The 81,331-nt window shown below is 64.0% G+C and carries 72 protein-coding genes and 1 pseudogene (1 of these 73 only partly in view); 42 read left to right on the top strand and 31 right to left on the bottom strand.

The features are described from left to right. Positions 1 to 673, top strand: partial view of a metallophosphoesterase family protein gene (locus AC6LJY_RS01530; protein WP_219991851.1) — the 3' portion only. 128 nt of this gene lie to the left of the window's left edge; only the last 673 of its 801 coding nucleotides appear in the window; its start codon lies off the left edge, out of view; it ends in the stop codon at positions 671 to 673. Positions 674 to 680: 7 nt separating this feature from the next. Continuing rightward, a complete protein-coding gene (locus tag AC6LJY_RS01535; protein ID WP_498135132.1) occupies positions 681 to 1,445 on the top strand; it encodes a phosphatase PAP2 family protein in 765 nt (254 codons plus the stop codon). A 126-nt stretch (positions 1,446 to 1,571) separates the two neighbouring features. Here the strand turns inward: AC6LJY_RS01535 and AC6LJY_RS01540 are convergent. The 3 genes and pseudogenes from AC6LJY_RS01540 to AC6LJY_RS01550 all read right to left on the bottom strand — a co-directional run. Next, positions 1,572 to 1,940, bottom strand: a pseudogene (locus tag AC6LJY_RS01540) (NAD(P)-binding domain-containing protein); the annotation flags it as partial. Beyond that, entirely contained in the window at positions 1,937 to 2,380 is a 444-nt protein-coding gene (locus AC6LJY_RS01545) for a PaaI family thioesterase (protein WP_046802535.1), read from the bottom strand. The gene AC6LJY_RS01545 and the pseudogene AC6LJY_RS01540, both read right to left, overlap by 4 nt. Continuing rightward, positions 2,377 to 3,009 carry a TetR/AcrR family transcriptional regulator gene (locus AC6LJY_RS01550; RefSeq protein ID WP_046802536.1) on the bottom strand — a complete coding sequence of 211 codons (633 nt, stop codon included), beginning with the start codon at positions 3,007 to 3,009 and terminating at the stop codon, positions 2,377 to 2,379. The genes AC6LJY_RS01545 and AC6LJY_RS01550 overlap by 4 nt, the downstream gene beginning before the upstream one ends. 460 nt (positions 3,010 to 3,469) lie before the next feature. Here AC6LJY_RS01550 and AC6LJY_RS01555 point away from each other — a divergent pair, with 460 nt between their 5' ends. The 17 genes from AC6LJY_RS01555 to AC6LJY_RS01635 all read left to right on the top strand — a co-directional run bounded on the left by AC6LJY_RS01555 (position 3,470) and on the right by AC6LJY_RS01635 (position 22,469). Continuing rightward, positions 3,470 to 4,585: a porin gene (locus AC6LJY_RS01555; protein ID WP_104142964.1), complete on the top strand. Its 1,116-nt coding sequence runs from the start codon at positions 3,470 to 3,472 to the stop codon at positions 4,583 to 4,585. A gap of 297 nt (positions 4,586 to 4,882) precedes the next feature. After that, positions 4,883 to 5,242, top strand: a complete 360-nt coding sequence (locus AC6LJY_RS01560; protein ID WP_006217959.1) for an NADH-quinone oxidoreductase subunit A — start codon at positions 4,883 to 4,885, stop codon at positions 5,240 to 5,242. A gap of 43 nt (positions 5,243 to 5,285) precedes the next feature. Further along, the gene (locus AC6LJY_RS01565) at positions 5,286 to 5,762 is read left to right on the top strand and encodes a NuoB/complex I 20 kDa subunit family protein (protein ID WP_006217960.1); all 477 of its coding nucleotides are present in this window, start codon (positions 5,286 to 5,288) and stop codon (positions 5,760 to 5,762) included. A 75-nt stretch (positions 5,763 to 5,837) separates the two neighbouring features. Further along, the gene (locus tag AC6LJY_RS01570) at positions 5,838 to 6,464 is read left to right on the top strand and encodes an NADH-quinone oxidoreductase subunit C (RefSeq protein ID WP_046802538.1); all 627 of its coding nucleotides are present in this window, start codon (positions 5,838 to 5,840) and stop codon (positions 6,462 to 6,464) included. A gap of 3 nt (positions 6,465 to 6,467) precedes the next feature. Beyond that, positions 6,468 to 7,724: an NADH-quinone oxidoreductase subunit D gene (locus AC6LJY_RS01575; RefSeq protein WP_046802539.1), complete on the top strand. Its 1,257-nt coding sequence runs from the start codon at positions 6,468 to 6,470 to the stop codon at positions 7,722 to 7,724. Between the two features lie 47 nt (positions 7,725 to 7,771). Continuing rightward, positions 7,772 to 8,266, top strand: a complete 495-nt coding sequence (gene nuoE, locus AC6LJY_RS01580) for an NADH-quinone oxidoreductase subunit NuoE (protein WP_006217963.1) — start codon at positions 7,772 to 7,774, stop codon at positions 8,264 to 8,266. Then, positions 8,263 to 9,630 carry an NADH-quinone oxidoreductase subunit NuoF gene (nuoF, locus tag AC6LJY_RS01585; RefSeq protein WP_046802540.1) on the top strand — a complete coding sequence of 456 codons (1,368 nt, stop codon included), beginning with the start codon at positions 8,263 to 8,265 and terminating at the stop codon, positions 9,628 to 9,630. Before nuoE ends, nuoF begins: the two co-directional genes overlap by 4 nt. A 15-nt stretch (positions 9,631 to 9,645) precedes the next feature. Then, positions 9,646 to 11,973: an NADH-quinone oxidoreductase subunit NuoG gene (nuoG, locus tag AC6LJY_RS01590; RefSeq protein WP_046802541.1), complete on the top strand. Its 2,328-nt coding sequence runs from the start codon at positions 9,646 to 9,648 to the stop codon at positions 11,971 to 11,973. After that, entirely contained in the window at positions 11,973 to 13,046 is a 1,074-nt protein-coding gene (nuoH, locus tag AC6LJY_RS01595; protein ID WP_046802542.1) for an NADH-quinone oxidoreductase subunit NuoH, read from the top strand. The genes nuoG and nuoH overlap by 1 nt, the downstream gene beginning before the upstream one ends. A gap of 21 nt (positions 13,047 to 13,067) precedes the next feature. Next, positions 13,068 to 13,556 carry an NADH-quinone oxidoreductase subunit NuoI gene (gene nuoI / locus AC6LJY_RS01600; protein WP_006217967.1) on the top strand — a complete coding sequence of 163 codons (489 nt, stop codon included), beginning with the start codon at positions 13,068 to 13,070 and terminating at the stop codon, positions 13,554 to 13,556. 17 nt (positions 13,557 to 13,573) lie between these two features. Beyond that, positions 13,574 to 14,230 (top strand): NADH-quinone oxidoreductase subunit J, encoded by a 657-nt coding sequence (locus AC6LJY_RS01605; RefSeq protein ID WP_120154225.1) that lies wholly within the window; start codon positions 13,574 to 13,576, stop codon positions 14,228 to 14,230. Further along, complete coding sequence (gene nuoK / locus AC6LJY_RS01610) at positions 14,227 to 14,535, top strand: NADH-quinone oxidoreductase subunit NuoK (protein ID WP_006217969.1); 309 nt, start codon at positions 14,227 to 14,229, stop codon at positions 14,533 to 14,535. Before AC6LJY_RS01605 ends, nuoK begins: the two co-directional genes overlap by 4 nt. 17 nt (positions 14,536 to 14,552) lie before the next feature. Next, entirely contained in the window at positions 14,553 to 16,595 is a 2,043-nt protein-coding gene (gene nuoL / locus AC6LJY_RS01615; protein WP_046802544.1) for an NADH-quinone oxidoreductase subunit L, read from the top strand. Continuing rightward, on the top strand, positions 16,592 to 18,094 hold the full coding sequence (locus AC6LJY_RS01620) for an NADH-quinone oxidoreductase subunit M (protein ID WP_046802545.1): 1,503 nt from the start codon (positions 16,592 to 16,594) through the stop codon (positions 18,092 to 18,094). Before nuoL ends, AC6LJY_RS01620 begins: the two co-directional genes overlap by 4 nt. Positions 18,095 to 18,103: 9 nt before the next feature. After that, complete coding sequence (gene nuoN, locus AC6LJY_RS01625; RefSeq protein ID WP_046802546.1) at positions 18,104 to 19,588, top strand: NADH-quinone oxidoreductase subunit NuoN; 1,485 nt, start codon at positions 18,104 to 18,106, stop codon at positions 19,586 to 19,588. A 13-nt stretch (positions 19,589 to 19,601) separates the two neighbouring features. Beyond that, a complete protein-coding gene (locus AC6LJY_RS01630; protein WP_046802547.1) occupies positions 19,602 to 19,931 on the top strand; it encodes a DUF2818 family protein in 330 nt (109 codons plus the stop codon). 261 nt (positions 19,932 to 20,192) lie between these two features. Continuing rightward, the gene (locus tag AC6LJY_RS01635; RefSeq protein ID WP_219991855.1) at positions 20,193 to 22,469 is read left to right on the top strand and encodes a TonB-dependent receptor; all 2,277 of its coding nucleotides are present in this window, start codon (positions 20,193 to 20,195) and stop codon (positions 22,467 to 22,469) included. A gap of 111 nt (positions 22,470 to 22,580) precedes the next feature. Here the strand turns inward: AC6LJY_RS01635 and serB are convergent, their stop codons facing one another. Next, on the bottom strand, positions 22,581 to 23,438 hold the full coding sequence (gene serB / locus AC6LJY_RS01640; RefSeq protein ID WP_104142974.1) for a phosphoserine phosphatase SerB: 858 nt from the start codon (positions 23,436 to 23,438) through the stop codon (positions 22,581 to 22,583). Positions 23,439 to 23,462: 24 nt separating this feature from the next. Continuing rightward, complete coding sequence (gene mfd, locus AC6LJY_RS01645) at positions 23,463 to 26,945, bottom strand: transcription-repair coupling factor (protein ID WP_189371450.1); 3,483 nt, start codon at positions 26,943 to 26,945, stop codon at positions 23,463 to 23,465. Positions 26,946 to 26,974: 29 nt separating this feature from the next. On the opposite strand from mfd, the gene ispD reads away from it, so the two are divergent. The 3 genes from ispD to AC6LJY_RS01660 all read left to right on the top strand — a co-directional run bounded on the left by ispD (position 26,975) and on the right by AC6LJY_RS01660 (position 30,418). Then, positions 26,975 to 27,658, top strand: coding sequence for a 2-C-methyl-D-erythritol 4-phosphate cytidylyltransferase (gene ispD / locus AC6LJY_RS01650; protein ID WP_104142975.1), 684 nt, complete (start codon positions 26,975 to 26,977; stop codon positions 27,656 to 27,658). After that, positions 27,655 to 28,146 (top strand): 2-C-methyl-D-erythritol 2,4-cyclodiphosphate synthase, encoded by a 492-nt coding sequence (ispF, locus tag AC6LJY_RS01655; protein ID WP_046802551.1) that lies wholly within the window; start codon positions 27,655 to 27,657, stop codon positions 28,144 to 28,146. Before ispD ends, ispF begins: the two co-directional genes overlap by 4 nt. A gap of 205 nt (positions 28,147 to 28,351) precedes the next feature. Further along, positions 28,352 to 30,418 (top strand): DUF4344 domain-containing metallopeptidase, encoded by a 2,067-nt coding sequence (locus AC6LJY_RS01660; protein WP_240434045.1) that lies wholly within the window; start codon positions 28,352 to 28,354, stop codon positions 30,416 to 30,418. A 96-nt stretch (positions 30,419 to 30,514) separates the two neighbouring features. Here AC6LJY_RS01660 and AC6LJY_RS01665 read toward each other — a convergent pair whose 3' ends face one another. The 4 genes from AC6LJY_RS01665 to risA all read right to left on the bottom strand — a co-directional run bounded on the left by AC6LJY_RS01665 (position 30,515) and on the right by risA (position 33,879). After that, on the bottom strand, positions 30,515 to 31,033 hold the full coding sequence (locus AC6LJY_RS01665; protein ID WP_006223770.1) for a carboxymuconolactone decarboxylase family protein: 519 nt from the start codon (positions 31,031 to 31,033) through the stop codon (positions 30,515 to 30,517). 74 nt (positions 31,034 to 31,107) lie between these two features. Next, complete coding sequence (locus tag AC6LJY_RS01670; RefSeq protein ID WP_006217982.1) at positions 31,108 to 31,656, bottom strand: peroxiredoxin; 549 nt, start codon at positions 31,654 to 31,656, stop codon at positions 31,108 to 31,110. A 59-nt stretch (positions 31,657 to 31,715) separates the two neighbouring features. Further along, positions 31,716 to 33,110, bottom strand: coding sequence for a sensor histidine kinase RisS (gene risS, locus AC6LJY_RS01675; RefSeq protein ID WP_006217983.1), 1,395 nt, complete (start codon positions 33,108 to 33,110; stop codon positions 31,716 to 31,718). A gap of 34 nt (positions 33,111 to 33,144) precedes the next feature. Beyond that, entirely contained in the window at positions 33,145 to 33,879 is a 735-nt protein-coding gene (gene risA / locus AC6LJY_RS01680) for a response regulator transcription factor RisA (RefSeq protein WP_003813882.1), read from the bottom strand. Positions 33,880 to 34,009: 130 nt separating this feature from the next. Here risA and tsaB point away from each other — a divergent pair, with 130 nt between their 5' ends. Beyond that, positions 34,010 to 35,404, top strand: a complete 1,395-nt coding sequence (gene tsaB, locus AC6LJY_RS01685; protein ID WP_498135133.1) for a tRNA (adenosine(37)-N6)-threonylcarbamoyltransferase complex dimerization subunit type 1 TsaB — start codon at positions 34,010 to 34,012, stop codon at positions 35,402 to 35,404. Continuing rightward, positions 35,401 to 36,447, top strand: a complete 1,047-nt coding sequence (locus AC6LJY_RS01690) for a uracil-DNA glycosylase (protein WP_498135134.1) — start codon at positions 35,401 to 35,403, stop codon at positions 36,445 to 36,447. Before tsaB ends, AC6LJY_RS01690 begins: the two co-directional genes overlap by 4 nt. 141 nt (positions 36,448 to 36,588) lie before the next feature. Here the strand turns inward: AC6LJY_RS01690 and lplT are convergent, their stop codons facing one another. Beyond that, entirely contained in the window at positions 36,589 to 37,905 is a 1,317-nt protein-coding gene (gene lplT, locus AC6LJY_RS01695) for a lysophospholipid transporter LplT (protein ID WP_046802555.1), read from the bottom strand. A 263-nt stretch (positions 37,906 to 38,168) separates the two neighbouring features. Between lplT and smc the strand changes: the two genes are divergently transcribed. From smc to ligA, 3 genes are read left to right on the top strand one after another with little or no spacing between them, the layout of a single operon-like run. Then, a complete protein-coding gene (gene smc, locus AC6LJY_RS01700) occupies positions 38,169 to 41,702 on the top strand; it encodes a chromosome segregation protein SMC (protein ID WP_046802556.1) in 3,534 nt (1,177 codons plus the stop codon). A 46-nt stretch (positions 41,703 to 41,748) separates the two neighbouring features. Further along, entirely contained in the window at positions 41,749 to 42,828 is a 1,080-nt protein-coding gene (locus tag AC6LJY_RS01705; protein ID WP_104142985.1) for a cell division protein ZipA C-terminal FtsZ-binding domain-containing protein, read from the top strand. Next, positions 42,829 to 44,931 (top strand): NAD-dependent DNA ligase LigA, encoded by a 2,103-nt coding sequence (gene ligA, locus AC6LJY_RS01710; protein ID WP_498135135.1) that lies wholly within the window; start codon positions 42,829 to 42,831, stop codon positions 44,929 to 44,931. Between the two features lie 75 nt (positions 44,932 to 45,006). Here the strand turns inward: ligA and AC6LJY_RS01715 are convergent, their stop codons facing one another. The 4 genes from AC6LJY_RS01715 to msrB all read right to left on the bottom strand — a co-directional run bounded on the left by AC6LJY_RS01715 (position 45,007) and on the right by msrB (position 47,126). Beyond that, entirely contained in the window at positions 45,007 to 45,783 is a 777-nt protein-coding gene (locus AC6LJY_RS01715; protein ID WP_498135136.1) for a peptidylprolyl isomerase, read from the bottom strand. Positions 45,784 to 45,800: 17 nt separating this feature from the next. Next, entirely contained in the window at positions 45,801 to 46,070 is a 270-nt protein-coding gene (locus AC6LJY_RS01720) for a BolA family protein (protein ID WP_046802560.1), read from the bottom strand. Between the two features lie 81 nt (positions 46,071 to 46,151). Then, the gene (locus tag AC6LJY_RS01725; protein WP_046802561.1) at positions 46,152 to 46,727 is read right to left on the bottom strand and encodes a septation protein A; all 576 of its coding nucleotides are present in this window, start codon (positions 46,725 to 46,727) and stop codon (positions 46,152 to 46,154) included. Continuing rightward, complete coding sequence (msrB, locus tag AC6LJY_RS01730) at positions 46,728 to 47,126, bottom strand: peptide-methionine (R)-S-oxide reductase MsrB (protein WP_046802562.1); 399 nt, start codon at positions 47,124 to 47,126, stop codon at positions 46,728 to 46,730. Positions 47,127 to 47,178: 52 nt separating this feature from the next. On the opposite strand from msrB, the gene AC6LJY_RS01735 reads away from it, so the two are divergent. The 7 genes from AC6LJY_RS01735 (at position 47,179) to AC6LJY_RS01765 (ending at position 54,336) form a co-directional block, all read left to right on the top strand. After that, complete coding sequence (locus AC6LJY_RS01735; RefSeq protein WP_498135137.1) at positions 47,179 to 47,856, top strand: energy-coupling factor ABC transporter ATP-binding protein; 678 nt, start codon at positions 47,179 to 47,181, stop codon at positions 47,854 to 47,856. Then, on the top strand, positions 47,853 to 48,449 hold the full coding sequence (locus tag AC6LJY_RS01740) for an energy-coupling factor transporter transmembrane component T family protein (protein ID WP_498135138.1): 597 nt from the start codon (positions 47,853 to 47,855) through the stop codon (positions 48,447 to 48,449). Before AC6LJY_RS01735 ends, AC6LJY_RS01740 begins: the two co-directional genes overlap by 4 nt. 50 nt (positions 48,450 to 48,499) lie before the next feature. After that, positions 48,500 to 49,057, top strand: a complete 558-nt coding sequence (locus tag AC6LJY_RS01745) for a biotin transporter BioY (protein WP_498135139.1) — start codon at positions 48,500 to 48,502, stop codon at positions 49,055 to 49,057. Positions 49,058 to 49,366: 309 nt separating this feature from the next. Then, positions 49,367 to 50,530, top strand: coding sequence for an ABC transporter substrate-binding protein (locus AC6LJY_RS01750; protein WP_046802566.1), 1,164 nt, complete (start codon positions 49,367 to 49,369; stop codon positions 50,528 to 50,530). A gap of 166 nt (positions 50,531 to 50,696) precedes the next feature. Beyond that, the gene (locus AC6LJY_RS01755; RefSeq protein ID WP_104142991.1) at positions 50,697 to 51,734 is read left to right on the top strand and encodes a branched-chain amino acid ABC transporter permease; all 1,038 of its coding nucleotides are present in this window, start codon (positions 50,697 to 50,699) and stop codon (positions 51,732 to 51,734) included. Between the two features lie 5 nt (positions 51,735 to 51,739). Then, on the top strand, positions 51,740 to 53,578 hold the full coding sequence (locus AC6LJY_RS01760; RefSeq protein ID WP_498135140.1) for a branched-chain amino acid ABC transporter ATP-binding protein/permease: 1,839 nt from the start codon (positions 51,740 to 51,742) through the stop codon (positions 53,576 to 53,578). Next, entirely contained in the window at positions 53,575 to 54,336 is a 762-nt protein-coding gene (locus AC6LJY_RS01765; protein ID WP_046802568.1) for an ABC transporter ATP-binding protein, read from the top strand. Before AC6LJY_RS01760 ends, AC6LJY_RS01765 begins: the two co-directional genes overlap by 4 nt. A gap of 95 nt (positions 54,337 to 54,431) precedes the next feature. Here the strand turns inward: AC6LJY_RS01765 and AC6LJY_RS01770 are convergent, their stop codons facing one another. The 13 genes from AC6LJY_RS01770 to fdxA all read right to left on the bottom strand — a co-directional run bounded on the left by AC6LJY_RS01770 (position 54,432) and on the right by fdxA (position 67,844). Beyond that, positions 54,432 to 56,588, bottom strand: a complete 2,157-nt coding sequence (locus AC6LJY_RS01770) for a phosphocholine-specific phospholipase C (RefSeq protein ID WP_498135151.1) — start codon at positions 56,586 to 56,588, stop codon at positions 54,432 to 54,434. A 104-nt stretch (positions 56,589 to 56,692) separates the two neighbouring features. Further along, complete coding sequence (locus AC6LJY_RS01775) at positions 56,693 to 57,538, bottom strand: branched-chain amino acid aminotransferase (protein ID WP_046802569.1); 846 nt, start codon at positions 57,536 to 57,538, stop codon at positions 56,693 to 56,695. 86 nt (positions 57,539 to 57,624) lie between these two features. Next, positions 57,625 to 58,668 carry a glycine betaine ABC transporter substrate-binding protein gene (locus AC6LJY_RS01780; protein WP_314362053.1) on the bottom strand — a complete coding sequence of 348 codons (1,044 nt, stop codon included), beginning with the start codon at positions 58,666 to 58,668 and terminating at the stop codon, positions 57,625 to 57,627. Positions 58,669 to 58,780: 112 nt separating this feature from the next. Beyond that, positions 58,781 to 59,764 (bottom strand): branched-chain amino acid ABC transporter permease, encoded by a 984-nt coding sequence (locus AC6LJY_RS01785; protein ID WP_498135141.1) that lies wholly within the window; start codon positions 59,762 to 59,764, stop codon positions 58,781 to 58,783. Then, on the bottom strand, positions 59,761 to 60,648 hold the full coding sequence (locus tag AC6LJY_RS01790; RefSeq protein WP_046802572.1) for a branched-chain amino acid ABC transporter permease: 888 nt from the start codon (positions 60,646 to 60,648) through the stop codon (positions 59,761 to 59,763). The genes AC6LJY_RS01785 and AC6LJY_RS01790 overlap by 4 nt, the downstream gene beginning before the upstream one ends. 96 nt (positions 60,649 to 60,744) lie before the next feature. Continuing rightward, complete coding sequence (locus tag AC6LJY_RS01795; protein ID WP_104142997.1) at positions 60,745 to 61,959, bottom strand: ABC transporter substrate-binding protein; 1,215 nt, start codon at positions 61,957 to 61,959, stop codon at positions 60,745 to 60,747. Between the two features lie 61 nt (positions 61,960 to 62,020). Further along, positions 62,021 to 62,731 carry an ABC transporter ATP-binding protein gene (locus tag AC6LJY_RS01800; RefSeq protein WP_006223796.1) on the bottom strand — a complete coding sequence of 237 codons (711 nt, stop codon included), beginning with the start codon at positions 62,729 to 62,731 and terminating at the stop codon, positions 62,021 to 62,023. Continuing rightward, positions 62,728 to 63,501, bottom strand: coding sequence for an ABC transporter ATP-binding protein (locus AC6LJY_RS01805; RefSeq protein WP_046802574.1), 774 nt, complete (start codon positions 63,499 to 63,501; stop codon positions 62,728 to 62,730). The genes AC6LJY_RS01800 and AC6LJY_RS01805 overlap by 4 nt, the downstream gene beginning before the upstream one ends. A 341-nt stretch (positions 63,502 to 63,842) precedes the next feature. Further along, on the bottom strand, positions 63,843 to 64,478 hold the full coding sequence (gene nth / locus AC6LJY_RS01810; protein ID WP_046802575.1) for an endonuclease III: 636 nt from the start codon (positions 64,476 to 64,478) through the stop codon (positions 63,843 to 63,845). Continuing rightward, a complete protein-coding gene (rsxB, locus tag AC6LJY_RS01815) occupies positions 64,475 to 65,119 on the bottom strand; it encodes an electron transport complex subunit RsxB (protein WP_498135142.1) in 645 nt (214 codons plus the stop codon). The genes nth and rsxB overlap by 4 nt, the downstream gene beginning before the upstream one ends. Positions 65,120 to 65,231: 112 nt before the next feature. Beyond that, on the bottom strand, positions 65,232 to 66,458 hold the full coding sequence (locus AC6LJY_RS01820; protein WP_046802577.1) for a polyhydroxyalkanoate depolymerase: 1,227 nt from the start codon (positions 66,456 to 66,458) through the stop codon (positions 65,232 to 65,234). 212 nt (positions 66,459 to 66,670) lie between these two features. After that, positions 66,671 to 67,471 (bottom strand): ferredoxin--NADP reductase, encoded by an 801-nt coding sequence (locus AC6LJY_RS01825; RefSeq protein WP_498135143.1) that lies wholly within the window; start codon positions 67,469 to 67,471, stop codon positions 66,671 to 66,673. Between the two features lie 49 nt (positions 67,472 to 67,520). Beyond that, positions 67,521 to 67,844 carry a ferredoxin FdxA gene (gene fdxA, locus AC6LJY_RS01830; RefSeq protein WP_006218015.1) on the bottom strand — a complete coding sequence of 108 codons (324 nt, stop codon included), beginning with the start codon at positions 67,842 to 67,844 and terminating at the stop codon, positions 67,521 to 67,523. A gap of 123 nt (positions 67,845 to 67,967) precedes the next feature. Between fdxA and pncB the strand changes: the two genes are divergently transcribed. Both pncB and AC6LJY_RS01840 read left to right on the top strand, forming a co-directional pair. Continuing rightward, entirely contained in the window at positions 67,968 to 69,176 is a 1,209-nt protein-coding gene (gene pncB / locus AC6LJY_RS01835; protein ID WP_100857897.1) for a nicotinate phosphoribosyltransferase, read from the top strand. 71 nt (positions 69,177 to 69,247) lie between these two features. Continuing rightward, positions 69,248 to 69,598 (top strand): RidA family protein, encoded by a 351-nt coding sequence (locus tag AC6LJY_RS01840; RefSeq protein WP_006218017.1) that lies wholly within the window; start codon positions 69,248 to 69,250, stop codon positions 69,596 to 69,598. 76 nt (positions 69,599 to 69,674) lie between these two features. Here AC6LJY_RS01840 and AC6LJY_RS01845 read toward each other — a convergent pair whose 3' ends face one another. Then, the gene (locus AC6LJY_RS01845; protein WP_498135144.1) at positions 69,675 to 70,184 is read right to left on the bottom strand and encodes an NAD(P)H-dependent oxidoreductase; all 510 of its coding nucleotides are present in this window, start codon (positions 70,182 to 70,184) and stop codon (positions 69,675 to 69,677) included. Further along, a complete protein-coding gene (locus AC6LJY_RS01850; RefSeq protein ID WP_498135145.1) occupies positions 70,181 to 71,014 on the bottom strand; it encodes a M90 family metallopeptidase in 834 nt (277 codons plus the stop codon). The genes AC6LJY_RS01845 and AC6LJY_RS01850 overlap by 4 nt, the downstream gene beginning before the upstream one ends. A 104-nt stretch (positions 71,015 to 71,118) precedes the next feature. On the opposite strand from AC6LJY_RS01850, the gene AC6LJY_RS01855 reads away from it, so the two are divergent. Beyond that, on the top strand, positions 71,119 to 73,428 hold the full coding sequence (locus tag AC6LJY_RS01855; RefSeq protein ID WP_046802582.1) for a RelA/SpoT family protein: 2,310 nt from the start codon (positions 71,119 to 71,121) through the stop codon (positions 73,426 to 73,428). A 39-nt stretch (positions 73,429 to 73,467) separates the two neighbouring features. Here the strand turns inward: AC6LJY_RS01855 and AC6LJY_RS01860 are convergent, their stop codons facing one another. Then, positions 73,468 to 74,781 (bottom strand): MFS transporter, encoded by a 1,314-nt coding sequence (locus tag AC6LJY_RS01860; protein WP_104143007.1) that lies wholly within the window; start codon positions 74,779 to 74,781, stop codon positions 73,468 to 73,470. Positions 74,782 to 74,915: 134 nt separating this feature from the next. Between AC6LJY_RS01860 and argE the strand changes: the two genes are divergently transcribed. From argE to AC6LJY_RS01885, 5 genes are all read left to right on the top strand, one after another. Next, positions 74,916 to 76,067, top strand: coding sequence for an acetylornithine deacetylase (gene argE / locus AC6LJY_RS01865; RefSeq protein WP_104143008.1), 1,152 nt, complete (start codon positions 74,916 to 74,918; stop codon positions 76,065 to 76,067). A gap of 126 nt (positions 76,068 to 76,193) precedes the next feature. Then, positions 76,194 to 77,393, top strand: a complete 1,200-nt coding sequence (gene trpB / locus AC6LJY_RS01870) for a tryptophan synthase subunit beta (protein WP_314361549.1) — start codon at positions 76,194 to 76,196, stop codon at positions 77,391 to 77,393. Between the two features lie 4 nt (positions 77,394 to 77,397). Then, positions 77,398 to 78,261, top strand: a complete 864-nt coding sequence (gene trpA, locus AC6LJY_RS01875) for a tryptophan synthase subunit alpha (RefSeq protein WP_314361546.1) — start codon at positions 77,398 to 77,400, stop codon at positions 78,259 to 78,261. Between the two features lie 36 nt (positions 78,262 to 78,297). Then, positions 78,298 to 79,173 (top strand): acetyl-CoA carboxylase, carboxyltransferase subunit beta, encoded by an 876-nt coding sequence (gene accD / locus AC6LJY_RS01880; protein WP_046802586.1) that lies wholly within the window; start codon positions 78,298 to 78,300, stop codon positions 79,171 to 79,173. Between the two features lie 232 nt (positions 79,174 to 79,405). Beyond that, positions 79,406 to 79,954 carry an acyloxyacyl hydrolase gene (locus AC6LJY_RS01885; protein ID WP_219991869.1) on the top strand — a complete coding sequence of 183 codons (549 nt, stop codon included), beginning with the start codon at positions 79,406 to 79,408 and terminating at the stop codon, positions 79,952 to 79,954. Positions 79,955 to 80,086: 132 nt separating this feature from the next. Here the strand turns inward: AC6LJY_RS01885 and AC6LJY_RS01890 are convergent, their stop codons facing one another. Further along, complete coding sequence (locus tag AC6LJY_RS01890; RefSeq protein WP_498135146.1) at positions 80,087 to 81,145, bottom strand: hypothetical protein; 1,059 nt, start codon at positions 81,143 to 81,145, stop codon at positions 80,087 to 80,089. Positions 81,146 to 81,331: the final 186 nt, after the last annotated feature.

An 81,331-nucleotide genomic window follows, 5' to 3' on the forward strand; every position in this document is an offset into this window, starting at 1 on the left:
GCGCGCGCGGCGCGGGCAATTCGCAGCGGCGCGCAAGTTCATCGAACGCCTGTCGCTGCCCGTGCTGGCCGTGCCGGGCAACCACGACATACCGCTCATCAACGTGTTTGCACGCGCGCTGAATCCTTACGGCAACTACAAGCGGGCGCTGGGCGCGGTGCTGGAGCCAGTGTTCGAAAACGCCGGCCTGTTGGCCATCGGCGTGAACACCACGCGGCCGCGCCGCCACAAGGACGGCGAAATTTCCGATGCGCAGATCGCGCGCGTGGCGCAGCGGCTGCGGCAGGCGCGCCCCGGGCAATTGCGGGTGGTCGTCGCGCATCATCCGGTGCGCGCCAAGGTGGAATCCGACCTGTCCAACCTGCTTAACGGGCGCGAACGCGCGCTGGCGGCCTGGGCGCAGTCGGGTATCGATCTGGTATTGGGCGGGCATATTCACTTGCCGTATGTGCTGCCGCTGTCGGCAGCGGGCAAGCCGGCGGGGTGGATCGTGCAGGCGGGCACGGCATGCTCAAGCCGGGTGCGTGGCAGCGTGCCCAATTCCATCAACGTGATCACGCGAGAAGGCGAGGGCGACCAGCAGATGTGCCATGTCGAACGCTGGGACTATGCCGAGGCCACCCACGTGTTCGCACCGGTCGACAAGACGCTGGTCAGCACGGTCGAGCGGTGACCGCGCCATGACAGATTCGTACGCGCAATGGGCTGCGGCCCATGCCCTGGAATTGTTTATTGCGTTGCCGTTATTGATGGGCGCCTTGGCGCTGCTCACGGTCCGTATCGTGGCGGGCCGGCCGACCAACACCCGGCGCGGCGCCATCGCGGCAGGCGTGATGTTGGCGTTGGCCATCTTTGGAGTGCTGGCGTGGGCAGTGCATAGCCAGGGCGATGTGGTGGCCTTCGATGGCGCGTTGGCAGACGCGTTGAGCATGTCGATGAACGCGTCGCTGCTGTGGCTGCTGTCGTGGTTCACGTATCTGGGCGACCGCAATTTCCTGACCGTGCTCAGCGTGTTGATGACGCTTTACCTGCTGTGGACAGGGTGGTGGCGCCTGGCCGTGTTCTGCGCGCTTGCCACGGGCTTGGGCGGCGCGCTGAATTGGGTGCTCAAGCACAGCTTTGAACGCGTGCGGCCGGTGCACGATCACGGCTTCGCGGCAGCGGCGGGCTGGAGCTTTCCCAGCGGCCATGCGTCGGCGGCGATGGCGGTCTACGGCACCGCCTGCTACCTGGTGTGGCGCTTGGCGCCGGCCCAGTGGCGCTGGCCGTGCGTGGCGGCGGCGGGTGCGCTGATCATGGCCATCGGCCTTAGCCGCATCTTGCTGCAAGTGCATTTCGCCAGCGACGTGGTGGCAGGCTTTGCCGTCACGCTGGCGTGGCTGGCGCTGTGCGTAGCCCTGGCCGAACGCTATTGCCGATCAGGCGGGGCACAACAAGAGGCGTAGCAGCCGGCGCTGCGCGTTGCCTGCCGGATTGCCGGCAATGCCGCCCGCAATACCACCAGCAATACCGCCAGCAATACCGCCAGCAATACCGCCCGCCATGCTGCCGGCATCGTCGATGACCAACCCCGGGATGCTGGTATAGCGGCCGCCGGCCAGGGCGACCGCGCGATCCAACCGGTGCGCGCGTTCCGGCGGGGGCGGCGCCAGGTCCACGATCAGCTTGCCCCGGATCGGCGCGGTCACCGCGCCATCACTGAAGCGTTCCAGCGTGCGGTCAATCTCCCGTTCGCGCGGTAGCGCCAGCACGACCGTGTCCGATTCCGCCAAGGCTTCGCGCGCGGAAGTGGCCAACGTCGCCGAGCCGCGAAAAGGTTCGCAGCGTTCCGGGTCCAGGTCGTACACGGTCAGCGCGATGTCGGGCTCGGCCTCCAGCAAGCGCCGGGCGGCCAGGGTGCCGGCGTCGCCCATGCCCACGATGCTGATACGCAGGTTCATGGCTTGGGCACGGACCACGTGCTCACGATATGGGCCACGGGTTCGGCCGAGCCTTCGCCGGTCAGGACGACTTCGCCGGCGGACAATCTGCCCACCTTCAGCAGCCGTGCATCGGCATGAATGGCGCCGGCGGGGCTTTTGCGCAGGAAATTGATGGTCAGGCTTGCCGTGACCGCGTGCGTCTGGCCCGTGGCGCCGACCACGGCGGCGTACATGGCCAGATCGGCCAGCCCCATCAGCATAGGCCCGGCCACGATGCCGCCCAGCCGCTGGTGCGCCTCGCGGGCCGGCAGCACGGCGCGGGCGGTGCCCCGCCCGATGCGCACGACGTCTATGCCCAACAGCAGCGAAAAGGGATGCTGGTCGGCCAGCAGGATGTGAAAGTCGGCCAGGCTGATCAGCGGCGCGTCGGCGTCCGTGGCGGGTAGGGCGGCGGTCATCGTTGCTCCAGGGCAAGGCAATAGTGGTCCAGCAGGGCGTCGGCCTGCTGGCCCAGGGATTTCAGGCGATGCGTGTGCTGCAACAGCAGCAGTCCCATCAGGTAGGTGAACACGTTCATCTGTTCGACCGCCACGGTGGCGGGGTCCCAGGACTTGGTACGCGCCAGCGCGGCGCCGATATGGTCCACGCATTGGCGCAGCCGGGCGTTGAGCTTTTCGTCCATGTCCCTGCCCAGGCCGCGCGGCCCCAGCCCCTGGAACAGGTACAGGCCCAGCGAAAAATCCGTCGGCCGCTGGGCGTAGTACTCGAAAAAGGCGTGAATGGTCTTGCGCGCCGCCCCGGAAGCGGGCCAGGCCGCCGCGTCAGCCAGATGTTCGTGCAGGCCCAGCAGCGACTCGTCCAGCAGTTCGCCATATAGCGCTTCCTTGCCGGCAAACCAGGGGTAAATCGCGCCGGTGGTGCAGCCGGCTTCCTTCGCGATTGCCCGGATCGTGGTCTTTTCCAGGCCGTCGCGCGCGAAGACGCGCTGCGCGGCATCCAGGACCATCTGTCGCCGCAGCGCGTTCAGGCGCTCGTTGCGCTCGTTGCGTTCATTGCGTTCGGGATGGTCGGACGGGGAAACGGGCATGGGCAGAAGAAAAAAGCGGGAAAGGGTGGGGGAATAATATCGACGATTTTTAGTAATAACAATGTTATTGGAATTGAACGTGCCGGCGGTCGATACGACGCCCGTTCATTGGGGGAAAACCGATATCCGTGTACAAAGCGGATGCAGCGTGATCCGAAAGGCGCTTGAAAGACAGCCGGGAAAACGCCCCGAATAATTAGGGGCAGGGCTGAAAGTCGCATGGATACGTGCTTACCCGTTTGGGCTCGGGTTAGCCCTAACACCACTGGAGCGACATCCTCGCGATGTTGCAAGATCCCAACAGGGGTGTCGCAAACCTGCACTTTTCTGATGCCGACCATAGCCAGTCCCCTCGATTTTTGATGCAATAGCGTCAACTTCCCTTCGCGGAGTTAGGGGGGCGGCAGGCTGGTTTGCTGGATTGCTGCTCTTGTCACTCAAATCAACGGAGATTTCTTAAATGAAAAAGACTCTGCTCGCTGCCGCCCTGCTCGCCGGTTTTGCCGGTGTCGCCCAGGCAGAAACGTCTGTCACCCTGTACGGCATCATCGACACGGGCCTCGGCTACAACAAGATCAGCGGCGCCCCGAACGATGCGGCGAACGGCAGCCGTTTCGGCATGATCAACGGCGTCCAGAACGGTTCGCGCTGGGGTCTGCGTGGTTCGGAAGACCTGGGTGACGGCCTGCGCGCTGTTTTCCAACTGGAATCGGGTTTCAACTCCGGTAACGGCAACTCCGCTCAAGGCGGCCGCCTGTTCGGTCGTCAAGCCACCGTCGGTCTGGCCAGCGACAGCTGGGGTCAACTGGACTTCGGTCGCCAAACCAACATCGCGTCGAAGTACTTCGGCTCGATCGACCCGTTCGGCGCTGGCTTCGGTCAAGCTAACATCGGCGTGGCTCTGAGCGCCGCCAACACGAACCGCTACGACAACATGGTCATGTATCAGACCCCGTCGTTCAGCGGCTTCCAGTTCGGCGTCGGCTACTCGTTCAACGTGAACGACACCAACGCTTCGCAAACCGGCTTCAAGACCGCCGACAACACCCGCGCCATCACGACCGGTCTGCGCTACGTCAACGGCCCCCTGAACGTCGCCCTGACGTACGACCAACTGAACGCCTCGAACAAGCTGTCGTCGGCTTCGGTTGACGCCACCCCGCGTCAGTACGCCATCGGCGGTTCGTACGACTTCGAAGTTGTGAAGCTGGCTTTGGCCTACGCTCGCACGACCGACGGCTGGTTCGCTGGTCAAGGCGTCGACACCAACATCGGCAGCGTGAACTTCGGTGCTAACGCTTTCGCTGACGGCTTCAAGGCCAACTCGTACATGGTCGGCCTGTCCGCCCCGATCGGCGGCGCAAGCAGCCTGTTCGGTTCGTGGCAAATGGTTGATCCCAGCAACACCAAGTTGACCGGCGGCGATGAGTCGACCCAAGTCTACTCGCTGGGCTACACCTACGACCTGTCCAAGCGCACCAACCTGTACGCCTACGGTTCGTACGCCAAGAACTACGCCTTCATCGACGATCTGAAGTCGACCGCCGTCGGCGTGGGCGTCCGTCACCGCTTCTAATCCAATGCAGGGCGCAAGCCCTGTCTGGATATAAAGCGCAAGCGAACGAACGGGCTGCGGCTCGTTCGTATAAAGCCACCCTTCGGGGTGGCTTTTTTTCGTGCTTTGTTCTGATTTTTTATGACGCTCGGGAGCTTGTCAGCTGAGTCCTGTATGCTTGCGCTTCTGGTTCGAAAACTGCGATTGTTCCATTTGAGGAATGCAGTCTTTCACCCCTTGTTCAAGCTACAGAGTTCAGCCGGAAGTAACCACGCGAATGCTACAATCCTAAGGTTTGCGCATTTGACGGACGCCTGAATGAACCTGCAACAGTATTTTCCCGTCCTGCTGTTTATCGTAGTGGCCACCCTTATCGGGTTCGCGCTTCTAACGGCCGGCTCCCTCCTTGGCCCGCGGCGTCCCTACGCTGAGAAGCTGTCGCCCTATGAGTGCGGCTTCGAAGCGTTCGAAGACGCCCGCATGAAGTTTGACGTGCGCTACTACCTGGTGGCGATTTTGTTCATTCTTTTCGACCTGGAAATCGCGTTCCTGTTCCCGTGGGCCATCGCCCAAGGCACAGTCGGACTCGTCGGTTTCTGGACGGTCATGGTTTTCCTAGCCGTGTTGACCGTCGGCTTCATCTACGAATGGAAAAAGGGCGCGCTGGACTGGGAATAAACCCCCACGGGTTTTTCTTCACCGCACGCTATCAGAGACGAATATGGCTATAGACGGCATTCTCAAGCAAGGGTTCATCACAACCAGCGCCGACAAGTTCCTTAATTGGGCGAAGACCGGCTCCATGTGGCCCATGACCTTCGGTCTGGCCTGTTGCGCGGTTGAGATGATGCACGCGGGCGCAGCCCGTTATGACCTGGACCAGTTCGGCATCATCTTCCGTCCCAGTCCGCGTCAGTCCGATCTGATGATCGTTGCTGGCACGCTGTGCAACAAGATGGCGCCGGCGCTGCGCAAGGTTTACGACCAGATGCCCGAGCCGCGTTGGGTCGTGTCCATGGGCTCCTGTGCCAATGGCGGCGGCTACTACCACTACTCGTATTCGGTGGTTCGTGGCTGCGACCGCATCGTACCGGTAGACGTCTACGTGCCGGGCTGCCCGCCCACGGCCGAGGCGCTGGTCTACGGCTTGCTGCAAATGCAGAACAAGATCCGCCTGACCAACACGATTGCGCGCTGATCTCTCGCCCCGTCCGCGGCAGTCCTTGCCGCCGGCCCTGCGATACCAGCGTATCGGTTCACCTAAGCGTACAAGATGATGACCAGGCTCGAAACCCTGAAAAACAATTTGCAGACCACCCTCGGCGCCGATATTGCGCTGACCGAGGCGTTGGGCGAGCTCACGCTCGAAGTGCCCGCGCAGCAATGGTTCTCGGTCTGCAACAAGCTGCGCACCGAAGCCGGCCTGCGCTTTGAAACCTGTATCGACCTCTGTGGCGTCGACTACCTGACCTGGGGCAACGGCACGCGCCAGCTGCCCGAGGAACCCAGCGCCAAGGTGCACCGCGCGCGTTTCGCCGTGGTGATCCACCTGCTGTCGATCGAACACAATTGGCGCCTGCGTGTACGTACCTGGGCCGCCGATGACGAATTCCCGATCGTGGCGTCGCTGATGGAATGCTGGCCGGCCGTGGGCTGGTTCGAGCGCGAAGCGTTCGACCTGTACGGCATCGTCTTCGAAGGTCACCCCGACCTGCGCCGCATCCTGACCGACTACGGCTTCATCGGCCATCCGTTCCGCAAGGACTTCCCGCTGTCGGGTACCGTCGAAATGCGTTACGACCCCGAACAACGTCGCGTCATTTACCAGCCGGTCACGATCGATCCGCGCGAGATCACTCCGCGCGTGGTCCGCGAAGACTCCTACGGCTTGGGGCGTTAAATCATGGCAGAAATCAAGAACTACACGCTTAACTTCGGTCCTCAGCATCCGGCCGCGCACGGTGTGTTGCGCCTGGTGCTTGAGCTGGACGGCGAAGTCATCCAGCGCGCCGACCCGCACATCGGCCTGCTGCATCGCGCCACCGAAAAGCTGGCCGAGCACAAGACCTACATCCAGGCGCTGCCCTACATGGACCGCCTGGACTACGTGTCCATGATGTGCAACGAGCACGCCTACGTCATGGCCATCGAAAAGCTGCTGGGCGTTGAAGCCCCGCTGCGCGCGCAGTACATCCGTGTGATGTTCGACGAAATCACCCGTCTGCTGAACCACCTGATGTCGCTGGGTTCGCACGCGCTGGACGTGGGCGCGATGGCGGTGTTCCTGTACGCCTTCCGTGAACGCGAAGACCTGATGGACTGCTACGAAGCGGTCTCGGGCGCGCGCATGCACGCGGCCTACTATCGTCCGGGCGGCGTCTACCGCGATTTGCCGGACACGATGCCGCAGTACGGTGACACCAGCAAATACCGTGGCGACAAAGAAATGCGCATCATGAATGACGCGCGTTCGGGCTCGCTGCTGGACTTCATCGAAGACTTCACCAACCGCTTCCCGGGCTGCGTCGACGAGTACGAAACGCTGCTGACGGACAACCGTATCTGGAAGCAGCGCCTGGTGGGCATCGGCGTGGTCGACCCTGACCGTGCCAAGGCGCTGGGCTTTACCGGCCCGATGCTGCGCGGCTCCGGCGTCGCCTGGGACTTGCGCAAGACGCAGCCCTACGAAGTCTACGATCTGCTCGATTTCGACATCCCCGTGGGTGTCAACGGCGACTGCTACGACCGCTATCTGGTCCGCATCGCTGAAATGCGTGAAAGTAACCGCATCATCCGCCAGTGCGTGGAGTGGCTGCGCAACAACCCGGGCCCGGTCATGATCGAGAATCACAAGATCGCCCCGCCCAAGCGCACCGCCATGAAGACCAACATGGAAGAGCTGATTCACCACTTCAAGCTCTTCACCGAAGGTTTCCACGTGCCCCCGGGCGAGGCGTATGCCTCGGTGGAGCATCCCAAGGGCGAGTTCGGCATCTATCTGGTGTCGGACGGCGCCAACAAGCCTTACCGCCTGAAGATTCGGGCCCCCGGCTTTGTCCACCTGCAATCGTTGGATGAAATGTCGCGCGGTCACATGATCGCCGACGCCGTCACCATCATTGGTACGCAGGACATCGTTTTCGGCGAGATCGATCGCTGATCCGCCCAGACAGTCACGAGCACGCCCGCATAACCCGGATTCAAACTATGCTGCTTTCCGAACAGGCCTACCAGAAAATCGACCGAGAACTCGCGAAGTTCCCGGCCGACCAGCGGCAGTCCGCCATCATGGCCTCGCTTGCCATCGCGCAAGAAGAGAAGGGCTGGTTGGCTACCGAAACCATTGAAGATGTGGCCAATTACATTGGCGTCCCGCCCATTGCGGTGCAGGAAGTCGCCACGTTCTACAACATGTTCGACGTCAAGCCCGTCGGCAAGAACAAGATCGCCGTCTGCACGAACCTGCCCTGTGCCTTGCGCGATGGCGACCGTGCCGGCGAATACCTCAAGCGCAAGCTGGGTGTCGACTACCGTCAAACCACCGCCGACGGCCAGTTCACGCTGGTTGAAGGCGAATGCATGGGCGCTTGCGGCGATTCCCCCGTGCTGATCGTGAACAACAAGCATATGTGCGTGCGCATGACGGACGAGAAGCTGGACGCGCTGGTCGCGGCCCTCAAGGTCCAAGGAGAGTCGGCATGAACGCGCCCGACCTGTACAAGCAGTTCGCGCAAGGGCTTGATCCCAACCCGCTGAACGACCTGTCCAATTCGATGTGCCTGCATGGCCGGCACATCAAGCCGCAGATCATGGCCGACGTCGACGGCGCCAACTGGCGCCTCGAAGACTACGTCAAGCGCGGCGGCTACGAAGCCCTGAAGAAGATCCTGACCACCGGCATGAAGCCGGAGGACGTGATCGCCGAAGTCAAGGCATCGGGCTTGCGCGGCCGTGGCGGCGCGGGTTTCCCGACCGGCTTGAAGTGGAGCTTCATGCCGCGTGCGTTCCCCGGCCAGAAGTACCTCGTCTGCAACTCGGACGAAGGCGAGCCGGGCACGTTCAAGGACCGCGACATCCTGCGCTTCAATCCGCACATCGTGATTGAAGGTATGGCGATCGCGGCCTACGCCATGGGCATCAGCGTCGGCTACAACTACATCCACGGCGAAATCTTCGAAGTGTACGAACGCTTTGAAGAAGCGCTGGAAGAGGCGCGCGCCGCCGGCTTCCTGGGCGACAAGATCCTGGGTTCGGACTACAGCTTCCAGCTGCATGCGTTCCACGGTTACGGCGCCTACATCTGTGGCGAAGAAACCGCGCTGCTGGAATCGCTGGAAGGCAAGAAGGGCCAACCGCGCTTCAAGCCGCCGTTCCCGGCCAGCTTCGGCCTGTACGGCAAGCCCACCACGATCAACAACACGGAAACGTTCGCGGCCGTGCCGTGGATCATCCGTAACAGCGGCCAGGCCTACCTGGAGGTCGGCAAGCCGAACAACGGCGGCACCAAGCTGTTCTCGATCACCGGTGACGTCGAACGCCCCGGCAACTACGAGATCCCGCTGGGCACCCCGTTCTCGACGCTGCTTGAACTGGCGGGCGGCATGCGCGGCGGCAAGAAACTGAAGGCGGTGATCCCTGGCGGGTCCAGCGCCCCGGTGTTGCCGGCCGACATCATCATGGAATGCACGATGGACTATGACTCCATCGCCAAGGCCGGCTCGATGCTTGGCTCCGGCGCTGTGATCGTCATGGACGAAACGCGTTGCATGGTGAAGTCGCTGCTGCGTCTGTCGTACTTCTATTTCGAGGAAAGCTGCGGCCAGTGCACGCCGTGCCGCGAAGGCACCGGCTGGCTCTACCGCATGGTGCATCGCATCGAAAACGGTCACGGCCGTCCGGAAGATCTGGACTTGCTGGACAACGTGGCAGGCAACATCATGGGCCGCACCATCTGCGCCCTGGGTGACGCCGCCGCCATGCCCGTCCGTGGCTTCCTCAAGCATTTTCGCGACGAATTCGCGCACCACATCGAGCATAAGTCTTGTGTGGTCCCGCAATATCTGTAGGTCTCAGGAACAGCAATGGTTGAACTAACCGTCGACGGCAATCAGGTCGAAGTGCCCGAAGGCAGCATGGTCATGCATGCCGCTCAGAAAGTCGGGCTTTACGTGCCGCATTTCTGCTACCACAAGAAACTGTCCATCGCGGCCAACTGCCGGATGTGCCTGGTTGAAGTGGAAAAAGCGCCCAAGGCGCTGCCCGCCTGCGCCACGCCCGTGACCAACGGCATGGTCGTCCACACCTGCTCTGAAAAGGCTCGCGCCGCTCAGAAGTCGGTGATGGAATTCTTGCTCATCAATCACCCCCTCGACTGCCCGATCTGCGATCAGGGCGGCGAATGCCAGTTGCAGGATCTGGCCGTGGGCTACGGTGGCTCTTCCTCGCGGTACCAAGAGGAAAAGCGCGTCGTGTTCCACAAGGACCTGGGTCCGCTGGTTTCCGCCGAGGAAATGACCCGCTGCATCCACTGCACCCGCTGCGTGCGCTTCGGCCAGGAAATTGCCGGCGTCATGGAATTGGGCATGCTGGGCCGTGGCGAACACTCCGAGATCACGACGTTCGTCGGCCGCTCGATCGAGTCCGAGCTCTCGGGCAACATGATCGACATCTGTCCGGTGGGCGCGCTGACCTCCAAGCCCTTCCGCTACAGCGCCCGTACCTGGGAATTGGCCCGCCGCCGCTCGGTCAGCCCGCACGACAGCCTGGGCGCCAACCTGGTGGTTCAGGTCAAGGGCGACCGCGTCATGCGCGTGGTTCCCTTCGAAGACGACGCCGTCAACGAATGCTGGATCAGCGACCGCGACCGCTTCTCGTACGAAGGCCTGAACAGCGACGACCGCCTGACCGCCCCGATGATCAAGGGCACCGACGGCAAGTGGCAGGAAGCCTCGTGGGCCGACGCGCTGCAAGCCGTGGCGCAAGGCCTGTCGCGGGTTCGCGACAGCTTCGGCGCCGGCCAGATCGGTGCCTTGGCTTCCGAATACGCCACCACGGAAGAATATGCGTTGCTGGGCCGCCTGGTCCGCGCGCTGGGTTCCGAGAACATCGACTTCCGCCTGCGCCAGACCGACCCGGCCTTTGACGCCGCGTTGACCGGCGCACCGTGGCTGGGCATGCCCATCGCTGAACTCGACAACCTGGACCGCGTCCTGGTCGTCGGCTCGTTCCTGCGCAAGGACCACCCGCTGATGGCGCAACGCCTGCGCCAGGCCGCCAAGCGCGGCACGCAAATCCTGATGGTCGACAGCGCCGCTGACGATCCCCTGCTGCCCGTCGCCGCCCGCATCACCGTGGCGCCGTCCGAGCTGCCGCGCGCGCTGGCCGAAGTGGCCGTTGCCCTGGCGCAAGCCAAGGAACAAGCCGTGCCGGCCGAATTCGCCTCGGTCACCCCGGGCGAAAACGCCAAGCTCATCGCCGCCAGCCTGGCTTCCGGCGCCAACACCGCCGTCCTGCTGGGCAACATGGCCGTGGCCAGTGCGCAAGCGACGACGCTGGCCGCCAACGGTCGCGCCGTGGCGAACCTGGCCGGTGGCAAGTTCGGCTTCCTGACCTCTGGCGGCAACACCGTCGGCGGTTACCTGGCCGGCGCTGTTCCGGGCAAGGGCGGCAAGACCGCCGCTGCCATGCTGGCCGAGCCGCTCAAGGCCTACATCGTGTTGCACGCCGAACCGCTGCTGGACGCCGATAACGGCCAGCAAGCCATCGCCGCGCTGCGCGGCGCGCAGTTCGCCGTGGCCTTGACGCCGTACCGTTCGGCAGCCGCCGAATGGGCCGACGTCATGTTGCCGGTGTCGCCGTTCACCGAAACGTCGGGCACCTTCGTCAACGCGCAAGGCCTGGCCCAAAGCTTCAAGGGCACGGTTGCACCGATGGGTCAGACGCGCCCGGGCTGGAAGGTCCTGCGCGTGCTGGGCAACGTGCTGCATCTGGCCGGCTTTGACGATGAAACGTCGGAATCGGTGCGCGATGCCGCGCTGGCCGGCGGCATCGAAGGCCGCCTGTCCAACGACGTCAAGGCGCCGCTGGGCCTGGGCCAACCGCTGACCGGCCTGGAACGCGTGGCCGATGTGCCGATCTACCGCACCGACGCCATGGTCCGTCGCTCGGAACCGCTGCAAGCGGCCCCCGCATCCCGCAAGCCCGCCGCCGCGATGAACGGCCGTACGCTCGCCAGCCTCGGCCTGACGGCCGGAGTCAAGGTGCGTGTGGCCGGTGCCGAAGGCGCCGTCGAACTCGAAACCGTGCAGGACGATGCCGTGGCCGACCGCGCCGTGCGCATCTCCGCGGCCTTTGAAAACACCGCAGCCCTGGGTGGCGCATTCGGTCAACTCAGCGTGGAGCGTGCCTGATGGAATGGCTTAATGTTCTTGAGAGCCACGGGCAGCAATTGCTGGGCCCGACGGTTTGGATGGTCCTCTGGACCCTCATCAAGATTGTGATCATCGCCGTGCCGATCATTCTGTGCGTTGCGTACCTGACGTACTGGGAACGCAAGATGATTGGCGCCATGCACGTGCGCGTGGGTCCGAACCGTGTCGGGTTCAGGGGGCTGTTGCAGCCGTTTGCCGACGTGTTCAAGCTGCTGACCAAGGAAGTCATCGTTCCCAGCGAAGCCAACAAGGTGCTGTTCGTCGTGGCCCCCGTGGTCACGCTGATGCCCGCGCTGGCTGCCTGGGCCGTGATTCCTTTTGGTCCCGATGTCGTGCTGGCCAACGTCAATGCCGGCCTGCTGTACATCATGGCTATTACGTCGATCGGCGTGTATGGCGTGATCGTGGCGGGCTGGGCGTCGAACTCCAAGTACGCGTTCCTGGGCGCGTTGCGCGCTTCGGCACAGATGCTGTCCTACGAACTGGCCATCGGCTTCGTGCTTGTCACGGTGCTGCTGGTGTCGGGCAGCCTGAACATGTCCGAGATCGTCAACGTTCAGAACCGCGGCTGGTTTGCCGACAAGGGCCTGACGTTCATGTCCTGGAACTGGCTGCCGCTGTTGCCGCTGTTCGTGATCTACGTCGTGGCTATCGTGGCTGAAACCAACCGTCACCCGTTCGACGTCGTCGAAGGCGAATCGGAAATCGTGGCCGGCCACATGGTCGAGTACTCGGGTATGGCTTTCGCCCTGTTCTTCCTGGGTGAATACGCCAACATGATCCTGCTGTCCTGCATGGCGTCGATCATGTTCCTGGGCGGCTGGGCTTCCCCGATCGACATCGCGCCGCTGACCTGGATTCCGGGTTGGATCTGGCTCGGTCTGAAGACGTTCGTTGTGGTCTCGTTGTTTGTGTGGTTCCGCGCTTCGTTCCCGCGCTACCGCTATGACCAGATCATGCGTTTGGGTTGGAAAATCTTCATCCCGCTGACCGGCGTTTGGCTGGTCGTGGTGGCGATCTGGATGCAGACGCCCTGGAACATTTGGCGCTAAGCCGCCAGGCAGAGGCAGGATATGGAAGCGATCAAAGATTTCTTCGGCAGCCTGATGCTGACCGAGTTGCTCAAGGGCATGCGCCTGACGGGCAAGTACTTTTTCAAGCGCAAGGTCACCTTGCGTTACCCGCAGGAAAAAACGCCGACGTCGGCGCGATTCCGCGGCCTGCACGCGTTGCGCCGCTACCCCAACGGGGAAGAGCGCTGCATTGCGTGCAAGCTGTGTGAAGCCGTGTGCCCGGCCTTGGCGATCACCATCGAATCGGACCAGCGCGAGGACGGCACCCGCCGCACCACGCGTTACGACATCGATCTGACCAAGTGCATTTTCTGCGGCTTCTGTGAGGAAAGCTGCCCCGTGGACTCGATCGTGGAAACCCATATCCACGAATACCACGGTGAAAAGCGCGGCGACCTGTATTTCACCAAAGACATGCTGCTCGCCGTGGGCGATCGCTACGAAGCCGACATCGCCCGCCGCCGGGCCGACGACGCTCCTTACCGTTGAAGCCCAGGGTCTGATCCATGACTTTTACCACTGTCCTTTTCTACATACTGGCCGCCGTGCTGGTGATCGCGGCGTTCCGCGTGATCACCGCGCGCAGCCCGGTCACCGCCGTACTTCACCTGATCCTGGCATTCTCCAACGCAGCCATGCTGTGGATGCTGCTGGGCGCCGAGTTCCTGGCGTTGCTGCTGGTCCTGGTGTACGTGGGCGCCGTGATGGTGCTCTTCCTGTTCGTCGTGATGATGCTGGACATCCGCATGGACACCATGCGCCAGGGCATGAAGACCTACCTGCCGCTGGGCCTGGTGATCGGTCTGGTGCTGGTGCTGGAAATGTCCTTCGTGCTGGGTTCCACCTGGTACGGTTCGGGTCCGCAAGCCCCGGTTGCCGGCGACTACAACAACGCTCGCGCGCTTGGCGAAGTCATGTACACGCAGTACGTCTACGCCATTGAAGTGGGCGCCGCGCTGCTGCTGGTGGGTATGGTCGCCGCGATTGCGCTGACCCTGCGCCGCCGCCGCGACGTGAAGTACAACGACCCGGTAGCCGCCGTGCGCGTCCGTTCGAAGGACCGCTTCCGCATGGTCAACATGCCCGCCCAAAGCGAGCGTGCCCAGGCCAAGCGTGACGGAACGTCCGCCGCCGCCGCTGCGCCCGAAGGAGAAAAACAATGACGCTGACGCTGGCTCACTATCTGATCCTTGGGGCGATCCTGTTCGCCATCGGGATCTTCGGCATCTTCCTGAACCGCCGCAACCTGATCATTCTCTTGATGTCCATCGAGCTCGTGCTCCTGGCCGTCAACATGAACTTCGTGGCGTTCTCCAGCTGGTTCGGCGATACCGCCGGCCAGGTGTTCGTGTTCTTCATCCTGACCGTGGCCGCCGCTGAAGCGGCGATCGGCCTGGCCATTTTGGTGCTGCTGTTCCGCAACCTGAACACGATCAACGTTGACGAACTCGATCGCCTGAAGGGCTGACGGGGTATTGGAAGAAAATGTCTAGCTCACCCAATCTCTACTTGCTCATCGCGCTGGCACCGCTGGCCGGAGCAATTCTCGCGGGCCTTTTCGGCACCGGCTTCCTGGGCCGTCCCATCGGCCGCCGCGCGTCCCACGTCATCACCATTCTTGGCGTACTTATCTCCGCCATCGGTTCGGTGGTGGTGTTGGGCGACGTGCTCAACGGCCTGCGCTTTGACGGCGCGGTCTACACCTGGAGCCTGATCGGCCAGACCAAGCTGGAAATCGGCTTCCTGATCGATCCGCTGTCGGCCATGATGATGGTCGTGGTCACGTCCGTATCGCTGATGGTGCACATCTACACCATCGGCTACATGGCCGATGACCCCGGCTACCAGCGCTTCTTCTCGTACATCTCGCTGTTCACGTTCTCCATGCTGATGCTGGTGATGTCGAACAACATGGTGCAGCTGTTCTTCGGCTGGGAAGCGGTGGGCCTGGTGTCGTACCTGCTGATCGGTTTCTGGTACACCCGCCCGACGGCTATCTTCGCCAACATGAAGGCATTTCTGATCAACCGCGTCGGCGACTTCGGCTTCGTGCTGGGTATCGGCCTGTTGTTCGCGTACGCCGGCACGATGCACTACGGCGACGTCTTCGCCCAAGCCGACAAGCTGGCCACGATGACCCTGCCGGGTTCCGACTGGATGCTGCTGACGGTCGCGTGTATCTGCCTGTTCATCGGCGCCATGGGCAAATCGGCCCAGGTTCCGCTGCACGCCTGGCTGCCTGACTCGATGGAAGGCCCGACCCCGATCTCCGCGCTGATCCACGCCGCCACCATGGTGACGGCCGGTATCTTCATGGTGGCGCGCTTCTCGCCCCTGTTCGAACTGTCAGACGTGGCGCTGTCGTTCATCATCGTGATCGGCGCCATCGGCGCGCTGTTCCTGGGCATCCTGGGCATCATCCAGACGGACATCAAGCGCGTTGTCGCGTATTCCACGCTGTCGCAGCTGGGCTACATGACCGTCGCGCTGGGCGCCTCGGCCTATTCGGTGGCCATTTTCCACCTGATGACCCACGCGTTCTTCAAGGCACTGCTGTTCCTGGGCGCGGGTTCGGTCATCATCGGCATGCACCACGACCAGGACATCCGCAACATGGGCGGCCTGCGCAAGTACATGCCCATCACCTGGATCACCTTCCTGCTGGGCACGCTGGCCCTGGTCGGCACGCCGTTCTTCTCGGGTTTCTACTCGAAGGAGAACATCATCGAAGCCGCTGGCCACGCCAACGTCTGGGGCGCAAGCTTCGCGTACTACGCCGTGCTGATCGGTGTGTTCGTGACCTCGCTTTACTCGTTCCGCGTGTACTTCCTGGTCTTCCACGGCAAGGAACGCTTTGACACCACCGACCACGGTCACGGCCATGGCCACGATGCGCATGGGCATGACGACCACGGTCACGACGACCATGGCCACGGCCATCATGGCGGCAAGCCGCATGAGTCGCCCTGGGTGGTGACGCTGCCGCTGATCCTGCTGGCGATTCCGTCGGTGCTGGTTGGCGCCTGGGCGGTTGACCCGATGCTGTTCGGCAAGTTCTTCAACGGCGTGATCACGGTGCTGCCGCAGCATCCGGCCATGCACGAACTGCAAGAAGAATGGCACGGCTGGGTCGCCTATGGCCTGCATGCCTTCCAGACGCTGCCGTTCTGGCTGGTCGTTGCCGGTTTCGTCATTGCCTGGTACTGCTACCTGATCAATCCCAAGGTTCCGGCCGCGATCAAGTCCAGCCTGTCCGGCGTCAACAAAGTGCTTGAAAACAAGTACTACGTGGATTGGGTCAACGAGCAGATCATCGCTCGCGGCCTGCGTGCCCTGGGCCGTGGCCTGTGGAATACCGGCGACCGCGGCATCATCGATGGCCTGCTGGTCAACGGTAGCGCCCGCGTCGTGGGTTGGGTGGCAGCGGTCAGCCGCCACCTGCAATCCGGCTTCATCTATCACTACGCGTTCGCGATGATCATCGGCATCATGGCGCTGGTGACTTTCTTTGTGCTGATTCCCCAATGATGGCAAGCGAGATGGCATCCAACACTTTCCCCTGGCTCACGCTTGCGATCTTTGTCCCGATCGTATTCGGCCTGCTGGTGCTGGCGGTGGGCCGTGACGACCGTCCCGGTCTGACGCGCGGCCTGTCGCTGGTCGGCGCCTTTGCCGGCTTCCTCGTCACGATTCCGCTCTACACCGGTTTTGACAACACCACGGCCGCCATGCAGTTCGTGGAAAAGGCCTCGTGGATCGAAGCCTTCAACGTCAATTACCACCTGGGCATCGACGGCATTTCGCTGTGGTTCGTCCTCCTGACCGCGTTCATCACCATCATCGTGGTGCTGGCCGGCTGGGAAGTCATCACCAGTCGCGTGTCGCAGTACATGGCCGCCTTCCTGATCCTGTCGGGTCTGATGGTGGGCGTGTTCGCCGCGCTGGACGGCATGCTGTTCTACGTGTTCTTCGAAGCCACGCTGATCCCGATGTACATCATCATCGGCGTCTGGGGCGGACCGAACCGCGTGTATGCGGCATTCAAGTTCTTCCTGTACACGTTGATGGGTTCGCTGCTGACCCTGATCGCGTTCATCTACCTGTGGCACGCATCGGGCGGTTCGTTCGACATCCTGACCTGGCACCAGGTCAAGCTTGGCCAGACCCCGCAGATCCTGATCTTCGTGGCGCTGCTGGCGGCGTTCGCGGTGAAGGTGCCGATGTGGCCCGTGCACACGTGGTTGCCGGATGCTCACGTGGAAGCGCCCACGGGCGGCTCCATCGTGCTGGCCGCGATCATGCTGAAGCTGGGTGCCTATGGCTTCCTGCGCTTCTCGCTGCCGATCACGCCCGACGCCTCGCACAGCCTGGCGGGCTTGATGATCACGCTGTCGCTCATCGCGGTGATCTACATCGGCCTGGTCGCGATCATCCAGGAAGACATGAAAAAGCTGGTGGCTTATTCGTCCGTGGCCCACATGGGTTTCGTGACGCTGGGCTTCTTCATCTTCAACACGGCCGGCGTCGAAGGCGCCATCGTGCAGATGATCTCCCACGGCTTCGTGTCGGGCGCCATGTTCATGTGTATCGGCGTGCTCTATGACCGCATGCACTCGCGCCGCATCGCCGATTACGGCGGCGTGGTCAACGTGATGCCGCGCTTCGCGACGTTCTTCATCCTGTTCTCGATGGCCAACAGCGGCCTGCCGGCCACCAGCGGTTTCGTCGGCGAGTTCATGGTGATCATGGGCGCCGTCGAACACAACTTCTGGATCGGCCTGTTGGCGGCTACCGCCCTGATCCTGGGTGCTTCGTATTCGCTGTGGATGGTCAAGCGTGTGGTCCTGGGCGACATCGCCAACGACCACGTCCGCGAGCTGACCGATATCAACCGCCGCGAATTTGTGATTCTTGGCGTGATGGCGATCGCCGTGTTGTACATGGGGATCTATCCCAAGCCCTTTACCGACGTCATGCACGTGTCGGTCGAGGCCCTGCTGCAACACGTTGCCGTCTCGAAACTGTAAGACAAGACAATGATGCAATCCCAAATCGATTTCGCCCTGGCGGCGCCGGAAATCCTTCTGCTGGTTTCCGGCCTGGCTATCCTGCTCGTCGACGCGGTCAGCAATCACCCCGAGCGCAAGCCGACGTTCCTGCTGACCATGCTGGTATTGGGCGTGCTGACCGTTGTGTCGGCCGTGCAATGGAAGAACGGCGTTGCGGGCGCAACCTTCAATGGCCTGTACGTCACCGACGAACTGTCGCACCTGCTGAAGATCGCGTCCTACATCGCCGTGGGCGCCACGCTCGTCTATGGCCGTGTCTACGCGCAAGTGCGTGACATGCTCAAGGGCGGCGAGCTCTACGTCCTGACGTTGTTCGCGCTGCTGGGTCAGATGGTCATGATTTCCTCCGGGAACCTGATTTCCATCTACCTGGGCCTGGAACTGATGTCGCTGGCGCTGTACGCGTTGATCGCGCTGCGTCGCGACGACGTCGTGGCCACCGAAGCCGCCATGAAGTACTTCGTGCTGGGCGCGTTGGCCTCGGGCTTCCTGCTGTACGGCATGTCGATGGTCTACGGCGCCACGGGTCACCTGGACCTGGCCGAAGTGTCCAAGGTCATCGCCGCCGGCAAGGCCGAGAAGATGGCGCTGGTGTTCGGCATCGTGTTCCTGGTGTCGGGCCTGGCGTTCAAGCTGGGCGCCGTGCCGTTCCACATGTGGGTGCCGGACGTCTACCAAGGTTCGCCGACCGCCGTCACGCTGATCCTGGGCGGTGCGCCCAAGCTGGCCGCCTTTGCCATCACGCTGCGCCTGCTGGTGGATGGCCTGCATGGCCTGGCCGCCGACTGGCAGCCGATGCTGATGATCCTGGCGGTGCTGTCGCTGGCTATCGGTAACCTGACCGCCATTGTGCAGACCAACTTCAAGCGCATGCTGGCTTACTCGACCATTTCGCACATGGGCTTCGTGCTCCTGGGCCTGATGTCGGGGTCGGTCGCGGGCAAGCCGGAACTGTCGTCCGCCGCCTATGGCGCGTCGCTGTTCTACATGCTGACCTACGTGCTGACCACGCTGGCCAGCTTCGGCATCGTGCTGTTGCTGTCGCGCCAGGGTTTCGAGTGCGAGCACATCGACGACCTGAAGGGCCTGAACCGCCGCAGCCCGTGGCACGCTTTCATCGTGCTGCTGCTGATGTTCTCGCTGGCCGGCATTCCGCCGCTGGTGGGCTTCTACGCCAAGCTGGCCGTGCTGCAAGCGTTGATCAGCGCCGGCCACGTGACGCTGGCCGTGGTGGCCGTGCTGTTCTCGCTGATCGGTGCGTTCTACTACCTGCGCGTCGTCAAGGTCGTGTACTTCGACGAGCCGGTGGCTGATGTTGCCCCGATCGTCGCCACGGTTGGCCAGCGCGGTCTGCTGTCCATCAACGGCGCCATGATGCTGCTGCTGGGCCTGCTGCCCGGCGGTCTGATGGCGCTGTGCGTGCAGGCGATTCGTTCGTCGCTGAGCCTGTAAGCGGAACCCGGCCATGAACCAGACGCTGGCGGTATGGCTGTTGATCGCGCTGGCTTTGGTCAGCGCCAACCTGCCGTTCCTGACCGAACGCGTGTTCGCCGTCTTGCCCTTCAAGCAGGGCGGGGCGGTGACGGTCAAGCCGTTCTGGATGCGTCTGGTTGAAGTGCTGGTGTTCTACGCGCTGGTGGGCGCCTTGGGTTTCGCCTTCGAGTCCACGCTGGGCAATCGGTTTGCCCAGACGTGGGAGTTCTACGCGATTACCCTGAGCCTGTATCTGGTGCTGGCCTATCCGGGCTTCGTGTACCGCTATTTGTTCAAGCGTCACCCTCGCTTGCGGGTGTAAAAGCCCCGCCAGTGCCTTGAAAACGCCCTACGGGGCGTTTTTCTTTTGGGTGCTTGAAACTCTTCACCCTTCGGGCCTCGCGGCTTGGAAAGGCTATGGCGGCCGGCGGCGACCGTGTCCCCCTATGTGCCGTCACTGTTGTTTTTTCATCTTTTCGCGCGCCACTCAGCTTTCATTCAGGTGTCATTCAGCCGCCAGGATCAAAATCGCAACCTGTAAAAAAACAAGAATCGTTGCTATTCACATTCTGGAGAAGCTGGTTTGAAGCCCCAAGATTCGTATTCGCTGAATACGCTCGCTACCTCGCTTGCCGCGGCCATTGCGGCGCCCGCCCTGTTCATCAGCCCGTACGCCGCCGCGCAGTCCGCGGATTCCGGGGTGACGCAGCTTTCGCCGGTTCGGGTGGAGGGCGAAGGGTCTTCGTACCAGACCAGCACGGTGCCGTCGCCCAAAATGACGGCGCCGCTGCTCGACACGCCGCGCACGGTGCAGGTGGTGCCCAAGCAGGTGATCCAGGACCAGGCCGCATCAACGCTGCAAGACGTGCTGCGCAATTCGCCGGGCATCACGTTCGGCGCTGGCGAAGGCGGCCGTCCGGGCGGCGACTTGCCCATTATCCGTGGTCAGAATTCCGCGGGCAGCCTGTTCCTGGACGGCATCCGCGACAGCAGCACGCAGGTGCGCGACACCTTCAACCTGGAACAGGTGGAAGTCATCAAGGGCCCGGACTCGGTGTATTCGGGCCGGGGCGGCGCGGGCGGCAGCATCAACATGGTCAGTAAGGCGCCCAAGGTGACGGACTTCACCGAAGCTACCGCGCAGATCGGCACCGACAACAACTATCGCGCCACCATCGACAGCAACTGGCGCCTGGCCGATAAGGCCGCGTTCCGCTTGAACGTGATGGGCAACAAGGGCGATGTGGCCGGCCGCGACAATGCCGTGGATTTCGAACGCTGGGGCGTGGCACCGTCCTTGATGCTGGGCGTGGGTACGCCGACGCGCATCACGCTGAGCTACTACCACTATCAAGACGACAGCATGCCGGACTACTCCATCCCGTATGACCCCAAGACGGGGCAGCCGGTGACGGAGACCATGGGCGTCAGCCGCAAGTCGTTCTACGGCCTGACCGGGCGCGACTTCATGAAGACGCGCGACGACGTGGCCACCGTGGACTTCCAGCATGATTTTTCCGACAAGCTGCAACTGCGCAACGTCACGCGCTATGGCCGTGGCACGACGGACTTCGCCGCCACCAACCCGGACGACAGCAAGGGCAATGTGCCCAATGGGCTGGTGTACCGTGCCTTGAAGTCGGGTTACTACGTCACCAAGAGCTTCGCCAATCAGACCGACCTGACGGGTGAATTCGAGACGGGCAGCCTCAAGCATTCGTTCGACCTGGGCTTCGAATACAGCAACATCAAGCAGAACAAAGACGGCTACACCGAGTCGGGCGTGCCCGCCGGCGGCAGCAACTGCGTGACCGCCACCACCAATGGCCGCAACACCTACGCCAACCCGGCGTTGTGCGCGTCGTTGTGGGACCCGGACCCGGGGACCGACTATCCGGGCAAGCTGAACCGCAACAACAACCCCGCCCGCTACAACACCGACACGCTGGCCCTGTACGGCTTCGACACCATCAAGTTCAACGAACAGTGGCAGGCCAGCCTGGGCGCGCGCTGGGACAACTACCGCACCAGCGGCAGCAACATCGCCGCCGGCCGCAACGACCCGGCCGGCACCCCGGACTTCTACAGCACCAGCCGCGACGACAGCCTGTTCAACTATCAGGTCGGCCTGGCGTACAAGCCCGTGCCCAACGGCACCATCTACGCCACCTACGGCACCTCGTCCACGCCATCGGCCATTGCGGCGGGCGCGATCAGCGATGCCACGTCGATCAGCAATTCGTCGCTTGAACCCGAAAAGAGCCGCACCGTGGAAGTGGGCACCAAGTGGCAGGTCTTCGACGACCGGCTGACCTTGTCGGCAGCGGCTTTCCACGACACCCGCAAGAACACCAGCGTGGCCGTGTCGGCCACCGAAGTCGCGCAGGTGGGCGAGGCCAAGGTGCGCGGCATCGAACTGGGCTTCTCGGGCAACATCACGCCCCGATGGAACGTGTTTGGCGGCTATACCTTCATGGATAGCGAAATGACCAAGGGCGCCTACAACAGCGGCGCCGTCGGCCAGGACCTGCCCAACACCCCGCGCAACGCCTTCAGCCTGTGGACCACCTACAAGGTGCTGCCCAAGCTGACGGTGGGCGGCGGCGCCTATTACGTGGATAAGGTCTACGGCAATTCGGATGCCACCCGCAACGCGGACGGCACGCCCAAGGCGCGCTGGGTGCCGTCGTACTGGCGCTTTGACGCCATGGCAGCGTACGAATTCAACGAACACTATTCGGCGCAGCTGAACGTGCTGAACCTGTTCGATGAAACGTACTACACCAAGGCCTACGCGGCGCACTATGCGGCGCTGGGTACGGGGCGCGCGGCGTTGCTGACGCTGAAGATGCGTTACTGATCAGACGCGAAATCAAACGCGAAAATCAGACGCTGGGATGAAAAATAGCCACCTGGAAGGTGGCTATTTTTTTGCTGCCTGGCGCTACGGCGCGATCGGCTTCAGGCCCGATCAGCTTTCAAACCAGTTCAACACCCCATCCAGCCCCGTGACGTTCAAGGCAAAGCGCGTCTGCTCGCGCACGACCGGCTTGGCGTGATAGGCCACCGGGAAGCCCGCGGCGCCCAGCATCAGCAGGTCGTTCGCGCCATCGCCGATGGCGATGATCTGGTCTTTGGTGGCGCCGTGCGTGCGCGCGAATTCGCGCAGGTAGACGGCCTTGGCCTGGGCGTCCAGGATGTCGCCCAGCACGTGGCCCGTCAGCACGCCGTTGTCGATTTCCAGCGTGTTGGCGTGGGCGCTGTCCAGGTTCAAGCGTTCGCGCAGGCGATCGGTGAAGAAGGTAAAGCCACCCGAAACCAGCAGGACCTTGATGCCCGCGGCTTGCGCGGTGGAAACCAGGCGTTCCGCGCCCGGGTTCAGGCGCAGCTTTTCCACATAGACCTGTTCCAGCGCTGCGGCCGGCACGCCCTTGAGCAGCGCGACGCGGCGGCGCAGGCTTTCCGCGAAGTCCTTGATTTCGCCGCGCATGGCGGCTTCGGTAATTTCCGACACCTTGTCTTTGACGCCCACCACGCCCGCGATCTCGTCGATGCATTCGATGTTGATCAGCGTGGAGTCCATGTCCATCGCCAGCACTTTGCACTGCGACAGTTTCAGCCCGGCGGGCAGGAACGCCGCGTCGACACCGTTGCGGTCGGCCCAGGCCACCACTTCGGCGCGGGTCAGCGCATCGTGCTGCACGTCCAGCAGGCGGGCGGCGGTGTTGCTGATGCGCGCCACGCCCTGGGCCTGGGCCAACGCGGCCAGCTGTTCCGCGTGTTCGACGGTCAGGCCGGGGGATTGGACGACTAAGTGATGGGTGGTCATAAGAAAAAGGAAGGGTCCGGGGAATTACTTCAAGGCACGCAGCACGGCGCGGATGGCGTCTGAGCGGGCGGGGATCTGCGCGGCTTTGATCTCAACGCGCAATTTATCCTGTCCTGCCAGTTTGATGTTGCGTTGGCGCTGCACCAGTTCAATGATGCGCGCGGGGTCAACGCTGGTCTTGGGGCCGAACTGAATCAGTGCCTGCGTCTCGCTGGCGTCGATCTTGACGATGCCCAGCGGTTGCGCCGCCAGACGCAGGCGATGCGTCGTCAGCAGCGTTTGCGCGGCTTCGGGCAGCTTGCCGAAGCGGTCGATCAGTTCTTCCTGGATGTGGATCAGGTCGTCTTCATCGGCCGCGTGGGCCAGGCGCTTGTAGATGCCCAGGCGCGCATGCACGTCGGCGCAATAGTCGGACGGCAGCAGGGCCGGGGCGTGCAGGTTGACTTCGCACGCCAGGTTGAATGGCGCGTCCAGGTCGGGCTCTTCGCCCACGCGCAGCGCGCGCACGGCTTCGTTCAGCATCTCGTTGTACATCGAGAAGCCCACTTCCTGAATGTTGCCCGACTGCGAATCGCCCAGCACTTCGCCGGTGCCGCGGATTTCCAGGTCGTGCATGGCCAGGTAGAAACCGGACCCCAGCTCTTCCATGGCCTGGATGGCCTCCAGGCGCTTCTTGGCATTGCTGGTGATGGCGTCTTCGCCCGGCGTCAACAAGTACGCGTACGCCTGGTGGTGCGACCGGCCCACGCGCCCACGCAGCTGATGCAGCTGCGCCAGCCCGAAGCGGTCGGCGCGGTGGATGACGATGGTGTTGGCGCTGGGCACGTCAATGCCCGTTTCGATGATGGTGGTGCACAGCAGCACGTTGTAGCGCTGCTGGTAGAAGCCCTTCATTACCTGTTCCAGCTCGCGCTCGGGCATCTGCCCGTGCGCGACCGCGATGCGTGCTTCGGGCACCAGTTCTTCCAGCCGGGCGCGCCGGTTGTGGATGGTTTCCACTTCGTTATGCAGGAAGTAGCATTGGCCGCCGCGTTTGAGCTCGCGCAGCAGCGCTTCGCGCAGCGTGCTGCCGTCTTCGCGGCGCACGAACGTCTTGATGGCCAGGCGCTTCTGGGGCGCGGTGGCGATCACGGAGAAGTCCCGGATGCCCTCCAGCGACATGCCCAGCGTGCGCGGAATCGGCGTGGCCGTCAGCGTCAGCACGTCGACTTCGGCTCGCAGCGCCTTCAGCGCTTCTTTCTGCCGGACGCCAAAACGGTGCTCTTCGTCGATGATGACCAGGCCCAGGCGTTTGAACTTCACGTCCTTGGACAGGATCTTGTGCGTGCCGATCACGATGTCGACGCGGCCGTCGTTGATGCCTTCGACGGCGGCCGCCACTTCCTTGGCGGAACGGAAACGCGACAGCTCGACGACGCGCACCGGCCAATCGGCGAAGCGGTCGGAAAACGTCTGCGCGTGCTGTTCGGCCAGCAGCGTGGTCGGGCAGAGCAGGGCGACCTGCTTGCCGTTGGCCACGGCCAGGAAGGCGGCGCGCAAGGCAACTTCCGTTTTGCCGAAACCGACGTCGCCGCACACCAGCCGGTCCATCGGGCGGCCCGACGTCATGTCGGCAATCACGGCTTCGATGGCGGCCGCCTGGTCAACGGTTTCTTCAAAGCCGAAGCCTTCAGCAAAGGCCTGGTAGTCGTTCAGCGGCAAGTTGAACGCAAAGCCCTCGCGCGCGGCGCGCTGCGCATACAGCGCCAGCAACTCGGCGGCCGTGTCGCGCACCTGCTTGGCGGCCTTGCGGCGAGCCTTGTCCCACTGGCCCGAACCCAGCTGATGCAGCGGCGCCGCATCGGGGTCCGCGCCGCTGTAGCGGGCGATTACGTGCAGCTGCGATACGGGCACGTACAGCGTGCTGCCGTTGGCGTATTCAAGATGCAGGAATTCCATCTCGCCTTCGCCCATGTCCATGTTGACCAGCCCGTGATAGCGGCCGATGCCGTGCTGGGCGTGGACGACGGGGTCGCCCGCACGCAGTTCGGACAGGTCGCGCACCATGGCTTCGACGTTGCTGGCCCTTTCCTGGTCGCGCTTGCCGCGGCGCCCCGTGCCGGCGTGGCCCGGGTACAGGTCGTTTTCGGTCAGGAAGGCCAGATTCGCCTGGGGCAGGCCGAAGCCCGTGGCCAGCGGCGCGGCCACGATGCCGAAGTTGGCGTCGGACGCCAGGAACGCTTCGATGGTGTCGGGCTGCGCATCGGGCGTAACGCCGAACTCGTTCAGCATCTGCACCAGCGTTTCGCGCCGGCCGGCGGAGTCGGCGCACAGCAGCACCCGGGTCTGACGCGTTTGCACCAGGGCACGAAGTTTGGCGATGGGGTCGTCGGAACGGCGCGCCACGCTCACATCGGGCACGGCGCGAAAGTCCGGGTGCGGGTCGCCGGCGGTCAACGACAGACGGCGGAATTCCTTCAAGCGCGTGTACAGCGTTTCGCTATCCAGGAACAGAGCCGAAGGCGGCAGGACGGGGCGCTCGCGATCGCTCTTCAAGAAGCCGTAGCGGCTGGACGTGTCCTGGTTGAAGCGCTGGATGGCGTCATCGATATCGCCGACGGTGACGGTGACCGTGCCCGTGGTCAGGTAGTCGAACAGCGTGGCGGTTTCTTCGAAGAACAGCGGCAGGTAGTATTCCACGCCGGCGAACGGGATGCCGTTGCCGATGTCCTTGTAGGGCAGGGCGCGCGACGGGTCGCCTTCGAACACTTCCCGGAAGCGCGCGCGAAAGCGGGTCCGCGAATCTTCGTCCATCGGGAATTCGCGCCCGGGCAGCAACTGCACTTCGCGCACGGGGTACAGGCTGCGCTGCGTGTCCACGTCGAAGCTGCGGATGGTTTCGATTTCGTCATCGAACAGGTCCAGCCGGTAGGGCACCACCGATCCCATCGGGAACAGGTCGATCAGCCCGCCGCGCAGGCAGAATTCGCCCGGCGCCGTGACCTGGGTGACGTGGTTGTAGTTGGCCAGCGTCAGTTGCGCGCGCAAGGCGGCTTCGTTCAGCTTGTCCTTCTGCTTGAACGAAAACGTGTAGGCGGCCAGGAACGAAGGCGGCGCCAGCCGATACAGCGCGGTGGTGATCGGCACCGTCAGCACGTCCACCGTTTTCATCATCAGCGAATGCAGGGTATGCAAGCGCTGGGAAATCAAGTCCTGGTGGGGCGAAAACGCGTCGTAGGGCAGGGTTTCCCAGTCGGGCAGCTGGCGCACGCGCAGGTCGGGGGCAAACAGCTGGATTTCTTCGGCCAGCCGCTGGGCCTCTACCGGTTCGGCCGTCAGGATGACCAGCGGCGCCTGTGCCTGCCGGGCCAGGTCTGCCAGCAACCAGGCGTCGCCGGAGCCGGGCGGCCGGGGCTGCGCATAGCGCGCGCCGGGTTTCAGCGCGGACAAAGTAGGGGCGGTCGCGGGGACGGGCGGCGCGGCGGTGACGGGGGAGGTGGCGGTGGGCATCAGGGTGGAAGCAGGCATCAAGCGGAAGATTATAAAATCACCGCACCATGTCTGACTCAATCATTGCGATCGTTCCCGCAGCGGGCGTTGGCGCCCGCGCCAGCCAGCCCGGCGTCGAACCCGTTCCCAAGCAATACCGTCCATTGGCCGGACAGCCCATGTTGCGCCATGCGGTGAGTGCGCTGCTGGCCGATGAGCGCGTATCGCAGGTACGCGTGGCCGTGACGCCCGGCGACGGCTGGGTCGACGCGGCGCTGGCCGGCTTGCCGCGCACGGTGTGGCGGGCCTGCGGCGGCGCTACGCGAGCCGACACCGTGGCGGGCGCCTTGGCCGAAAGCGGCGTGGCCGACGACACCTGGGTGCTGGTGCACGATGCGGCGCGGCCCGGGCTGCCCCAGGCCGCCTTGCGCCGCCTGATTGACGCCTGCCTGGCCGACCCCGTGGGCGGCTTGTTGGCGTTACCGGTCGCCGACACCGTCAAGGGCGGGCGCGACCGGGTCGAACGCACGCTGGATCGCAATGGGCTGTGGCTGGCGCAGACCCCGCAAATGTTTCGGGCCGGCGTGCTGCGCGATGCGCTGACGGCGGCCTCTGTGAATGGCGTCACGGTCACCGACGAGGCCTCGGCCCTGGAGGCCGCCGGCTATGCGCCGCTGCTGGTCCCCGGTGCCCTGCGCAACTTCAAGGTGACCTGGCCGGATGATTTTGAACTGATGGAAAAATGGCTATGAGCATTCCTTTTCGCGTCGGGCAGGGCTTTGACGTGCACGCGCTGGTGGCGGGCCGGCCGCTGATCATCGGCGGCGTGACGATCCCGCACACGCACGGCCTGCTGGGCCATTCCGATGCGGACGTGCTGTTGCACGCCATCACCGACGCGCTGCTGGGCGCGGCGGGCTTGGGCGATATCGGCCGGCATTTCCCGGACACGGACCCGGCCTTCAAGGGCGCGGATAGCCGCGTGCTGCTGCGCGAAGCCATGGCGCGTGTGCGCGCGGCGGGCTGGGCGCCCGTCAACATCGATGCGACGTTGCACGCGCAGGCGCCCAAGATCGGCCCGCACGCGCCTGCCATGGTGAAGAACATTGCCGCCGACACCGGTCTGCCCGAAGCCGACGTGAACATCAAGGCCAAGACCAACGAGGGCCTGGGCTACCTGGGCCGCAAGGAAGGCATCGCGGCGACCGTGGTGGCGTTGTTGGCGCGTGTCGACAGTTGAGGCGTGTGCCGGCCCCTTGCAAGGGCGTCATTTACTTTGGCATACATCTTTAACAAATAAATAAGCGGGTCCATATGATTCGGAATATTCTGCGCGCTATCTAAATCGGATCACATGAGATATTCGGATGCATCTACGTGGCGCAGCCCTGCTTTTAGCCCTTGCCGCAGTATGTGCGCCCGCGCACGCGGAGTTTGAACAGCAGTTGGGTCCGCTGGCTGGCGGGGTCCGACAGCAGCTGTTGCAGGGTTGGACGGCGGGCTTGCAGGACGGCTGGTTCACCTTGCAGAACAAGGGCACGCCGGGCAGTGAGCAAACGCTGTACGTCACGGCAGGCCCCGCACCGGACGCCGGCCGCATCACCGACGTCAATGTGGTCGTCAATTCGCAGAATCCCAAGGCGTCCATCGGCGTTGTGATGAACAACCGCGCCACCAAGAGCCTGTGCCTGCTTGAAATCATGGCCGACAAAAACACGAAGCTGTTTTGCCTGGAAGGGCAGAACCGCCGTGATTTCGGCTCTGTGCCGAATGTCGCCAAGCTGGACGGGTCGGACCGCATCAAGGTGGTCGAGGTGCCGGGCGCCGCGCGCTTCATCGTGAACGGCCAGAAGATCGGCGACGTGGCGGACGTGTCGGCGCTGGGCGCGGATATCGGCATCATGGCGTATGACGTCGGCACGTTCGGCATCGCGGATTTTTCCATCACGACCAACCAAGGGTCCAAGCAGCCGCCGGCAGCACCGCCGTCCACCGGCTTGCCGCCTCGTGGCGGTGGCGCGGCCAGCCCGCCGCCCGCGGGCCTGCCTCCGCGCGGCGGCGCCACGGGCGCCAGCCCGCAGAACACCCAGCCGCGCGTCAATACGCCCCAGGCTGCCCCGTCGCCGGGCGGCAATAATTCCGGCTTGCCGGGCTCGGGTCCGTATCCCCGTTTCGGTGGCGATACCGAACGCATCGTCGCCGTGTATATCGGCTTGATGAAAAGCATCTTCATGCACGAGTTCGGCCATGCGCTGATCGGCGAACTGCAATTGCCGTCCACCGGCGCCGAAGAGGATGCGGTGGATATCTACGCGGCGTTGCAGATCGTGGAACCCACGATGTACCCGTCGGGCAGCAAGGACGTGGACCGCATGGCGCGCGAAGCGGCCACCTACGCCGCGCTGCAGTGGTATTACAGCGGCAAGCTGTCGGAAAGCCGTGGTCAGGCGCCCTCGGCATGGCAGGACGAACACACGGGCGACCTGAAGCGCTTCCGCAACATGCTTTGCATCATGTACGGCGGCAACCCCGCTGTGTTCGAAACGGTGGTTCAACAAACCGGATTCGAAGACCGCACCAAGGCCCGTTGCACGGACGAATTCAACAAGCAGAACCGCGCGTGGCGCAAGATTCTGGCGCCGTACACGCGCGTCGGTACCTGGACGCCGGACGGCGAGCAACCGGCCAACGCGCCCGGCGCGCCGGTGAACGTGGTGTTCGAACCGTCCAAGCGCAAGATCGGCAACCTGTTCGCGAACAACCTGTCGGCCGCCATCGGCGAAAACATCAAGCTGCTGGGCAAGACGTATGTGCTGCCCCGGCCGGTGAACGTGGTCTTCAAGGACTGCGGCAAGCTCAACGCCTGGTACAGCCCGCGCGAAGGCTCGATCACCATGTGCTATGAGCTGATCGAGAACATTGCCGTGATGATTTCGGACATCGAAATGGGCACGGTGGGCGGTGAAATCGTGGCCAAGGACGGCTCGGCGCCGCCTGCCCGCCAGCAGCAGGCGCCGGCGGGACAAGGGCAGGGCGCCGCCGCCCCGACCGGCGGCTTCGATGAATTGAAGGACAGCGGCGTGCCGGCCACGACCTTGCTGTTCTCGGCGCCGTACAAGGGACCCACGCCGGTCCAGCACTACCGCGCCAAGGTCATCACCACCGGCGATTTGGTTCAGCTGATCAAGAACAACAAGAATCTGATCATCGTGGACAGCAGCGGGCTGCGCGACACCTTGCCCATCGCCTATCCGCTGGCCGACGCGGGATCGGACGGCAGCGTCAAGGACAGCCTGCAAGGTCCGCTGGACGATTGGCTGATGAAGAAGTCGGGCGGCAACCGGGGCGTGCCGATCGTATTGATGGGCGCCGGCATGAACGACCGTTCGTCGTACAACGCGGCGTTGCGCGTCGGCACTTTGGGCTGGGACGCCTATTGGTATCGCGGCGGCCTGGAAGCCTGGGTGGCCAACGGTTTGCCGACCTCGCCCGTGAAGCCGGCGCAGAACTAATCGCGCAGTCCCCGTCGGCGCCATCACCTTGGCGCGCGGCAATAAAAAGCCCGCCTGTTCGCACAGGCGGGCTTTTTTCCATCTTCAGACCGAGGCTTACTTGCCTTGGGCGGCCAGCGCCAGGGCGGCGGCGTTGACGACGGCGGCGATACGGCCGGCGTCGCGCAGCTGTTCGGTCGACAGGCCGTCGTTCTTCAGGTTTTCATAGTGCGAGGCCACGCAGAAATGGCACTTGCCGATGATCGAAGCAACCAGCGCGAACAGTTCAAAGCGCTTTTTCTCGACGCCGCCATGGGTGGCGTAGGCGTTCATGCGCAGCTGCGCGGGCAGGCTCTTCAGGTTGGCGTCGCCCGTCATTTCGACGTAGGGATACCAGGTGTTGTTCATGCCCATCAGTGCGGAAGCGGTCAGGGCGGCATTGGCGTCGCCTTCCGACAGGCCGCTCTTGAAGGCTTCGACCAGCACCGGGCTGCGCGCGGCGTAAGCGGCGGACAGGGCGGCGCCAACGGCATCTTCAGGCGCCAGCGTGGAACGGGCGATGACGGCGTCCAGATTCAGGCGGATGTCCTTGGCCCAATCCGGCAGCTGTTCCTTAATGGTCGTAAGAAATTCCATAGTTTTTACCTATAATCTAGAGCAAGTAAAGCCCGGCGCCGGGCCTGTGTACAGGCCCTGGGCCGGGCTGGAAATTACAGCGTAGCGCCGCCAACCGTACGGTTGCACGGGCAGAGCTCGTCGGTTTGCAGACCGTCGAGCAAGCGCAGAACTTCTTCCGGGTTACGGCCGACGTTCAGGTTGTTCACCGAAACGTGCTGGATCGTGTTGTCCGGGTCAACGATGAACGTGGCGCGCAGAGCAACGCCAGCACCCTTTTCGCGGACGCCCAGTTGGTCGATCAGGGCACCGGTGGTGTCGCCGAATTGGTAGTGGCCCAGCTTGTTCAGGTCCGGGTGCTCACGGCGCCATGCCAGCTTGACGAATTCGTTGTCGGTGGAGCCGCCCAGCAGAACGGCGTCGCGGTCTTCGAAATCCTTGGCCAGCTTGTTGAAGCCGACGATTTCGGTCGGGCACACAAACGTGAAGTCTTTCGGGTAGAAGTAGATCACCTTCCACTTGCCGGGGAACGAGCTTTCGGTGATGTCTTCAAACGCCGACACGCCATTCTCTTCGTGCTGGTTGAAGCCGGGCTTGACGCCGGTGACCTTGAAGGGCTCGAGTTTGTCGCCAACAGTTTTCATGTTTACTCCCAGTAGTTGTTGGTGGAGATAAGGCAGTGCCTTAAACCATAAATTCTACGCTATGGATTATCGTTGTCTAATTGATAATTCCTAAACTTGGCTTTGGGCAACTCTATGCGCGCGGTCAGCCCGCCGCCTTCGCGAGGCAGCATCCGCAGCGTTCCGCCCACGTGCTTGAGCAGGCGTTCGACAATGGCCAGACCCAGGCCCGCGCCGCTGACACCGGTACGCGCCGCTTCGCCACGCGAGAAAGGCCGCAGCAGCCGGTCGACGTCTTCGGGCGCGATGCCCGGTCCGCGGTCGCATACTTCGATCACGATCATGCCGCCTTCGGCTTGCAGCGTCATGACAAGGTGCGCCATGCCGTCGCTGGACCGACCATAGCGCCGCGCGTTTTCGATCAGGTTGCTGACCACCCGCTTCAGGTCCAGCGCCGTGATCCGGGCACGCAGCCCGGGTTCCAGCGACGCTTCCAGTTCGCCGCCCAACGACGCGGTGTGGCTGCGTTCACGTTCATAGAGCTCGGCCAGTACCGCGGAAATGTCGGTGGCCAGCTGCGGCAGGGTGCCGGCGGGCCGTGCATATTCCATCAGTTGGCCGATGCTGTGGTCGATCTGGCCCAGGTCTTCGTCGATGGCCTGGCGGGCGTCTTCCGACACGCCGCTAAGCTCGATTTCCAGGCGCATGCGGGCCAGCGGGGTGCGCAGGTCGTGCGAGATCCCGGCCAGCATCAGCTCTCGGTCGGCCTCGGCCTGCCGCAGGTCTTTAGCCATGCGGTTGAACGAGGCGTTCAGGTCGCGGATTTCCAAAGGACCCTGTTCGGGTAGTGGCGCGGGCGTCTCGCCGCGCGACAACACCTGCGCGGCGCGGGCAAGCCGGGACAGGGGCCGGTTCACGAACCCCACGCTGACCGCCGCACCGACAAGGGAAAGCAGCAACGCCGTGGCGCCCCATCCCAGCCATTCGATACCACCCGTCAAGCCAATCTGTTCTCGCTCGAACACCAGCCAGTACAGATCTTTTTCGATCTGGAAGCTGACCCAGAAGCCGGGCACCTGGTTGACGCCCCAGGCGATCTGCGTTTCCGGGCCAAAGCGCGTGCGGATATGCTGCGCCACACGCTGCCAGTAGTCGTCGTCGGGAAGGGCTTCGGCAAAGTCGGTGACTTCGCGCGGGTAGACCTGAATGCCTTCGTTGGTGGCCAGGTCCAGCAGCAGCTTGCTGCGTTCGCCGTTATGAGAGTAGATCAGGGCCGTGCGCGTGATATTGACGGCCGTGATCACCCGCTGCGCCATTTGATTGGCGCGCGGTCCCAGCTCCATGCTGAAAAATACTTGTAGCCACGCGCCCAGGCTGACCAGCATCAGCGCTGCGAGCAGCAGGAACGTGCGGCCGAACAAGCCGAGCCGCAAACGTGAAGTCAGGTTCCTGAAGGTTCTGCGCAAGCGGGGCACGAGGCTGCGCTCCTGCCCAGGGCGGGCGAGCCGATCAGCTACCACCGTCCGGCACAAACACGTATCCGAGACCCCAAACGGTCTGGATGAACACGGGCTTGGACGGATTGGGTTCGATCAGTTTGCGCAGGCGCGAGATCTGCACGTCGAGGCTGCGATCGAAAGCTTCGTATTCGCGGCCGCGAGCCAGTTCCATGAGCTTGTCGCGGGACAGGGGAATCTTCGGATGGCGCGCAAACACCTTGAGCACCGAGAATTCGCCGGTGGTGATCGGCACTTGTTCGCCGTTGCGCGTCAGCGTACGGGTGGACAAGTTCAGCACGTAGGGGCCGAAAGCGATCGACTCGTTTTCCTGGCTGGGAGCGCCCGGATGTTCTTCGGTGCCGCGACGGCGTAGGATCGCGTTGATCCGTGCCAGCAGTTCCCGGGGGTTGAAAGGCTTGGACAGGTAGTCGTCCGCGCCCATTTCAAGGCCCACGATGCGGTCGATTTCTTCCGCCTTGGCCGTGAGCATGATGATGGGCGTATTGTCGTGGCCACCGCGCAGCCGACGACAGATGGACAGACCATCTTCGCCGGGCAGCATCAGATCCAGCACGAGCAGGTCAAAATGCTCGCGTTGCCAGAGTTTGCCCATCTCTTTGGCGTCTTCGGCGACGAAAACGTTGAATCCCTGCTCGGACAAATACCGGCGCAGCAAATCGCGCAAGCGCGGATCATCGTCAACGACGAGGATTTTTCGGGTGGGGGTGGTGTTTTGCGTATTCATGGCCGGAAATGTAACAGTGACAAGAACCAGCGGCTAGTGGGCGTTCACAAGATATTACACATTGCGAACCATGGTTGAAATCCCCCTTACAACCGGGGGAGGAGCCGCGTATTTCGTACAATCTGCACCTATGGAACTAAACCTGCTGGCTTTGGAAACGTCTTCGTCCCGTTGCGGGGTGGCTTTACTGCGAACGGTCGATGGCCGTTTGCAGGTGATTACCCGCGAGCACGAGGGGTCCCAAGAGCATGCGGAACGACTCTTGCCGATGGCGAACGAGCTGCTTGCCGAGTCCGGCATTGCACCCACGGCCCTGCACGCCGTGGCGTTTGGCCAGGGGCCGGGCGGCTTTACCGGCCTGCGTGTCGCTTGCGGCGTGGCCCAGGGCATGGGCCTGGGGCTGGGCATTCCGGTGCTGCCTGTCGTATCCCACCAGGCGGTCGCCGCGCAGGTGGCCGGGGCCACGCCCGCGAACGCCATCGTGGTGGCGCTGGACGCGCGCATGAACGAGGTCTATCTGGCGGTTTATCGCCCGTTGGGCGCGCAGGGGGCCGAAGAGTCCGCCTGGCAGGTCCTGCAAGCCCCGCTGTTGATCGCGGCTGCCGAGGTCGTGCCCTGGACGGCGCATCACCTTGCCCAATGGTCGGATTCCGAGGGCCAGGCTTTGCGCCCGCTGCTGGCGGGCGACGCCTGGGATGCCTACGCGTCCGACATGATTGCGCCGGATGGGTGGGCGCGCGCGGCCGATGCGTTGCGCCCCGAAGCCGCCAGCGTGGCGCGTCTGGCGCGACAAGGCTGGCTGCGCGGTGAAGCGCTGCCTCCGGAAGAGGCCGCGCCGCTTTATGTGCGCGACAAGGTTGCCTTTACCACCGCCGAACGCATGCGGGGCGAAGGCGGCAACCCGAAAGCCGCGCCGTCGCTGGCGTCGGAGGCCAAGCAATCACCGCGCAACGACCCATCCCAGCTCACCGACTCATCGCAGCGTGGTGCACAGCCAGAGCCCGCCGATCGGCCGCAGCAGGGCCGCGTGGCGGAACGTTCCGGGCACCTTGCGCCCGCCGAACAACCCCAGCCCTTGACGCACGACGACCTGGACGAGGTGGCCGCGCTGGAGGCCCACGTGCAGGCGTTTCCCTGGACGCGCGGCAACTTCGTCGACGCACTGGCGGCGGGCTACGGCGCTTGGGTACTTCGCCGCGACGGCAAAGTCGCTGCCTTCTGCATTTTGATGTTTGCGCCGGACGTCGCGCACTTGCTCGTCATCGCCGTGTCCAAACAGCTGCATCGGCAAGGGCTGGGCGGCATTCTGCTGCGATGGTGCGAGGCGCAGGCGCGGGAACGGGGGCTTGAGGGCGTGCTGCTGGAAGTGCGCCCGTCCAACGTCTCCGCCGTCAGCTTTTACCGCGACCACGGTTATTTGCAGATCGGTGTGCGCCGTGGGTACTACCCCGCTGAAAAAGGCACGCGCGAAGACGCTCTGGTCATGCAAAAACGCTTTGACGCCACGCCGGAGGTGCTCGCATGACCGTGCCGACGCCCGCCGTGGCGCCCCGCGTCAATCCGCTTCAGCGCATCTGGCTGCGCGAAATTGGCATGGAAAGGCTGTGGCTGCGCCCGGCTCCGGCCGATGCTCGTGCGCCCGTTGCGCCGCAAGCCCCTGTTTCAAAACCGGTTTTGTTGGATTCCGGGGTGGCGGCCCGTGCCCCGGATGCGCCCGCCGCGCATGTCAACGTGTCCGGTCAGCCTGCCGCTGAGCAGGCCCGGGTGGAGGCCGTGCCGCCCGCCGCTCCGATGCCGGCGGCCGCATCGACTGCTGCGTCGACTGCTGCGTCGACTGCCGCGCCGGTCGCTGCTCCGGCCGCCGTCGCGAGCGAACGCAGTTCTGGACGCCCGGGCATTCCCGCTTCCATCCTGAACCGCACCGGCCCGCCGCCGCGTCCCGTTCCCAAGACGGCCGAAGAAGAAGCGGTCGAAGCGCCTCGCATCCCCGTGGCCGAGGCGGTGAAAAACGCCAATCTGGACGAACTGCGCGAGCAGGTGGTGGCGTGTACGGCGTGTGGGCTGTGCCAGGGGCGCCGCCACGCGGTCTTTGGCCATGGGGCAACGCCTACCCGCTGGCTGGTCGTGGGAGAGGCCCCGGGCGAGCAAGAAGACCGGCAGGGCCACCCGTTTGTCGGCCGCTCCGGCCAACTGCTGGACGCCATGCTGGCCGCCGTGGGCATGAGCCGCGACACGGACGTCTTCATCACCAACGTCATCAAGTGCCGCCCGCCGGGCAATCGCAATCCCAAGCCCGAGGAAATTGCCGCTTGCAGCCCGTATCTGATGCGCCAGATCGCCTTGCTAAAGCCGGAGCGCATCCTGGTCCTGGGCCGGTTTGCCGCGCAGACGTTGCTGGGTACGGACGCCACCATCGGCAGCCTGCGTGGCCGCGTGCATACGCTCAAGACGGAGGACGGCAGCCAGATTCCGCTGATCGTCAGCTATCACCCGGCGTACCTGCTGCGCAGCCCGTCCGAAAAGGCGCGGGCCTGGCAAGACCTTAAGCTGGCGTCCCGCCAGATCTGACCGCGCTGGCTTGCCGCTGGCGGCGGACGATAAAAAGCCGGGCTTGGGCCCGGCTTTTTTTTATTGCGCGTCTTGTATTGCGCATCTTGTGTTGCCCGCCTTTATCGCCCGTTTTTCGTTTCCGATCAACGGCTTGGCGTCTTAGTGGGTATTCGAATCCAGCGCACGCCCATGGCCTTCCTGCCCGATCTGGTCGTGCAGATCGGGGTTGGCCTGCATGTTGCGCTTGCTCCAGCGCATGAACACCACCATCAGCACCGCCACCACCGAGCCAAAAATCACGATGATGATGTTGATCGGCAGTTGCAGCCACAGCAGCAGCGTGTACATCGCCACCATCAGCAGGATGTTGAGCTGTTCATTGAAGTTCTGCACCGCGATGGAATGGCCCGCCGACAGCAGCACGTGGCCGCGATGTTGCAGCAGCGCATTCATCGGCACCACGAAGAAACCGGCCAGCCCGCCCGTGATCAGCAGCAGCAGGTAGACGCTCCAGGGCGAATAGACCAGCGGCATCAGCAACACGACCAGCCCCATGGCGGCGCCCACCGGCAGCACGGCCAGCGCGCGGCGCAGCGGGATGCGGCCGGCCAGGATCGAGCCGACCACGGTGCCCAGCGCCGCCACGCCCATCAGCATCGACGCCTTGTCCAGCTGATAGCCCAGGTGGCTGCGGCCCCATTCGATAACGATCAGTTGCAGCGTGGCGCCCGCGCCCCAGAACAGGGTGGTGACCGCCAGTGAAATCTGGCCCAGCTTGTCTTTCCACAGCACGCAGACGTAGCCCCAGAACGTGCGGATCAGGCGCACCGGGTTTTTCTGCTGCGGCGGGTAGCGCACATGGGTGCGCGGAATCATCAGGTTGCACAGCGCCGCCAGCAGGTAGACGAACGCAATGACCAGGATGGCGGCTTCGGCGGGGGTGTGCACCAGGCTGCCGATGAAGGAATGGCTCAACAGGGCGGTCGACACCGAGGACGAAATCAACAGGCCGCCCAGCACCGTGCCCAGAATGATGGAAAACACCGTCAGCCCTTCGATCCAGCTATTGCCCTTGACCAGCATGTGGGGCGGCAGCATTTCGGTGACGATGCCGTACTTGGCGGGGGAATAGGCCGCCGCGCCGATCCCGACCACGGCATAGGCGGCGCAAACCAGGTAGGTCTGGTATTCGGGGGCAACGCCGATGCTGGCGTACGAGAACATCAGCAGACAGCCGGCCACCTTCAGGGCGTTAGTGGAGAACATCACGCGGCCCTTGGGGAAAGAGTCCGCCAGGGCGCCGACAAAGGCCGCCAGCACCACGTAGGCCAGCGCGAACGACCATTTCATCATGGGCGCCAACCAGTCGGGGCCGTGCAGCTCCTGTATCAAGGCGATGGCTGCGATGAACAGCGCATTGTCCGCCAATGACGAGAAGGCCTGCGCGGCCATGACCAGATAGAAACCACGTTTCAAGAATGTCCCCGTTCTTTGGCCTGAGCCCGGCCAGTCCGCGTGAAAATTATGTGTCGTGCCAAAAAGTGTCAGGGAGTATAGCCGGTGCCCGAAGGCGCACCATTGAGCGTTTGCCCGTGGGTTGACCATTACTGACGTTTAGCGACAGACTGCCTGCGGTATCATACGACCCATATGTGAGCCGGCCCTTCGTGGGCCGGTTTGCAATCTGTGCGGCAGGTCCGTTAACGCCTTTCGTCAACCCACCCCGTCGTCATCGTACTGTGCGTCTTACTCAGCTAAAACTCGCCGGCTTCAAGTCCTTCGTCGATCCCACCGTGATTCCCGTGCCCAGTCAACTGGTTGGCGTGGTGGGTCCGAACGGCTGCGGGAAATCGAACATCATCGATGCGGTGCGCTGGGTGCTGGGCGAGGCCAAGGCCTCGGAACTGCGCGGCGAGTCCATGCAGGACGTCATTTTCAACGGCTCGGGCAACCGCAAGCCAGCGGCCCGTGCGTCGGTGGAAATGGTGTTCGACAACAGCGAAGGGCGGGCTGCGGGCCAATGGAGCACCTACGCCGAAATCGCCGTGCGCCGGGTCCTGACCCGGGACGGCACCAGCAGCTATTTCGTCAATAACCAGCAGGTCCGGCGCCGCGACATCCACGACATCTTCCTGGGCACCGGCCTGGGCGCGCGTGGCTACGCCATCATCGGGCAGGGCATGATCAACCGCCTGATCGAGGCGCGCCCTGAAGAACTGCGGGTATTCCTGGAAGAAGCGGCCGGCGTGTCGCGCTACAAGGAACGCCGCCGCGAGACCGAAAACCGCCTGTCCGACACGCGCGAAAACCTGACTCGCGTGGAAGACATTCTGCGCGAACTGAACAGCCAGCTTGAAAAGCTGGAAGCCCAGGCCGAAGTCGCCACGCGATACCGCGAGCTTCAGGCCGACGGCGAAAAGAAACAGCATTCCCTGTGGTTCCTGAAGGAAACCGGGGCTCGGGAAGAGCGCGCCAAGAAAGCCCAGGAAATGGCGCAGGCGCAAAACGAGCTGGAAGCCGCCATCGCCGGCCTGCGGGCGGGCGAAGCGGCGCTGGAATCGCGCCGTCAGGCCCACTACGCGGCCAGCGACGCCGTGCACACCGCCCAGGGCGCGCTGTACGAAGCCAACGCGCAGGTCAGCCGCCTGGAAGCCGAGATCCGCCACGTGGTGGATTCGCGCAACCGTCTGCAATCGCGCCGCGACCAGTTGCAGCAGCAGATCGCGGAATGGACCAGCCAGCGCGAGCACTGCACTGAGCAAATCGCCCAGGCCGAAGACGACCTTGCCACCGCCGCCGCCCGCACCGAAGAGGCGCGGGCCGCCGCCGAAGACGCTCAGGCGGGGTTGCCCGCCGTCGAGCAGCGTGTGCGCGAGGCCGCCTCGGGCCGCGACGAAATGCGCGCCGCCCTGGCCCGGGTCGAACAGAACCTGGCGCTGGTCGCCCAGACCCAGCGCGACGCCGACCGCCAGATGCAGGTGCTGGAGCAGCGCCGCGAACGCCTGCAACAAGAGCTACGCGAGCTGCATGCGCCCGACCCCGTCCGCCTGGAGCAACTGGCCGGCGACCGGGTAGCCGGCGAAGACCAGCTGCAAGAAGCCCAGGAAGAACTGGCCACGCTGGAAGGCCGCGTGCCGGAAGCGGATGCCGAGCGCAGCCGCGCCCAGGCCGCCGCCCAGACCGACGCCCAGAACCTGGCCCGTCTGGAAGCCCGCCTGTCCGCGCTGGTGAAGCTGCAGGAAGACGTGCAGAAGCAGGGCGCGCTGGAACCCTGGCTGGCCAAGCACGAATTGGCCGGGCTGTCGCGCCTGTGGCAAAAGCTGCACGTGGAGCCGGGCTGGGAAACCGCCCTGGAATCCGCCCTGCGCGAGCGCATGGCGTCCATGGAAGTGCGCAACCTGGATTGGGCCCGCGCGTTCGCCGAAGACGCGCCGCCCGCCCGGCTGGCTTTCTATCAATTGCCCGTCGCGGCGCCCGCGCCGGCCGCCCCGGCCGGCCTGACGCCGCTGGCCAGCCTGCTGCGCATCACCGACCCGGACCTGCGCACGCTGCTGAACGACTGGCTGGCCGGCATCTACACCGCGACCGACGTGACGCAGGCTCTGGCCATGCGCGCGACCTTGCCCGCCGGCAGCGCCTGCGTGGTCAAGGCCGGCCACCTGATCGATGCCCATAGCGTCCGCTTTTACGCGCCGGATTCCGAACAGGCCGGCCTGTTGGCCCGCCAGCAGGAAATTGAAAACCTGCAACGCGAGATCAAGGCCCAGCAGCTGATCGCCGACCAGGCGCGTGCCGCGGTTGCCCGCGCCGAAGCGGCCTGGCAGCAGGTCTCGCAGGCCATCGCCCCGGCGCGCACGCGCGTGGCCGAGGTCACGCGCCGCGTGCACGACATCCAGCTTGAACATTCCCGGCTGCAACAGCAGGCCGAGCAATCCGGCGAACGGGCATCGCGCCTGCGCCAGGATCTGGAAGAAATCAAGGTTCAGGAAGAAGACCTGCGCGCCACCCGCGAAGAAGCCGAAGCCCGCTTCGAGACGCTGGACGAAGAACTGGCCGAGCACCAATCCCGCTTTGCCGATGCCGAAATGGACGGCGAAACGCTGGCCGCCCAGGCCGAAGCCGCCCGTACGCGCCTGCGCGAGCTTGAGCGCGCCGCGCAAGAAGCCGAATTTGCCGAACGCGGCATTCAGGTCCGCATTACCGACCTGCAACGCAACCAGCAATTGGCCGCCGACCAAAGCCAGCGCGGCACGGTGGAGCTTGAACAACTGATGGGCGATCTGGCCGAACTGGACGCGTCCGCGTCGCAGGCCGGGTTGCAAGATGCCCTGGAAGCCCGTGCCGAGCGCGAAGAAGCGCTGTCGCGCGCGCGCCAGGAAATGGAAAACCTGGCGGCTCTGTTGCGCGGCGCCGATGAAGACCGGCAACAGCAGGAACAGACGCTGGAACCGCGCCGAGCGCGCATCATGGAATTGCAGTTGCAAGAGCAGGCCGCCCGCCTGGCTGAAGAGCAATTCACCGAACAGCTGAACGCCCGCGAAGTCGACCGCGAGGCGCTGGCCCAGGACCTGGCCACCCGCCCCGAAGAATGGCGCCGCGCCAGCTGGCTGCAACAGGAAGTGGGCCGGATCTCGCGCCAGATTGAATCGTTGGGCTCGGTCAACCTGGCGGCGCTGGACGAATTGAACACGTCGCGTGAACGCAAGGGTTTCCTGGATTCCCAGCACCAGGATTTGATGACCGCCATCGAAACCCTGGAAGATGCGATCCGCAAGATCGACCGCGAAACGCGCGAGCTGCTGCAAGAAACCTTCAACATCGTGAACGGCCACTTTGGCGAACTGTTCCCCAAGCTGTTTGGTGGGGGCGAAGCCAAGCTCAGCATGACGGGCGAGGAAATTCTCGACGCGGGCGTGCAGGTCATGGCCCAGCCGCCCGGCAAGCGCAACAGCACGATTCACCTGTTGTCCGGCGGCGAAAAAGCGCTGACCGCGACCGCGCTGGTGTTCGCGTTGTTCAAGCTGAACCCGGCGCCGTTCTGCCTGCTGGACGAGGTGGACGCGCCGCTGGACGACGCCAACACCGAACGCTACGCAAACCTGGTCGCCAACATGAGCGAGCAAACCCAATTCCTATTTATTTCGCACAACAAGATCGCCATGCAGATGGCCAAGCAGCTGATCGGCGTAACCATGCAAGAGCAAGGGGTTTCGCGTATCGTTGCGGTAGACATAGATTCGGCCGTGCAAATGATGGCCTCCGAAGCGGCATAAACCCCATATTTAGAAAGGCGCCGCCCTCCTGGCGCGGGATGTACACATGAGTGATTTGCAGATCGGGCTGATAGCCCTGGGCGTCTTGCTGATACTGCTGGTGTTGGGATTCAACTGGTGGCAGGACCGGCGCGTCCGGCGCAAGATGCAAAGCCATTTCCCCACGTCTGAACAGGATCCGTTGCTGGGTGCCGGCGCTGCCGGCGCAGCCGCTTCGGCCACTGCCGCGGGCGCGAGCCGTCGCGAGCCCGGCATGGGCGGCGATGCGCCGCGCGCGCACCCCGGCCAGCCCGCGCCGGTGGACCCGGGTAGCGATGCCGACGACACCGAAGAGCCCGACCCCGCCTGCGAAGTGGTCATCGAAATCAATTTCGCCGAACCCGTGCGTGGCGCCGACCTGCTGCCTTACATGCAAAGCCTGCGCCACGTGGGCCGCAAGCCGATGCGCGTATTCGCCGAAACCGACCAGCGCCGCCATCGTGCCCGCGTGCATGCCGGCGAATCGTATGCGTCGATGCAACTGGCGGTGCTGCTGGCCAATCGCAGCGGCCCCCTGACTGCCATTGAATGGTCGCAAGCCTGGGCTCGCGCCCAGGACATGGCCGAACGTTTCGACGCCACCATCGAAGGCCCCGACCAGCAAGCCGTGCTGGAGCAGGGCGCCCGCCTGGACGACACCTGCGCCGCGCTGGATACCCAGGTCGGCCTGACGCTGCTGCTGGGCGCGGCCCAGCCTGCCGCCGAAGTGCTGTCCGTGGCCCGCGACACGGGCTTCGTGGCGGATGGCAATCGCCTGGCGTGGCCCGCCGAAAACGGCGTGACCCGCTTCACGCTGTCGCGCGCCGATGGCGCCGCCTTCGACGCCGGCATGGGTGGCGTCGAACGCCTGTACCTGCTGCTGGACGTGCCTTGTGCGCCGGCCGATACGCGTGCCTTTGGCCGCATGGTCGACGTGGGCCGCGACTTGGCCGCCCGCTTGCGCGCCGAGCTGGTCGATGACCAGGGCAAGCCGCTGGCGGATGGTTCCGAAACGGTTATCGACGAACGCCTCCAAGTGCTGTTCGAACAGCTTGAACAAGCGGGCCTGCCCGCCGGAAGCGAGCGTGCTCAACGGGTGTTTGCATAAATGAGCCGCGCGTCTGGTGAAGTCAACCCGGCGGAAACCGCGGCGCGCCTGCGCGCCGAGCTGGAACAGCACAACGTCCGCTATTACGTCTACGACGAGCCCTCCGTCTCGGATGCCGAGTACGACGGGCTGATGCGGCAGCTTGAAGCCCTAGAGGTCGAGCATCCCGAACTGATCACCCCCGAATCGCCCACGCAACGCGTGGGCGCGGCGCCTGTCTCCGCCTTTGGCAGCGTGCGCCATGCCGTGCCGATGCTGTCGCTGAACAACGCCTTTGCCGAAGAAGAGGTGGTGGCGTTCGACCGCCGTGTCACGGACACGTTGCGCGGCGCGGGCCTGCTGGGGCCGGCGCAGCAAGCCGATTATTTCTGTGAGCTCAAGTTGGACGGGCTGGCGATCAGCCTGCGTTACGAGGACGGCCGTCTGGTGCAGGCCGCCACGCGCGGCGACGGCCAGACGGGCGAAGATGTCACCTCCAACATCCGCACCATCAAGGCCATTCCGCTGCAACTGAAAGGGTCCGCCCCGAAAGTGCTGGAAGTGCGCGGCGAGGTGCTGATGAATCGCGCCGACTTTGAAAAGTTGAACGCTGCGCAGGCCAAGCGTGACGAAAAGATCTTCGTCAACCCGCGTAATGCCGCCGCCGGCAGCCTGCGTCAGCTGGACCCGCGCATCACCGCCAAGCGGCCGCTGCGCTTCTTTGCGTATGGCTGGGGCGAAGTGCAGGGCCTGCCCGGCAAGCAAAGCGGCTTGTTCGACGAGGCCACGGCCGGCGCCGGTCAGGCCTCGCAACTGCCCGAAGCGTCGCATGGCGCCATGCTGGCCTGGCTGCACGAGCTGGGCCTGCCGGTCAACTTGAAGCACAACCGTCGCGCGACGGGCGCCGAAGGCTTGATGGCCTTTTATGCCAAGGTGGGCGAGCTGCGTGCCAGCCTGCCTTACGACATCGACGGCGTGGTCTACAAAGTAGATTCGCTGCCCGCGCAGAAAGTGCTGGGCTTCGTGGCGCGCGCGCCGCGCTTCGCGCTGGCGCACAAATTTGCCGCCGAAGAAGCCACCACCACGCTGCTGGATATTGAAGTCCAGGTTGGGCGCACGGGCGCGATCACGCCCGTGGCTCGCCTGAAACCCGTGTTCGTGGGCGGCGTGACCGTCACCAACGCGACGCTGCACAACGAAGACGAAATCCGCCGCAAGGACGTGCGCAAGGGTGACACCGTCATCGTGCGCCGCGCGGGCGATGTGATCCCCGAAGTGCTGGGCCCCGTGCTTGAAAAGCGGCCCGACGACGCCCAGGAATTCGTCATGCCCACGGCCTGCCCGGTCTGCGGCTCGGCCATTGAACGGCTGGAAGACGAGACCATTGCGCGCTGTACGGGCGGCCTGTTCTGCGCCGCGCAGCGCAAGCAGACGCTGTGGCATGCGGCCAGCCGCAAGGCGCTGGACATCGAAGGGCTGGGCGAAAAGTTGGTGGACCAGTTGGTCGACAGCGGCCGGGTCAAGACTTTGGCCGATCTGTACAGCCTGCGTCCGCTCGAGCTGGTGGGCCTGGATCGCATGGGCCAGAAGTCGGCCGATAACCTGGTGGCGGCCATCGACAAAGCGCGCGCCCCGGGCTTGAACCGCCTGTTGTTTGCGCTGGGTATTCGTCACGTGGGTGAAACCACCGCGCGCGACGTGGCACGGCATTTCGGCAGCATCGACGCCATCATGGACGCCGATGAAGACGCCTTGTCGTCCGTGCCCGACGTGGGCCCCGTGGTGGCGGCATCCATCCGCCGCTTCTTTGCCGAGCAGCACAACCGGGACGTCATCGAGCAATTGAAGGCGCAGGGGGTGAACCCCGTGGCCGACGCCGCGCCGCAAGGCACGACGCTGGCGGGCAAGACCTTTGTGTTGACCGGCACCCTGCCCAACTGGACGCGCGAGGAAGCATCGATGCACATCCAGGCCGCGGGCGGCAAGGTCAGCGGTTCGGTCTCCAAGAAAACCGCTTATCTGGTGGCCGGCGAAGAGGCTGGCAGCAAGCTCACCAAGGCGCAGGAACTGGGCGTGACCGTGTTGGATGAAGATGCGTTGAAAGCGCTATTGGGAATGTCCTAGCCCAAAGGGGATGTCCCAGCCCCAAAAAAAACTGCCCGCGATAGCGGGCAGTTTTGATTTTGGCGCAGGGCAGGCTTACTGAATCTTGGCCTTGTCGCGCAGTTGCTTCTGGTAGTCGGCCAGGGTTTGCTGACGCAGCATTTCTTCCAGTTGCGGACGCACTTGATCCAGCGGCGGGAATTCCACCGGGCGGGTGTCCTCAACCTTGATGATGTGCCAGCCAAATTGGGTTTGGACCGGCTTGTCGACCAGTTCGCCCTTCTTCAACTGAGTCACGGCTTGCGCGAACGGCTGGACGTAGTTGGTCGGGGGAGCCCAACCCAGATCGCCACCCTTTTCGGCGCTGCCGGGGTCCTTGGAGTTCTTCTTGGCCAGATCGTCGAACTTGCTCTTGTTGCTCTTGATCTGGGCCAGCAGGTCATTGGCCGTCTTCTCGTCTTCGACGAGGATATGACGGACCTTGTATTCCATCTTGCCGGCTTGTTCCTTCTTGATCTTCTCGTATTCGGCGGTGATCTTGGCGTCCGAAACCGGGTTCTTGGCCAGGTAGTCGGCCATCAGGGCGCGCACCAGGATGCCCTGGCGGGCCAGTTCGATTTCGGTTTGAACGTCGGCTTGCTTGGCGATGCCGCTGGATTCGGCGGCTTGCACGAAGATCTGGCGGTTGATCATTTCTTGCTTGACCTGTTCGCGCAATTGCGGCGAATCGGTCGCGCCCTGGCTGACCAGCAGCTTGACGAATTGATCCAAATTCTTTTGCGGAATGGCCTTACCGTTGACGGTGGCCACGTTTTGCGCGAAAGCGGGCACGGCGATGACGCAGGCCGCAGCCAGCATGACGATGCGTTTCATGAATATCCTTTTACTTTCTATTTGGGAGCCTGGGCATCTAGCGCAAGCGCATGAATCGGATAGGGGATCAAATCTTGCAAATGATGATACACCAGCCTATGTCGCGCCACGGCGGAGAGCCCCGTGAAGCAAGGCGCTACGATATGGACGCGATAGTGGCCGGCGCCGTTTTTACTGCCTTCGTGGCCGGCATGCAAATGCGAGTCGTCCAGAATGTCCAGCGTTACAGGTTCCAGGGCGGCCAGGCGCTCTCGGATCAGGGTGATGCGATCGGTGTTGTCGGACATGGCGGCTAGATGAAAGTTCCGGCGCGCCCACGAGAGTGGGCGCGCCTATGATTGGACCGTGTGGTCGGGCCGGCTGGCGCGTCAGGGCTTGCCCGGCGGCGTGCCGGAACCGGCGGTGTCGTCGGTCTGGATATGCTTGCCCAGCCATACCGACTGGCCGATCACGAAGACGACCATCAAGCCCATCAGGCCGAATGCCTTGAAGCTGACCCATTGCGATTCGGTGAAATGACCCGAGAACGCCACATACAGGTTCAGCGCGCCGGCGACCAGGAAGAAGGCTGCCCAGACCAGGTTCAGCTTGTCCCAGGCGGCGTCGGGCAGTTGAATCTGCTTTTCCATCAGCCGACGAATCAGGTTGCGCCCGAACACCCAGCGGGAAATCAGCAGCGCACCGCCAAACAGCCAATACAGCACGGTGGGCTTCCACTTGATGAAGACATCGCTGTGCAACCAGATGGTGGCGCCGCCAAAGACCAGGATGACCGTCAGGTTGATCCAGTGCATGGCCTCGGTGGCGCGGCCCGTGAGCTTGAGCCACACGATCTGCAGCACGGCTGCCGCCATGGCGACACCCGTGGCGATGAAGATGTCCGTGTACCGATAGGCAATGAAGAACAGGAACAGCGGAAACAGGTCGAACAGAAACTTCTTCATTCAGTCTTCTATGGGTTCAAACGTCATCGACAGGGAATTGATGCAATAGCGCAGCCCGGTGGGCGGCGGGCCGTCGGGGAAGACGTGGCCCAGGTGCGAATCGCATACGTTGCACAGGACTTCGGTGCGGACCATGCCGTGGCTGACGTCGCGCTCTTCGCGCACCAGTTCGGGGTCCAGCGGCTGGAAGTAGCTGGGCCAGCCACAGCCGGCGTCGAATTTGGTGTCGGATGCGAACAGGGCCGTGCCACAGCCCACACAGCGGTAAATGCCCGGCGTGGTCGTATTCCAGTAACGCCCGGTGAATGCGCGTTCGGTACCCTTTTCGCGGGTGACCACGTATTCTTCGGGGGAAAGTTGTGCGCGCCATTCGGCGTCGGATTTGCGTACTTTTTCCATATCAGCTCTTGGAGTCCCGATGCCCGAAATGGTTCGGGCATAATCCCGCCCCATGTTAATCGAGTTTGACCAGGCGGTAGTGGCCACGCCCCAGGCGGAAGTGTTGCGCGGGGTGAGCGCGACGCTGGCCGAGCGCCGCATCGGCATCGTCGGGCCCAACGGCGCCGGCAAGAGCACGCTTGCGCGCCTGCTGAACGGGCTGGTGCTGCCATCGTCGGGCAGTGTTCGGGTGGATGGGCTGGACACTCGGGACGATTTGAAAGCCGTGCGCCGCCGTGTGGGCTTTGTGTTTCAAAACCCCGAAAACCAGATTGTTTTCCCGATCGTGCGCGAAGACCTGGCCTTCGGGCTGAAGCGGCTGGAACCGGACAAGGCGCTGCGTGAATCGCGCATCGACGTCCAATTGAATGCGCTGGGGGTCGGGCATCTGGCCGACCGCAGCAGCCACACGCTGTCGGGCGGCGAACGCCAGCTGGTGGCGTTGGCGGCCGTGCTGGTCATGGCGCCGGCGCTGGTCGTCTTCGACGAACCCACCACGCAGCTGGACCTGCGCAACCGCAACCGGGTCCGAGACGCGATTGCCGCGCTGCCCCATGATGCCGTGGTCGTCAGCCACGACCTGGACCTGCTGGACGATTTTGACCGGGTGCTGGTCGTGCGCGATGGTGTCATTGCCGCCGACGACGCGCCCGCGCCGGCCTTGCGCTGGTACCGGGAGCACTGCGCATGATCGAACCTCTTTACGTCGCCGGCCGCAGTCCGCTGCACCGGCTGCCTGCCTGGGTAAAGCTCGTGGCGCTGGTGGCCGCCGGGGCGGGGCTGTTCATGCTGCGCGACCCGCGGTGGCTGGGCGCCGCGTTTACCGTTTCGGCCATTCTGGTCTGGTCTACGGGCGTGTCGGCCGCCGCCGTCTGGCGCCAGGTGCGCGGGCTGCTGTGGGTGCTGCTGGCCGTGGCGCTGTTCACGGGCGTATTCCAGGGGCCGATCGACGCCCTGGCCGTCGTGCTGCGAGTGGGCGCGATGGTGGGGCTGGCGCTGGCCGTCACGCTGGCCACGCGCACGTCGGACCTGATCGCCGTCTGCGAACGGGGGTTGACGCCGTTTGAGCGGATCGGGCTGGTCGACGCCGGCAAAGTGGCGCTGGCACTGGCGCTGACCTTGCGGTTCGTGCCTGAAATCTGGCGCAATTTCCAAGACATCCGCGAGGCCCAGGCGGCGCGCGGGCTGGGCGCCCATCCGGTTGCCCTGATCGTGCCCTTGATCGTGCTGACATTAAAGCGCGCCCAGGAAGTGGCCGAAGCCATCGACGCGCGCAGCCCCTGAGCCGGGCGCCCCTCAGCCGGGCGCCCCCACCCCACCCAATAGGTAATGCCATGAAATCCCATAACACTGTGCTGATTGCGCTGTTTGCCGCGCTGATCGTCGTCCTGAGCCTGATCCCGCCGATACCACTGCCCGGCATTCCGGTGCCGATCACCTTGCAGACGCTGGGCGTCATGCTGGCGGGCGCCATGCTGGGCCCCGTGCGTGGCGCGCTGGCGTGCCTGCTTTACCTGCTGCTGGCTGCGATCGGCCTGCCGGTGCTGCCGGGCGGTCGTGGCGGATTGGGCGCGTTCATGGGGCCCACGGGCGGCTTTCTGGTGGGCATGGTGGTGGGCGCATTTGTCATCGGCTGGCTGACCCGCACGCTGGTGGGCCGGGCCAACCGCGACTGGGCGAAGCTGGGCGCGTATGTCGTGGCCTGCGGGGTGGGCGGCATTGTGGTCGTCTATGCGTTTGGCGTGCCGTGGCTGGCCTCGGTGACCAAGATGGGTCTGCCCAAGGCGGCCGCCGCCGTGGCGGTCTTCCTGCCGGGCGACCTGATCAAAGTCGTGATCGCCGCCTGGGTGGCTTCGCGCGTGGAAAGGGTGTGGCCGATGTTGGGCCGCTGACAGATTTGTCAGTGCGGGGTGACAGTAAGGTAACCAGCTGGCGATGCGCTTTGGGGCATGCTGCCCATTACAAGGGAATCCCCCAACTGACGCGCCGAAAGATTTTCTAGTACAAGTTCGCCATCAAGTTCGCCATTAACGAATGCGTTTGCTGAAACAAGGTTTCCATAGCACATCAGGGATTTACCGTAGTTGCGTGACGTCATCTGATACTGTTTTAACCCTATAATATTTTTTTCTGTATAACTTTAACTAGGCTCGCTTCGCCTCGATCGAGGCACATAAGAGCCACCACAGGAGACAAAAAATATGCGCAAGCACTTCGGCTTGTCCGCGGCGGCTGCCGCTTTCGCCCTGGCCGTGCCGCTCCTGGCAAGCGCGCAGGTCAAGGTCGGCGTCACGGTGTCCAGCACCGGCCCCGCTGCGTCGTTGGGTATCCCCGAACGCAATACCGTGGCATTGCTGCCCAAGGAAGTGGCCGGCCAGAAGATCGAATGGATCGTGCTGGATGACGCCACCGACACCACGCAAGCCGTCAAGAACTCGCGCAAGCTGGCTACCGACGACAAGGTCGACGTGCTGATCGGCACGTCGGTCACGCCGGGCTCGTTGGCCATGGTCGACGTGGCCGCTGAAGCCAAGGTGCCGATGATCAGCGTGGCCGCCAGCGCCAAGATCGTGGAACCCGTGGACGACAAGCGCCGCTGGGTGTTCAAGACCCCGCAAAACGACGCGCTGATGGCCGGCGCCCTGGCCGACGCCATGGCCAAGTCCAAGGTCAAGACCCTGGGCTTCATCGGCTTTGCCGACGCCTACGGCGACGGCTGGCTGGACGTGATGCAAAAGGCCGCCAAGGCCAAGGGCATTGAAATCGTCGCCATCGAAAAATACAGCCGTACCGACACCAGCGTGACGGGTCAGGTGCTCAAGCTGGTCGGCGCCAAGCCGGACGCCATCCTGATCGCCGGCGCCGGCACCCCATCGGCGCTGCCGCAAAAGGAACTGAAGGCCCGCAACTACGGCGGCACCATCTACCAAACCCACGGCGCCGCCAACAACGACGTGCTGCGCGTTTGCGGCAAGGACTGCGACGGCATGTTCCTGCCGGCCGGCCCGCTGCTGGTCGCCGCCCAGTTGCCCGATTCCAACCCGGTCAAGAAGTCGGCCCTGGCTTATGTTGAAACCTACGAGAAGGCCAACGGCGCCAACTCCACCAACACGTTTGGCGGCCACATGTGGGACGCCGGCCAATTGGTCGTGGCCGCAGTGCCCGTGGCGCTGAAGACGGGCGCCAAGCCCGGCACGCCGGAGTTCCGCGCCGCCATGCGCGATGCGCTGGAAAACGTGAAGGACCTGGCCGCCTCGCAAGGCGTGTTCAACATGTCGCCCACCGACCACGCCGGCTTTGACGAGCGTTCGCGCGTCATCGTCAAGGTTGAAGGCGGCAAGTGGGTCTATCAGCCCGGCCTGTAATTCCCTTCGGATTGCCCGATCCACGGATGTGTCCTGCAAGGCCGCGCCAACCGCTGGCGCGTGTCTTGCGGCACCCGAGCAATGCTTCGCACCGGCCTTTCCGGCCGGTGTGTCGTATCAGTGTCCCGGGCGGGGCCGGAACACCAAGAATCGATAAGGTTGTTAGATGGATTCCTCAATTGCGCTGATCCTGCTGCAAGACGGTATCGTCAACGGCGCCATCTATGCCCTGCTGGGCATGGCGCTGGTGCTGGTGTTTGCCGTTACGCGCGTCATTTTCATTCCCCAGGGTGAGTTCGTGGCGTTCGGCGCCTTGACCCTGGCCATGCTGGTCGACGGCAAGATGCCGGGCACCGCCTACCTGCTGCCGCTGCTGGGCGCCCTGTGCCTGGCGATGGAGCTGGTGCGCGCCTTGCGCACCCGCAGTTTCGCTGGCCTGCCCAAAACGCTGGTCACCTGCGTCGTCCTGCCGCTGGCGCTGTTCTGGGTGACCCAAAGCTACATCGGCCCCGACAACTCGTTGTGGCTGAATATGCTGCTGACGCTGCTGCTGGTGATCCCGATGGGTCCCATGGTCTATCGCATCGTCTATCAACCCTTGGCCGAAGCCACCGTGCTGGTGCTGCTGATCGTATCTGTCGCGGTGCACTTCGCGCTGACCGGCCTGGCGCTGGTGTTCTTTGGCGCCGAAGGCTGGCGCACCCCGGCGTTCGTCAGCGGGCAAGTCGACCTGGGCTTCATGACCTGGTCCGCGCAAAGCCTGTTCGTTGTCGCCACCTGCGCATTGCTGATCGCCGCCCTGTGGTTGTTCTTCGGCAAGACCTTGTACGGCCGCGCGTTGCGCGCCACCGCCGTGAACCGCCGCGGCGCGCGCCTGGTCGGCATCAGCACCACCATGTCCGGCAGCCTGACCTTCACGTTGGCCACGGCCATCGGCGCCATGTCCGGCATGTTGATCGCCCCGATCACCACCGTTTATTACGACACCGGGTTCCTGATCGGACTGAAGGGCTTCGTGGGCGCCATCATCGGCGGCCTGGCCAGCTACCCCGTGGCCGCCGCCGGATCGCTGCTGGTCGGCGTGCTGGAATCTTTCTCGTCCTTCTGGGCCAGCGCCTATAAAGAAGTGATCGTCTTTACCTTGATTATCCCGGTTCTGGTCTGGCGTTCGTTCAGCACCCATCACGTGGACGAAGAGGAATAAACGCCATGAACCGCATTTTGCTTGCCGTCTTCATCGTCGTCCTGGCGGGCCTGCCCTTGGTGCCGGTCACGCCCGAATTCTGGGTGACGCAACTTAACTACATCGGCCTTGCCAGCCTGGTCGTGCTGGGCCTGGTGCTGCTGACCGGGGTGGGCGGGCTGACTTCGTTCGGCCAGGCCGCGTTCGTGGGCCTGGGTGCCTACACCACCGCTTTCCTGACGACGCAGTACGACGTGTCGCCGTGGCTGGCCTTGCCCGCAGGCCTGGTGCTGACCGCCGTGGTGGCCTACCTGCTGGGCGCGATCACGTTGCGCCTTTCGGGGCATTACCTGCCGCTGGGCACCATCGCGTGGGGCCTGTCGCTGTATTTCCTGTTCGGCAATATCGACTGGCTGGGCAAGCATGACGGCATTGCCGGCATCGAACCCATCAGCGTCTTCGGCGTGTCGCTGGCCAGCGGGCGCAACATTTATTACCTGATCTGGATCTTCGTGCTGCTGGCGTTGTGGGCTACCCGCAACCTGCTCAATTCGCGGCCGGGCCGTGCCATCCGGGCGCTGAAAAGCGGCGCGGGCATGGCCGAATCCATGGGCGTGAACACGGCGGCGTACAAGGTCGTGATCTTCGTCTGGGCGGCCTTGCTGGCCTGCATTTCGGGCTGGCTCTACGCGCACATGCAGCGCGCCGTCAGCCCCAGCCCGTTCGGCGTGAACTACGGCATTGAATACCTGTTCATGGCGGTGGTCGGTGGTGCGGGCTACGTGTGGGGCGCCTTGCTGGGCTCGGGCGTCATCCTGGTGCTGAAGGACCAATTGCAAAATTGGCTGCCCAAGCTGCTGGACACCAACGCCAACTTTGAAATGATCGTCTTTGGCGTGCTGCTGATCCTGATGCTGCAATACGCCCGCAACGGCCTCTGGCCCATCCTGGCTACCTGGTGGAGCCGCATCACCGGCGCGGACGGTTCGCGCCGCAATCTGGCGCCGCCCGCGCCGGCGCCCGCGCTGCCGACACGCATGCGTCCTGAAGCCGGGCAGGTGGTGTTGGAAGTGGATGCCATCCGCAAGGAATTCGGTGGTCTGGTTGCCGTCAATGACATTACGTTCAAGGTCCGTTCCGGCGAAATCATGGGTCTGATCGGCCCCAACGGCGCCGGCAAGAGCACCACGTTCAACCTGATCAGCGGCGTGCTGCCCGTGACCCGTGGCAAGGTCACGTTCATGGGCCAGCGCATCGACAATCGTTCCGCGCGCGAGATCGCCAAGCTGGGCGTGGGGCGCACGTTCCAGCACGTGCAATTGCTGCCGGGCATGACGGTGCTGGAGAACGTGGCCTTGGGCGCGCACCTGCGCTCTGACGTGGGCGTGCTGGCCGGCGCCTTGCATTCGGACCGTGCCCGCGAAGCGCAGCTGCTGCACGAAGCCGCCGAACAGATCAAGCGCGTGGGCCTGGGCGAATACCTGTACGAACAGGCGGGCAACCTGGCGCTGGGCCAGCAACGCATTCTGGAAATTGCGCGGGCGCTGGCGTCCGACCCGGTCTTGCTGCTGCTGGACGAGCCGGCCGCCGGCCTGCGCTACAAGGAAAAACAAGACCTGGCGCGCGTGCTGGAGCAACTGCGCTCGGAAGGCATGAGCATTTTGCTGGTCGAACACGATATGGATTTTGTGATGCGCCTGACCAACCACCTGGTGGTGATGGATTTCGGCACCAAGCTGGCCGAAGGCGTGCCGGCCGACGTGCAAAAGAACCCGGCGGTGCTGGAAGCCTATCTGGGCGGCATCGATGACGACCTGCCCGAAGCGGATCAGGCCAAGCCGGTTTCGGCAGGAGGTGTGCAATGAGCGCGACGCAATCGCCCGTGCTGGAAGTCAGCAATCTGTCGGCCCGTTATGGCAAGGTTGGCGCATTGGTCGGCGCGTCGCTGACCGTGCCCGCCGGCAGCATCGTGACCGTGATCGGCGCCAACGGCGCGGGCAAGTCCACCATGCTGAACGCGATGATGGGGTCGCTGCCGCACACCGGCCATGCCGCCGGCACCGTGCACTATGCGGGCGCCGATGTGTCCGGCTGGCAAGTCGAAAAGCGCGTGGCGGCCGGCATGTCGCTGGTGCCCGAGCGTCGCGAACTATTCGGCACCATGTCCGTTGAAGACAACCTGCTGCTGGGCGGCTTCCGTCGTTACCGCGCCCGCGAAGCCGGTTGGCGCGACACGCTGAACGAAGTGTTCGACCTGTTTCCGCGTCTGCGCGAGCGGCGTGGCCAGCAGGCCGGCACCCTGTCGGGCGGTGAACGTCAGATGCTGGCCGTGGGCCGCGCACTGATGGCCAAACCCAACCTGCTGATGCTGGACGAACCCAGCCTGGGCCTGGCGCCCCGTATCGTGCGCGAGATCTTCCACATCATCGCGCGCTTGCGGGAAACGGGCGTGGCGATTTTGCTGGTCGAACAAAACGCCCGCGCGGCGCTGCAAGTGGCCGACTACGGCTACGTGCTGGAAACGGGCGAGGTCATTCTGCACGGCCCGGCACGTGAACTGGCGGGCGACCCGAAGGTCATTGAAAGTTATCTGGGCCTGGGCAAGGGCGCCGAGAAAGAATAGGCCGCCTGTGCCGACATGAAACCGGGCGCCGGCTCAGGCTGGCGCCCGGTTTTTTTTGCGCGCGGGCTTGTCCCGCACCGCGCCGCACCGCGCCGTCAGGCCGTCGGCTTCCAATGCAGGATCAACGCCTGCTCCATGGCGGGATCGGACGTGGACGGGGCACCTGTTTCGATGCGGCCCGCCAATCGGCGCGTAAAAGACGGATCGTCTTCGTCATGCACCGTAATGTCGTACCAGCCCCCGCTTGCCCCCATGTCCCAGGACAGGCTGACCGATTCGCCTGCCGCCAAGTTGGCGCTCGTCTTGCGCGGGAAATCATAGGCATTCGCTTCGATGCGAAATGCCCGTGGCGCGGCGCCTGTGTTGCGCACCGACACCTGCAACACCGCACCTGCTCCCGCGTAGGCAGCCGTGACCTCCAGCGGGGGCGGCGCATTCGGCGCGGCGCGGCCCGTGCAGTGGCGGTGGAAACCGTTAGGCCCCAACACCCACAAGTCGTAGCGGCGGTCGCCTTCCGCCGCCAGCCATCGACCTTGCAGGCGCTTGCCCGCTTGCACCGTGTACCGACGCGGCCCGTCGTCCAGGCGCAGGCGGTCATAAACGTGCAGCACCGCGCCCGCCATCCCGATATTGTCGAATTCCAGAGTGACGCTTTCGCCATCGATACGCGCGTGGGTCTGAAGCGCATAGGGCAGGGCGCGCGACGGCCGCGTGCCGGGCGGCTGGCGAGCCGGCGAGGGCTGCGCAGGCGCCGGTGGGACCACCGTGCCGGCCAGCGCGGATGCCTGCCCCGCACGCTCGGCGGTGGGCGGCAAGGCGCGCAGCAGCTCGTCGTTGTTGTTCGGTGTAGCGAAATCGAAAATGGACGTCAGGTCGCCGCACACGGCCCGGCGCCATGCGGAAATGTTCGGCTCGGCCACGCCAAAGCGCTGTTCAACAAAGCGCAGCACCGAGGTGTGGTCGAACACCTGCGAGTTGACCCAGCCGCCCTTGGTCCACGGCGACAGCACGTACATCGGCACGCGCGGCCCCAGCCCGTATACGCCGTGCAGGTGCGCCGGGGTGTCGTCCTTTTCCACGCCCGTGATGTGCTCGTGGTATTCGCCCTGCGTGTCCACCGTGGACGCACCGGCCAGCGCGCCGCCGGCATCGCGCGATGGCGGGGCAGGGGGCGGCATGTGGTCGAAGAAGCCGTCGTTCTCGTCGAACATCAGCAACAGGACGGTCTTGCTCCAGACGTCCGGGTTGGCGGTCAGCGCGTCCAGCACGCGCGCCGTGTAGTCCGCGCCCTGCGCCGGGCTGGACGGGCTGGGATGCTCGGACCCGGCCTTGGTGGCGCAGATCCAGGACACCTGCGGCAACGTTCCGTCCAGCACATCCTGGCGCAGCAGGTCCAGGCCGCGAGTGGTCAGCGCCTTGTCCTTCAGCGCGGCCAGCGATCCCGGCACGCCGTGATAGGCGTCGCGATACGCCTTGAAGCCGGCGGTGGGGTTCAGGGAATAGTTGTCGGCCATGTCCTGGTAGATGCGCCAACTGACACCGGCCGCTTCGAGCCGTTCCGGGTAAGTGGTCCAGGTGTAGGCGCCGGCGGGGTCCCCGCCCGTCAGCTTGTTATAGACGTTGCCCAACGCCGGGCCGTTGCCGCGCCCCGCGCCGTCATTGGTGCCTGTCCACACAAACAGCCGGTTGGTGTTGGTGCCGCCCGTGAACGAGCAGTGATAGGCGTCGCAAACGGTGAAGGCGCGCGCCATGGCGTACTGGAACGGCATGTCGGCCGCTTCGTAGTACGCCATGGAATGGTTTTTCTTGGCGGCGGGCCAGCGGCCCATGCGGCCGGCATCCCAGGCGTCTTGCGCGTTGGACCAGGTGTGCGGCGTGCTGGCTACGCGCACGGTTTCGAAGGCTTCCTGCGTATTCAGCCGATAGGGCAGCACCGTGCGCGGAGCGCCCTCGTCGGGCTTGTCGTTGTATTGTGCCCAGACCGTGCGATGCCGATAGTCGGGGCTGTCCGGCACTGGAATCGGAAAGCGGTCGCCAAACCCGCGCACGCCGGCAAGCGCGCCAAAGTAGTGGTCGAACGACCGGTTTTCCTGCATGAAGATCACGATGTGTTCAACATCGTGAATCGTGCCCGTGCGCTGGTTGGCCGGAATGGCCAGGGCGCGCCGGATGGCGGCGGGAAACATGGCCAGGGCGCTGCCGGCCCCGGCAAGGGCCGCGCTGTTGCGCAGGAAATCGCGTCTGCTGTGTATGGGCATTGGCTCACCTTACGGTCCGAAGCCCGATAGCCTACGCGCCTTTCCTTTTATCTGGCTGACGGCAACGGCGATGGCGATGGCGCCAGATGGGCGCGAGCTTATTTGCTGCCGGTGCTTTCCGCGTAGTCCATGTACAGCTTGTGCGCGCGGCGGGCCATGGGGCCGTATTCCAGCGCACGGTCTTCGACGCGGTTCACGTGGACGACCTTGCCGTAGTTGCCGGACGAGAACACTTCGTCGGCGGCTTCGATGTCGGCGCGGGTCAGGCTGCGTTCCTGCACGTCAACGCCATCGGCCTTCAGCAGCGCCAGCACGCGGCGGCGCGTGATGCCGTTCAGGAAGGTGCCGTTGTCCACCGGCGTGGACACGACGCCGTCCTTGGCGATCCACAGGTTGCTGGTGGCGAATTCAGCGATGTTGCCCGCGCCGTCCAGCATGATGGCGTTGTCAAAGCCCTTGTCGGCGGCTTCGCGAATGGCGCGCTGGCCGTTCGGATACAGGCAGGACGCCTTGGCGTCGGTGGGCGCCATGTTCGGCCAAGAGCGGGCGTAGCTGGAAAAGCAGGCCGAAAAGCCTTGCTCGCCGGGCATGGGCACCTTGAACACGTGCAGCACGAACTGCGTCTTGTCGGCGTCAGGCAAGAGGAAACCGTCGGCGCAGTAGAACATCGGCTTGATGTAGAGCTCGGTGCCGGCCGGGAACCGGGATACGGCTTCCAGGCACAGCTTCTGGATCTCTTCCCAGCTGATCTGGGGCTTCATCAGCATTTTTTCGGCCGACCGCACGACGCGCTGGCAGTGCAGGTCCAGGTCGGGCGTCAGGCCGCGAAACGCGCGGGCGCCATCAAACACCATGCTGGCCATCCAGAAGGCGTGGTCGGCCGGGCCCAGCAGTTTGGGGTTGTCGGTGGTCCAGTGACCGTTGTGCCAATACAGGGCGTCCATGTCTATCTTCCTTTACTCGAATTGGGGTGGCGCGGCAGCGGCGCCGAAACGTCAGGATACATGAGGAGCCGGCCGCGACCGGGCGTTTATTCGCGCGCGAGAGACGCCTGCACGCGCTCGGCCACGTCGGCCGGCACCCATTGCTGCCACACGGGTCCGTACTGCTTCAGGAAATAGCGCGCCGCGTCCTCGGGTTCCTTGCCCTCGGTTTCCAGCCAGCCCAGCGTGGCGTTGATGGCGTCGTCCGGCACGGTCAGCTTGGTCAGGAATTCAGTGACCTTCGGCGCCTGTTTGGCAAAGGCCGCGTTGACGCCAGTCACCACCGGGTTGGGCTTGAATTCGGTGGCCACGGGGTTGGTGCACTTGGGGTCCGTCATGCAGGTGTAGGCGGCTTGGTCGAACGCGGGCAGTTGCAGCTTGACCAGGTCCAGCGCACCGACCAGCGAGGTGGGCGTCCAGTAATAGAAGACGATGTCGCGCTTGCGCTTGTAGGCCGACACGATGGCCGCCTTTTGCGCGGCGCCCGAGCCGGGCGCGAACAGCGCGTAGTCCTTGTCCAGCTTCAGCGCGCGCAGCAGGTTGTCGTTCAGCGTGCCGCAGGCCCAGCCCGCCGGGCACCCGTAGATGCGGCCGCGGCCGGGGTCTTCGGGGTCGGCAAAGACTTCCTTGAAGCGGGCCAAGTCGGATGCCGCCTTCAGGTCCGGGTGGCGTTCGGCCGTATAGCGCGGCACGTACCAGCCTTCGCCCGCGTCGTACACGTGGCCCACGCCCAGCACCTTGCCGCTGGCCAAGGCCTTTTTCCAGGCCCCTTCGATCTGGCCGGGCCAGACTTCCGGCGTGACGTCCACATCGCCGCGTTGCAGGGCGGCCAGCATGGGTAGCGTTTCGCCGATTTCGACGGTGGTCTTGCAGCCATAACCGTGTTCAAGCACGTAGCGTTCAATGCCGGCCAGCACCAGGTTGGACTCCCAGTTCAAGCCGCTGAAGCGGATGGGGCGGTCGACTTCGCAAGTGGCCGATGGGGCAGAGGCGGGGGCGGCGTTGGCAGCGGGGGCAATGATGGATGAGGCCAGCGCGGCGGCCAGCGAGATTGCGCCAAGAACGGGGGCGAGCGGATGCAGATTGCGCATGGTCAGGCACCTGTGGGGTTGGGTGCGTTTTATTGTACGGGCCACGGCGCCGACGCCCAATGCAATCGGGGCCGCGTGATGCGGCCCCGAAGGAAGAACCCACCGCCGGGATTCAGGCCCGGACAGCGCGGCGCTTGTCGATGAACGCGCCGACCTCGCCAACGATGCCGCGTCGGAACGCCAGCACGCAGATAACGAAGATCAGGCCGATCACGATGGTCACCGATTCCCCCAGGCGCAGGAACCATTCCACGCCGGTCAGGTTGGCCATCATCTGGCCGAAGTCGCCCACCTTGTTTTCCAGCAGCACCACGATGAAGGCGCCCAGGATCGGTCCGGTCAAGGTGCCCAAGCCGCCGATGAGCGTCATCAGGATGACCAGCCCCGACATCTGCCAGGTGGCATCCGACAGGGTGGCCGATACGAACACCAGCGTCTTGGTCGCCCCGGCCAGCCCGGCCAATGCGGCCGACAGCACGAAGGCCAGCAGCTTGAAGCGGTCGACGTCATAGCCCAGCGAAATGGCGCGTGGCTCGTTCTCGCGCAGCGCTTGCAGCACTTGTCCGAATGGAGAGTTCACCGTGCGCCAGATGATGAAGTAACCCAGGACGAAAATGGCCATCACCACGTAGTACAGGTTGATGTCCTTGGACAAGTCCAGCATTCCAAGCAAGGTGCCGCGCGGCACGCTTTGCAGGCCGTCTTCACCGCCCGTGAACTTGGCCTGCAGGAAGAAGAAGAACACCATCTGCGCCAGCGCCAGCGTGATCATGGCGAAGTAGATGCCGCTGCGCCGAATGGCGATGGCGCCCATCGCCAGGCCCAGCAGCGCCGCCACGCCCACCCCGAACAGCAAGCCGATTTCGGTGGGAAAGCCCCACACCTTCATCGCGTGCCCGGCCGCGTAGGCCGCGCTGCCCAGAAAGGCGGCGTGCCCGAACGACAAGAGCCCGGTAAAGCCCAGCAGCAGGTTGAATGCGCAGGCAAACAGCGCGTAGCACATGATCTTCATGACGAAGATCGGGTACACCCCCAGAAAGGGAAGAGCGGCCACCACGACGGCCAATACCGCATAGCCCAGGAATTGACGATTCATTTTTCTTTTCCGAACAGCCCGGCCGGGCGGATCAACAGAACAATGGCCATGATGATGAACACCACGGTGCTGGACGCTTCGGGCCAGAACACCTTGGTCAGTCCTTCAATCACACCCAGGCCCAGACCGGTGACGATGGCGCCCATGATGGACCCCATGCCGCCGATCACGACCACGGCGAACACGACAATGATGAGGTTGGACCCCATCAACGGCGATATCTGCAAAACCGGCGCGGCCAGTACGCCTGCAAACCCGGCCAGCGCCACGCCGAAGCCGTAGGTCAGCGTAATCATGCGCGGCACATTCACGCCGAAGGCTTCGACCAGGCGCGGATTTTCGGTGCCGGCACGCAGCAAAGCGCCCAGGCGGGTGCGTTCGATCACGAACCAGGTTGCCAGGCAGACCACGACCGACGCCGCCACTACCCAGCCGCGATAGTTGGGCAGAATCATGAAGCCCAGGTTGGTCGCGCCACGCAGCGCATCGGGCGTGGGATAGGGTTGCCCCGACACGCCGTAGAAGCTGCGGAACAGCCCTTCGATCAACAAGGTCAGGCCGAAGGTCAGCAGCAGCCCGTAAAGGTGATCAAGCTTATACAGATGCTTGAGCAGTAATTTTTCGATCAATATGCCGAACAGCCCAACGACCAGCGGCGCCAGGATCAGCATGACCCAGTAGTTCAACCCCAGGTACGACAGCCCCATCCAGGCGATGAACGCGCCCAGCATGTAGAGCGCGCCGTGCGCGAAGTTGATGACGTTCAGCAGCCCGAAGATAACGGCAAGCCCGAGCGACAACATGGCATAGAAGGAACCGTTGACCAGGCCCAGTAATAGCTGGCCAAACAAGGCCTGTATAGGGATGCCGAAAAGGTCAGTCATCTTGTGAAAATCCTGCGCGTACGGATAAAAGTGAGCGAATTCAAGGTGCGGCCGCAGCCCGCGCCGGGCCGCACCCTGGGGTCACATGAGCCGAAATTACTTCTTGACCAGCTTGCAGGTGGATTCGGACAACTTGGTGTAGACCTCGTCGCCGGGCAGCGTGGCCACGACCTTGTAGTAGTCCCACGGGCCCTTGGATTCGGCCGGGGTCTTCACTTGCATCAGGTACATGTCGTGGACCATGCGGCCGTCTTCGCGCACATAGCCGCCCTGGGTGAAGAAGTCGTTGATCTTGTTCGACTTCATCCACTTGATGACGGTGTCGGCGTCGTCGGTGCCGGTGGCCTTGACGGCGTTCAGGTAGAACGACAACGACGAGTAGTCGCCCGCTTGCAGCATCGACGGCTTGCGGCCCACCTTGGCTTCAAACTTCTTGGACCAGGCGCGCGAGGCGTCGGATTGGTCCCAGTACCAGCCGTCGGTCAGGTACATGCCTTGCGTGGCTTGCAGGCCCAGCGAGTGCACGTCGTTGATGAACACCAGCAGCCCGGCCATCTTCATCGTCTTGGTCACGCCGAATTCATTGGCGGCCTTGATGGTGTTGATGGTGTCGCCGCCGGCGTTGGCCATGCCCAGGATCTGGGCCTTGGACGCCTGCGCTTGCAACAGGAAGGACGAGAAGTCAGACGCGCCCAGCGGTGCGCGCACCTGGCCCTTGATCTCGCCGCCGGCGGCTTTTACCACCGCCATCGTGTCGCGTTCCAGCGCGTGGCCGAAGGCATAGTCGGCCGTCAGGAAGAACCAGCTCTTGCCGCCGTCCTTCACCACCGCCGAGCCGGTACCGCGCGCCAGCGCCACGGTGTCGTAGGCGTAGTGCACGGTGTAGGGCGAACATTGCGCGTTCGTCAGGTCGGACGCGCCCGCGCCCACCGCGATGAACGGCTTCTTCTTTTCAGCAGCCACGGCCGCCATGGCCAGGCTGGTGGCCGAATTGGTGCCCGCGACGATGACGTCGACCTTCTGCTGGTCGAACCATTCGCGCGCGCGCGCCGAAGCAACGTCGGCCTTGTTCTGGTGGTCGGCCGAGACCACTTCGATCTTCTTGCCGTTGATGCTGCCGCCGGCGTCTTCGATCGCCATGCGGATCGCGTCCAGACCGGCCTTGCCGTCGATGTCGGAATACACGCCCGACATGTCGGTGATGAAGCCGATGCGGATGACATCGTCGGAGATACCTTGCGCGTGGGCGGTTGCCCCTGCAAATCCCAGGCCCGCCATGGCCAGTGCAGCAGTGATGGTGTGCAGCTTCATGGGATGACTCCTCTTCCCTACGGTGTTGTGTTGCCGGGGTTCCGGCGGATGACAGGTTGTTTTAGACGCCCAACAGTTCGTTGAGCGTGTCCTGTTTTTCTGAAAGTTCCGCGGCTTCGAAATGCTCGACGATCTGACCGTGCTCCATCACATAGAAGCGATCGGCCAAGGGCGCGGCGAAACGGAAATTTTGTTCCACCATGACGATGGTGTAGCCACGTTGCTTGAGCGTCGTGATCATGCGGGCCAGCGCCTGCACGATGACTGGGGCCAGGCCTTCCGAGATCTCGTCCAGCAGCAGCAGGTTGGCGCCGGTGCGCAGGATGCGCGCCACCGCCAGCATCTGTTGTTCACCGCCCGATAAGCGCGTGCCCGGCGAATTCCGGCGCTCTTGCAGGTTGGGGAACATGTCGTAGATTTCGGCCAGCGACATCCCCCCGCCCAGCGAGCCCACGACCGGCGGCAGCAGCAGGTTTTCTTCGCAGGACAGGCTGGCGAAAATTCCGCGCTCTTCGGGGCAGTAACCCACGCCCAGGTGCGCGATCTTGTAGGTCGGCAGGTCGATGGCTTCGGTGCCGTGTATGCGCACCGAACCCTTGCGTGAGCCGGTCAGGCCCAGGATGGCCCGCAGCGTAGTCGTGCGGCCGGCGCCGTTGCGGCCCAGCAGCGTGACGACTTCGCCTTGCCCCACGCGCATATCCACGCCGTGCAGGATATGCGATTCCCCGTACCAGGCTTGCAAGCCCGAGATTTCAAGTGCCGGGGTGCTCATGCGTGCGCTCCTTGGAGTTCGCCGTCGGTGGTGCCCATATAGGCCTGCATCACGGCGGGGTGGCGCGAGACTTCGGCGTACGTGCCTTCGGCCAGCACCGACCCGCGCGCCAGCACGGTGATGGTGTTGGCGATGGAGGACACGACATTCATGTTGTGTTCCACCATCAGAATCGTGCGGCCGGCGCTGACGCGTTTGATCAGTTGAGTGACGCGGTCGACGTCTTCGTGGCCCATGCCCTGCGTGGGTTCGTCCAACAACATCAGCTCGGGTTCCATGGCCAGCGTGGTGGCGATTTCCAGCGCGCGCTTGCGGCCATACGGCAGGTTCACCGTGGTCTCGTCCGCGAAGGCGCCCAGGTCCACCTGTTCGAGCAGCGCGCGCGCCGGCTCGTTCAAGGACGCCAGCCGCTTATCGCTTTGCCAGAAGTGAAACGACAGCCCGGTCTTGCGCTGCAAGCCGATGCGCACGTTCTCCAGCACGGTCAGGTGAGGAAACACCGCCGATATCTGGAACGAACGGATCACACCGCGCCGGGCGATCTGCGCGGGGCGCTCGCCGGTGATGTCGATGCCGTTGAACTTGATGGTTCCCGACGTGGGGGATAAGAACTTGGTAAGCAGGTTGAAGCATGTCGTCTTGCCCGCGCCGTTAGGCCCGATCAAGGCATGAATCTGGCCTCGCTTGATACGCAAATCGACCCCATTGACCGCGACGAATCCGCGGAACTCCTTGGTGAGGCCTTTTGTCTCCAGGATTGTGTCATCCATGTCCGCTGCACCAGCGTTGTATTTATATGGTCTCTGCCTGCCGTCATTGCGCCAAGCCCCCGAAGGGCGGAAAACCTATCGAACATCCTAAGGATCTTTCGTAGTTTTCCGATGAGTTGCCGGCGAGTATGCGGACCTCTTTATTAAAATTCCATGAGGGTTTTACATAGGTTTTGCAGTGCGGAAAGGGCAATTGTCGGCAGGCCGACAATACACGCCGCGCAAGGCGGGAAAACCCTTTTTACGACGCAATGCGTTGCAGCAAATTTGCTTTGATTGTTATCAACGCGTCATGCAATCGTGGGAAGGCGGCGCCCATGGCGGCACCGCCCGGCGCCGCATCAGGCCGGCGTCTTTTGCTTGAATTCGCACAGGTCCGAAATACCGCATTGCGGGCATTTCGGTTTGCGCGCCACGCAGATGTAGCGGCCATGCAGAATCAACCAATGGTGCGCGTCCTGGATATATTCGCGCGGGATGAATTTGACGAGCTTTTCTTCAACTTCCAGCACGTTCTTTCCGGGCGCGATACCGGTGCGATTGGACACGCGAAAGATGTGCGTATCCACCGCCATCGTGGGCTGGCCGAACGCGGTGTTGAGCACCACGTTGGCCGTCTTGCGGCCCACACCGGGCAGTGATTCCAGCGCCTCGCGCGTGGTGGGCACCTGGCCCCCGTGATGCTCCAGCAAGATTCGACAGGTGGCAATCGTGTTCTTGGCTTTGGTGCGATACAGGCCGATGGTCTTGATGTAGTCGGACAGGCCTTCTTCGCCCAGCGCCAACAAGGCTTGCGGCGTGCCGTAATGCGGAAAGAACTTGCGCGTGGCGATGTTCACCGACTTGTCGGTCGCTTGCGCCGACAGCAGCACCGCAATCAACAATTGGAACGGCGTGTCGTATTCCAGTTCGGTGGTCGGGTTGGGGTTGGCCGCTTGCAGGCGGGCGAAGATCTCACGGCGTTTGGCTGCGTTCATGACTGCGTTGGATTGCGGCGGGCCCGGGCGCGGGCCAGCGCGGATTCAATGGCGGAGCGCTTGCGGTCCTGGCTTTGTACGTCGTCCGCGGGGGCAGGCGTTGCGCTGGCGGCGGCGGGCGCTTCCGGCGCCATCAGCCGCGCGTTATCAGCGGCCAGGCGCTCGGCGCGCGCCAGATGGCTGCGATGCCGTTGGCGGCTGATGTCGGCGTCGGCATTCGTCCATGCGCGGCCGGCGGGCACCATCTGAATGCAGTCCACCGGGCAAGGCGCCACGCACAGGTCGCAGCCGGTGCACCAATCGGCCAGCACGGTGTGCATGTGCTTGTTGGCGCCCACGATGGCATCCACGGGACAGGCCTGGATGCACAGCGTACAGCCGATGCAGTGCGACTCGTCGATGCGCGCGACCAGCAGCGGGCCGGGTTCGCCGCGCTCAAGGTCCAGCGGCAGGGCAGGGGTTTGCAGCAGTTCGGACAGCGCGGCAATGCCGTCGTCGCCGCCCGGCGGGCAGCGGTTGATGGGCGCCGAGCCTTGCGCGATGGCGTCGGCGTAGGGCCGGCAGCCGTCGTAGCCGCACTTGGTGCATTGCGTCTGCGGCAATAAGGCGTCGATGCGGTCGGCAAGTGAACGACAGGACATGTAAGGCCAATAAAAGAAAAAGGGGCCACTCGGGCCCCGTGGAATACGGATCAGGCTTGAGAAGGCGCGGGCCAGGCCCGCGCGTCAGTTGCAGGACGGCGCCTTGCCGTCGTCAAGCCGATTGCCGGATGAACTCGGCAATTTTAGGACAGATCATTTCGCGCCAGCGGCGGCCCGAGAAAATGCCGTAATGGCCGCAATTGGGCGCCGTGTAATGCGACTTGCGCTCGGCCGGAATGTTCTTGCACAGCTTGATGGCGGCGCGCGTCTGGCCCTGGCCCGAAATATCGTCAAGCTCGCCTTCGATGGTGAACAGGGCAACCTTTTTGATATCGGCGGGGCGCACGGTCTGGCCGTCCACTTCCCAGGTGCCGCTGGGCAAGGCGAAGTCCTGGAACACCATCTTGATCGTGTCCAGGTAGAACTCGGCCGGCATGTCCAGCACGGCGTTGTATTCGTCGTAGAAACGGCGATGCGCTTCGGCGTCGCTGTCATCGCCACGCAGCAGGTCCAGATAGAACTCGTAGTGCGACTTCATGTGGCGATCGGGGTTCATGGCCATGAACCCGGCGTGCTGCAGGAAGCCGGGGTAGACCTTGCGGCCGGCCCCCGGATAGCGTGGCGGCACCGGGTGGATCACCTGGTTTTCAAACCACGAATACGGCTTGGTGGTGGCCAGGCGATTGACCTGCGTGGGCGACTGGCGCGGGTCGATGGGGCCGCCCATCATCACCATGCTGCGCGGCTGGCAGGGGTCGTTGGCGGTGGCCATCAACGACACGGCGGCCAGCACCGGCACGGTGGGTTGGCAAACCGAAATCACGTGCACGTCAGGACCCAGATGGCGGATGAAATCCTGCACATAGCGGACGTAGTCGTTCAAATGGAACGGCCCGGCCGACAGCGGCACCATGCGGGCGTCGACCCAATCCGTCACGTAGACGTCATGGCCGGGCAGCAGGGCGCGCACGGTGTCGCGCAGCAAGGTGGCGTGGTGGCCGGACAGCGGCGCCACCAGCAGCACTTTCGGGTCGTCCTTGCCGGCGCCGCGCACGTCGCGGTGAAAGTGCACCAGGCGGCAAAAGGGCTTGTCCAGCGCAACGGTTTCGGTCACGCGGACCGATTTGCCGTTGATGTCGGTGGCGGGCAGATTCCAGGCGGGCTTCTGGTATTCCTTGCCGATACGCGTCATCAGCTCATACCCGGCGGCCATTTGGCGGGAAATCGGGGTGTAAGCGAGGGGGCTGTAGGGGCTGGAGAACAGCTGAGAACCGGCATCCGTGAATGCAGCGAACGGAGTCAGGAAGGCGCGCTGCATTTCGTGCAATTGGTACAGCATTTGGGTGATGTCCTTCTGGGTCGTGCGTGTGCCCCGATTATTGCGCCGAGGACTAAAGATATATCCAATCAGCCTAAAGAAACTGCCGCAAGAACCGGGAATATGTTGCTAAAAAGAGACCCGTCATCCCATTAAGCACCAGTTTAGGGCGTTTTACCGCCTTGCACAGAGACCAAACGGAGGATTTATGCACTACGCCAGGTAGTGCGGGATCACCAGTAATTTTCCACCGCCAAGTTGCCGGGAATACCCCGGCGGCCTGGTTTGAAACCGCGTTCGCCCAGCAGCTTGCGGGCGTCCGCCAGCATGTCGGGGTTACCGCAAAGCATGATCTTGGCCTGCTCCGGATCCAGGGGCAGCCCAGCCAATTGCTCCAGCCGGCCATCGGCGATAAGCGTGGTCAGGCGTTCTTGCGGCCTGCCGGGCAGGGCTTCCCGCGTGGCAATGGGCAGGTAGACAAGCTTTTGCGGGTCAGCCGCGAACAGGTCAGCCAGTTCGGGGCGATTGCGTGATGATTCGATCTCTTCGCGGTAAGCAAGTTCCGCAACGGTGCGCACGCCGTGCACCAGGACGATGCGGCGGTAGGCGCGCCAGGTGGCCGGATCGCGCAACAAAGACAGGTAGGCGGACAGCCCCGTGCCGGAGGCCAGCAGCCAAAGGTCGCCGCCGGGCGCAAAGCGCTCAAGGGTCAGGAAGCCGTAGGGCGTTTTTTCAACGTAGAGCGCGTCGCCGGGACGCAATTGCGCCATGCGCGGGCTGAACAGGCCGTCGGGCACAACGATGGAATAGAACTCCAGCCCGGACTCTTGGGGGGCGGAAACCATGGAATACGCGCGCCACAGGGTGGGCGGACCATGGGGATCGTCGGCGCCGGGCAAACCGACACGGGCAAATTGGCCCGGCACGAACGTATACGCGTCATCGCGCGTTACGCGCAAAGAGAACAGCTTGTCGGGCACCCAGGTGTGAACGTGGGTTACGGTCTGGCGCGTGTATTTGGAGTCGTCGGTCATCGAGGCATCGCACGAGGCCGGCTGCCCAGGGGGCGCCGGCCGTCGCGGATTATTTTTCCAGGTATTGCAGCTTGTCCTGCTTGCCGTTCCAGTCGTCGGCGTCCGGCAGGGGCTTCTTGGCGCGGCTGATGCTGGCGAACTCGGGGGAAAGTTCGGCGTTCAGCGCGATGAAATTCAGTTGGTCCTGCGGTACGTCTTCTTCGGCGTAGATCGCATTGGCCGGGCATTCGGGGATGCAGACGGCGCAGTCGATGCATTCGTCCGGGTCGATCACGAGGAAGTTCGGACCCTCACGAAAACAGTCCACCGGGCACACATCAACGCAATCGGTGTACTTGCACTTAATACAGTTTTCGGTGACAACGTGGGTCATTCAGGAACTCCGGGATCGGCGGCTTTTGTGTCTTGTTGGGCGGATTTTACCCAATGCGCGCCGGATGTGCCGGTAATACCCGTATTGACATCGTGGCCCATGGCCCTGAACGCCGGGTTCTCTATGCTATGGTGTCGCGAAACGATACGCGCAACCATGATAATCACTTCGCTGCTCGACACCGATCTGTATAAATTCAGCATGATGCAGGTGGTACTGCATCAGTTTCCCGCTGCACAGGTCGAGTACCGTTACAAGTGCCGCACCGCCGGGGCCGACCTGCGCCCCTATCTGGATGAAATCCGCGAAGAAGTGCACCAGCTGTGCCAGCTGCGCTTCACCCAGGACGAACTGGATTATCTGGGCGGCTTGCGTTTCATCAAAAGCGACTTTGTCGACTTCCTCGGCTTGTTCCACCTGCCCGAGCGCTGCATCCACATCAGCGAAGGCGACGCGCCCGGCGAGATCTCGATCGAAGTGAAAGGCCCGTGGCTGCACACGATCCTGTTCGAGATCCCCGTGCTGGCCATCGTCAACGAGGTCTATTTCCGCAACACGCGCAAGAATCCCGATTGGGAAGAAGGGCGTCAGCGCTTGCAGTCGAAGATGCACCTGGTGCTGGACGACCCCGCGCTGGCTGATTTCCGCGTGGCCGAGTACGGCACGCGCCGCCGCTTCTCGAAGGTCTGGCACCAGGAAGTGGTGTCCACCATGAAGGCCCAGATGGGCGAGCACTTCGCCGGCACCAGCAACGTGCTGTTGGCCAAGCAGCATGAAGTGCTGCCGCTGGGCACGATGGGCCACGAATACCTGCAAGCCTGCCAGGCGCTGGGCCCGCGCCTGCGCGATTCGCAAGTGTTTGCGCTGGAAGTCTGGGCCAAGGAATATCGCGGCGACCTGGGTATTGCGCTGTCGGACGTCTACGGCATGGACGCGTTCCTGCGCGACTTCGACATGTACTTCTGCAAGCTGTTCGACGGCGCCCGCCACGATTCCGGCGATCCTTTCGTCTGGGGCGAACGCCTGCTGGAGCACTACCGCAAGAACCGTGTGGACCCGCGCGCCAAGACCCTGGTGTTCTCGGATTCGCTGACCTTCCCACGCGCCATCGAACTGGCGCGCCAGTTTGCCGGCCGCTGCAAGGTGTCGTTTGGCATCGGCACCAACCTGACCAACGACCTGGGCCACGAGCCTTTGCAGATCGTCATGAAGATGGTCCGCTGCAACGGCCAGCCTGTGGCCAAGGTGTCGGACGCGCCCGAAAAAACCATGTGTGACGATCCCGCCTACCTGGCCTATTTGCGTCAGGTGTTCCAGCTGCCTCCCGCCTGAAAGCGGCTCGGGGTAAATTGCTGGTTTCTTGTTTTGATCCAACCCACCACTCGAATCCAAGGGGAATATTCATGAGCAGCATCAAGCGCTTTCACGTAGCCAAGCGCCTGTCGGACATGGCCGTGTACAACGGTGTCGCGTACCTGGCTGGCCAGGTGCCGGACGACGCCAAGCTGGACATCACCGGCCAGACCGAACAAGTGCTGGCCACGATCGATCGCCTGCTGGCTGAAGCCGGCACCGACAAGACCAAGATCCTGATGGCCCAGATCTACGTGGCCAACATCAAGGAATTCGATGGCATGAACAAGGCCTGGGACGCTTGGGTTGCCGACGGCAATTCGCCCCCGCGCGCCACGGTCGAAGCCCGCCTGGCCAATCCCGACTTCAAGGTCGAGATCATCGTGACGGCCGCTATCTAAGCGATCTAAGCGACATCCGTCCGCCAGCAAGAGCCCTTCGGCATGCCGAAGGGCTTTTTTATGTGCGCCGCTGCCCTCAGCCGCCCGTCAAAACCAGCGCCGCAAGCAGCCCGCCCAGTTCCTCGCAGCGGTCAAGATCCGCCTGGGGCACGACCTTGTCCGCCAGGATCTGCTGCGCCGACTGCGCGCCCAGGTTGACGATCAGCGCGGGCGCCACCGGCTTTAGCCGCCAGCCCGTGCAGATGCGCTCGACCTGCCGCGCCGCGCCCGTGCCGTCGCTGCCCGCACTGGTCGCGCACGCGTAGGGCCGGCCCTGGATGCGGTCCAGCACCGCGTAGTAGTTGCGGTCAAAGCATTCTTTCATTTCGCCGCTCAGACTGGCCAGGTTTTCGGGCGCGCAGAACAAAAAGCCATGGCTGGCCAGGATGACGTCGGCGTCAACGTCGGCCGCGCGCCGCATTTCAATGTGCAGTTCGCCCGCCTGGTCCAGCTGCGTGGCCGCCGCCGACGCGCCACGCGCTGCCGCTTCGGCCACCTGCCGTGCGGCGCCGGTGCGCGAGTGCCAGGCGATCAGCAGCTGTTTCATGCGTAGCGCCCCAGCGTGTCCTGCCGGTAGTACGCCCGCAGCAGCGCGTGCCATTCGGGTAGCGCCTGGTGCAAGGGGGCGGGGTCGACAAAGAAATGTTCGGAGCTGACGGCGAAAAATTCCGCCTCGTCGGTGGCCGCGTAGGGGTCCAGCGGCAACTGGCCGTACCAGGCGTCCGCCTCTTCGCTTTCCGGGTCCACGTCGGGCGGGATGGCGGCTTCGACGGCTTCCAGTGCGGCAATGAAGCGGTCCAGGCTGTCGTCCAGCACGCGGCGCCACACCTGCGGTTTCAGGTCGGGGTGCGCGGACAGCGCCGGCATGCCGTCGGCCAGGCCCGAACGCAAATCCAGCTTGTGGGCGAATTCGTGGATGATGACGTTGAAGCCGCCGTCAGAAAACTGCGTGTCTTCCCAGGACAACACCAGCGGGCCGCCTTCCCAGGCTTCGCCCGCGGCGTCTTCGATGAATTCGTGCACCACGCCGTCTTCATCCTGGCGCGTGCGCGGGATACGGAAGCTGGCCGGATACACGATGATTTCGTCCCAACCTTCGTACAGCTCGGGCGACAGGTTCAGGATGGGCAGGCTGGCTTGCGCCGCGATTGACAGGCGCATGAAGTCCGAGACCTCCAGGCCCTGCGCGCCGTTGATGGTTTTACTGGCCAGCAGCCAGGCGGACCGCGCGAGCAATTGCGCGGTTTCCTCGGCATTCAATGCCGCCAGGAACGGGTAGGCATCCAGCACCTGCCGCCACAGCTGCGGCGCGATGCGGGCTTGCATTTCGGCCACTTCCGAGGGGCGGGCGCCCCGGCCCTTGAGCCAGCGCAACATAAGCTTTGGTTCCTTGTATATGCCGGATATGGCAGGGGATTCAGCACGATCAAACGCTAGTGTAGAGTGTCGGGATATCAACCAACCCGTGCATTGCGCCAGTCATGTCCGCCCCGCCTGTTATCGACGCGCCTTCGCCTTTCGACGCTTCCTGGCGGCAGGAGGTAGGCGCGGGCCTGGACGCCGATGGCGTTGCGCTGATCGACCAGGCCGTGACCTGGGCCATCCCCCGATTTGAAGGCCAGCACGCCCTGACCGGCGAGCCGCTGGCCAGCCACGGCGCCGGCGTCGTGCGCATCCTGGCCGCGCTGCACACCGACGCCGCCACCCGCGCCGCCGCGCTGTTGGCCGCCTTGCCCACTGACTTGATGGCGCCCGCGCCCGCCTTGCGCAACGACCCGGTCGCGGCGGCGTTCGGCGCCGAAGTGGCGCGGCTGGTCCAGGGCACGCGCGCGCTGCTGCGCCTGGGCGTGGTGGCACGGCAAGCCAGCGATGCCGAAGCCGAAAGCGGCTCGCAAAAAGAAATGCAGCGCAAGATGCTGCTGGCCATGGCAGCCGATCTGCGCATTGTGCTGATGCGTCTGGCCTCGCGGCTGCGCACCTTGCGTTGGCATGCCGAAAGCAAGGCCCCGTGCTCTACCGATTTTGCGCGCGAGACGCTGGACCTGTACGCCCCGCTGGCCAACCGCCTGGGCATCTGGCAAATCAAATGGGAAATGGAAGACCTGTCTTTCCGCTTCCTGGAACCCGACCGCTACAAGCAGATTGCGCGCCTGCTGGAAGAAAAGCGGGTTGAGCGCGAGGCCTTCATCGCCGGCGCCATCGACCGCCTGCAAACGGCGCTGACCAAGGCGGGCATCGATGCCGAAGTCAGCGGCCGGCCCAAGCATATCTACAGCATCTGGAACAAGATGCGCGTCAAGCGCCTGGACTTTGCCCAGATGTACGACCTGCGCGCGCTGCGCATCATCGTCGAGGACGTGCGCGCCTGCTATACGGCGCTGGGTCTGGTGCACGAGATGTGGACGCCGCTGTCCAACGAGTTCGATGACTACATCTCGCGGCCCAAGCCCAACGGCTACCGGTCGCTGCACACCGTGGTGGCCGATGACGACGGCCGGCCCTTTGAAGTGCAGATCCGCACGCGCGAAATGCACCAGTTTGCCGAATACGGCATGGCCGCGCACTGGCGCTACAAAGAAGCCGGGGCCAAGGGCGGGCAAGTGGCTGCGTCCAGCGAATACGATCGCCAATTGGCCTGGATGCGTCAGCTGCTAGCCTGGAACACCGATGTGGAAGGCGGCGGCCAGCCCGGGCAAGAGCCCGGCAAGCCCGACGCCGCCAAGGCGGAAACCGGCAAGCCCGCGTCCGGCAAACCCGGGTCCAGCAAGAACCGCAACCTGGTCAAACCGCCGGCCCACACCGACGAGCGCATCTACGTGTTGACCCCGCAGGCACGCGTGATCGAGCTGCCCGCCGGCGCTACGCCGGTGGACTTTGCCTATCACCTGCATACCGATCTGGGCCACCGCTGCCGGGGTGCGCGCGTTGATGGCCAGATGGTGCCGTTGCAGACGCATTTGTCCACGGGCCAGACCGTCGAGATCATCTCCGCCAAGTCGGGCGGGCCGTCACGCGATTGGCTCAACCCGCAGCTGGGTTTTTTGGCCAGCCCGCGGGCGCGCGCCAAGGTTCGGATGTGGTTCAACGCCATTGAATTGCAGCAGCGCATTACGCAGGGCCAGGCGCTGGTTGAAAAAGAACTGCAACGGCTGGGCAAGACGGCCGTCAACCTGGAACAACTGGCGCAGAACCTGGGCTTTGCCCGCGCCGATGACCTGTACGTGGCGGCGGCCAAGGAAGAATTCAGCCTGCGCCAGATCGACAGTGTGTTCCAGCAGCCGGCGCCTGCCACCGAACCGCAACCGGCCGCGCTGCGCCACGCCAGCGCGGGCAGCGCCGAGAAAAGCGGCAAGAGCGGCGTGTTGGTGGTGGGCGTGGGCTCGCTATTGACGCAATTGGCGCGTTGCTGCCGCCCCGCGCCGCCCGACGCCATCGCCGGCTTCGTGACGCGCGGTCGCGGCGTGTCCATCCACCGCTGCGACTGCCACAGCTACCTGGCGCTGGCCGCGCGTGAACCCGAACGCGTCATCGAGGTCGCCTGGGGCGAGACGTCGGACACCTTCTATCCCGTGGACATCAGCGTGCGCGCGCACGACCGTCCCGGCCTGTTGCGCGACCTGTCTGAAGTGTTCGCGCGCTTGCGCCTGAATGTGGTGGGCGTGAACACGCAAAGCAAGCAATCGCTGGCCCATATGGTGTTCACGGTAGAAGTGCGCGGGGGCGAATCGCTGTCCCGCGCGCTGGACGCCCTGGCCGAGGTGGCCGGCGTGTCCTCGGCGTCGCGCCGCTAGGACGCCCCCCAAGGCCGGGCGGCCCTGGGGGGCCGTGCTTTAGTGATCCAGCTGTTCGTGCGCGCGCTCGCGCATGAAGAACGAGGCGATCAGGCCCAGCGCCACGCCGAACATCACGTAGTAGGCCGGGGCCATCGGCGAACCGGTGGTCTTGATCAGCCAGGTCACGATGAACTGGGCGAAGCCGCCGAAGATCATCACGGCCACGTTGTAGGCCAGGGACAAGCCCACGGAACGCACGCGCGCCGGGAACAATTCCGCCATCACCGTGCTGAACACGCCAAAGAAGGCCGACACGAAGATGCAGACCACGATTTGCACGGTCAGCAGGCGACCGATCGACGGCGCATCCGACAGCCAGTAGTACAGCGGATACAGCACGATCAGGTAGCCGATCAGCGAACCGATCACCAGCGGGCGGCGGCCGATACGGTCGGACCAGGCGCCCATGAACGGCGTCATCAGCACCATCAGCGCGGCGCCAGCCATCTGCACCATGAAGGTGTCCTTCAGCGGCAGCTTCAGAATCTGGGTCGAATACGTGACCAGATACGTGAAGGTGATGTAGATGGACACGGTGGCGGTCACCACCAGGCCCACGCCGATCAGCGTTTCACGCGTGTGGGTCTTGACCATCTGCACCAGGCTCAGGCGCTGCACTTCACCGCGCGCGGCGGCCTGGCGGTCTTCTTCCTGCATCTGCTTGAAGACTTCGGTTTCGTCGATGTTCTTGCGGATATAGATCGCGATAGGAACAATGACCAGGCCGAAGGCAAACGGAATGCGCCAGGCCCAGGCCGCGATCTGCTCTTGCGTGAAGAACTCGGTGATCAGCGTGCCGCAGGCCGCGCCGATCAGCAGCGCCAGCATCTGGCCTGCCATTTGCCACGAGCCGTAGAAGCCGCGCTTGCCGTTGGGTGCCATTTCGATCAGCAAGGCCGTCGACGTGCCGAATTCGCCGCCCGCCGAGAAGCCCTGCAACAGGCGCGCGATCAGGATGAAGATCGGGGCCAGGATGCCGGCGGCGTGGTAGGTCGGGGCCACCGTGATCAGCGCAATCGACACGGCCATCAGGGACGTCACCATCACCATGGCGGCCTTGCGGCCTTTCTTGTCGCCGTACATCCCCAGGATGATGCCGCCCACCGGGCGCATGAAGAAGCCGACGCCGAAAATGGCCGTGGTCATCAGGATGGCGTTCAGTTCACTGCCGGGCAGGTTGGGGTCGGTGGGGAAAAACAGCTTCGCGATAATCGGCGTCATGAACGCGAAGACCAGGAAGTCATACCATTCGAGGGCGTTGCCTATGACTGCGGCCACGATGTTGCGTGTGGGAACTGCTTTGTGCTGCACGGTTTCTCCTTGGGGGCGTAATTCAATCCGGCGACATTCTAGGCGCTTAACCGGTGAACGGTCGGCCCCACCGTCCAAGACGCGGGCGCTTCCTGGCTTTACACTTGTCGCTTTTCCCCCCAAAGAGAAGTGACATGAACGCGCGCACCTGGCTGGAAACGCTGGTGGGTTTCGATACCACCAGCCGCAATTCCAATCTTGCCCTGATCGAAACCGTCCGTGATTGGCTCAAGGGCCAGGGCGTGGACGCGTGGCTGGCGCACAACCCCGAGCGCACCAAGGCCAACCTGTTCGCCACCTTGCCGGCGCAAGACGGCAACCAGCAGGGCGGCATCGTCCTGTCGGGCCACACCGACGTGGTGCCCGTGGATGGCCAGGACTGGAGCACGGACCCGTTCAAGCTCGTTGAAAAAGACGGCCTTCTCTATGGGCGTGGCGCCTGCGACATGAAGGGTTTCATCGCCGGTTCGCTGGCGCTGGTGCCCGAATTCATGGCCATGCCGCGCAAAAAGCCGATCCACCTGGCGTTCTCGTACGACGAGGAAGTCGGTTGCGCCGGCGCGCCGTACATGCTGGCCGACCTGCACGAACGCGGCATCCGCCCCGAAGGCTGCGTGGTGGGTGAGCCCACCGGCATGCAGGTGGTGGTGGCGCACAAGGGCATCAACCTGTTTCGCTGCAAGGTCCACGGCAAGGCGGCGCATTCGTCGCTGACCCCGCGCGGCTGCAACGCCATCGAATACGCCGCCCGCCTGATCTGCCGCATCCGCGACCTGGCAGACAGCTTCAAGGCCAACGGCCCGTACGACCAGTTCTACGACGTGCCGTTCTCCACGATGACCACCAACCAGATCCGGGGCGGCATCGCCGTCAACACCATCCCGGAATTGTGCGAATTCACCTACGAATTCCGCAACTTGCCGGGCATGCAACCCGACCAGATCCAGGCCGAAGTCGAGAAATACGTGCGTGATGAGCTCTTGCCGCGCATGCAGGCCGAATTTGACGGCGCTACCATCGAAATCGAGACGGGCGCCGCGGCCCCCGCGCTGGAGGCCTCCGAAGAAGCCGCCATTACCCAGCTGGTGCGGGCGCTGACCGAAGATCGCAGCACGCGCAAGGTGGCGTATGGCACCGAAGCGGGGCTGTTCCAGGGCATCGGCATCCCCACCGTGGTCTGCGGCCCGGGTCATATCGAGCAGGCCCACAAGCCCAACGAATTCGTGGCCATCGACCAAATGGCGTCTTGCGAGACGTTCCTGCGTCGCCTGGGCCAGTCGCTGTAAGCGGGTGGCGGGAGGGGAGGGGACCGTTGCGCGGACCCCGGCCCCGGCCGGCTCAGGTAAAATGACGGGTTGCAAACCGGATTTGCGGCTGGCAGTGGCCTGTCGCGATACCGGGGGAGATGCTTGGTGAAACCTTACGACTTTCCGGATGCCCAGGGCCATTTTGGTCCCTATGGCGGTGTTTTCGTGGCGGAAACGCTGATGCACGCGCTCGACGAGCTGCGAGCGTCCTATGACCATTACCGTGTCGATCCCGCCTTCCTGGAAGAGTTCAACTACGAACTCAAGCACTTTGTCGGCCGGCCCAGCCCGACCTATCACGCCCGACGCTGGTCGGAAATGGTGGGCGGCGCGCAAATCTGGTTCAAGCGTGAAGACCTGAACCACACCGGCGCACACAAGATCAACAACTGCATCGGCCAGGCATTGCTGGCCAAGCGCATGGGCAAGCCGCGCGTCATCGCCGAAACCGGCGCCGGCCAGCACGGCGTGGCAACCGCCACGGTGGCCGCGCGCTACGGCATGGAATGCGTTGTCTACATGGGCAGCGAAGACATTCATCGCCAGGCGTCGAACGTCTACCGCATGAAGCTGCTGGGCGCCACGGTAGTGCCGGTTACGTCAGGTTCGCGCACGCTGAAAGACGCGCTGAACGAAGCCATGCGCGACTGGGTCACCAACATCGAAAACACGTTCTACATCATCGGCACGGTGGCGGGTCCCGACCCCTATCCCCGCATGGTGCGTGATTTCCAGACCGTGATCGGCAACGAATGCCTGACGCAGATGCCCGAAGCCATCGGCCGCCAGCCCGACTACGTCGTGGCAGCGGTGGGCGGCGGATCCAACGCCATGGGCATCTTCCACCCCTACATCCCCTACGAAAACGTGCGCCTTATCGGCGTCGAAGCGGCGGGCGAGGGCATGGACAGCGGCAAGCACGCCGCTTCGCTGGCAGCGGGGCAGGTGGGCGTGTTGCACGGCAACCGCACCTACGTCATGCAGAACGCCGACGGCCAGGTACAGGAAACGCATTCGGTCTCGGCCGGCCTGGACTACCCCGGCGTGGGTCCCGAGCACGCGTGGCTGAAGGACTCGGCCCGTGCGGAATACGTGGGGATCACCGACGATGAGGCCCTGAAGGCGTTCCATGACTGCTGCCGTATCGAAGGCATCATGCCGGCGCTGGAATCGTCCCACGCCATCGCCCAGGCCGTGAAGATGGCCGCCACGCTGCCGCGCGACGCCGTCATTCTGGTCAATTTGTCGGGCCGTGGCGACAAAGACATGCATACCGTCGCCGAACGTGCCGGTATCGAGCTCTAACACCATGACAACTCGCATTGATCGTATCGCGGCCGCGTTCGCGCGTACCGCCGAATCCGGCCGTTCGGCCGCGCTGATTCCCTACATCGCGGCCGGCGACCCGTCGCCCGCGGCTACGGTTGCCCTGATGCATGCGCTGGTGGAAGCCGGCGCCGACATCGTCGAGCTGGGCGTACCGTTCTCCGACCCGATGGCCGACGGCCCCGTGATCCAGCGCGCCGCCGACCGCGCCATTGCGCAAGGCGTGGGTTTGGCCCGTGTGCTGGAACTGGTGGCCGAATTCCGTCAGCGCGATACCACCACGCCGGTGGTGCTGATGGGCTACGCCAACCCCATCGAACGCATGGGCCAGGCTGAATTTGCCGCCAACGCCGAACGCGCGGGTGTAGACGGCGTGCTGGTCGTGGACTATCCGCCTGAAGAGGTCATCGACTTCGCCGCCACCCTGGGCGCGCACGGCATTGCCCCCATTTTCCTGCTGGCGCCCACCTCCACCGAAGCGCGCATCCAGGCCGTGGCAAAAGTGGCGCGCGGCTATGTGTATTACGTGTCGCTCAAGGGCGTCACCGGCGCCGGGTCGCTCAATACCGAGGATGTGGCCGAACGCGTGGCCGTCATTCGCCGCCACATGGGCGACATTCCGGTTGGCGTGGGTTTCGGTATCCGCGACGCTGAAAGCGCGCAGCGCGTGGCTCGCGTGGCGGACGCCGTTGTCATCGGCAGCAAACTGATTGAAACGATGGAGCAGGCGGTGGCAAACGCCCCGGCTGCCCAGCAAACCAACGCTGCAGTCACCGCCGCCAGCGGCTGGCTGCGCACCATCCGGCTCGCGCTGGATCAAGTAAAACGAGACGACGCGTCGGCCTGAACGGCCGGACGCGCCCTCTAACGGGATGAAAAATCAATGAGCTGGATCGAAAAACTCCTGCCTCCTCGCATCAATAAAACCAGCGACAGCGGCGCCCGCCGCGTTCCCGAAGGCCTGTGGGTGAAATGCCCGTCGTGCGAATCGGTGCTGTACAGCGAAGACTTGGCGGCCAATCTGCACGTGTGCCCCAAGTGCGACCACCACATGCGTATCGGCGCTCGCGCGCGGATCGATTCGCTGCTGGATATGGAAGGCCGGGTTGAAATTGGCCAGAACACGCGGTCCGTGGATTCGCTGAAGTTCAAGGACACGCGCAAGTATCCCGAGCGCCTGCAAGAGGCCGTCAAGCAAACCGGTGAATCCGATGCGCTGGTGGTCATGAGCGGTTCGATTCGCGGTGTGCCGGCCACCTTGGCCTGCTTTGAATTTGAATTCATGGGCGGTTCGATGGGTTCGGTGGTGGGCGAGCGCTTCGCGCGCGGCGCCCAAGCCGCCCTGGACAACAAGACGCCGTTTATCTGTGTTGCCGCATCTGGCGGCGCGCGCATGCAGGAAAGCCTGCTGTCGCTGATGCAGATGGCCAAGACCAACGCCATGTTGACCCGCCTGTCGGCGGCCGGCCTGCCGTTTATCAGCGTACTGACCGACCCCACCATGGGCGGCGTGTCGGCCAGTTTTGCGTTCATGGGCGATGTGGTCATTGCCGAGCCCAAGGCGCTGATCGGCTTTGCCGGCCCGCGCGTGATCGAGCAGACCGTGCGCGAAAAGCTGCCGGAAGGCTTCCAGCGCTCGGAGTTTCTGCTGCAAAAGGGCGCGATCGATATGGTGGTGGACCGCCGCCAGCTGCGTGAGGAAATTGCGCGCCTGCTGGCGCTGCTGACCAACCAGCCGGCGGACGTTGTTACTGCCTGACGGGTAGTCGCAACAAATAATGCCGTCGAAAGCTCTCGCTTTCGACGGCATTTTCCGTTTGAGCCGCCACCGGTTTGTGACTCTGCTTACCGGATCTCGTATCGATTGTGACGGCGCTTTTCGGAACAGTGTTTTCCACGGCAAATTTGTTGCCTTATTGCTACAAGGCTCAAGCCATCCGACCCGTATTTTGCTATGTTGCCGGTTAGACCCAAATCTTCGGAGTTACCCCATGCTGTTGACTAACAAGAAACTGCTCGCAAGCCTCGTCGGTTTGGCAATGGCAGGCGCCGCCACGATGGCCAGCGCCCAATCGTCGGAAGGTACGCAGGGTGGCGTGAGCATGCATTACGGCATCGGCGACCATTACCAGCGCATTACCTTGAACTACGAAACGCCGTCGGTCTGGACGCACCAGTTCGGTGGCAACTGGGGTCGCCTTGACCTCACGCCCGAATTGGGCGCCTCGTACTGGTGGGCGGACGGCTCGCGTTCCCCGGGCCATGTGTGGCAGCTCAATGCTATCCCGATGTTCCGCTGGTGGACCGGCGAACGTTTCTACCTGGAAGCCGGTATCGGCGCGACGGTGTTTTCCAGCACGCGCTTCGCGGACGAAAACATCAGCACCGCCTTCCAGTTTGGCGACCACGTCGGCATGGGCTTTCTGCTGACGCCGAACAACCGCATCGGTGTGCGCTATTCGCACTTTTCCAACGCCAGCATCAAGCGCCCGAATCCTGGGCTGGATCTGGTGCAGTTGACCTACACGTACCAGTTCTAAGCCGCTTTCCGGCAAGACCATAAAACCCTCGTCACCGAGGGTTTTTTTTCGTCTGTAGATCGTGGGGGTGTTGGCGACGGACGAAAAAAAAGCCTCCGTCATCCGACGGAGGCTTTTTGGCGTGCCAGCGGCTTAGTGGCGCGTTTCGACTTGAACCAGGGGTTCATTCGACACGGTGGCAACCGGCTTGCGCTCGCGGCCAAGGCGGGTCGGCGTATGCGCGGCGGCAATGCGCAGCTGGGTTTGAGCGTGGCGGTCCGGATCGGTTTCCACCCACTTCAAGCCAGCGGCGTTGACGACGTCATGCAAGGCCTGGGCCTTGGCCGACGGCGTGGCTGCCGGTACCACGATAGGCTGCGACACGGCGGGGGCTAGGGAGGCAGCCGTCGCTGCGACAGCCGTCGCTGCGGCAGCCGGTGCTGCGGCAGCCGGCGCTGCGGTCGGGGCTTCGCGTTCACCAACCGGAGCGGGCGCCGTCACGACGGGTTCCACCTCGGCGGCCTTCACCGGCGTTTCAGCCGGAGCTTGGGCCGGCTCAGCGGCCTGCACGGCCACCGGCTCGGTCACCGAGGCAGCCGTTTGCACGGGCTGGGCCACGGGCTCGGCGGCTTGTACGGCGGCGGGCTTGGTGGCCTCGACAGGAGCGTCCACAGCGGCGGCTTGGGCCGGAGCTTCAACCGGAGCCTGTGCCGCAGCTTGGACCGGGGCTTGAGCCGGGGCGTGGGCGGGTGCTTGGGTCTGCGTTTCCACCGGAGCCTGAACCGGCGCCTGAGCCGGTGCTTCGACCTTGGCGGGCTGCGCTTCGACGGCTTGTGCTTCCGTCACCTTGGTGTCGACGGCCTGCGTCTGCACCGGCGCGGCGGTAGCGGTTTCTACCGGCGCTGCCTGGGCGGCGATGCCTTCAGCTTGATCGGCGATGTCGTCGTCGGAACCGTCGTCCAGTTGCTCGTCGCTACCGGCCAGACCTGCTTCGTCCTGGCTGCGGCGGCCACGGCGGCTGCGGCGGCGGCGGCGCTTGCGTTCCGGATCGGCGGCGCCTTCAGCACCTTCGGCCAGGGGCATGCCATCGGCGGTTTGCTCGGCGGCGTCAGCGGCGTCCGTCGACGTTTCGGTGGCGGGCTTGGTGGTGTCGGGCAGGGCGGTCGCAACGGACTGCGCCAGCGCGGCCACCATGCTTTCCTGTTCGCTCATCGGCGCGTCGGATTGGCCTTCTTCGCGGCGGGTGCGGCCACGGCCCCGGCGGGGGGTTCTACCCGCGCCGGGGTCGTCCCCCTTTTGCCGTTCACGCCTGGCGGGGGGGGTGGGGGCTCCTGCTCTTCTTAAACACTTTACACTCCCCTCCGGTGCTCGTGTGTTGAGTCGCGCTCGGCGGCACAT

It is taken from the genome of Achromobacter sp. RT286_PF (genome assembly GCF_059760425.1).

What these genes read in the sequence shown, in the direction of transcription:
- AC6LJY_RS01535 (WP_498135132.1), top strand. Translation starts at nt 681, where the DNA reads ATGACAGATTCGTACGCGCAATGGGCTGCGGCCCATGCCCTGGAATTG.
- AC6LJY_RS01545 (WP_046802535.1), bottom strand. Translation starts at nt 2,380, where the DNA reads ATGACCGCCGCCCTACCCGCCACGGACGCCGACGCGCCGCTGATCAGC.
- AC6LJY_RS01550 (WP_046802536.1), bottom strand. Translation starts at nt 3,009, where the DNA reads ATGCCCGTTTCCCCGTCCGACCATCCCGAACGCAATGAACGCAACGAG.
- AC6LJY_RS01555 (WP_104142964.1), top strand. Translation starts at nt 3,470, where the DNA reads ATGAAAAAGACTCTGCTCGCTGCCGCCCTGCTCGCCGGTTTTGCCGGT.
- AC6LJY_RS01560 (WP_006217959.1), top strand. Translation starts at nt 4,883, where the DNA reads ATGAACCTGCAACAGTATTTTCCCGTCCTGCTGTTTATCGTAGTGGCC.
- AC6LJY_RS01565 (WP_006217960.1), top strand. Translation starts at nt 5,286, where the DNA reads ATGGCTATAGACGGCATTCTCAAGCAAGGGTTCATCACAACCAGCGCC.
- AC6LJY_RS01570 (WP_046802538.1), top strand. Translation starts at nt 5,838, where the DNA reads ATGATGACCAGGCTCGAAACCCTGAAAAACAATTTGCAGACCACCCTC.
- AC6LJY_RS01575 (WP_046802539.1), top strand. Translation starts at nt 6,468, where the DNA reads ATGGCAGAAATCAAGAACTACACGCTTAACTTCGGTCCTCAGCATCCG.
- nuoE (WP_006217963.1), top strand. Translation starts at nt 7,772, where the DNA reads ATGCTGCTTTCCGAACAGGCCTACCAGAAAATCGACCGAGAACTCGCG.
- nuoF (WP_046802540.1), top strand. Translation starts at nt 8,263, where the DNA reads ATGAACGCGCCCGACCTGTACAAGCAGTTCGCGCAAGGGCTTGATCCC.
- nuoG (WP_046802541.1), top strand. Translation starts at nt 9,646, where the DNA reads ATGGTTGAACTAACCGTCGACGGCAATCAGGTCGAAGTGCCCGAAGGC.
- nuoH (WP_046802542.1), top strand. Translation starts at nt 11,973, where the DNA reads ATGGAATGGCTTAATGTTCTTGAGAGCCACGGGCAGCAATTGCTGGGC.
- nuoI (WP_006217967.1), top strand. Translation starts at nt 13,068, where the DNA reads ATGGAAGCGATCAAAGATTTCTTCGGCAGCCTGATGCTGACCGAGTTG.
- AC6LJY_RS01605 (WP_120154225.1), top strand. Translation starts at nt 13,574, where the DNA reads ATGACTTTTACCACTGTCCTTTTCTACATACTGGCCGCCGTGCTGGTG.
- nuoK (WP_006217969.1), top strand. Translation starts at nt 14,227, where the DNA reads ATGACGCTGACGCTGGCTCACTATCTGATCCTTGGGGCGATCCTGTTC.
- nuoL (WP_046802544.1), top strand. Translation starts at nt 14,553, where the DNA reads ATGTCTAGCTCACCCAATCTCTACTTGCTCATCGCGCTGGCACCGCTG.
- AC6LJY_RS01620 (WP_046802545.1), top strand. Translation starts at nt 16,592, where the DNA reads ATGATGGCAAGCGAGATGGCATCCAACACTTTCCCCTGGCTCACGCTT.
- nuoN (WP_046802546.1), top strand. Translation starts at nt 18,104, where the DNA reads ATGATGCAATCCCAAATCGATTTCGCCCTGGCGGCGCCGGAAATCCTT.
- AC6LJY_RS01630 (WP_046802547.1), top strand. Translation starts at nt 19,602, where the DNA reads ATGAACCAGACGCTGGCGGTATGGCTGTTGATCGCGCTGGCTTTGGTC.
- serB (WP_104142974.1), bottom strand. Translation starts at nt 23,438, where the DNA reads ATGACCACCCATCACTTAGTCGTCCAATCCCCCGGCCTGACCGTCGAA.
- mfd (WP_189371450.1), bottom strand. Translation starts at nt 26,945, where the DNA reads ATGCCTGCTTCCACCCTGATGCCCACCGCCACCTCCCCCGTCACCGCC.
- ispD (WP_104142975.1), top strand. Translation starts at nt 26,975, where the DNA reads ATGTCTGACTCAATCATTGCGATCGTTCCCGCAGCGGGCGTTGGCGCC.
- ispF (WP_046802551.1), top strand. Translation starts at nt 27,655, where the DNA reads ATGAGCATTCCTTTTCGCGTCGGGCAGGGCTTTGACGTGCACGCGCTG.
- AC6LJY_RS01665 (WP_006223770.1), bottom strand. Translation starts at nt 31,033, where the DNA reads ATGGAATTTCTTACGACCATTAAGGAACAGCTGCCGGATTGGGCCAAG.
- AC6LJY_RS01670 (WP_006217982.1), bottom strand. Translation starts at nt 31,656, where the DNA reads ATGAAAACTGTTGGCGACAAACTCGAGCCCTTCAAGGTCACCGGCGTC.
- risA (WP_003813882.1), bottom strand. Translation starts at nt 33,879, where the DNA reads ATGAATACGCAAAACACCACCCCCACCCGAAAAATCCTCGTCGTTGAC.
- tsaB (WP_498135133.1), top strand. Translation starts at nt 34,010, where the DNA reads ATGGAACTAAACCTGCTGGCTTTGGAAACGTCTTCGTCCCGTTGCGGG.
- AC6LJY_RS01690 (WP_498135134.1), top strand. Translation starts at nt 35,401, where the DNA reads ATGACCGTGCCGACGCCCGCCGTGGCGCCCCGCGTCAATCCGCTTCAG.
- AC6LJY_RS01705 (WP_104142985.1), top strand. Translation starts at nt 41,749, where the DNA reads ATGAGTGATTTGCAGATCGGGCTGATAGCCCTGGGCGTCTTGCTGATA.
- ligA (WP_498135135.1), top strand. Translation starts at nt 42,829, where the DNA reads ATGAGCCGCGCGTCTGGTGAAGTCAACCCGGCGGAAACCGCGGCGCGC.
- AC6LJY_RS01715 (WP_498135136.1), bottom strand. Translation starts at nt 45,783, where the DNA reads ATGAAACGCATCGTCATGCTGGCTGCGGCCTGCGTCATCGCCGTGCCC.
- AC6LJY_RS01720 (WP_046802560.1), bottom strand. Translation starts at nt 46,070, where the DNA reads ATGTCCGACAACACCGATCGCATCACCCTGATCCGAGAGCGCCTGGCC.
- AC6LJY_RS01725 (WP_046802561.1), bottom strand. Translation starts at nt 46,727, where the DNA reads ATGAAGAAGTTTCTGTTCGACCTGTTTCCGCTGTTCCTGTTCTTCATT.
- msrB (WP_046802562.1), bottom strand. Translation starts at nt 47,126, where the DNA reads ATGGAAAAAGTACGCAAATCCGACGCCGAATGGCGCGCACAACTTTCC.
- AC6LJY_RS01735 (WP_498135137.1), top strand. Translation starts at nt 47,179, where the DNA reads ATGTTAATCGAGTTTGACCAGGCGGTAGTGGCCACGCCCCAGGCGGAA.
- AC6LJY_RS01740 (WP_498135138.1), top strand. Translation starts at nt 47,853, where the DNA reads ATGATCGAACCTCTTTACGTCGCCGGCCGCAGTCCGCTGCACCGGCTG.
- AC6LJY_RS01745 (WP_498135139.1), top strand. Translation starts at nt 48,500, where the DNA reads ATGAAATCCCATAACACTGTGCTGATTGCGCTGTTTGCCGCGCTGATC.
- AC6LJY_RS01750 (WP_046802566.1), top strand. Translation starts at nt 49,367, where the DNA reads ATGCGCAAGCACTTCGGCTTGTCCGCGGCGGCTGCCGCTTTCGCCCTG.
- AC6LJY_RS01755 (WP_104142991.1), top strand. Translation starts at nt 50,697, where the DNA reads ATGGATTCCTCAATTGCGCTGATCCTGCTGCAAGACGGTATCGTCAAC.
- AC6LJY_RS01760 (WP_498135140.1), top strand. Translation starts at nt 51,740, where the DNA reads ATGAACCGCATTTTGCTTGCCGTCTTCATCGTCGTCCTGGCGGGCCTG.
- AC6LJY_RS01765 (WP_046802568.1), top strand. Translation starts at nt 53,575, where the DNA reads ATGAGCGCGACGCAATCGCCCGTGCTGGAAGTCAGCAATCTGTCGGCC.
- AC6LJY_RS01775 (WP_046802569.1), bottom strand. Translation starts at nt 57,538, where the DNA reads ATGGACGCCCTGTATTGGCACAACGGTCACTGGACCACCGACAACCCC.
- AC6LJY_RS01780 (WP_314362053.1), bottom strand. Translation starts at nt 58,668, where the DNA reads ATGCGCAATCTGCATCCGCTCGCCCCCGTTCTTGGCGCAATCTCGCTG.
- AC6LJY_RS01785 (WP_498135141.1), bottom strand. Translation starts at nt 59,764, where the DNA reads ATGAATCGTCAATTCCTGGGCTATGCGGTATTGGCCGTCGTGGTGGCC.
- AC6LJY_RS01790 (WP_046802572.1), bottom strand. Translation starts at nt 60,648, where the DNA reads ATGACTGACCTTTTCGGCATCCCTATACAGGCCTTGTTTGGCCAGCTA.
- AC6LJY_RS01795 (WP_104142997.1), bottom strand. Translation starts at nt 61,959, where the DNA reads ATGAAGCTGCACACCATCACTGCTGCACTGGCCATGGCGGGCCTGGGA.
- AC6LJY_RS01800 (WP_006223796.1), bottom strand. Translation starts at nt 62,731, where the DNA reads ATGAGCACCCCGGCACTTGAAATCTCGGGCTTGCAAGCCTGGTACGGG.
- AC6LJY_RS01805 (WP_046802574.1), bottom strand. Translation starts at nt 63,501, where the DNA reads ATGGATGACACAATCCTGGAGACAAAAGGCCTCACCAAGGAGTTCCGC.
- nth (WP_046802575.1), bottom strand. Translation starts at nt 64,478, where the DNA reads ATGAACGCAGCCAAACGCCGTGAGATCTTCGCCCGCCTGCAAGCGGCC.
- rsxB (WP_498135142.1), bottom strand. Translation starts at nt 65,119, where the DNA reads ATGTCCTGTCGTTCACTTGCCGACCGCATCGACGCCTTATTGCCGCAG.
- AC6LJY_RS01820 (WP_046802577.1), bottom strand. Translation starts at nt 66,458, where the DNA reads ATGCTGTACCAATTGCACGAAATGCAGCGCGCCTTCCTGACTCCGTTC.
- AC6LJY_RS01825 (WP_498135143.1), bottom strand. Translation starts at nt 67,471, where the DNA reads ATGACCGACGACTCCAAATACACGCGCCAGACCGTAACCCACGTTCAC.
- fdxA (WP_006218015.1), bottom strand. Translation starts at nt 67,844, where the DNA reads ATGACCCACGTTGTCACCGAAAACTGTATTAAGTGCAAGTACACCGAT.
- pncB (WP_100857897.1), top strand. Translation starts at nt 67,968, where the DNA reads ATGCTATGGTGTCGCGAAACGATACGCGCAACCATGATAATCACTTCG.
- AC6LJY_RS01840 (WP_006218017.1), top strand. Translation starts at nt 69,248, where the DNA reads ATGAGCAGCATCAAGCGCTTTCACGTAGCCAAGCGCCTGTCGGACATG.
- AC6LJY_RS01845 (WP_498135144.1), bottom strand. Translation starts at nt 70,184, where the DNA reads ATGAAACAGCTGCTGATCGCCTGGCACTCGCGCACCGGCGCCGCACGG.
- AC6LJY_RS01850 (WP_498135145.1), bottom strand. Translation starts at nt 71,014, where the DNA reads ATGTTGCGCTGGCTCAAGGGCCGGGGCGCCCGCCCCTCGGAAGTGGCC.
- AC6LJY_RS01855 (WP_046802582.1), top strand. Translation starts at nt 71,119, where the DNA reads ATGTCCGCCCCGCCTGTTATCGACGCGCCTTCGCCTTTCGACGCTTCC.
- argE (WP_104143008.1), top strand. Translation starts at nt 74,916, where the DNA reads ATGAACGCGCGCACCTGGCTGGAAACGCTGGTGGGTTTCGATACCACC.
- trpA (WP_314361546.1), top strand. Translation starts at nt 77,398, where the DNA reads ATGACAACTCGCATTGATCGTATCGCGGCCGCGTTCGCGCGTACCGCC.
- accD (WP_046802586.1), top strand. Translation starts at nt 78,298, where the DNA reads ATGAGCTGGATCGAAAAACTCCTGCCTCCTCGCATCAATAAAACCAGC.
- AC6LJY_RS01885 (WP_219991869.1), top strand. Translation starts at nt 79,406, where the DNA reads ATGCTGTTGACTAACAAGAAACTGCTCGCAAGCCTCGTCGGTTTGGCA.
- AC6LJY_RS01890 (WP_498135146.1), bottom strand. Translation starts at nt 81,145, where the DNA reads ATGAGCGAACAGGAAAGCATGGTGGCCGCGCTGGCGCAGTCCGTTGCG.